Annotated in this window: 85 protein-coding genes (2 of these 85 running past the window's edge); 47 read left to right on the forward strand and 38 right to left on the reverse strand. The window is 34.7% G+C overall.

Features of this window, described 5'->3' with window-relative positions; genetic code table 11:
• The 3 genes from UABHE_RS29785 to UABHE_RS29795 all read left to right on the forward strand — a co-directional run.
• Positions 1–3,724: the 3' portion of a hypothetical protein gene (locus UABHE_RS29785; protein ID WP_372367021.1), read on the forward strand. It extends 827 nt beyond the left edge of the window; only the last 3,724 of its 4,551 coding nucleotides appear in the window; its start codon lies beyond the left edge, outside the window; its stop codon occupies positions 3,722–3,724.
• A gap of 82 nt (positions 3,725–3,806) precedes the next feature.
• A complete protein-coding gene (locus UABHE_RS29790) occupies positions 3,807–4,604 on the forward strand; it encodes a hypothetical protein (protein ID WP_372367022.1) in 798 nt (265 codons plus the stop codon).
• A gap of 539 nt (positions 4,605–5,143) precedes the next feature.
• Entirely contained in the window at positions 5,144–5,914 is a 771-nt protein-coding gene (locus UABHE_RS29795; protein ID WP_372367023.1) for a leucine-rich repeat domain-containing protein, read from the forward strand.
• 88 nt (positions 5,915–6,002) lie between these two features.
• On the opposite strand, the gene UABHE_RS29800 is transcribed toward UABHE_RS29795, so the two are convergent.
• From UABHE_RS29800 to UABHE_RS29855, 12 genes are all read right to left on the reverse strand, one after another.
• Positions 6,003–9,932 carry a tetratricopeptide repeat protein gene (locus UABHE_RS29800; protein ID WP_372367024.1) on the reverse strand — a complete coding sequence of 1,310 codons (3,930 nt, stop codon included), beginning with the start codon at positions 9,930–9,932 and terminating at the stop codon, positions 6,003–6,005.
• 405 nt (positions 9,933–10,337) lie between these two features.
• Positions 10,338–11,183 (reverse strand): hypothetical protein, encoded by an 846-nt coding sequence (locus tag UABHE_RS29805; RefSeq protein ID WP_372367025.1) that lies wholly within the window; start codon positions 11,181–11,183, stop codon positions 10,338–10,340.
• Between the two features lie 124 nt (positions 11,184–11,307).
• Positions 11,308–12,303, reverse strand: coding sequence for a S1C family serine protease (locus UABHE_RS29810; protein WP_372367026.1), 996 nt, complete (start codon positions 12,301–12,303; stop codon positions 11,308–11,310).
• A gap of 18 nt (positions 12,304–12,321) precedes the next feature.
• Positions 12,322–12,876 carry a hypothetical protein gene (locus tag UABHE_RS29815; protein WP_372367027.1) on the reverse strand — a complete coding sequence of 185 codons (555 nt, stop codon included), beginning with the start codon at positions 12,874–12,876 and terminating at the stop codon, positions 12,322–12,324.
• Between the two features lie 32 nt (positions 12,877–12,908).
• Positions 12,909–13,475, reverse strand: coding sequence for an RNA polymerase sigma factor (locus UABHE_RS29820; RefSeq protein WP_372367028.1), 567 nt, complete (start codon positions 13,473–13,475; stop codon positions 12,909–12,911).
• Between the two features lie 195 nt (positions 13,476–13,670).
• Positions 13,671–14,750 (reverse strand): PDZ domain-containing protein, encoded by a 1,080-nt coding sequence (locus UABHE_RS29825; protein ID WP_372367029.1) that lies wholly within the window; start codon positions 14,748–14,750, stop codon positions 13,671–13,673.
• A gap of 362 nt (positions 14,751–15,112) precedes the next feature.
• Positions 15,113–16,618, reverse strand: a complete 1,506-nt coding sequence (locus UABHE_RS29830; RefSeq protein ID WP_372367030.1) for a YifB family Mg chelatase-like AAA ATPase — start codon at positions 16,616–16,618, stop codon at positions 15,113–15,115.
• A 78-nt stretch (positions 16,619–16,696) separates the two neighbouring features.
• Positions 16,697–17,173: a hypothetical protein gene (locus UABHE_RS29835; RefSeq protein WP_372367031.1), complete on the reverse strand. Its 477-nt coding sequence runs from the start codon at positions 17,171–17,173 to the stop codon at positions 16,697–16,699.
• A complete protein-coding gene (locus tag UABHE_RS29840; RefSeq protein ID WP_372367032.1) occupies positions 17,163–17,930 on the reverse strand; it encodes an alpha/beta hydrolase in 768 nt (255 codons plus the stop codon). The genes UABHE_RS29835 and UABHE_RS29840 overlap by 11 nt, the downstream gene beginning before the upstream one ends.
• Before the next feature lie 7 nt (positions 17,931–17,937).
• Positions 17,938–18,741 (reverse strand): GNAT family N-acetyltransferase, encoded by an 804-nt coding sequence (locus UABHE_RS29845; RefSeq protein WP_372367033.1) that lies wholly within the window; start codon positions 18,739–18,741, stop codon positions 17,938–17,940.
• On the reverse strand, positions 18,734–19,786 hold the full coding sequence (locus UABHE_RS29850) for a DUF3419 family protein (protein WP_372367034.1): 1,053 nt from the start codon (positions 19,784–19,786) through the stop codon (positions 18,734–18,736). The genes UABHE_RS29845 and UABHE_RS29850 overlap by 8 nt, the downstream gene beginning before the upstream one ends.
• Positions 19,767–20,474: an iron-containing redox enzyme family protein gene (locus tag UABHE_RS29855; RefSeq protein WP_372367035.1), complete on the reverse strand. Its 708-nt coding sequence runs from the start codon at positions 20,472–20,474 to the stop codon at positions 19,767–19,769. The genes UABHE_RS29850 and UABHE_RS29855 overlap by 20 nt, the downstream gene beginning before the upstream one ends.
• A 216-nt stretch (positions 20,475–20,690) precedes the next feature.
• Between UABHE_RS29855 and UABHE_RS29860 the strand changes: the two genes are divergently transcribed.
• From UABHE_RS29860 to UABHE_RS29880, 5 genes are all read left to right on the forward strand, one after another.
• On the forward strand, positions 20,691–21,419 hold the full coding sequence (locus tag UABHE_RS29860; RefSeq protein WP_372367036.1) for an O-methyltransferase: 729 nt from the start codon (positions 20,691–20,693) through the stop codon (positions 21,417–21,419).
• 330 nt (positions 21,420–21,749) lie between these two features.
• A complete protein-coding gene (locus UABHE_RS29865; RefSeq protein WP_372367037.1) occupies positions 21,750–23,468 on the forward strand; it encodes an ABC transporter ATP-binding protein in 1,719 nt (572 codons plus the stop codon).
• 11 nt (positions 23,469–23,479) lie between these two features.
• Positions 23,480–25,804 (forward strand): glycosyltransferase, encoded by a 2,325-nt coding sequence (locus UABHE_RS29870; RefSeq protein WP_372367039.1) that lies wholly within the window; start codon positions 23,480–23,482, stop codon positions 25,802–25,804.
• 638 nt (positions 25,805–26,442) lie between these two features.
• On the forward strand, positions 26,443–27,804 hold the full coding sequence (locus tag UABHE_RS29875) for a hypothetical protein (RefSeq protein WP_372367041.1): 1,362 nt from the start codon (positions 26,443–26,445) through the stop codon (positions 27,802–27,804).
• Between the two features lie 117 nt (positions 27,805–27,921).
• Positions 27,922–29,922, forward strand: a complete 2,001-nt coding sequence (locus UABHE_RS29880; protein WP_372367043.1) for an FHA domain-containing serine/threonine-protein kinase — start codon at positions 27,922–27,924, stop codon at positions 29,920–29,922.
• A 73-nt stretch (positions 29,923–29,995) separates the two neighbouring features.
• Here the strand turns inward: UABHE_RS29880 and UABHE_RS29885 are convergent, their stop codons facing one another.
• The 3 genes from UABHE_RS29885 to queD form a co-directional block, all read right to left on the reverse strand.
• Positions 29,996–31,210, reverse strand: a complete 1,215-nt coding sequence (locus tag UABHE_RS29885; RefSeq protein WP_372367044.1) for a DUF4331 family protein — start codon at positions 31,208–31,210, stop codon at positions 29,996–29,998.
• 137 nt (positions 31,211–31,347) lie between these two features.
• A complete protein-coding gene (folE, locus tag UABHE_RS29890) occupies positions 31,348–31,887 on the reverse strand; it encodes a GTP cyclohydrolase I FolE (protein WP_372367045.1) in 540 nt (179 codons plus the stop codon).
• A 2-nt stretch (positions 31,888–31,889) separates the two neighbouring features.
• Positions 31,890–32,258 carry a 6-carboxytetrahydropterin synthase QueD gene (gene queD / locus UABHE_RS29895; protein WP_372371695.1) on the reverse strand — a complete coding sequence of 123 codons (369 nt, stop codon included), beginning with the start codon at positions 32,256–32,258 and terminating at the stop codon, positions 31,890–31,892.
• A gap of 814 nt (positions 32,259–33,072) precedes the next feature.
• On the opposite strand from queD, the gene UABHE_RS29900 reads away from it, so the two are divergent.
• Positions 33,073–34,296, forward strand: coding sequence for a leucine-rich repeat domain-containing protein (locus tag UABHE_RS29900; protein ID WP_372367047.1), 1,224 nt, complete (start codon positions 33,073–33,075; stop codon positions 34,294–34,296).
• Positions 34,297–34,510: 214 nt separating this feature from the next.
• Here UABHE_RS29900 and UABHE_RS29905 read toward each other — a convergent pair whose 3' ends face one another.
• Together UABHE_RS29905 and UABHE_RS29910 are read right to left on the reverse strand one after the other, a co-directional pair.
• Positions 34,511–35,584 carry an IS3 family transposase gene (locus UABHE_RS29905; RefSeq protein ID WP_372371650.1) on the reverse strand — a complete coding sequence of 358 codons (1,074 nt, stop codon included), beginning with the start codon at positions 35,582–35,584 and terminating at the stop codon, positions 34,511–34,513.
• Positions 35,497–35,886 carry a hypothetical protein gene (locus UABHE_RS29910; protein WP_372366022.1) on the reverse strand — a complete coding sequence of 130 codons (390 nt, stop codon included), beginning with the start codon at positions 35,884–35,886 and terminating at the stop codon, positions 35,497–35,499. Before UABHE_RS29910 ends, UABHE_RS29905 begins: the two co-directional genes overlap by 88 nt.
• A gap of 46 nt (positions 35,887–35,932) precedes the next feature.
• Here UABHE_RS29910 and UABHE_RS29915 point away from each other — a divergent pair, with 46 nt between their 5' ends.
• Positions 35,933–37,111 carry a leucine-rich repeat domain-containing protein gene (locus UABHE_RS29915; protein WP_372367049.1) on the forward strand — a complete coding sequence of 393 codons (1,179 nt, stop codon included), beginning with the start codon at positions 35,933–35,935 and terminating at the stop codon, positions 37,109–37,111.
• 56 nt (positions 37,112–37,167) lie between these two features.
• The gene (locus UABHE_RS29920) at positions 37,168–37,335 is read left to right on the forward strand and encodes a hypothetical protein (protein WP_372367050.1); all 168 of its coding nucleotides are present in this window, start codon (positions 37,168–37,170) and stop codon (positions 37,333–37,335) included.
• Positions 37,336–38,013: 678 nt separating this feature from the next.
• On the opposite strand, the gene UABHE_RS29925 is transcribed toward UABHE_RS29920, so the two are convergent.
• Genes UABHE_RS29925 through UABHE_RS29935 form a run of 3 tightly spaced genes read right to left on the reverse strand, consistent with a single transcriptional unit; the run spans position 38,014 to position 40,349 of the window.
• Positions 38,014–39,093, reverse strand: a complete 1,080-nt coding sequence (locus UABHE_RS29925) for a S41 family peptidase (RefSeq protein WP_372367051.1) — start codon at positions 39,091–39,093, stop codon at positions 38,014–38,016.
• 10 nt (positions 39,094–39,103) lie between these two features.
• Positions 39,104–39,799: a hypothetical protein gene (locus UABHE_RS29930; RefSeq protein ID WP_372367052.1), complete on the reverse strand. Its 696-nt coding sequence runs from the start codon at positions 39,797–39,799 to the stop codon at positions 39,104–39,106.
• Positions 39,800–39,851: 52 nt separating this feature from the next.
• A complete protein-coding gene (locus UABHE_RS29935) occupies positions 39,852–40,349 on the reverse strand; it encodes an RNA polymerase sigma factor (protein ID WP_372367053.1) in 498 nt (165 codons plus the stop codon).
• Between the two features lie 880 nt (positions 40,350–41,229).
• Here UABHE_RS29935 and UABHE_RS29940 point away from each other — a divergent pair.
• From UABHE_RS29940 to UABHE_RS29960, 5 genes are all read left to right on the forward strand, one after another.
• Positions 41,230–42,213: a hypothetical protein gene (locus UABHE_RS29940; protein ID WP_372367054.1), complete on the forward strand. Its 984-nt coding sequence runs from the start codon at positions 41,230–41,232 to the stop codon at positions 42,211–42,213.
• Between the two features lie 137 nt (positions 42,214–42,350).
• On the forward strand, positions 42,351–46,439 hold the full coding sequence (locus UABHE_RS29945; RefSeq protein ID WP_372367056.1) for a protein kinase: 4,089 nt from the start codon (positions 42,351–42,353) through the stop codon (positions 46,437–46,439).
• Positions 46,440–46,859: 420 nt separating this feature from the next.
• Complete coding sequence (locus tag UABHE_RS29950) at positions 46,860–48,791, forward strand: WD40 repeat domain-containing protein (RefSeq protein ID WP_372367058.1); 1,932 nt, start codon at positions 46,860–46,862, stop codon at positions 48,789–48,791.
• A 158-nt stretch (positions 48,792–48,949) separates the two neighbouring features.
• Positions 48,950–50,071, forward strand: a complete 1,122-nt coding sequence (locus UABHE_RS29955) for an efflux RND transporter periplasmic adaptor subunit (RefSeq protein WP_372367059.1) — start codon at positions 48,950–48,952, stop codon at positions 50,069–50,071.
• Positions 50,072–50,184: 113 nt separating this feature from the next.
• Positions 50,185–50,310 carry a hypothetical protein gene (locus UABHE_RS29960; protein WP_372367060.1) on the forward strand — a complete coding sequence of 42 codons (126 nt, stop codon included), beginning with the start codon at positions 50,185–50,187 and terminating at the stop codon, positions 50,308–50,310.
• Between the two features lie 386 nt (positions 50,311–50,696).
• Here UABHE_RS29960 and UABHE_RS29965 read toward each other — a convergent pair whose 3' ends face one another.
• On the reverse strand, positions 50,697–52,022 hold the full coding sequence (locus tag UABHE_RS29965; RefSeq protein ID WP_372367061.1) for a cytochrome P450: 1,326 nt from the start codon (positions 52,020–52,022) through the stop codon (positions 50,697–50,699).
• 249 nt (positions 52,023–52,271) lie between these two features.
• On the opposite strand from UABHE_RS29965, the gene UABHE_RS29970 reads away from it, so the two are divergent.
• Positions 52,272–52,595, forward strand: a complete 324-nt coding sequence (locus tag UABHE_RS29970) for a hypothetical protein (RefSeq protein ID WP_372367062.1) — start codon at positions 52,272–52,274, stop codon at positions 52,593–52,595.
• Positions 52,596–52,622: 27 nt separating this feature from the next.
• Positions 52,623–53,012: a VOC family protein gene (locus UABHE_RS29975; RefSeq protein ID WP_372367063.1), complete on the forward strand. Its 390-nt coding sequence runs from the start codon at positions 52,623–52,625 to the stop codon at positions 53,010–53,012.
• 409 nt (positions 53,013–53,421) lie between these two features.
• Here UABHE_RS29975 and dinB read toward each other — a convergent pair whose 3' ends face one another.
• The 4 genes from dinB to UABHE_RS29995 all read right to left on the reverse strand — a co-directional run bounded on the left by dinB (position 53,422) and on the right by UABHE_RS29995 (position 58,460).
• Positions 53,422–54,480 carry a DNA polymerase IV gene (dinB, locus tag UABHE_RS29980; protein WP_372367065.1) on the reverse strand — a complete coding sequence of 353 codons (1,059 nt, stop codon included), beginning with the start codon at positions 54,478–54,480 and terminating at the stop codon, positions 53,422–53,424.
• 19 nt (positions 54,481–54,499) lie between these two features.
• Positions 54,500–55,051, reverse strand: a complete 552-nt coding sequence (locus UABHE_RS29985) for a hypothetical protein (protein WP_372367066.1) — start codon at positions 55,049–55,051, stop codon at positions 54,500–54,502.
• A gap of 303 nt (positions 55,052–55,354) precedes the next feature.
• Entirely contained in the window at positions 55,355–56,461 is a 1,107-nt protein-coding gene (locus UABHE_RS29990) for a serine/threonine-protein kinase (RefSeq protein WP_372367067.1), read from the reverse strand.
• A 505-nt stretch (positions 56,462–56,966) separates the two neighbouring features.
• Positions 56,967–58,460, reverse strand: coding sequence for an aldehyde dehydrogenase family protein (locus UABHE_RS29995; RefSeq protein WP_372367068.1), 1,494 nt, complete (start codon positions 58,458–58,460; stop codon positions 56,967–56,969).
• 263 nt (positions 58,461–58,723) lie between these two features.
• Between UABHE_RS29995 and UABHE_RS30000 the strand changes: the two genes are divergently transcribed.
• The 15 genes from UABHE_RS30000 to UABHE_RS30070 all read left to right on the forward strand — a co-directional run bounded on the left by UABHE_RS30000 (position 58,724) and on the right by UABHE_RS30070 (position 73,410).
• A complete protein-coding gene (locus tag UABHE_RS30000) occupies positions 58,724–59,617 on the forward strand; it encodes a hypothetical protein (protein ID WP_372367070.1) in 894 nt (297 codons plus the stop codon).
• On the forward strand, positions 59,614–60,390 hold the full coding sequence (locus UABHE_RS30005) for a polysaccharide deacetylase family protein (RefSeq protein ID WP_372367072.1): 777 nt from the start codon (positions 59,614–59,616) through the stop codon (positions 60,388–60,390). The genes UABHE_RS30000 and UABHE_RS30005 overlap by 4 nt, the downstream gene beginning before the upstream one ends.
• Positions 60,368–62,068: a C45 family autoproteolytic acyltransferase/hydolase gene (locus UABHE_RS30010; protein WP_372367073.1), complete on the forward strand. Its 1,701-nt coding sequence runs from the start codon at positions 60,368–60,370 to the stop codon at positions 62,066–62,068. The genes UABHE_RS30005 and UABHE_RS30010 overlap by 23 nt, the downstream gene beginning before the upstream one ends.
• Complete coding sequence (locus UABHE_RS30015; RefSeq protein WP_372367074.1) at positions 62,061–62,348, forward strand: acyl carrier protein; 288 nt, start codon at positions 62,061–62,063, stop codon at positions 62,346–62,348. Before UABHE_RS30010 ends, UABHE_RS30015 begins: the two co-directional genes overlap by 8 nt.
• On the forward strand, positions 62,348–63,556 hold the full coding sequence (locus UABHE_RS30020; protein ID WP_372367076.1) for a beta-ketoacyl synthase: 1,209 nt from the start codon (positions 62,348–62,350) through the stop codon (positions 63,554–63,556). Before UABHE_RS30015 ends, UABHE_RS30020 begins: the two co-directional genes overlap by 1 nt.
• Positions 63,556–65,103, forward strand: coding sequence for a histidine ammonia-lyase (hutH, locus tag UABHE_RS30025; RefSeq protein WP_372367077.1), 1,548 nt, complete (start codon positions 63,556–63,558; stop codon positions 65,101–65,103). The genes UABHE_RS30020 and hutH overlap by 1 nt, the downstream gene beginning before the upstream one ends.
• Positions 65,096–67,228 carry an AMP-binding protein gene (locus UABHE_RS30030; protein ID WP_372367078.1) on the forward strand — a complete coding sequence of 711 codons (2,133 nt, stop codon included), beginning with the start codon at positions 65,096–65,098 and terminating at the stop codon, positions 67,226–67,228. The genes hutH and UABHE_RS30030 overlap by 8 nt, the downstream gene beginning before the upstream one ends.
• 1 nt (position 67,229) lies before the next feature.
• A complete protein-coding gene (locus UABHE_RS30035) occupies positions 67,230–67,913 on the forward strand; it encodes an outer membrane lipoprotein carrier protein LolA (protein ID WP_372367079.1) in 684 nt (227 codons plus the stop codon).
• 37 nt (positions 67,914–67,950) lie between these two features.
• A complete protein-coding gene (locus tag UABHE_RS30040) occupies positions 67,951–68,319 on the forward strand; it encodes a DUF2062 domain-containing protein (RefSeq protein WP_372367080.1) in 369 nt (122 codons plus the stop codon).
• Positions 68,310–68,720, forward strand: a complete 411-nt coding sequence (locus tag UABHE_RS30045) for a hypothetical protein (protein WP_372367081.1) — start codon at positions 68,310–68,312, stop codon at positions 68,718–68,720. Before UABHE_RS30040 ends, UABHE_RS30045 begins: the two co-directional genes overlap by 10 nt.
• A complete protein-coding gene (locus UABHE_RS30050; protein WP_372367082.1) occupies positions 68,713–69,081 on the forward strand; it encodes a hypothetical protein in 369 nt (122 codons plus the stop codon). Before UABHE_RS30045 ends, UABHE_RS30050 begins: the two co-directional genes overlap by 8 nt.
• Positions 69,082–69,169: 88 nt before the next feature.
• Positions 69,170–70,759 (forward strand): fused MFS/spermidine synthase, encoded by a 1,590-nt coding sequence (locus tag UABHE_RS30055; RefSeq protein ID WP_372367083.1) that lies wholly within the window; start codon positions 69,170–69,172, stop codon positions 70,757–70,759.
• 11 nt (positions 70,760–70,770) lie between these two features.
• The gene (ssnA, locus tag UABHE_RS30060; RefSeq protein ID WP_372367084.1) at positions 70,771–72,096 is read left to right on the forward strand and encodes a putative aminohydrolase SsnA; all 1,326 of its coding nucleotides are present in this window, start codon (positions 70,771–70,773) and stop codon (positions 72,094–72,096) included.
• 603 nt (positions 72,097–72,699) lie between these two features.
• A complete protein-coding gene (locus tag UABHE_RS30065) occupies positions 72,700–72,921 on the forward strand; it encodes a sigma factor-like helix-turn-helix DNA-binding protein (protein WP_372367085.1) in 222 nt (73 codons plus the stop codon).
• A 12-nt stretch (positions 72,922–72,933) separates the two neighbouring features.
• Positions 72,934–73,410, forward strand: coding sequence for a hypothetical protein (locus tag UABHE_RS30070; RefSeq protein WP_372367086.1), 477 nt, complete (start codon positions 72,934–72,936; stop codon positions 73,408–73,410).
• A 245-nt stretch (positions 73,411–73,655) separates the two neighbouring features.
• On the opposite strand, the gene UABHE_RS30075 is transcribed toward UABHE_RS30070, so the two are convergent.
• Positions 73,656–73,880, reverse strand: a complete 225-nt coding sequence (locus UABHE_RS30075; RefSeq protein WP_372367087.1) for a hypothetical protein — start codon at positions 73,878–73,880, stop codon at positions 73,656–73,658.
• Positions 73,881–74,512: 632 nt separating this feature from the next.
• Here UABHE_RS30075 and UABHE_RS30080 point away from each other — a divergent pair.
• The 6 genes from UABHE_RS30080 (at position 74,513) to UABHE_RS30105 (ending at position 86,825) form a co-directional block, all read left to right on the forward strand.
• Positions 74,513–78,226, forward strand: coding sequence for a protein kinase (locus UABHE_RS30080; RefSeq protein WP_372367088.1), 3,714 nt, complete (start codon positions 74,513–74,515; stop codon positions 78,224–78,226).
• A gap of 193 nt (positions 78,227–78,419) precedes the next feature.
• On the forward strand, positions 78,420–78,557 hold the full coding sequence (locus UABHE_RS30085) for a hypothetical protein (RefSeq protein WP_372367089.1): 138 nt from the start codon (positions 78,420–78,422) through the stop codon (positions 78,555–78,557).
• Positions 78,558–78,566: 9 nt separating this feature from the next.
• Entirely contained in the window at positions 78,567–82,217 is a 3,651-nt protein-coding gene (locus tag UABHE_RS30090; RefSeq protein WP_372367090.1) for a protein kinase, read from the forward strand.
• 32 nt (positions 82,218–82,249) lie between these two features.
• Positions 82,250–86,008 (forward strand): protein kinase, encoded by a 3,759-nt coding sequence (locus UABHE_RS30095; protein WP_372367092.1) that lies wholly within the window; start codon positions 82,250–82,252, stop codon positions 86,006–86,008.
• Positions 85,998–86,339: a hypothetical protein gene (locus UABHE_RS30100; protein WP_372367093.1), complete on the forward strand. Its 342-nt coding sequence runs from the start codon at positions 85,998–86,000 to the stop codon at positions 86,337–86,339. The genes UABHE_RS30095 and UABHE_RS30100 overlap by 11 nt, the downstream gene beginning before the upstream one ends.
• A gap of 33 nt (positions 86,340–86,372) precedes the next feature.
• A complete protein-coding gene (locus tag UABHE_RS30105) occupies positions 86,373–86,825 on the forward strand; it encodes a hypothetical protein (RefSeq protein WP_372367094.1) in 453 nt (150 codons plus the stop codon).
• An 11-nt stretch (positions 86,826–86,836) separates the two neighbouring features.
• On the opposite strand, the gene UABHE_RS30110 is transcribed toward UABHE_RS30105, so the two are convergent.
• The 3 genes from UABHE_RS30110 to UABHE_RS30120 all read right to left on the reverse strand — a co-directional run bounded on the left by UABHE_RS30110 (position 86,837) and on the right by UABHE_RS30120 (position 89,596).
• Positions 86,837–87,466 (reverse strand): DsbA family protein, encoded by a 630-nt coding sequence (locus tag UABHE_RS30110; RefSeq protein WP_372367095.1) that lies wholly within the window; start codon positions 87,464–87,466, stop codon positions 86,837–86,839.
• Position 87,467: 1 nt separating this feature from the next.
• Entirely contained in the window at positions 87,468–88,505 is a 1,038-nt protein-coding gene (locus UABHE_RS30115) for an SGNH/GDSL hydrolase family protein (RefSeq protein ID WP_372367096.1), read from the reverse strand.
• A gap of 293 nt (positions 88,506–88,798) precedes the next feature.
• A complete protein-coding gene (locus UABHE_RS30120; RefSeq protein ID WP_372367098.1) occupies positions 88,799–89,596 on the reverse strand; it encodes a hypothetical protein in 798 nt (265 codons plus the stop codon).
• Between the two features lie 165 nt (positions 89,597–89,761).
• On the opposite strand from UABHE_RS30120, the gene UABHE_RS30125 reads away from it, so the two are divergent.
• The 4 genes from UABHE_RS30125 to UABHE_RS30140 all read left to right on the forward strand — a co-directional run bounded on the left by UABHE_RS30125 (position 89,762) and on the right by UABHE_RS30140 (position 91,234).
• Positions 89,762–89,896, forward strand: a complete 135-nt coding sequence (locus UABHE_RS30125; protein ID WP_372364459.1) for a hypothetical protein — start codon at positions 89,762–89,764, stop codon at positions 89,894–89,896.
• A gap of 12 nt (positions 89,897–89,908) precedes the next feature.
• Positions 89,909–90,055, forward strand: a complete 147-nt coding sequence (locus UABHE_RS30130) for a four helix bundle protein (RefSeq protein ID WP_372371697.1) — start codon at positions 89,909–89,911, stop codon at positions 90,053–90,055.
• A gap of 156 nt (positions 90,056–90,211) precedes the next feature.
• Positions 90,212–90,424, forward strand: coding sequence for a hypothetical protein (locus tag UABHE_RS30135; protein WP_372367099.1), 213 nt, complete (start codon positions 90,212–90,214; stop codon positions 90,422–90,424).
• Positions 90,425–90,460: 36 nt separating this feature from the next.
• The gene (locus UABHE_RS30140; RefSeq protein WP_372367100.1) at positions 90,461–91,234 is read left to right on the forward strand and encodes a prolyl hydroxylase family protein; all 774 of its coding nucleotides are present in this window, start codon (positions 90,461–90,463) and stop codon (positions 91,232–91,234) included.
• 3 nt (positions 91,235–91,237) lie between these two features.
• On the opposite strand, the gene UABHE_RS30145 is transcribed toward UABHE_RS30140, so the two are convergent.
• The 8 genes from UABHE_RS30145 to UABHE_RS30180 all read right to left on the reverse strand — a co-directional run bounded on the left by UABHE_RS30145 (position 91,238) and on the right by UABHE_RS30180 (position 105,938).
• Complete coding sequence (locus tag UABHE_RS30145) at positions 91,238–92,095, reverse strand: hypothetical protein (protein ID WP_372367101.1); 858 nt, start codon at positions 92,093–92,095, stop codon at positions 91,238–91,240.
• A gap of 200 nt (positions 92,096–92,295) precedes the next feature.
• On the reverse strand, positions 92,296–95,595 hold the full coding sequence (locus UABHE_RS30150; RefSeq protein WP_372367103.1) for a helix-turn-helix domain-containing protein: 3,300 nt from the start codon (positions 95,593–95,595) through the stop codon (positions 92,296–92,298).
• Positions 95,596–95,743: 148 nt separating this feature from the next.
• Positions 95,744–96,346: a tetratricopeptide repeat protein gene (locus tag UABHE_RS30155; RefSeq protein ID WP_372367105.1), complete on the reverse strand. Its 603-nt coding sequence runs from the start codon at positions 96,344–96,346 to the stop codon at positions 95,744–95,746.
• Between the two features lie 42 nt (positions 96,347–96,388).
• The gene (locus UABHE_RS30160) at positions 96,389–99,031 is read right to left on the reverse strand and encodes a CARDB domain-containing protein (RefSeq protein WP_372367106.1); all 2,643 of its coding nucleotides are present in this window, start codon (positions 99,029–99,031) and stop codon (positions 96,389–96,391) included.
• A gap of 101 nt (positions 99,032–99,132) precedes the next feature.
• Complete coding sequence (locus tag UABHE_RS30165; protein ID WP_372367107.1) at positions 99,133–100,476, reverse strand: MATE family efflux transporter; 1,344 nt, start codon at positions 100,474–100,476, stop codon at positions 99,133–99,135.
• A gap of 222 nt (positions 100,477–100,698) precedes the next feature.
• A complete protein-coding gene (locus UABHE_RS30170) occupies positions 100,699–102,363 on the reverse strand; it encodes a DUF4340 domain-containing protein (RefSeq protein ID WP_372367108.1) in 1,665 nt (554 codons plus the stop codon).
• 129 nt (positions 102,364–102,492) lie between these two features.
• Entirely contained in the window at positions 102,493–104,991 is a 2,499-nt protein-coding gene (locus UABHE_RS30175) for a Gldg family protein (protein ID WP_372367109.1), read from the reverse strand.
• Positions 104,988–105,938, reverse strand: coding sequence for an ABC transporter ATP-binding protein (locus UABHE_RS30180; RefSeq protein WP_372367110.1), 951 nt, complete (start codon positions 105,936–105,938; stop codon positions 104,988–104,990). Before UABHE_RS30180 ends, UABHE_RS30175 begins: the two co-directional genes overlap by 4 nt.
• Positions 105,939–106,357: 419 nt before the next feature.
• On the opposite strand from UABHE_RS30180, the gene UABHE_RS30185 reads away from it, so the two are divergent.
• From UABHE_RS30185 to UABHE_RS30195, 3 genes are all read left to right on the forward strand, one after another.
• On the forward strand, positions 106,358–107,251 hold the full coding sequence (locus tag UABHE_RS30185) for a TIGR01777 family oxidoreductase (RefSeq protein WP_372367111.1): 894 nt from the start codon (positions 106,358–106,360) through the stop codon (positions 107,249–107,251).
• A 298-nt stretch (positions 107,252–107,549) separates the two neighbouring features.
• Positions 107,550–108,842, forward strand: coding sequence for an efflux RND transporter periplasmic adaptor subunit (locus tag UABHE_RS30190; RefSeq protein ID WP_372367112.1), 1,293 nt, complete (start codon positions 107,550–107,552; stop codon positions 108,840–108,842).
• Between the two features lie 4 nt (positions 108,843–108,846).
• Complete coding sequence (locus UABHE_RS30195; protein WP_372367113.1) at positions 108,847–111,984, forward strand: efflux RND transporter permease subunit; 3,138 nt, start codon at positions 108,847–108,849, stop codon at positions 111,982–111,984.
• A 6-nt stretch (positions 111,985–111,990) separates the two neighbouring features.
• On the opposite strand, the gene UABHE_RS30200 is transcribed toward UABHE_RS30195, so the two are convergent.
• Positions 111,991–112,599 (reverse strand): LysE family translocator, encoded by a 609-nt coding sequence (locus UABHE_RS30200; protein ID WP_372367114.1) that lies wholly within the window; start codon positions 112,597–112,599, stop codon positions 111,991–111,993.
• 35 nt (positions 112,600–112,634) lie between these two features.
• Between UABHE_RS30200 and dnaE the strand changes: the two genes are divergently transcribed.
• A protein-coding gene (gene dnaE, locus UABHE_RS30205; RefSeq protein ID WP_372367115.1) for a DNA polymerase III subunit alpha crosses the window boundary here: on the forward strand, positions 112,635–115,343 show its 5' portion. It continues 729 nt past the right edge of the window; the window shows 2,709 of its 3,438 coding nt (coding positions 1–2,709); its start codon is at positions 112,635–112,637; the stop codon falls past the right edge of the window.

Here is a 115,343-nt window from a genome sequence, read left to right on the forward strand (position 1 = left end):
AGGTAATATAGCAAACATCTTACTTTTGTTCGGAATGCTATTTATTCTTACAGGACTTGTCACATTTCTCAGAAGTAACTGGCAACAATTCAAATACATCATTTTTGCCTGCTATTGTTTATTCACACTTGGTTTATTTACTGGTGGTTATTATTTATTTCGCAACAAAAAACATCTGCAAAAATTATCTTTTGTTCTTTGTCTTTTGGCGACAATATTTTTTCCTTTTGTTTTTTACTTTGCAGTAAAAATAGGACTTCTCCATGATCACGGTAATAAGTACACCGTATTTTGGCTAACCACTTTTATTGCCGCAATACACAGTTACATATTCCGTAGCGCTTCCTTTACAACTTTGTCAACTATTTTAACTGTACCTTCTCTCTTTTTAACATTACAAAAATTTGCAGAGCCATACTTTGAAATATACGCTTTTTTCTTTGCGTTACTAGCCTTATTGCAGTTTGCAATACATTTTATTGTGCAAGACAACAAAAAATGTAAGTGGACACTCATAGTTTCCGCAAATGTTATCTTCATTTGTTCCGCAATTGCTTCACTGCTGTTTTGGGACACATATATATTTATGGCTATCATGTGTTGTGGAATTGGCTTTTCGTTATGGCAAATTCGTACAACCATTACCTCTTTAAATGCCTATTTTTATGGACAGTTATTAGCAATAACAAGTTTAGGGCTCGCAATTTCAGTATGTTACGCTGCAAATCTGTCTATATTTTGGATTGCCATACCTACTGTTAGCGTAGCTTTTTTATTAACATACACACAAATAGGAACAAAAGAAACCCATCTTGCCTTACACCATAGTGGTTTTATTACACCTATTATTCTGTTTTTTATATATGTACATTATGGCGCTTACAGTTCATATGATGGCCAGTGGCCGGTACTGATTTTTTCCATTATTTCATCATTGGGATACATAAGTCGCAATACAAAACTACAACGACAATCTATCAGTTACTATGCAATTGTTTTTCATTTACTTGCTATCGTCGAAATACTAAAAATCCTTGATTTGGATGTTCATATATACTCTTGTATATTTTTAGTGTGGGCAACAATCGCAGCATATATTAGCACAAAGAAAAACAAGCAAGAATGGATAACAAAGCCGCTACAGCATTGTTCTTTATGGATTATGCCTCTCACTTTATTATATCTCATAATGTGGGGACATGACTTTTACTACAGCCACTTTTTTACAATGTGTATTATTTTATTAATGACAAGTGTCTTTTGTATCTACACGGCAATACTACTTCGCAGAAAAGATCTTGTTGCTGCAGGAGTAGCTGTGTTTATTACATTATGTACAATCGTCCACAATTACCACGACTTCGCTTTTCATTACTTATCATCGTTTCTAGTTTTCTTTTCTATCATAGCGCTATATGTATCGCGGATATGTACAAAAAGGTACAAAATCAATATTAGCGAAAATCTACTGAGTTTTATACTCATACCAATTGTCACCACCTTTTCTCTTATATCAGTATCTATGGCTATAGGAAATGAAGTGTGGGAGATTCACATTGTTCTTATTCTTTCGGTATTGTTCTTTGTAGCTAAATATTCTTTACATCCTCACAAAATAGCTGCCACAGGTATACTTTTGTATCTCTCTTTGAGTTATTTTATGCTTACTTGCAATGGCCGATCATTTTTTGATTGGGGAATCTATTTCTCCATTTTTGCTGCTGTGCTTATGATAAGTACAAAGTATCTTTTAGATAAGTTAGCAATTATGATTGAAAGATATGCATATGTACTCTTCATTATTTGTGGTGCGCAATTTTTGGCGTTCATTCGATTTTACTACAATGAAAACATTTTTTTTCCAGTAGTACTTGTTACTTTGAACGCAATTCTTGCTATAAGTAATACCAAAAAATGGTTAATATATTCTTTTTTTGCAAATATGTATGCGCTGTATTTTTTCATATTACCGCGCAATTTATTTGCTTTTGAATACGCGCTATTTTTTATTCCACTAGCCACAGTTATTTTTTCTAAACACAAACATTTTCCACAACAATGGATTCGACCTGCTTGGCAAGTAACACATGCAACAATATTGTTTTTCTTAATGTTGCCAATAACGCTTCCTGGAATGGTTCCATCAGCAGCAATTTCAATGTGGGTCATTGCTTTGGCATTTGTATTTTACTTTGTATGCTTACATCATGAAAAAAAACCACTATATAGCTATATAAGCACTTCGCTATTTAGTGGATGCGCACTTGTAGCACTCTTCGCTTCTAAGTCGCTTTGGGGAGCACAAATTGCCTTAGCCATGACAATCATTAGTGCACTTATCACAGCTATTGGTTACTTGGTATTACAAAAGCAACAAAACATTGCTAAACCTATCTTTCATATCGTTACTTTCAATATAATACTTATTGCGTCAACACTTGTTTTTATAGGAAAAATAGACTATCCAACACTGTTTAGTTTATTACTCTGTTCAATAGTAGCGGCAAGTATTGTTTACAGTAAAACAATTCCAGCATACTACAATAGCATATGCGCCTTCTTTTCTATGGTGCTTTTTGCTTTTGCAAACTACTTACTCATCGAAAAAATAGATTTGGCTCCTTTAACAAGTGGCATAATAGTCATTTCTCTAGCATGCGCGCATTTGATTTTAGCGAAAGTCTTTCGCGAAATACCTTCACTACAAAAATCGTTTTTTACCGCAGCGATTCTATTGCCTTTGTTGTCATTGTTACATGCTCATAACAGTATTCACATTACGATGTTAATGCTACTCACTTCAGGTATTTACCTGATGATTAGCTACAAAAATCGCGACGTATTTTTTGCACAACTTGGTTTTGCAACAGCCTTAGTAGCATGCTACTCTTCTGTAGCGTATATTTCCTTTGATTATGAAAGCTTCATGGTTTTATCCATTACTATGGGAATTGCTCTAGCCTACGCAAGTCACTTTATGCCAAAACCGTTTAGTGATTATGCTGCCGACCCACTTACAAAAATTGCTTACAGTAACTATTTAGTTTTTGCAGGGTTATTTTTAGCAAACACCAATAACCCTGTGTATTTTACGGCAACTCTCGCAATTGTTAATAGTGTTGCATTTTTGCTTTTGTATCTAAAAACCCAAAAACACTTAGTTCTTGCAAGTGGCTCTTTTGCATTTTCGTACTATGTCATGCTCTTTTCATGGGCGACCTCCGTGTGGGAACTATACACTGTTCCTTTGGGAATGATTGTGATTGCTTATGCTTTTTACTTACACAAAAAACACAGCTTTGTTTACTATAAAGATGTGCTGTTTGTAGGTTTATTGCTTATTTTTGTGCCAACATTCATACAAAGCTATCACGGGTGGTTCGATCATCTTTACACCTCTGAATTTACCCTTGACAATCATCTAACACATTCATTTTTTCTGATCATTGAGTCGATTGTAATTTTATTGTTTGGTGCATATCGCAAAGAGCTTTTATTTTTCTTTACTGGACTTACATTTCTTTTAGCAGATATAGCTTTAGTGTTATTCACATATATAAACTTTGGATCTATTCATCAATCTGTATGGTGGGCCAGTCTCGGTTTCATTTGTCTCTTTTCTTGGATCATTACGGAGTACAAAAAAGAGTGGTTACAAAATATAAGTAGATACATAAAAGATTCAAAAAACAAATGGCAAGAAGATCTCAAGAGCTGGAATTAAGATTTAATTGTTAGTAGCAATAATTTTCGACAAGTAGAGTAAAAATCTACTTGTCGTTTTACTTTATAATGTAGGAGAAAAAATGAGTGATTTTTCAAGTATATGGAACAAGGTAACAAAATTACTCCAAGAAGATTCATTCACAAAACGCGCAGTTACTGCTTCAAGAGTTGCACTTATTGAAATGGCAAATGCTATCGGCCCGCAAATGCGACTAATACACAGTAGCACATTAGAAGAAATAAATTGCTTACCGCGAAGCAGTGAAAATCATAGTGTCGGGGCTATTGAAGGAATTCGTCGCTTTGGAGCTTCTATTACCGAAGTTTTTATGGTAAGCCATCGCTGGTTAAATCCATCCTTAGATTCAATTTCATCTCATCCTGATGACAACAATAATCGCAAAGCACTGGCGATAAATGAATTTAGCAAGTGGCGAAAAAAATGGGTAGCAGAAACTCACGGATTTACACCTGAAATTTTTTATTGGATCGATTACTGCTGTGTTGACCAAGATAATCCTACAAATGAAATGGCGATGCTTCCATTGTGGGTTGCTTGCTGTGAGCGTTTTCTGAGGATAGAAACAAAAGATTACGATGAACGTACATGGTGTCGTATAGAGCCAATACTTTCTCACGTTTTTTCATTTGCGGACCACGAAACCATTATAAATTTAGACTACAACTGTAATTGGCCGCACACCGGAAAAGAAACAACAAGAATACTTCTAGATCCACAGCAAGGAAAACTCACAAATCCTCAAGACATGGACATTGTGTTACAATTACTAGACGCCACTAAAAACGTAAAACCAATGCAAAAGAGTAAAGAAAAAGTGGCTTTAGGAAAAACGGAAATCAAATGCTTTGTTTTATAAAAAACAGTAACACATTAGTATAATATTAGGGCGTCATCATTCAAAATATTGTGTGTTTTTTCGAGCCCGAGCCCGTTTCCGAAACTTTCACTAACAGTTTATCAAAGAAGCAAAGTTTCTTTTTCCATCGCAAAAAACTAGTATTGGCGTATCATTAAATGAATCCGTTATATTTTTATCTGTATTGAATGATGACACGCCCTAATACAATAGTTTTTCACAAAAACGGAAAAGAATAACAAGAATTTATTATTACTAGACAAACACTATAGTTTGTCGTCTTACTTACTCGAAAACCATTTGCCTTCTACACAAAATAAATAAAGGGAAATAATCTGGAAACCTTTAAAAGTAAGTCATTTAAGATCATAGAAGATAACACAAGTTACTATGGTTGCGTATTCTATTTGAAGGATATTTCTTACGCTGTCAAAAATTCAAAATTCGACAACTGCAGTTTTAGAAACTATTCAAAATTTCATTCTCTTGATGGATGTATTTTTAACAATTGTAGTTTCTCAAAAAATTTTGAACTCTTCTTGAAATCTTCGCCTTCTAAAAAAATTCCACCTTATGTATTTCAACTAAAGTCTCTTAATAAACTGTCCCTTAACCATTCGCAAATGGCTCAAATTCCAAAAGAAATTGGCAAATTAAAAAATCTCAAATATTTATATTTACGAAGTAATCGTATATCAGAAATTCCACAAGAAATTGGACAACTTCAACAACTTATTTGCCTAGAGTTATCATCTAACAGAATATCTAAAATTCCAAAAGAAATGAGTCAACTTCGAAATCTTAAAGAATTAGAACTATCATCTAATCAATTCACTGAGTTTCCAAAAGAAATCATGGAATTTTCTAAATTAACTCATTTGAATTTATCATACAACAACATAAATACAATTCCCAAAGAGATCAATTTACTCAAAAATCTTGTTGTGTTAAAATTATCACGCAACAACATATCTAAAATTCCAAAAGAAATAGGTGAGTTATCACGGCTTTCTCTGCTATGTTTCACCAACAATGAAATACTAGAAATTCCTTTAGAGATTAGTAAACTACTCAATCTTACACAATTAACTCTCAACAAAAACCAAATACGCAAAATTCCAAACGAAATAGTTCTACCAAAACTTTGGTATTTACGTTTAGATAATAATAATATATCAAAAATTTCAATTCATCAATTTAGCCAATTTACTCATCTACAAAAACTAGAATTATCTCACAATAATTTTACGCATTTCCAAATAAAAGAAATATCAAAAAGCATGCCGAAGTGCGATATATTATTCAGATAAAATCATTAAAATGAAAGGCTTTCGCCAAAAATTTACTCTTTTTGGGAAATTTTATTTCGAACGCGTAAAATTATGATCAAAAATTTACTTACACAACAACTAATTGATAACTATCATAGATTTTATAACTACGTTTATTCATCTCTTCCACAACAACATACAATGTCCCTACTCCACAAAGCAACGCCTTGCATTTTATTTCTAGGTCATTTGTAGAAACCGGCCAGTCAATATTTCCACTGCGAAAGTTACCGGTTTTAGGATCGCGAACCACAATATTTCCAGGAGTGTAAAGCGAAATTTTAGGGTATTTGATCTTTTTAATATTCGCTCTAAGGGTAAAATTTTTGCCCGGTTTCAAAACGTTAGTTTCTAGCATGCGTATTGAAAATTTACTCTGAACGACATCACTAAGAGCTTGGTGTTCCACTACGGTATTTTTTCTCTGCCAAGAAACCTGTTCATCTTTTTTTGTCATTGCATACATCAGTTTCATGTAAGCTATATCAGCATGTATATTTCCCAACGAACCATTTTGCCATTTGTCGTTAATATACTTAAGTGTGTCTTTAGCTAACGAGTGATTACAATGATACAACGCATTTGCAACCCACACCGTACAGGTAATATCGTCTTTGAAATTCTTTCGACACCATTTTGGTCCTTGTTGTACGTTTTTTTCTAAATATCTAATCGCTTTTTTAACATTAACATCGTGTAAAATGCCTCCTGCTGCTGAAATAGGGCAGCGAATTTTTTGGCGAAAATCAAGAGAAAGGAAGAGTAAACGATTATCTACCAAATTATTTTCTCGGCATTGTTGTTGCAAACGAACAGCAATATCTTTCACTTCCTTAAACTTCGGAATTTCCATATAGATAGAAAGATAAAGCAGAGTAGATAGAACTAATTCAGGTTGTTTGCGAAAATTTATTTTTTGTAAATTTAGCTCTTGTTGCAGTAGAAAAATAGATCTCTCATATTCGTCATTTGCTTTTTCTATTTTGCTCTCTGTAGAAAATTTATAAAGAACAGCTAATCCATATAGTTTTGCAGCTACATGATCAAGACCTAAAAATTTATCCCTATTTAATTCGCGGGCGATTTCGCTAATAACGCTATAACCGTTGCGATAAACACGGACATCAGGTGTAATATTGTCAGGAGTTACTCTTTCAAAAATACTACAAGTATCTTGGTGTACAAGCAGCGACTCAACTTTGTGTACCTGTTGTTTATTTCCAAGCTTTAGAGTAAACACATCTGGTCGCGAAACTTTAATAACTGTAGTATTTTGCTCGCCTTGCTCTATAATTCCTTCACCTTCTGAGCTAATTGTAAAAGGCAAGATAATCTGTGAGCAAAATCCCACTGGCACTTCGTAAAAATCTTTTTCTCCAATTTTTGATGGAAAATCACCACTAATTGTCGTTGAATTTTCTATACGCACTGCAATTGTTTTTTCAGTAAAAAAGTGCCCATCACTTGCAAAAAAAGTAAACTTTTGTATTCCCTCGATAGGCATTGCCTTGAGTTCAACCTGTAAACTTTCTTCAAATTTATACCTGCCAAGGTAAGAAGAGTAGTGTTCATTCGCGTTTAAATTGGTCGGTAACATTCCCGAAGCCAAGACTTCAAAAGGCGGCATACTCAATGTGTTATCGCGCATAAGTAACTGATCTTTTAAAGAATGAAAAAGAATATTTTTATCGCGAGAAAAAATATAAACTTCTCCTTGAAAACAACTGTCAATATCAACAGAAAATTTTAGATTTGGTTCTACAATTTCGGGAAAGCCAATCACCAGTTTCGGCGGTATAGAAAGCATTGGAAACACAACTTCTTCTCCACGTTCTTGTGTAAATCCTTTCGCAAATCTTGTTGCAGAAAAGTAAGCGCCACTTATGAACTTAGGAAGACATATATCTAAAATAGACGTATTATTACGTCGATAAATATCGAGCAAATCTTGTCCCAATGGCTGTGTAACTAGGCTTATTTCCTCGCGTTCCTTATTGACATCAATATCTAGTTTCTTTTCTGTAATATTATACTTGTAGCCCACCTTCGCCAAATTTTCGCAAAACTTATCTTGTATTTTTCTCCATGAAGCTGTTTTTTCCGTTTTTATCGCAACTACCCACGATTTATCACTGATAGTAACAAATGCATAAGCATATGGAGTTATTAAAGAAAGGCAATTCCAAACACAGCGAATCTGATTATTTTTTAATTGAATAGAATCAGCCACATTACGCTTTTGCGTATAAATATCAAATAGTACAACCTCAGGTGTTTCTTCGGTAGCGTAACCCCACGCATCAAGAGCAGAAAACGTGACCTGCAAGGTACCAGACACCCATTTCTGGGCTACGCATGTTACTTTTAAATCTTCAGCATCGCTCGCCACAAGAGTTGTAATAAGGCTTTCAGTATCTTTAGTGCGTACTGTTGCTTCGTATATTCCCGTATCAGTCAGAGTTTGTTTGACAATGCCAATACCTTCAATTTTGATATTTGAAGTACTATACTCTTCGCCATTTTTTTTTATCTCAAATACCATACTTAAAGAGCGTGAGCTAAATACAATAAAAACAGCAACGTCATTTTTTTTATAAATAAGAGCACTACTTGTGATAAGAATAAACTCTTTTGGAAAGTAAAGCTTTTCTCCTTGAAAACGCAAGTGATTTTTGGTCCAAGAAAAAATATTCGATACTCGGTAACCGCAACGCAAACAAATCTCTAAATTTTCTTGATAATAATTACACACAGGACATGTAGATTTGCACAAATCAGTTAATACATTTTGTAAAGGAAACTTTTTCGCGTTTTTACACAAACTATCAAGCGTCTCTTTAGAATTTTCCTTTACATTTATCCGCGCGTTCCACTCTATGATTTGGCCCTCTAGTTCAGGATACTTATCTTGTGTTTGCTGTAGAATTTTTTTGCTTTTCGAATATTGTTGTAAATAAAAATAGCAAATACTTTGCCCTAACAAACTCTCACTCTCATTTTCTTTTTGAAATTTTTTATAGCCTTTCAACGCTAGTTTTGGCAACAATTTTTGCAAGAATTTATTTAGCGAAAAAACGGAGTACATATCTTTATTAACAGAAATAAGCCATCCAAAAAATTTAGAAACAGTCTTTGATTTTATAGTTTCTGATGAAGAATCTAAAAAAATTAGAATCATTCTTTCTATATCTTTAGGCTCTGGTTTACTAATGGCATAGCAACACTTAGCAGCATAACTCCAATGTCCACCACACGCGTATAGACTTGCTAAATCAACATAAGAGCAACTACCACATTTAAACAAATATTTTGCGTAAGCAAAAAATGCCTCTTGGTCCCAAGATTTTTGTAAAATATCAGCTATCACTAACTTTTCAGGGGAACTTAACGGGTGACTATATTTTACAAGTAAATGACTTTTAGCTAGCGTTTTGAAATTACGTTGAGGTAACTGTAGCAGTAAACTAATTGCTGCTGTTGTATAAATACCACCGTATTGTCCTAATGCAAATAAGTATTTTTCTGCTTGTGAAAAATAACGTACGTGAAAATAAATAGTCGCCAATTGAAAATAAACAACCGGGTCTCCTTGGATAGGTAAAAGAAGACTCTCGGCCGACTGTAAGGCGTAGCGCCAATCACGTTCAAAGATATGAGACCACATACGATGTTTTACTGAATTTGGGGTGAAATTTTCTTGCAGTAATTCCCAGTTAACTTTACGAAATATAATACTTTCTGCGTGATGTTCAGAAAGAAATAAAACCAAAAAGTTATCAAGGTCTTCTTTGTCGAGCTGTTCAATAATTTTCAGGCTTCGAAAAGATTCAAATGGGGAATGAGGGCGAGTTTTTAAACTTCGCAAAAGTGAAACAATTTCTTTATTATGAACAGAAAAATCAATAGCTTTATAACACTCTTGTCGTGCTAAAGTAAAGTTATTGCCGACATAATAATGACTTATTGCTGAGAAATAAAATTTAATTAATTCATTCATAACTACTTTGGCCAAAAAAAAAACGGTAGGAAATAACCTACCGTAATTATAACAAAAACCAAGTTGTAAAGAATGCGTAAAAAAATAATCTACAAAATTTTGTCAAAAGTGTTTTAGGGCGTGTCATCATTCAATACAGATAAAAATATAACGGATTCATTTAATGATACGCCAATAGTATTGAGCCCGAGCCCGTTTGCGAGCCCGCGCCCGAAAACTTTTTGAGAGCGACAGAAAGTGATTTATTGGTTCAATACTAGTTTTTTGCGATGGAAAAAGAAACTTTGCTTCTTTGATAAATTGTTAGTGAAAGTTTCGGAAACGGGCTCGCAAACGGGCTCGGGCTCGAAAAAACACACAATATTTTGAATGATGACACGCCCTAGTAAATTCGCAAAAAGATATTTACTTTACGAATTCAATTGAAGTTACTTTACCACGTCTTATTATTGATATGATGTTTTTTTGATTGTGTTCTAAGCGATCAACAATTCTCTTGAATTGTAAAGGACTAGTAACGTACTCTCCATTTACTTCTAAAATTAAATCCCATTTCTTAAGGCCAATATTTGAAAAACGACCTTGAGAAGAAACCTCTTTTACAAGTATTCCTTGATTTTTCTTAAGTTGTAACTGTGTGCGAATTGCTTCATCAATTTTTTGTAACTTTAAACCAAAAATAAAAGCTTTTGTTCGTTTATTATGTTGTCTTCTACCTTGTGGAAAAAGACCTTGCCATCTCTTACGCATACGTTTGAGGTCTTCATCATTATCAGAAAAGAATCCTTCCCACTGCCGTTGAAAACCTTCTACATCTTCGAAAAAATCTTTTGGTATAAGCTTAAACTTTCGACGCTCTAAAAATTTAGGCCAGTCACCATTTTGAAGTAAATCATCTACATTGCCTGAAAAACGAAATTTAAACCGAAATCCTGGCCCCTTGTATTCAAATTCTTTTGCAAAAGGTTTAGTTTTACTAGGCTTCGTTTTCTTCGGCTGTTTCTTCACAATGCGCTTGATAATTTGAGTAGCGCGCCATGAAACTTCTGGATCTGAGTGATTTTCTGCTTCTCGGAGAAAAGACAACCCTTGTTCTCCTATTTCTACCAATTTTTCCGTAGCTTGTTCGCGAACTTTAAACTCGTTACTACCTAATTTTTTAATCCACTCATGAATTTCTTGTTCTGAAATATCATTTTGTGCAGAAACCACTACAGCAAAGATACTCAAAACCATTACTAAATACTTCATAATATCCCTCCTAACAAAGCTTCGTTTTAACCGCGTTTTAAGAGATGTTGAGAAAAGTCTCTATTCGCAGAGTTTTAACTTTTGACATGTTCTAACTGAAAAAATAAATACTCTACGATGTTGCTTAAAAACTTTGTAAGGTAATCTTTACAGTAACAACCTGTTTGTCTTTTTTTGTCACCTTGAATTCTATAACATCACCTGCTAAAGAATGATAAACAAAACTGACAAGTTGTCGTGCATTCTTTATAGAAGAGCCATTGACTTCTTGTAGAGAATCTCCTATTTCCAAACCCACTTTTTCTGCAGGAGAATTTTTCATAACGTTAGTGATAACAACACCACCTTGAGGCTCATCTTTAACATTAACACCTACTTGTCCGCGCTTAACCTCATTATGCTTTATTAAGTTATCACAAACCCAGTAGACAGTGTTACTTGGTATAACAAAATTAATTCCTTGAGGTAATACCATTGCATTCCCCATCGATTGAGAAGTTCCGAGAGTAGAGCATATAACTCCAACAAACTGTCCCTTCGAATCGACAGCTAATCCACCTGCATCACCTGGATTGATAGCTGCTGTTGTTTGGATAAGTCCTAGTAACAAACTGTCGTCAAATTTTACAACTCGTTCCAAACCACTAACAATGCCCAAAGAAGGTGAATTTTGTAATCCATAAGGATTGCCAACTGATATCAAAAACGATCCTAAAGATAATTTAGAAGAGTCACCCTTAACTACACATGAAAAATGTTGTGCATTCTCTACCTTTATGAGTGCTAAATTGGTTACATCATCAATGCCAACTAATTGAGCAGGAAAAAGCTTTCCAGATAGTGTTGTAACACAAATTTCTTTTGTATTTTTTATGGAGCTAGCAATAGTTACAATGTGACCAGCATTATCCAGAACAACTCCAGAATGTTTTGAAAAATTATCATCTGAGTTGCAACTTTCGATACTAACAACACAGCTTTTTACGTTATCGACAATGTGTTTTACAGCATTTTCTATATCTAAGAGCGAAGGTGCTTTTGTTGTATTGTCTGTTTGACAAAAGATAGAGGATATCGAAAACAACAAGCACAAATATATATTTATGTTTTTATGTAGCATAGCTCTCCACCCCATTTTCTAAAATGCTGCGCTTTCAAGCCTACAATTCACTACACGATCGAGTTCATACGATTGTTTTTTTAAATCAATTTGCATGTCCTCAACATAAAGATCGACAGGCAACAAGCTATCTAAGTTAGAATCAGATGTCTTGTTTACTTGTCCCCAAAACCAGGCTTGAATTCCAACACTATTTTTCATTGTGGAGGAAGACGAATTATTATTAAATTCAAATGGTCCAGCAATAGCAGTAATAAACACAAGCGCACAAGCGATAGCAAAACCTCGCCGAAAGTACAAGTTAGGATAAGTTACCTTAGGAACATTTATGGCTAATTTTTTACTTTGTTGTTCTTTCATTTTACCTTTAATCTCACGCCAATAATCTTCAAAATTATCTTCTTTTAATTTTGTATCAACTAAAAGTTGAAGATTACCGCGATGAAATTCATATTTGTTCTGTTCCTGTTTGTACGATTTACTAATACGACGCCCCAAGCTTCTTCCAAGAAGAGGAAACTCGTCTTTTGCTAAACTCAAAGGAATAAATTTGCGAATAAACCATTGAAACATGTTTTTTTAACCCTAAAATATAAACCATCTGATTAGACTGGAGACTTAGACCCCTCTGTTTTTTCCCATATATCCTTAAAAATCTGCCTACCACGGAATAAACGCCAACGTATTGTATTGTGATTACAATTGAGAATATCTGCGACCTCTTTACAATCATAATCTTCAATATCTCGCAAAATCAAAATAGCTTTGTATTTAGGTGGAATTTGCTCCAAAACATTATAGATTTTTTGCAAAAGTTCCATCTTTTCGAGATTGACTTCATGATTGGGTTTTTCGTCACAAATCTCTCCGATATCTTCCGTTGAGATAGCACGATTCCGGTTTTTAAACCTACGAAGATGGTCAATGCATAAGTTAACAACTATACGATATAACCATGTATAGAAATTACTCATTAAATTAAACTTATTGATGGAGCGAAAAACTCGAATAAAAGCTTCTTGCGAAATATCGCGCGCTTCTTCGTAGTTGTTTACCATCTGATAAGCAATCCAAATCGCTTTGTCCTGGTACCTCTGAACAAGTTGCTTAAATGCTTCTTCGTCTCCTTGTTGGCACCTTTTGATTATATCTGTATCTTCTCTATCGGCCATGGTACTTTTCTATCTAGTAATAGACTGAATTAGTTAGTTTTACTACAAACCTCAAAGTAAAACAATCCTGTAAACGCGCCGGTTCAAAATAGCACGCTCACTTCATTTTATCGGATTACATGGGAAAGTAAAACGAAATTTAGCTCACAGTACAAAAGAGTAAAATTAATTAAGATATTTTCTTAATGTACTCTACTACTTTAAATCAATCACTAAATCTCTTTCCTGGCCTTTACTGAACAGCTTTAATTTCAGTTTTGTTCCTGATTTAAGTTGAGCGATAATTTTATGACCTTCTTTGCTAGAAACTATCTTTTGACCATTGATTTCCATGAGAATGTCCCACTTATTGACGCCAGCTTCCGAAGCTAAACCATCTACTTGAGAAACGACAGCACCATATTCGTAAGCATATCCTTCACGTTGCTTAAGTGGCTCAGGAATAGGAATCAATAAAATTCCAAGATCTAGAGCAGCATCATTCTCCATCAAATCATCAAGAAGATCATCTATTTCAGAGTCATCTTCCTCATCTTCCTCTTCTTCATCGTCACCATTGTTATTTGGCATCAAGTCTTTTAGAACATCTTGTAAATTTTTTCCTAGCTCCTGTAATGATTCTGGGTCTTTCTGCAAATCTTGTAACTGTCTGCGCAATTTTTTTTGCATGTTTCTCATCATATCGCGCTGCTCTTTAGGTAGATGTCCAAACATTTGCTCCATTTGTTTTTCTAAAAGATCGTCTAGCTGACCTCTATTTGAAAACATTTTTTGCAAAGGATTTTTAGTACTACTTTGAACTTTTCCACCCATTTTAACAGAAACTGTTGTTTTTTCGCGCTTACTGAGCAAAACAACTTCTATTGTAGAGCCTGGTTTTGCAACACTAACAAGTTTTTGCAATTGCCCTGGTGTAGAAACTTTATTCCCAGAAAAAGACAGAATAATGTCCATTTTTCCAATGCCAGCTTTTGCTGCCGGTCCATTATTTTCTACATCAGTAACTAAAACCCCTTCATTTGCCTCTAAATCGAGAAGTGTACGTAAGCCTTCACTAATTTCTTTTAAACTAGCACCTAAATACCCTTCTTGCTTTAAACCAGACAAACGACGATCAATTCTTTCAATCAACTCACTTCGTACTTCACCAAGTTTTTTATCTACTTCACCAATCATCTCCTGGCGAAGCTCTTCTTTGATTTTATCTAAAGAAGTATCTTCTTGGCAAAATACAATGCCAAACAAAAATATAAACAAAACATACATTCTGTACATTAACGTCTCCTTACATTAAATTTATGCTTCATAAAAAGCATAATAGAGGATAAAAATTGCAAAATTTGAATACCAAATTTAAACACGTATTTATCTTCTCAAAACCTATTACTAAGTCATGTCAAAACAAAAATTTACGACAAATATTAATATTCATAACAGGTATCTATAGTTAGTACGCATTTTTTTTGGTAATTGTTTGAATTATAAATAAATTTTTCTTAGAGTGTCTGACATTTAGGCTTTTATACAATATCAGATATTTTAAGCAGTAGAGACACTTTCACAGTAAAATTCCACAGCGGGGTTGAATAGTCTCTTGGGTCGAACAAATCTCAACGAATTACGTGAATCATTTTAAATTAAAATACATTGAGGTTTGATCCACTGTACCGATACTGTAAGGCTTCAGCTACATGCTTACGCTTAATTTCTTCGCATTCATCAATATCAGCAATGGTACGGCTAATTTTTAAAATCTTTTGGTAAGAACGCGCAGTTGCGCCAACAGTTGCTTTCTTCATTAAGTTTTCACCATCGTCATCCAATTTACAAAATTTTTTTATTAAAGTTAGTGGCATTTGTGAATTTGTTGTTATTTTGTAAGAAACTAAACGCCTGAGTTGCCGCAAACGCACTCTCGTGACAATCGATCTCATTTCGTCAGAGCTAACCGCGCTAGAGGCTTTCATCAAATATTGTTGATCTACACGACGCACTTTAATATGCAAATCAAAACGATCTAAAAGTGGCCCTGATATTCGCTTCTGGTAACGATCAATAGCATAAGAAGCGCAACGACATGTATTATGTTCATCTCCATGATAACCACATGGACATGGATTCATTGCCGCAACTAGTATAAAACTACATGGGAAAGTAACTTTTTGCTGTGCACGAGAGATAGTAATAACTTGATCTTCAAGTGGTTGACGCAACATATCAAGTGTTTTTCGTGCGAATTCAGGTAATTCGTCCAAGAATAAAATTCCATTGTGCGCCAAACTAATTTCCCCTGGTTGTGGAAAACTCCCACCTCCAACAAGAGCAACATTACTAATTGTATGGTGAGGAGCTCGAAAAGGTGGTTGCGTCAGCAAACCATTCGTTTTAAAATCAGCAACGCTATATATCTGTGTAGATGCAATAGACTCATCTTCGTTTAAACGTGGTAAAATTGTAGAAAACCGCTTGGCGATCATAGATTTGCCACAGCCAGGTGACCCACACATTAAAAAATGATGTTTACCAGCTGCGGCTATTAGTATAGCGCGCTTGACCATTTCTTGTCCGACAACATCTTTATAATCAACATTATATTTTACTTGTGTATCCGTAATAACTTTTTTTTCAAATTTCTTTTCAAAAATACGCGGTATATGCTTAAGAAAATTTGCCGCATATACATCAATTGCCTTGACAACAGCTGCTTCTTCTGCATTGCCACTTGCGCAAATCAAGTTTTTCATTCCAGAAGAACGTGCTGCCAAAGCCATGCTAAGTATACCCGGAACAGGACGTATTGTTCCATCTAAAGCTAATTCACCAATAATCACAGCATCGTTAAGTCCACCACTTTGTATTTGTCGGCTCGCAATAAGAAGCCCTAATGCAATAGGCAAATCATAACGTGGCCCTTGTTTTTTTATATTTGCAGGAGCTAAATTAACCAGAATTCGTGCATAGGGAAACTCGTAACCAGAATTCTGTATCGCTGTGCGAACACGGTACTTAGATTCGCGAATAGCAGGATCAGGTAACCCTACAATATCAAAACGAGGAAGTGCAGCACTACTTATGTCTATCTCTATTTCTATAAGAACACCTTCAACACCAACGACTGTCATACTCCATACTTTTGCAAGCATTCTATAACCTCTTTCAGATTTAAAATTTACGTATAAATATTATTCTGAAATATTATAGAACCACTTACGACATAATCATTACTCAATGACAACATTAACTCTTACACGTTTTAGTGAAATATAAGGAATAAGCAAACTATTTATCGTACTAACAAATAATAATCCAAACCCCCAAATCAACCAGTAATAATCATAAAAAAAAGAAAAATTTCGAAGGTTATCAATACAAAAAGCTACGATTGTAAAAAAAAGAGGTGTTAATATCAAAGTAAGTAGCAACAGTTTAAAAAAATACCAAACCCTATTTTGATCATTTGTACTATCTTTAAATGAGTAGAAATAAAGACATATAGAAGAAAAAAATAAAGCATACAGTACAAAAAACAAAAAACACACCATTAAAAATTCCGCAATACCAACCGCCGCACCTACGGAGCCAACACCATTACCTCCTTTTTTTAACGCAAGTGTTGCTAATAAAAGAAAAAAAATCGAAGCAAAAGGTAATATGTTAACAATCAAACATTTTTTCAAATCCAATTTTTTATTTATCATGATAGTATTCCTTTTTGATCGCACTATTGCAAAATTCACCCACAGTAGAAAAATACTGTGGAAAACACAGAATATCATTATGCCCAACTTTTTCAAATATTGCTATTTGCTTAGATTTACTTTTAGCATTTGTATAATTTTCTTGCGCTTCCTCTACACTAATAATACGATCCTCTTTACCATGCATAATTAAAAGGGGGCAATCAATATCTCTTATTTTTTCACCATTATCAAATATTCGTTCCTCTGGTGTCAGACGGTCAACTTGTAGTCCACGTCTTGCTGCCAAAGCGCATGGATCTCCGTAACCACTTTCAATAATAACGCCTTTTATTTTACTTGCCACAGACGATGATAATTCGATTGCTGCCGCGCTTCCGAGAGAACGCCCCATAATAAAGTGGTTTTTGTTTAATTTATTATGTTCATTTAGATATTCGTAAACTTTATGACTATCGGAAAGTAAATTGCGTAAAGTTGATCGGCCACTGCTCTTTCCGTAACCACGGTAGTCACAAACTATCAATTCACAACCAATATTTCTAAACATAGGTTCTATATCATCGTAGTCAGCAACAATTTCGCCATTACCATGAAAGTAAAGTATTGAGAAATGTGCTTGCTGATTTGGATAACGCCTAACGTGAATTTGAACATCTTGTTCAGCATTTACAAACATTTCGTCAGCATCTTGTCCACCACCACGGCGAGGAAAAAAAAGATTATTATTAAATATTTCTGAATCAAATATTGACATTTTTCACCTACACATCACTAGTTAAAATAAATTTCCAGTCACTTTTTATACGATGCCCTATAATACTTGCTGTTGCGGAAGGATTTAAACCAAGAGATTTAACCTCTAGAGATAAAGAGTCATCTTTAGGACTACAAAACATATGTACGTGCTCTGGCTGCGCAACACAACCATTCTCTGCACATTTTCCAAACTGAACGTGCAAAAGTGGCATTGGTTTTTGTGTACTTTGTAATACAATATCTTTTACACCCGTGTGAGAAAGAAATGATATTGGACCGCGATGTTTTTCAATAACTTCACGTGTGTTTTGTAACTCTTGATAGCTTAGACTATAAATCTCCAGTTCGCGTTGATAAGAAATCGGAATCCATTTAAAGCGGCACAAAATTTTGACAACGCGATTTTCTCCCTCGCTGGGATTCATAGAAATAGTGTAGCCGCGCATACTACGAAAATAATTAGGAAAAAATGCACTATATAACATATTTAAAGGAATGCGATTGCGACGAAACTCAGGGTGCACCTTAAGGTCACACAAATACCAGCACTTTTTTACCCGTCCCGAAAAATCAAATGGCACATAACGAATAATCCCGCACCCCACAGCAACTACTCTTCCATCAACAACGGCAGCATGATAAAACATACGCCCTAGTCGTTCAAAAAAACGAAAATAATCCTTGCCATGGTCTATCTGAAAAAAATCTTTTCCCAAAGGATACGTTGCGATTTTTTCAAGCGCAACAATTTGTTCTTCGTACATCGCTCGATTTTTTTCAGTAATTTTAACAACGCGCAGATTATTCATTGGCAAATCCTACAACAACTTCACTATAAAAATAGGAACGATCCGTTTCCCATAAATGTCTATTAAAATCATTATCGGTATAAAACGTACTTCCGACAACATCACTTAAAACGTGATCTCCATTCAAACGCCGTGTAATAATTGCTCCGTTTTCATACAAATGATTCTTCACAGATGCAAACATCTTTTTCATTTCGACAATTGGCATCCAGTCAGAAATGTTCGAGGTTTGAATAATATCCCATTTTTTTCCAATATCACTCAGTTGTGATAAAAATGTTCCACAGCGAAGTTGCAAACGTGTATCATTCGATGATTTAGACATTAGATATGGCGGAAAACCATTTTCTTCAGATGAATAGTTTTCTAGCCAAATTTGATCAACAAAATAGTTGCTTCTCTTAGGATAACGAAGTAAAGCTTTTGCAAAAACGTGGGAAAAATGATCAGCAAAAGATTTACTCATGGAGTAATCAACAGCAGCGCGACCAAATAATTTAGCTAGTTTTTCGCGCTCGAATACAATATCAAAACACCTTTGCCAGTTTTTATGGTTCACTGCTTTCTCAGGATCGTCAATAGCTAAGAATCCGATATGCTCTTTACACACACGCACAAGCTCACGAAACAATTCTTCAAATTTCCCAACGCGATTTACACCAAAGGCTATAAGCGACAAATTTTTTTGCCAATATTCTAAATCTTCTACGCTAAGATGGGAACAAAGTTTATCAAAAGCGCTTAAGTGCTCCTCTGCACTGCCATTAATCCCCAAACACAATAAAACATCTTCTTTTGACAAATGCCTTATTGCTACGTTACGCAATTTGATCAATTGTATTTGCGCGGGATTTGCATCAATACAATTTACAGTACCTACTTGCGGTAAATTCAGTAATCCTAAAGCGGTACACCCACCTGAACCAATAAGCAAAACGTCCAGTGGTTCTTTTTTACAATGAAATACACGCTCCACTACTTGATGCTCAACTAACGGATCTTCACGCACTTGACTAAAGGCAATATCACTTCCTGGCCATTTCACTTTTTACCTCTTCCAACATTGACAAGTATAAATTCCAAAAATAATAGCCACCTAAAGCCATTGCAGAAGCAATATCCTTAGAAGATTTATCCCAATCATCTACACAAATTTCAAACAGCTCTCGTGCATGTTCAACATCAATAACTTCGTGTGCAGCATAGTGCGATTGAGAATTAGGCAAGACCCACTTAGAAGTACTGATTTTTTGTGCAATTTGTGCACTAATATCAATATACAAGTATTCGATCATCCCAAGAAGTGCTGCTCCGCAAGCGCCTGAATTTGCCAAGCAAAAATTACGTATAGATTCATTAAATGCTTGAACTCCTAAATTACAAGGCAAAAGAAGTTGTTCTTCTCTAGCTCCTAGAGCTCGTAAAAATTCAAGGAAAGTATGTTTATGTGCTTTGCGTAAATCACCTCCGCCATGTTCCTCTTGGACGTTTTCTGCCAAATGAATTCGTCTTTCTAAATGACTAATTTTCGATAAACAAGCTGCTAGTGCACAAGAAAAAGATTCCACCGCATAACGAAAACTCAACTGCGATTGTAAAAAACTTTCACATGCAGACTCTTCGTGCATCCATAAGAAATACGGATGTTTCTTAAAATTGTATTGTTGTGCAACATATAGATAAGAATCTTCTAAACTATCAATTTCGTGAAGTTTGGTAATCAAAACAGGCATTATATTTCCTCTGACAAATTTTAAAACTTATAAAACCCGATCATCTTTCATCAACATTGTACATTGTGCGTCTTTAAATAACAATTCTAAACGACGCCTTTGTCATTAAAACAAAGCAAAACGTCATTACCTCACTTACTTAGGTCGTGGACATGTCCTAGTAGATTATGTTAAAGTTAAATAATAACGATAGTATTGAAACGATATGGAAAAAAAATGAAAAAAATAAAAAGTGTAATAAAAAATCTTATAACCACGATAGCATCTCCTGTAAAAACCCAAATCGTACGAGAGCTATCCGAACACATAACGAGAGTAGAACGAAACCTATATAGACAGTTAATTTTTCATCAAGATCTCAAAGAAAAATTGGGGTATTCAATTGCGAATACAAGAGGTTGGTGTATATCACCTGATATTGGTATTTTTCTCCTCGATCTTCTCGATCAATATTCTCCTAAATCAATATTGGAATTAGGCTGCGGAGCGAGCTCGCTCGTTATCGGATCTTACTGTATAAAAAATAGCGGACAACTTCTTTCCTTGGAGCATCAAATATCTCATTTACAACATGTACAAGCAATGATAGAAGAAAAAAAATATTCCCAGGTAGTTACCTTGGTTCATTCAGAACTTGAAAAACAAAAGTCATTATACTCGAGCCCTTTTTATTCGCCAAAAGCTCTTACCCAGCACGTATCTAATCGTTTTGACTTCGTATTTATCGATGGGCCTCCCAAACAACATGGAGAACAAATTAGAGGTAACTTTCTTCCTCTCTATCAAGAGTTCCTGCAGTCGAACTGTATTATAGTTTTAGATGATTATGTGCGACAAGGAGAAAGGCAATTCGTTAAAAAATGGCTAGAGCTAGGTTATGTTGAAATTGTTGAAGAGAATACGATATTGGAAAAACACGCTGTTGTTCTTAAAAGTCTGTTGTAGAAGAGAAAAAAATTACTTTCAATGATATTTGGCTTAAGAACAATATTTTCGATCTGAGATATTTATTTTATAAGTTAAATTCAAAACAGAGTTTTTGTTATTAACGATAAATACGAAGTAAGGTATTCTATCGATAGAAGCAAAGACTAGGAGGACGAAACTCCTAATTATAAATATAATCGTAATTCAATCACTATGCGATTTCTTTGGTTCAATATATACACTTTTAGGGCTATTGTTAATAGTCTTAAGTCTACAATAGTAGGATTTAAGGTAAATTTATGTCAAATTTTCGATTCTTATTGGACTTTCCAATTGTTAAGAGACATCATGCAGTACAATAAAATAACAAACACTTGGCACAAAATAAAAGAAATCACAACGAAAAAAGATCGTAAATACATTGTGTTTTTATGCCTTTTTTCATTCTTCGTTTCGATTATTGAAACAGTAGGTATTTCCTTGGTAATGCCTTTTGTTGCTGTTGCTCAATACCCCGAAAAATTTTCATCTAACAAATTTGTACTATGGTTAAAAAATACCTTGTCTATCGATCCAACGCAACTCGTTTTGTACCTTGGTATTTTGCTGATTATATTTTACGTACTACGCGCTTTTCTAAATATGCTCTATTATTACCTATTACATAAATTCAGCCATGACCAAAAACATAGGTTAAGCATAAACCTTTTTGCTCAATATTTAAAAATGTCATACAAAGACTTCACCGAACAAAATTCATCTATTCTAATTAAGAATATTATGACAGAAACTATTTATTCCACACAAATAATACTACACCTACTGTATTTGTTCTCCGAAGCTTTAACTATTTTACTCATCTATAGTATTCTCCTTTACCTAAACTGGAAAATTACTTTGCTGTTATCAACTGTGTTATTGTTACAAATTCTTTTTTTAGTTAAATACATATCTCCTTTGGTAAAAAAAATGGGAAGGCAAAGATCAAGCGCACAAAAACTATTTTCAAGATCTTTAAAAGATAGTTTTGCCAATTTCAAAATGCTCAAAATTCTATCAGTACAAGAAAAAATTGTTCAAGATGTTGAAAGCCTCAGTCGCGAATTATCAACAGCCTACACCATAAACAATAGTATAGGGGTCGTCCCTCGTAATTTTTTCGAAACAATAGGTATAGTTTCTGTAATTACTGCTGTTATTTGTTGTGCGTATATCTACGGAGAAATTTCATCTGCAATAGCCACCATATCCATCTTTCTTCTATCTCTATACAGAATACTGCCAGCATTAAATCGAATCCTTACTTCTTATAATCAAATACTGTTCATGTACCCTGCACTAGAAACTATCCACAATGAAGTTTCCCGCAAAACCACAAAAGAATCAAATACACAAATACATTTTGATAAGCAGATCGAACTAAAAAACGTATGCTTTCAATATAAGAACAGTCCACTAATACTAAAAGACATTTCACTTAAAATTGCTAAAAACAGTAAGGTTGCCTTTGTTGGAGAAAGCGGTAGTGGTAAGACAACACTTGTGGATATAATAACTAGCTTGCATATTCCGACCTCAGGAGAAATCTATATTGATGATCAACAACTTAGTTCACAAAACTATTCTAATTGGCGTCAAAAAATAGGATATATCCCGCAAGACATTTATTTGTTTGATGGTACTCTTGCACAAAATATTGCTTTGTGCTCACAGTTTCAAGAAGAAAAAATTTGCGAAGTTTTGCGCCAAGCAAATATCTTTGATTTTTTCTTTACCAGAGAAGGCTTGTCCACCAAAGTAGGTGATGGAGGAATAAAACTTAGTGGAGGACAAAAACAAAGAGTTGGTATTGCGAGAGCTTTGTACAATAATCCTGAAATTTTAGTTTTAGATGAGGCAACTTCAGCACTTGATGAATCGACAGAACAAAAGATAATCGATGAAATTTACGCTATTGGGAAAAACAAAACGATTTTCATTATAACCCATCGCCTAAGCACAATTAAAAATTGCGATATTATTTATAAAATCAAAGATGGAAAAGTACAACAAAAAGTTCACAGCTAGGAGATATTCATTTGAAAAAAAACATCTTACTTTTGACATCTTTATATCCCGAACAAAATAATGCTCAAATGAATATAACAGACGCGTTGCACCAATTTGCTATTGAATGGCAACAACAAAATTACAATGTGTTAGTTATCAGGCCACAAATATCTCTTTGGCATAAAAATTTCTTTACTAAGAAATATATTGTTGATGGTATTGAGATATGGGATGTGCCACTATGGCGTCTACCCAAAACATTTTTTCCATTTACTTTCAACATCAAGTTTCTATTAAAGAAAAAAAAATGGAAACCACATGCAATTGTATGTCATCTAATTCATGGAGTATTAGCAGGACAAAGGTTGTCAAGGTACTACAAAGTCCCGATAAAAATAGGAATACACAAAACAGATATCGAATATATACAAAAAATACCTAAAGTAAAAAATATTTACCACAATATATTTACAGAAATAGGAACGCACAACGTTTCTTTCCGTTCACCTAGCTTAAAAACGAAGTTAAACGCCATATTCCCTGACTTACGTCTACAAAATAATTTCTGCTGCCTTTCAGGTGTAGATCATTATTGGTTTTATAAAAAAACAATAGAGTGGAAAGAAAACGAGCGACCAATCAAATTCATTACTGTTTCTCGTTTAATTGAACGCAAAAAAATAAAAGAAACTATCACTGCCCTTAGTAAACTTCCCAAAAAAATAAACTGGGAATACCACATTGTAGGTTGTGGTGAGGAAGAACAAAATTTGCATTCACAAGTAATACAGCTTTCTCTAGAGGAAAAAATACATTTTCATGGATTTCAGTCAAGACAATGGATATCTTCTCAATTGCGGCAAATGGATATATTCATCATGGTCAGCACGAGAGAAACACTTGGGCTTGTATACTTAGAAGCCATGGCTAGTGGATGCATTGTTGTAGGCGCAAAGAACTGGGGAATTGATGGTATTATCAGTGAAAATATCCATGGTTACCTTGTTTCTGTAGAAGGAAATATTGCAAAAAATATTGAAGAAAAATTAAATTTCATACTGCAATCAAATACCAGCCAACTAGAGCTCATTCTTGCAAATTCTCACAAATTGATACAAAGATTCTCTAAAAAACATATGGCGCAGCTTTATCTTGATTTTATATTAGACGAGAATAAACAAGATAAACAGCCAATCAAAAAAAATATTTTATTTTTAACATCTTTGTATCCTGGACCCAACAACCAAGATTTAAAAATAACGGATGCTTTACATCAATTTGTCATCGAATGGAAAAAACACCACCACATGAGTATCATAGTTATAAAACCTAATGTAAAATATTGGCACCGAAAAACTTCAATGCAAAAACACATAATAGATAATATTGAAGTATGGGATTTTTGCGTATGGCGTTTACCTAAAATTTTCTACATTTTCACCTTTAATATCATACATTTATTAAGAAAGAAAAAATGGAAACCTGATGTTGTCGTTTGCCACCATTTAGATGGAATACTTCCAGGTAAAAATTTAGCCAAGTATTACAAAGTGCCCATTAAAATAGGTATCCATAAAACGGATATCGAGCTCATCGAAAATGCTCCCAAACTCAAAAAAATCTACAAAAAAACTTTTGAAACGATCAACAAAAACTCTGTATCATTTCGTTCTCCCCACTTGAGACTAAAAATGAGTCTTATTTTTCCGCAGTTTCATTTCCAAAATAACTTATGTTGTATTTCCGGTATAGATAATTACTGGTTTTATGAAAAAGAATCTACCCTTAACAAATGGAAACAAAATGAACGCCCAGTAAAAATAATTACCGTTTCGCGCCTTATTCCATTAAAGAATATTTCCCAAACAATCATTGCCTTAAACAATTTAAAGCACAATATAAAATGGGAATTTCATATTGTGGGGATTGGTCCCAAAGAGAAAAATCTCCGAAACTTAGTCACGCAACTTTCACTTAACAAACAAGTATACTTTCACGGTTTTCAATCGCGAAAATGGATATCAAATAAATTGCGAGAAACGGACATTTTTATTATGGTAAGTGCTCCTGAAACATTGGGACTTGCTTACTTAGAAGCTATGGCTAGCGGATGCCTAGTTATTGGAGCCAAAAACTGGGGAATAGATGGAATTATTAAAAATGAGATAAATGGCTACCTTGTTTCTGTCGAGGGTGATATAGCAAGAAATATCGGTAAGGTTTTCTCTAAAATTTACAACTCAAAAACCTCAAAACTCAATCATATTCTCCAAGAATCGAGTACCACCATTAAAAATTTCAACAAAGCAAAGATGGTCCAACTTTATCTCGATTTTATTCTCGACATTGAATAACGCCATTTAAGGTAGTGGCGGAAAATGATTTAGCATTTCACATGCTCTTTTATCCATCAACGTCGTTATTCTTCACTTATAGAACTACGGTTATGCGCGTTCAAAATGCCTAGTTGATGAATAAAATTTCTATGTAAAATCTGGTATACTATTTTCAACCACCTCTCTAAGGTAAAATGTTGGTGTAAAACTAGCTAGGGCGTGTCATCATTCAAAATATTGTGTATTTTTTCGAGCCCGAGCCCGTTTCCGAAACTTTCACTAACAATTTATCAAAGAAGCAAAGTTTCTTTTTCCATCGCAAAAAACTAGTATTGAACCAATAAATCACTTTCTGTCGCTCTCAAAAAGTTTTCGGGCGCGGGCTCGCAAACGGGCTCGGGCTCAATACTACTGGCGTATCATTAAATGAATCCGTTATATTTTTATCTGTATTGAATGATGACACGCCCTAGGTATATTATTTACTTCTATACACCTAACTTCGCAAAATTTAAAAAATATTGGGAAAATGAGGAGATATTACATATAATAAATTCTTCAATTAGTTTAAAAAAGCTAAACGACCAAACAAAAGCACCTGTATATTTCAATTTTACAGTTGTTTTAAACTGGTCACCTAATGGGGAGATCACTACATGCAACAAAAACTAATCTTTCTTTTTATAGCTCTGCTTTCTTGTACTTCGGTGCTTGTAACAGAAGAATACAACATCCCCGATTTTAAGAAAATAGATAAAGCAACAAAAGGAAACCATGTTTGCCAGTATCCAACAAGACCATCTAATTCGTCTTTGTCTTTGTTTTCAATATCATCATTTGCAAATCCTGGCTCCATGGAAATAGAGCCCAATGATAACACTGTTACAGCCAATCCGGCCATTACTTCATCCGGCCAGAACTTGGATGTATCCGGTAATCTAACAGCAAGCGATGTTGATTCATATCGCTTGGAAACGCAAAAAGGTGATGTTATTGGCATTGCCGTTAAAGGAAACGGACTTGACACAGTTATAGGGATTTACGATGCCGGTGGAGAAGAAATCATTTCAAATGATGACCACAGTGGTGTCGCTAGTTTCTATCCAGATGGATCTCCTTTGCCATCTCCTACTTCTACGGAAAATTCTGCTTTAACATGGATTGCACCAAAAAATGGAACATTCTTTGTTGTGGTAAAAGGTTTTGACGATAGTGTTTCTGGTGACTATACATTAGAAATTCGTTCCACTCGACCATTCCTAGAAACTCAGCCCAGAGGCACAAAACAAATCATTTTTCTTGATTTCAATGGTGCAACAATCAATTCTCAACAACTATTCGGCCAAGGGAAATCAAGCGCCACATTGTCTCCAATGATTGATTTCTTAACTAATTGGCAATTAACAGCCTTTGAAGAGCGCCAGGTTGCCGATGTAGTTATCGCGAATATTGAGCAAGACCTTAACAAACTTAAGGCAATCAACCCAAATGCCGATTTTGAAATTCGCAATAGTTTTGATCATCCTGATGAATTCGGACTTCCACATGTATCGCGAGTAATCATAGGAGGCACAATACAACAAATTGGATTTCCAACAATAGGTATTGCATCTTCTGTAGATCCAGGAAATTTTGAAACCCAAGATACCGCTGTAGTTCTACTTGATTTATTAAGTGCACCATCTTCTGATCCTAACTCTATCAACAGTTTAAAGTTAAAATCTGGATTTTCAAAAATCGAAGCTGTTGGTTTTGTAATTGCAAAAATCACAGCCCACGAAATAGGACATTTTCTAGGTTGTTGGCACACAAACAATGAAAACTCAGTGCATTGTACTATGGACCAAGGAGGCGATTTACTAAATAGCTCAGGTATTGGTCGAGACAAAGTACTAGGCTCAAACGATGACAAACAAGTATTATTTGCTAAAGACGCTTACATCGAAAACGAAGGTATTGCAACAGGAAGCGAAAATACTGACATTCGAGCCGCATACGCACTTTCTAAAGGGAAATAAATTCTACAATGCAAGATAACTGCTCGTAAGAGCAAAGTGACCTAACAAAATAGTATTTTTGGTTGGTCACTTATCTTGTCAAACACAAATAACTTCCTTTCTACAAAGGCTAATTGTATGGATGTTCTGAATTTTTTTTGCCCAAACTGTGGTAGAAAAACCACAATAAAAAAAGAATTTGATCCACTAGGTAAGAAAAAAAAATGTAAGGGATGTGATCATGTATTCTCCCTTACAATAGATACAATGCGTATAAAAGTAGTTAAAACTAACTATTTAACGGAATCAGCTTCTAAGAAAAAGGTATTGAACCCTTTTAATTCCACACAAATAAAACCATCCGCAACAAGAAAAGCAACACCAAATAACTTAAATTCGACACAAATAAAACCGACAGAACGACGTGTACGTGATCTAAATTCAACACAAATAAAGCCACTTGTTTCAGAATCTAAAGCAAGACGAGAATCGCAAAAACTCGATAGTACAGTGTTTAATAAAAAAATTGTGATTGAGTGCCCTCACTGTTCAAAACATTATCGAGTACGTGTATACCGTGATCTTGATCGCTATGCCTGTACCAAAACGGGACAATTATTCTCTCTTGATGAAGTGCGTTCAATGAAAATTGTGAGCGCCGAGGAAAATGACAGCCAAGACGCTAAACTTGTAGTAAACGACGCTGATCAAACAGCTGTTGACTTTAATGTACAAAAAGAAATAGACAATCTACAAAAAAACGCTCTTGACGAAAAAACGATTGCTGACCTCAATTTACAAGACACAAGCAGGAATGAAGTAACCGCTGCAATGCAAAACATAAAAGCTTCTTCAAACGAAATGACTGTCGATCTCGAAAATCTCCCTCGCGACGAAAAAGTGAACCAAAAAGATAAAAAAGAACTCACAGAAAAAAAAGTTGTTATAGCAAATAAATACCAAATACTCGGAGAAATAGGCGCAGGAGGATTTGGTAAAGTATACATGGCTTTTGACAAAGCATTAAATCGTTATGTTGCTATAAAATTAGGTGTGGGACTAACACAGAAAGAAGCAGAGACGCTAGCAAAACTCAATCATAAGAATATTGTGCACATATATGATTTTGGAAGCCACGATGGTAAACTCTACATAGTTATGGAGTATATTCAAGGCTCAAATATATGTCAGTACGTTACAAAATTAAAAGCGCAGAAAAAACCTTTATCAGATTTTTTTGTAAAAATATGCCAACTTTTTTGCGATCTATGCGAAGTTCTTGGATATTTACACAATAAAAACGTTTACCATGCAGATATCAAACCACAAAACATACTTGTTTCGACATCAGGAACAATAAAACTAATAGATTTTGGCGAAACTAAGAATTTTACTTATAAATATGCCGCTCCAGAAAGATTTGAAAACAAACCACCAAGCGTCAAAAGTGATATATACTCATTAGGCGGTGTTTTATTCGAAATATTAACAGGTAATGTACCCAACCAAGGCACGAGACTAGTAGAACTGATTTACAACGCAGCACTAGAAAAACAGTTCCCTGATGATTCGCAGGTAGACAGACGTCTACAAAATATTTGCTTACAATGTATAGAAGCGCCAGAAAAAAGGTATGATTCTGTAGATCAATTACGTTTAGACTTAATGAATTATATCGCCGATAGACAAAAAGTATGCTCTATACCACACTTATATTTTAATAGTAGCAAGATTATGCTACCACTCACAAAAAGCAAAAATTATCTTGGAAGAGCACTTACCAATGATATCATTCTTGATGACGAAGGGGTTTCGCGTATTCACGCTGTTATTTATGTCGCAGACACTGTAGTTATCGAAAATATTAGTAAAAACTACGCAATGACAGTAAACAATAAAAGATTGAGCGCTGGGCAAAAGACCGTAATGTCAGAAAAAACAAATATATCTATAGGAAAATATCACTTTACATTCGTTCCTAAAAAACTGCAGCGCAAAGTTTTGCAAAATGATGAACAAAGTTATACAGTCCAAAGATCACTTAATGAGCAACCTATTGCCTTAAAAGACGATGATTTTTCAAACTTTTTTCGCGAAACCGGAAGCGGGTGGGAAATAAACGGTGGTGATATTGAATAAAGCTTGTTAAATAATCTAAATGTACTCAAACAACCGAGTAGTAAACTACTCGGTTGTTTGTAGCGTAATTTTCTTACTCGTGTGTTCCTAGGTAAGGAAAAGTATTTGTAGCTGGACGTGGTTGACCTTTGATGCCATCACCACGGTGAGGTTTTTTGCGATCCGGTCCATTGATAAGAAGTGTAAGCATTGTATCAACAAAGTCTTCGTTAGGCGTACGCCCACCGCAACTCTTATGCCCTCTATTTTCATATCTAGACAACTCGATCTCAAAATAGTTCGATGAATTAACATCGCCTTGCTTTGAAGTATCCACAATTAAAAAGTCATTCATAAAAATGTCTGTTAGTGGATGAGGAGAAGGCCAGTCTTTACCATTTGAGCTAAGTCCTGTGTCTTTCAAATCCATGCTTGCCAAACCTTCTTCTATCGTTTTACGATAAAGACCTGACTTACTTTTTGTAAGAGAAAAACTATTAGCTTCTGCATTCCACTGCTTTTTAACAGCATTTAAATCTGGATTAGAAATACTGAATTGCCCCATAATAAAGTTTGTTACTTCAGGGCGACCTACACGGTCAACACTCAGCATCACTTTTTTTGTTCCTTGAAAAGTAACTCGTTCGGTATGTCCAGCAATCCCAAACATTGGATTTGCATTTTTACCAAAAAGCTGATTAACATCTAGCTCAACAACAATTGCAAGTACATTGCTATAAGCAAGAGCATTTTTAGGTATGATTCCAGGAAAAGGGAAACCAATGTCATCATAACTAACTGTGCGCAAACGACTTTGCTGTACACGTATAGGATCAAAGAAAAATGGATCGGCACGATGACCAGCAAAAAGTCTTAGCGCAGGATTGTCACCACCACTAAGATCATTAACTGTAGTATTAGCTTTACTAATCTCCTGTTGCGGGGATGTGCGCACAACAACACAGTTGACATCTTGTCCACCACTGCTATTGTTTAAGAAATTACACTTAACAACAAATTCTTCACCTGAAGTAACTGCAAAGTCTTTACCAAAGCCATTCATACCAACACGGCGTAAACGAAAACTATACTCTATCATTTCCGCAAATTTAGATTCTGGCTTTGCGCTCAAGTGAACTGTCATCGCCAAAACCAATGTCGTTTTGCCATTTTCTTTTCTAGGAAAAGCAAACAAATCAGTAATATCCGCCGCAGCTAAATCTTCTTCAAACGGACTATCAACATGGTCTGTCGCAAAAACGCTAGCTGCAAAAATACAACAAACGATCAAAAGGAAATATTTGGTCACGGAGACCTCCTTAATTGTTTTTGATAATTAGGGGAACACCCCTAGAAATAATACTCTATCATAACAAATTGCACCGCAAGCCAAAAGTATTTACTTTAACCAAAGATTGGTAAATACAAAGAACAGGTTTTCTAGTACTATCTAATCAAATGCAAAAATTCAGTTCGCGTTTGTTGTTGGTCGCGAAAATTGCCGAGCATACATGACGTCTTCATCAGAGAATTCTGTTTTTCAACTCCGCGCATCATCATACATAAGTGTTTAGATTCAATAACAACTCCAACTCCTAAAGGCTGCAATATTTCCATCATTGCCTCAGCGATTTGTCGTGTCAAATTTTCCTGTATTTGTAATCGGCGCGCAAAAACATCAACAATACGTGCTATTTTTGATAATCCTATTACTTTTCCATTTGGTAAATAACCAACATGACACTGACCTATAAATGGTAGTAAATGATGCTCGCAAAGAGAATACAATTCTATACTTTTGACCACCACCATATCGCTTGCATCACTTGAAAAAATAGCTTCATTCGTAATTTCGTGAATATCCTCTTTATATCCCTTAGTCAAAAAACAAAATGCTTTTGCTGCGCGATGCGGGGTCTTAACTAAACCTTCACGATCGGGATCTTCGCCTATTTTTTTTATAAGAGTTTTAAATATTTCTTCCATGACTATTCTTTTTTTCCAATATAAACGCAACCACTAGTACATGTTTCATTCACAACTATCTTCGATAAACTTGGAAGTTTAGGATACAGCCTTTCCCAAATCCACATCGCAAGTACTTCACTCGTCGGATTTTCTAAACCCTCTATTTCATTTAAATAGTGATGATCTAAGCGATCATAAAGAGGCTTAAATGCCGCCTTAATATCAGCAAAATCCATAATCCATCCTGTTGTTTTATCAACCTCTCCTGCAACATATATAGTCACCTTAAACGAATGACCATGTAATCGTCCGCATTTATGTCCTTCAGGAACATTAGGCAAACGATGTGCTGATTCAAAAATGAACTCTTTATAAATTTCCATACAAATCCTTATCTAAAAATTGCAAATTCAAATTTAGTCGAGAAAAACAGACAATATGAATTATAAGATGTTGTAAAGTAGGTGTGTCATCAATTAGAAAATTGGTAAGCGTGACCTTGACCGTCCATGATCATAGCCAAAGTAATTATAGCATTTTACAAAGCATAGAAACAACGCGAACTAATAAAGTTTTCCGTTTTGTCATTGTTGAAAATCAAGGACCTCCATAATTTGCGAAGTATCAAGAATAACAGTACATTCAGTGGTAGATCTGCGAGAAATATGATAAAATTTAGCTTTGCCTTTTTCGCAAATCTGCCATTTCTTTCAGCAATATTAAGAGTTCTGGAGCCAGAAAAAAAATCAATGCCAAGCAATTGGACTAAGTGGTAGGGCTAAAATTCATGTTGTTTATCATACCTATTAGTCTGCTTCATTGATTTAATTGAGGGCTGGCCCCAAGCCCATTAAAATAAGCTTAATTGCATGTTAAGTAAAGACTTATGATTTACATTGCTAACACTTGATGTAGAATCCAGTAATCGAAAGTCAATTTCAGTTGCTGGATCTCATATCTTTCCAAAACCTGATTTGCGCTGTACGGACATAACAGAACTAGAAATAGGCAACTTTCCTCTCTTATTCGTCTAAATTTGCGTCACAAAAAAATAAAAACTCTTCCAAAGGAAATAGAACAACTTTCTTCTCTTATTTTTCTCGATTTGAAATATACAGAAGTAACTGAACTGCCAAAAGAAATACAGCTTTCTTGTAAGATTTTGTAATAAAGTAGATGAAATAATTTTTGAAAGGTTTTCAAATGGAAATACGATCTAAATCCCTAAAGACGCTAGAAAATAATACTTCATATCACGGATGTGCTTTTTTCTTCAAAGATGGTCCTGTCTATGAAATAGAAAACTGCTTTTTTGAAAATTGCAGTTTTCGCACAAATGTAACTTTTGGCAGAATAAAAGCAAGTCGTTTTGTTCAGTGTAATTTCTTAGGTATATTGTGTGTAAATCTAATAGATACAGAGATCACGGAACTACCAAAAGAGATATGGCAACTTTCTTCTCTTACGCATTTAGATTTGAGTGGGGCAGATATAACAGAGTTGCCAAAAGAGATAGAGCAACTTTCTTCTCTTGTTTATTTAAAGCTAACCGCATCGAGAATAACAAAACTTCCAAGAGAAATAAAGAAGCTTTCTTCTCTTACTTTTCTTGACTTATCTTATGCAGATATAACAGAGTTACCAAAAGAAATAGGACAACTTTCCTCTCTTGATTGTTTAAAGATAAATAAAACAAAAATAACAGAGTTACCAAAAGAGATAGGACAACTTTCTTCTCTTACTTCTCTTAATTTAACTAATTCAAACATAATAGAATTACCAAAAGAGATAGGGCAGCTTTCTTCTCTTACTTCTCTTGATTTGACTAATTCAAACATAACAGAATTACCAAAAGAGATAGGGCAGCTTTCCTCTCTTACTTCTCTTGATTTGACTAATTCAAACATAACAGAATTACCAAAAGAGATAGGGCAGCTTTCTTCTCTTACTCATTTGTATTTGAGTTATTTAAATATAACAAAATTACCAAAAGAGATAGGGCAAATTTCTTCTCTTAGATTTCTTAATTTGAGTTATTCAAGCATAACAGAATTACCAAAAGAGATAGGACAGCTTTCTTCTCTTCGATCTCTTAATTTGAGCTATACACAAATAACAGGGTTATCAAAAGAGATAGGACAGCTTTCTTCTCTTACTCATTTATATTTGAATAAATCTAAAATAAAAAGTCTACCAGAAGAAATAGGACAACTCTCTTCTCTTACTGATCTTGATTTGAGTGAAGTACAAATAACAGAGTTACCAAAAGAGATAGGGCAGCTTTCTTCTCTTATTCGTTTTCGCTTGCGTTGCACAAACATAACAGAATTACCAAAAGAAATAGGGCAACTTTCTTCTCTTACTCATCTTAATTTGAGTGAAGTAAGGATAAAAGAGCGGAATGTGTCAAGAAAAATGAGACACTAAAAAACAAATTCGTTAAAAAATTCTCCATCATAAGTGATAAGTATTGCGGCCATAAAGCATCTCCGCAACTTTTCGCTGAGTCAAAAATCTCGCCAGAAAATCTGTCAAGATTTTTGCTTTCATCGAAAAGCAGCTACGAACCTTTATTCTCAAAACAAGTAAATAATATTCGTTATTTTTTTCCTTCCCAATAAAAGCAAGGGAAGAAAAAAAACTATATAGAGTTTTGTTTGGGAGGATTAATCCAAACAGCATCAGGTACTAATTTAGGTATAGATATACCTTTTCTAAAACGTCCAGGATTTTGTAAGTATGCCTGATAGAGAGTATCTTTTCTAATATTATAAAAATGCTGAACTTGTCCATAGTGCACCATTTCAGGAGTAAAAAGAGCTATTCCAGTATGCCGATGTTCTTTGTTATACCACAGAAAAAATGTCCGACAAAAACTTCGCGCATCTTGTATAGAACCAAATCTCTCAGGAAAATCTGGTCGATACTTCAAAGTCTTAAATTGACTTTCACTAAAGGGGTTATCATTTGAAACGTAAGGTCTCGAATGTGTTTTTGTTATTCCTAAATCAGAGAGTAAAAGTGCAACATTTTTCGACCTCATTGAGGCTCCGCGATCAGCATGTATTGTAAGTTGTCCTTTAGGGATTTTTTGCTTTACCGTCGTTTCTTCAATTAAATCACTAGCTATTTTTTTACATTCTTTTTCGGCAATTGTCCAACCGACAACACAGCGACTATATACATCCAAAATTACATATAAATAAAAGTAGTTCCACTTTCTTGGACCTTTTAATTTACTGATGTCCCATGACCATAAGCAATTCGGAGCCGTAGCCAGTAGTTCTGGTTTTTCGTAATTACGATGCTGCCTTTGTTTTCTCCTTTCTTGCGAGCTCTCTTGATCGTGCAATAAACGATACATTGTTCTGTAAGAACATAGATATTTTCCTTCATCTAGCAATATCGCATAAACCTCTCGCGGCGACATGTCAACAAAACGCTCTGAGTTTAAAATTTCTAAAACATTTTCCTTTTCTTTTTTTGTTAGCGCATGGGGATAGCAACCCTTTTTCCTTATCTTTTTTCCTCCGTTTTTCCAACGATACCAACTTGCTCTTGCTATGCCAAAACTTTTACAAGCTTCTACTACTCCTATATCGTTCGCTAAAATAGCTACTGCTTTCATTATTTCGTATCGTTCTCTTCCTCTGACAGCTCTAGTATTTGGGATATTTTTTTTTGAGCTTCTATTATTAGCTCTGCTCGTTTTAATTTTCTTTCTAAAGCTTCTTTTTCTTTTTTCAATTTGGTTATTTCTGCTGAAGTGTCTATTTTTCTATCTGTTTTTTTCAACTTTGTTTGCTCCCATTTCCCCGATTCGTAATTGCCTCTCCACTTTTTTACTGCGGCATAATACAAGCCTTCTTTTCTCAAGAATGCTCCTATTTTACCTGTTCCGGCTAATGCATCCACTTTTTTTATTATCTCTTTTTTGTACTCTATTGTTCGCTTTCGTCTTGTAAGCTTTTTTTCTTGGAATTCTGGGTTTGGGATTTCTTCATTTTTTTGCGACACCTGTATTTTCCTTTTTCACCCTACTATTCTAAATTGATATTTTAAGGTGTCTCACTTATTATGGCACAGAGGGGAGTTACCAAGAGAAATAGAACAGCTTTCATTTCTTACTCATCTATACTTGAGCTATACAAAAATAACAGAACTACCAAAAGAGATAGGGCAGCTTTCTTCACTTGTTAACCTTGACTTAGAAGGGGCAGAAAAAGCAGAGTTACCAAAAGAAATAGGACAACTTTCTTCTCTTACTTATTTAAATTTGAGTAGAACGAATATAACAGAATTACCAAAAGAGATATGGCAACTTTCTTCTCTTGCTCATTTTGAGCTAGAGGGGACAAGAATAACAGAGTTACCAAAAGAGATAGGACAACTTTCTTCTCTTACTTATCTTAACTTAGGCGGAATAAAAGTAACAGAGTTACCAAAAGAAATAAGAAAACTTTCTGTTCTTACTTGTCTGCACTTGCACAATACGGAGATAAAAGAATTACCAACAGAGGTAGGGGAGCTTTATTCTCTTACCTCCCTTGATTTAGGTGGAACGAAAATAACTAAATTGCCAAAAGAAATAGGACAGCTTTCTTGTCTTATTCACTTATATTCGTGTGGTTCAAATATAGAAGAATTACCAACGGAGATAGGACAACTTTCTTCTCTTGCTAATTTGTATTTAAGTCAGACAAAATTAACAGAGTTACCAGAAGAGATAGGACAACTTTCTTCTCTTGCTAATTTGTATTTAAGTCAGACAAAATTAACAGAGTTACCAGAAGAGATAAGACAACTTTCTTCTCTTGAATGTCTAAATTTAAATGGTACACAAATAATAAAGCTACCAAAAGAGATAGGTGAACTTTCTTCTCTCACTCATCTATATTTAAATAATACAAAAATAATAGAATTACCAAAAGAGATAGGTGAGCTTTCTTCTCTCACTCATCTATACTTAAATAATACAGAAATAATAGAATTACCAGAAGAGATAGGACAACTTTCTTCTCTTATTCTTTTTGATCTATGTGAAGCATCAATAGCCAAGTTACCAAAAGAAATAGGACAGATTTCTTCTCTCACTCATCTATATTTAAATAATACAGAAATAATAGAATTACCAGAAGAGATAGGACAACTTTCTTCTCTCATTCGTCTTGACTTAAGGAACTTAAAAATAACTAAATTGCCAAGAGAAATAAAGGAACTTACCTGTAAAATTATACAATAGTAACAATAGAGTAGATTTGGAATAAAATAAGAAAAGAGGTTTCAAATGAGAGTACAATGCAGCTTTCATCTCTTACTGATCTTGAATTAGCCTATACAAATATAACGGAATTACCAAAGGAAATAGGCAAACTTTCTTTTCTCATTCATCTTGATTTAAAAGACACAAAAATAACAGCACTGCCAAAAGAAATAGAACAACTCACCTGTGAAATTATACAATAGCGGTAATTGGGTATTTATCCATTTGAGATTCGCATGGCGAATTTTTGAAAAAAAACTTCACGGCAAAAATGGAAAACAAGGATGCATAAAGATAAGGTAAAACGCCAAGAGTAGAAATGGATACATTTCTAAGAATTCCATCAAGTAAAGCTCGAAAAGTCGAAACACTAAAAGTATTTCCTGCGTTAGCAAAAATTGACTCCAAGATCAATGTGAAAACGGAGATAGTAAAACGAACCAAATAACAATGTCATTAAAGTTTTTTGAGGAGTGTACATCTAAAATCTTTCTATTTCCATATGCTTAGAAATTCTTGTAGTTTTAACACTTTCTTAGCGCAAGGCGAATTTTGATTCTAGCTTGTTTAAGTTCTTTAATTTGGATATCAAGAGATTGTAGATACGCGAGCAGAACCAAGAAAAATTATAGCTGAACTGTCTCTTAAGCTATTAGGGCGTGTCCGGGCTGGCCCTAAATTAAATCAAAAATCATATTCTAAAAATCTTACTGACAAATTTAATCTCTTAAAAGGTGAGATAACATCTACTGCAAAACGAGTAAAGCATGTCATTCTCATAAAAATAGAATCCAGGTATATGCATAAACCCAAACTACTGGATCACTACTTTCGCGACAATAACATGCTTTTAAAACCATCACCGTAGAAAATGATCTTTTTTACTTACGTGATTTTGCTAAAGTCAAAACCAATGCACCTATCTTCTCTATTTTGATAGCGTTAGACTTCATCTCTATATCAGGTATAATTCCAATCTTCTCAACAATATTACTTGCCGGAGTTAAATAATGAGCAACGGTCATTTTAAGCGCCACTCCAGATTTTAAACGAATTATTTCCTGAACACTACCTTTTCCAAAAGTAACTTCACCAATAACAAGTGCTCGATAATTTTCTTGTAAAGCAGCCGCAAGTAATTCAGCAGCGGATGCTGTTTTTTTATCTACCAGGACAATCATAGAACCATCAAAGATAGTACTTTTATCACTTTGTATAACCTTTTTCTCTTTTCTCTTTTGAACCTGCGTTATTATACCCGTGGTTAAAAAAGAATCTGCTAACGCAACCGCTTCATTTAACATTCCTCCAGGACAACCACGTAAATCTAAAATAATTCCTTGGGCCTTACTACTAGTAATAGTATCTTGAATATCTTTAGCAACGCCAACAAAAAAAGACTCGATAGAAATATACAAAACAGAGTTATCTAACATTTTACGAGTGTGATTTTTAAGAATGATTACATCGCGAACAACTGTAATTTCAACAAGTTTTTTTGTTGCTGGACGATACACTTTTATCAGCACTTTTGTGCCTCTCGGACCACGTAAACGAGAAACAATCGTTTTTAGATCAAACCCTTCCGTATTTTCACCGTTGATTTCAACAATTTGATCAGCGGCCTTTATTCCGGCTTTGTACGCTGGACCGCCTACAAGAGGAGAAACGATATTAGCGGCTCCATCTTTCATCGATAGAATTGCACCAATTCCTTGCAATTTTCTCTCAAGCATAATTTTATATTCTTTTTCGTGAATCAATTCCATATGCTTATCGCCCAAAGCCTTAGCTAAACCGTCAACAAACCCTTTGGTAATTTGTTCTCCATCAACTGTTTTATAATATTTACTCTCAACAGTTGTAATAATTTCAGTAATTTGCTCTTGTGCAACGGACTGTGTTTCTTGTCCCAGCAAGCTATTTACAACAACAAATAAAATAAGTATATATTTCATCATCAAGTAATCCCTAATAAGAAATCAAAATAGTATCGTTCTGTAAAATTTTTTCACATTTGTTAATCAACTCGATACTCGCGCGACGAACATTTTTATTTGTAGTACGTCTCTGTATTTTTTGGGCTAACAAATAAATAGAAGAAGCATAATTAGTAAAATCTAGTTGCTGTAATCGCTTTACGCAATCCTCGTCATTCCCTTGATAAGAAAAAGCAATAAATGCTTGCTGATAGTAAACTAAGTCGCGTAAATCTTCATCATTTGTCATTTTCTCAATTTTTTGAAATAAACGAAGTGCTTTTTGCCAATTACCTTTTTCTTGTGCACTAAAAGCAAGTTCTAATAAATAATCACTGTTTTGCAATGAAAATGCTTGTAGTTGCGTTTGTAATTGCTCATTATGCTTTTTCAAATTCTGTATACGAGATTCAACAAAGTACATCCACACCACAACAAAAAAAACTGCGGCAGCAATATAATAATTTTTGTAGGGAAATAAAGAGCGAGTAGAAAGTTTTTGCTGCACATCAGACCACATACTTTTTTCTAAAATAGATTCTGGCGCTGCATCCATACTATCCATAAAAATTTTAAATTCCCATTGTGGATTCTGCTCTAAATAGCTTGCTAGTTTTCTAGTTTCATTTTCGGCAAGCAAACCATCTTTCCACAGACAGTACTGTTTTTGCCAATATTCATCATCCATAAAGAATCCTTTCTCCTATAATCTAAGAGCTAAGTACTTTAAGCCAGTGCACTTATTTCCACATCTTTAAAATTTTTGCCATCTTACTTCTAGCCTGAAAAAGGCGCCAACACACGGTTCCGCGCGGGCAATTATGCATATCGGCAATCTCATCAACAGAAATGCGGTTAAATACTGACAACACAAAAGTAGCTCGCTCTTTTGAGGAAAGATACATAAGAGCTTCAGAAACAGCCGCCCAAAATTCTTTTTTCTCTAATTCTTTACTTGGGTCTTGTAAGTGCCCAAGACTTAGAGGCAATGGCTGTAAACTTTGCCGCTTCTTTTGTTTTAAAAAATCGTAAACTTCATTTAACAAAATACGATAAAGCCAAGTAGAAAACTTATATTGTTTTTTGTATGTTTTTAGCGCAAAAAAAGTTTTTTCAAAAACAATAATAACTACTTCGCGAGCATCTACTTCATTATTGAGCATGCGCACAGCAACAGTGAACAAGCGCTTTTCATAGCGTTCTACTAAATTTTCAAACGCGTTAATGTCACCTTTCAAGCACTGTTTGATGTAGAATTGATCTTCTTTCAGTTTTATCTCCTAGTGCATGTAAATATTTGCAAAAATCATACAGTTGAGAGTATCGTTTAGGTTATACTGAAAGAAAGACATTTTGATTGGATTTTTTTTCGGAAATGTTATCAATTTGATTTTAAGTGACCTGCCAAAAGTATTTACCCATTGGCATTTTGTTCTTTAATTTTCTAGCTTTGTTGCTCCTCAGTTACACAGCTACAGCTGTGCGCCCTCGTCGCGCCGTGCTATAAAAATAAAGACTTGCATTCAATGGGTAACTACTTTTATCAAATCACTTATCTTACAAATTCATATCAGAATCGCAGTCGCAACGCGTTTACATTTTAACTCTAATCTATTACTATTTTTTAAGTGTTTATGTTATTTTCTTTTAAAACTTTATAACAATATCTTAAGAGAATAGTTTTTTATTTTCTAGAATCTAACACAAAGTTGATGTAAAACAGAAATATATTCTTGTAAGTGAGTCGCAAAAAGTTTTTGAGCACGTTTCAAGTCATCGTAGAATCTGAGTGTCAGAGCAAGGACAGCCTGAGAAGCACATAACTGTAGCTATGTAACCGGCTCAACGCCGCTATGACACTCAAAGGTAAGCTGGGTGAAAAATTTGGGCATTTTAGCTTCTAATAAGGCATTTTTTTAGCGTAAAGTAGTAATTTTATAATAAAAAAATAACGAAATTAGAAGTGAAAAGGAACAATTTCGCGCCTTAAAATAATTTTATAACAGGCTCTAATAAGTACTTTTCTATTTATAGTTATTGAAGACGCTATTACTGTTTGTATCTAAATCTTTGCTTCCTACAGCAATAGCATCTATATCCTATTTGGATGGTAAGAACATGTGGAAAACGACATCTTGGTCTGAAATTTTAAAAATACAAAAAAACGATACTGAAATCAAAAATATTTGCGAAAGTTATTGGGGATCAGTCTATGCATTTTTGAGATATAAAGGTTATTCAGTTGAAGATGCTCAAGATTATGCGCAATCCTTTTTTATCAAATTTTTAGAAAATAAGTGGATTCTTCTTGCGAACCGCGAAAAAGGAAAATTTCGAACGCTTTTATTAACCTTGCTAACTCGTTTTGTAAAAGATCAGAACATGTTAAGTCAAAAGCAGTTTGAAAAAAAAATTATTCATCCCGACATTTCCATCATACATACATTTAATTTAGAAGACAACAATACTCCAGAAAAGAGTTTTCACCGTAATTGGGCTTATTCCTTAATTGAAATTGTTCTACTACAATTCAAAAAACAGACAAAAGCTGAAAATAACATTATTGAATATATCGTTCTATGGTTATATTTTTTTAGTGATAGCTTGCAACTACAAATGGGAGATATTATTTATCCCAATGAGTTTATGAGAAAGCTTTGCAATAAGTCTAATAGCTTTACCTATACTTTAGTACAGCAATTCTCTCCAAAAATTGTCAAATTATTAGAGAACCATAGCATTGAACAATATGCTTCTTCTCAACTACAAAAAATGGTCATTCACGAAATAAATACCATCTTCAAAACACCTATTTACAGAAAAATACAACACATAGAATTCTTGTCAACCAACCATTCTAAAAATAATCGCCATGCACTAGAACATTTTTTTAACCACGAAATAATAAAATCTATCAACAGCGAAGAGCAAATTTCGTTTAATCAAATTGCCCACCATCTTAATACTAGCAAAAGCACAATCAACAGAATAATGAAAAAAGCTAAAGAACGTTATCGCCATCTTTTGCTAATGGAGGTAAGACGTTACACCGAAGACGATAAAATAGAGAATGAGATTTCTGAACTATTAAAAATGTTGTAACAACAATCTGACTGTAGAATATTATGGGATATAATATATTTGTTACAAACACTAACTCTTAAGAGTACTAATAAATCTAGCTTATAAAACCATTATCTCAGTCTTATCATCAAAAATGTTAGTAGGTTGTGAGTTTCATGAAAAAGCATAAAAGAGCAGCGAAAATACTAGAATTTGTGTTGGATGATCTTTATCAAAATAAAATAGAAAACAAAAGCACAAACGCAGATAGAAAACTTGTTGCTAAAAGTAAGTTTGGTAAATACACAATTTTAGAAAAAATCGGCGATGGGGGTATGGGAATTGTCTATAAAGCGCAAGAAGATCTGTTAAATAGAATTGTAGCGATTAAAACCATTCGTAGCGATAAACTGGCCAATAATCCCAGGAAAATATCTCGATTTCGTGTTGAGATGGAACTCTCTGCAAAATTGAACCACGTTAATATTGTAAAAGTATATACTGCTGGAGTTCAAGAAAATACCTTATTTCTAGCGATGGAGTACCTTCAAGGAACAAACCTAAGAAACTATTTAAACAAAAACAAAATATCCTTCAACGAAAAACTCTCTCTATTTATTCAAATGGTAGAAGCGATAAACCATGCTCACAAGCATAAAATTGTCCACCGCGATATAAAACCTGAAAACATAATGGTTACGAATGAGCAGCGTATAGTAGTAATGGACTTTGGTATTGCCAAAGCAGTAGATAAAAATTATAAACTAACGCAAACAGGAGAAATTATAGGTACTTGGACCTACATGGCTCCAGAACAAATAAATCCTAAACTAGGAAAAATAGACGCTCGTTCAGATATTTATGCTTTAGGTGCTATTCTCTACGAAATTTTTGCAGACAAACCAATGGCTAATGTTGAAAATTTTTTTGAAGTTTCTCTACAAGAAGAAACAAGTATACCGCAAAATTTAAAATCTGTATGGCATAAATGTATTGTAAGAGATAAAAATAAACGCTATAAAAATGCTAAAATTCTACTTAGAGATCTACAAAAAATTAAACGTAAAAAAAAGATCCAAGAGAAAAAATTTTTTTCAATAAAAACGATATTATCCTTCAGTATAGCGATATATTTCAGCTTTCTATTTTATAATAATATTTCCTTCTCTCCAAATATTCTTAACATGAAAATTAGCGTAAAAGAACATCTAAAATACGCTTTTGCTCTAAACAAACAAGGAAAATATGAGTCAGAGCTAAAACAATTGATGTTAATTTTAAAATATAAATTTATTGACAAAAATCTTGAAAAAGAAACTATGCGCAGAACCATTGTTTTATGTTGTAAGCTAAAAAAATACAATCATGCTATTAAGCATTTTGCACAATGTCAAAAAACACAGCGTATCAAAATTTTTCCAACAATAATCGAAGCTTTTTATTACAAAAAACTTTTTTCTGACATCAAAAAAATTCACCTGCAAACACAAAACTATAACTACAAACCTTCTCAGAGATTTCGTATTGATTATTATCTAGGAAAAATGCAATACGATAACAATAGTTATGACCTAGCATTTAATCATTTTCAAAAGGCAAAAACCTCGGTAGTAAAAGAAAAACATCTTGAATTAGCAATTCTAAATGCTCATTTGGGACAAACTTTGTATCACATGAACGACCCTAAACAAGCTCTTTTATATCTAAAATCATCTCTAAAAAACGCACCTGCTTTTGCAAAGACCTATCTATATATAACCAAATGCTACTTACAAAATATGTCGAAAAAACAAATATTACAAGCATTGCCATATTTAAAAAAATATCTAATACGAACTCCTCGCGATGATAAAGCTTGGGTTCTGTTAGGAAAGTGCTATCTCGTTTTACTAGATTTCCAACAAGCAATAGTGTCTTTTAATAAAGCACTAGCAATCAACCCCACAAACTTTGAGGCTTCTCAATATCTCGCGAAAAACTACTTAACTGTAACAGATTTCCCGGAACTCTGTGAGAATATAGTTGTTAGTCATATCCTACATGTACAAATGCAGCGTGCGCCTAACAATTTCCACAAAACTTTCAACAAGATTTATAGATACTATCAACAAAATTATTATGAAGTAATGAGCTTAAAGAATAAAAATAAATTTCTAAAAAAAGAATTTCAAAAACAAATAATCGATAATTACAAGGATAAAGGAACCATAGAACAAAAATTACTACAGCAAAGATATTCACCGAATATAGAAGTCATGATACAAAAAATACAAAATAATAGTTCTGAGATATTACAAAAAAAATTACAAAAAATACGAGACAAAATCATTAACCTAAAAAAGCAAGAGCAAAAATTTGTTTTGTACTACTCTTTAGCAGCATGCATATTATACGATGATTATAAAATAATTGAACTTATACCAAACCAGGATATCTACAAGCTTTTAAACGATAGCCAAGAAAGTTTAGAGATTCGTTATCTATCTGCCAAAATAATACTATCCAGAGATATTAGGTTTTTAGAGAATGGCTATAAAGCAAAAAAGCGAATAATGCTCTCAGCATTATGTCAAATAGTTTTACACGAAGCAGGCTTTTACAAGAATGAAGATAAAATTCTAAAAAAAGCATACAGCCACAATAGAAACCTTTTTTGGCGTACTTTAGTTATTAGTGCGCTATCAGATAAAAAGTACTTACTTGAATTAATGGAGAATAAAAACAAACAGATTAGGTTTTATAGCGCCGTTAGAATAGTTGTTTTATCAAAAATACAAGAAAAGATAAGCCATCGAGCCAGAGAAACGCTGCGGCAATTTTTATCACATACAAACCAACACATAAAACTTATAGCTCATTACCACTTTTGGAAAAAGAAAAAGTATAGCAAACAAGAGATAGCGCTATTCTTCAAGTTTTTACAACAGTCGGATAACAATTTAAAGAGATGTTTGTTACTTCATTTATTAAACATAAATATTGCTGATCATTTTGAAAAAATAGCAGAGATTGCACAATCAAAAATTCCAAACATTTCTATCACAGCGATAATGGTAATGGCATATTGGCAGCCTTTTCACCCCAAAATGAGCGAGATCATTCGCAATGAGTTAATACCTTCTCTAATCCGTATGATTACAATGCGCGTAGTTTTCTTTTCAGCAAAATATGGCCCCAAAAAAAATGAGCAGTTGATAGCAAAAAAGCTCTCCAATCTTGGACATTGGTTAGAAACAATAGAAAAGAATGACCAAACCGACAAATTCACAAGAATGTTTGCTTATTACACATTCCTTAAAACCTTAAAAATTGGTTTTTTCTATCTTGAAAAAGAAAACGATTCGGATATACAAAAAACCATTTTCTTTACACTTTTACAGAAGAGATTTTCTAATATAAACAATACTATGTTAAAGTATTTTAACCATAAACAGCTCAAAATAAGAAAAGCCTCTTATCTTGTATATAGTTACCTTGCAAGTCGTAATGAAAAAGAAATAATATTACAAGAAACTCATACCCCCTTACAACGCGAAGCTATTGCCAGAGGCTTATTTTTATATCTACGAAACACAATGAAACCCGTTCAAAACGACTCTTTTCGCAAGCAATTTATCGAATTTGAAATCAATTTTAAATGGCAACAAGAATTTACTAGTGATTATTTCTTAGAGCTTATTTCACAATCTATAACTTTGAATCCTCAGGCTGAATACTACTATATGCGAGCAGCCATCTACAAAATGCGAAAACAATATACACAAGCAGCAAAAGATTTGGAATTAGCTTTAAATCAAAAAAATTCTTTATTGCCACAGTATACTTGTTTAGTAGAATTGTTACATATTCTGTGGATTCAAGGAAATAAAACAAAAATTCAACAGCTTTTGACAAAATATCCGCTTATTTGTACAGGAAAAAATTTAATAACTCTATGGCGCATGCGAGATAGACTCATAGTAATGAGCAACATTCCTGAAATCCAACAAGTTTTTGTACAATTCTGCAAACACAGTCAATTACAAACTATTGACTTAGAAAAAATAAACCCTCTATCTCCAAAAAATACTATTTCATCCATCAGCAAAGAAGCATATTTTGAAATAGCAAGGATGTTTGCTAGAATAAACGACAAATCATCTACTATTAGATACTTAAAATACTGCAATAGCTATTTTCAACTTACGCAACAAAAAATCCTTTCTTACCCTGTTTTTCATATTATTAAAACAAATAAATGGTTACTGCAACTCCCAAAAAAATAGAATATCTAGGTTTTATTTAGGGTACCGGACTACCGGACTACCGGACTACCTTATTTAGAACTAATATATTCCTCTTCAAGAGAGAAATTCACCTTCATACCCATTATAGTTCGTTAACCTTCAAAAAGTTTTCAAGTTATTTATGCTCAATTCTATTAACAAAAATCGCGATCAAAACGGTACGTCGCGTTCATCATCTAATTTTATCTTAAAATCGACAAAAAAATTTTATGCGGCACAATATCATCAATTCTCCCAATATAAAAGAAACAACAAATTGTCAGAACAAAATAGTGATAAAGCAAGTAAGAGTTTACCTATTATCGACATGTTCTAGGAACATTCTCTTATTATTTCCTCTTTTACTTTGCAATTCTATTTGTTGTATCTCATGTTTATTTCTAAATAATGGAGTTTTCGATGAAAAATTTTCTATTAGCTTTAGTCTTTTTGATTGCAGTTATCAACGCTCATGCCCAATCACCTAAAAAGTTTTTTAAAAAATTCAAACAGAAACAAAGTTTCAAACAAAACGACGCTGCTTTTGTCTCTGCCTGCGCCATTGCACCCGACAACTCGTTCGCTGTTTCAGCTGCAGGTGGTTCAGGTAAAATAACTGTCTGGAATTTAGAAAGTGGCGTAGATATCAAAACATTTGAATCTGGTACTTGGGTTCGAGAAATGCGTTTTTTACCAAACGGATTACTCGTAAGCATAAACGATAGAGGGCGTACAGAAATTTGGAATATTCAAGATGGGGAACGAGATTTTACCCTAAAAAAAATGGATATACACACTGGGAAGCTTCTTTCATTAGCATTATCAGCAGATGGTAAAATGGCAGCTGTTGGTACAGAACAATCGCAGATTATTATATGGAACACAGAAAGAGCAGAGGAAATTGATTTTTTTGAAGAAGAAAGTCGTTCAAAAATAAAAGGTGTTGCATTTTCTCCTGACGGAAAATACTTAGCTTCTTCTTGGGATAATGGCAAAGCAGTTATCTGGGATATAGAAGAAGGGGAAATCACTAAGATTTTAGTGCAAGATTTGCGTTACGCTAGTCAAATGAAATATTCGCCTGACGGCAAAAAGCTCGCAATGGTATATAGACAAGATAATGGTACCAATGGTATACGCATTTGGAATACCGAAAATTACGAAGTGGTCCGCGATCTTCTTGGGCACGAAGGATATATTAACGGCATTTGTTTTAGTCCAGATAACAAAGTGCTACTTTCTGGAGGAGAAGACAAAACAGCTCGTATATGGCAAGTTTCGAATGGACGAAGATTAGTAACACTCAAAGGACATGAAAGCGGGATAAAAGCCGTAGATTTTTCTGCTGATGGACAACTTGTCGTTACTTCTTCTAGTGACTACACTACGCGCATTTGGGGTAAAAATTATCAAGTAAAAGAGTTTAATAAATCTTCTGCGAAAAAAATATTTAAAGCCGAACCAACTTATACAAGGAAACATTCTGGTTATGTAAATGCCGTTGACTTTTCAAATGATAATAAGTATCTAGTAACAGGATCAAGTTACAATGACTTAAAATTATGGAAGGCAGCAACAGGTAAAGAAATTCTATCTGTTAAAGCAGAAAATAAAATTATTGACTTAGTATTTCATCCTGATCCAGAAGAAATGTCAGTGATTGCAATTGATGATGATCCATCATTATGCTTATGGGACATGGAAGAAGGTGAAGTTGTTATGAGACTTAAGCCTAAATCTCACCCTTCAACACTGTACGATGTTAGCGTTTACGGAACTCAAGCAGCAGTGTCAAATAGATATGGAGTAAACGTCTGGGACCTAGAAGAAGGTAAACAAATTCATGAAATCAAGCTTAAAGATGCCGTGAACGGTGTTTGCTATTCTCCTGACGGAAAATTTTTAGGTATCGCAGGTGGAAAATATAAACTTTGCGTATTAAAAGCAGAAAACGGCGAAGTAAAACGTAAATTAGATATAAAAAATATAAATTATGGTAGAAAAGCTGCCTTTTCTCATGACGGAAACCTTTTGGCAACAGCACATCGTTCAGACGGCGGAGATCATTGTATAACTCTCTGGAATACGAAAAACTGGGAAGCAAAAATGCATCTATTAAACCATAGAGCTAATATTAATTCTTTGTATTTTAGCCACGATAATAAAATGCTTGTCTCTGGCGCTAACGATGGGGAAGCTATTATCTGGGACACAACAACAGGTCGAAGATTGCAAACCTTTTCATTCAACGATCAATATGTAATGAGTGTAGCTTTATCTAAAGACGGTAAATTGGCAATAGGCTGTTCTGATTACTTTGTAAAAGTGTGGGTCCCTCAGCAACAAAAATAGTATGGCACTCTTAATTTTCTAAAGCAGAGTAAGTTTACTCTGCTTTTTTGCCTAAAAAAGTAAAACTAAGACAAAAGAAGATAATTCGAATAACGACTATTATTAGTAATCAATGAGATAACAAGAGATATAGAAAACATATTTATTAGGAGCTATTAATGAAATATTTTTTACTATTGGTAACAGTTCTAATATCTACTCACTTATTTTCGCAAAGACCACAGACACATTTCCCCAAGTATCAAAATTTCGATGAGTTTGTTATAGGTCAAGGCCATCTTAAAAGTAGTTCGTATGCTACTATTTCTTCTGAACAAAACGGAATAATTCTCAAATATAAAGCAAATGGATCTAAAGTGATACAAGGTGAATCAATCATTTTTTTCAAGAATAACATTATTGTTTTACAATTACAGAAAAAACAAATAGCACTAAAATCTTCATTAAAAAAGTTAGAACACCATCAACTTTTAAAAGAAATTTTAGAAAAACAACAACAAACTATACGAGAAGAAATAATTTTAGCTTCCCAAGCTAGGACCTCAAAATCACAAAAAAACAACAAACATAGAGATGTTACATGGAATTTATCTCAACTCAAATCAAGAGAACAAATACTTCAAGAAAAAATGCACATTACAAACGCAGTAATAGTTGAACAAAAATTGGAGATAGAAAAAAATACTCTTGCGGTAAAAGAATGGAAAATCAAACAATCACAATACCAAATTACTGCACCAATTTCTGGAATCCTATCCTACGATATTCATATTAACAGAGGAGTTTCTGTCGAAAAAAACGACCAATTAGCAACGATATTGCAATCGAAAAAACTACAAGCTATATGTTTTGTACCCAGTAAAGCACTTAGAGTTATTAAGTTGGGTAGTAATATAAAAATAGATACTTCTCTTTACGAAGATAGATTATATCCTGCCGTAATAGATTATATTGGTTCTAAAAAGAGCAATAGAGGATTTAAAGTAGTGGCTTCCTTAAAAAACACTGAAGTTTTTTGGAGAGATGGAATTGAAATAAAAGTTAAAATAATTTTAGCAAAAGCCAAGTATTTAACAATCCCTAAAAGTGCTATTGTATATGATTTAGAAGGCAACCCTTTTGTTTACATTCAATCTCGTAATCGTAATCATATTCGGAAATCAGAAATATTGCAACTTGGTCCTACAAAGGCACAGTTGGTTAGTGTAAAAAGAGGATTACAGCGTGAAGATTCCGTAGTTATCAATCCGCAAAATATACAAATAGACAACCAAGACTAAAACGAATATAAAGGTTTGCAAACACATTAAAAACCATCATACGGTAGTATAAACTAATTTTATTTTGGTCTCTACGCACTCCAAAATAATTTTGATAATGCGTAGGAATAATTTTGGCAGCCCAAAGTTTTATTGTAGGTCACGATAATGCAAATAAACCTCTATATGATATCAAAAAAATTGATACTAATAAAAAAAGTGAAGAAATAATTCAAAGTTTTGATGATTTTAGCTCCTGAACGAATTTTTGTTGCACAAAGAATTATTTATCATTTATCATTGATCATGCGTTTATTCAAGTGTTTGATTTAAATGATTCATTTACTTATCCTTTTAAATTAATAAGCACTTTAGGAGAGTTATTTATAGGAAAATCGTTATTTATAGATCAAGATGAAATCTTTGTTGAGTCTTATAAGGGGATTTATGTATTTGACAACAAATCAGGAATTGATTTACCAAAGAGACAAATTTTTGGAGTTGCCTTCCTTCCGAAAATTTATTTCTTGGATTAGGGAACTATTAATAACTTTTTCCTTCCAAATACTTTTATCTTCTTTTATTTTCTCTGTCAAAAACATTCACTAATCAATATTTACAATACTTCAAATCACTACTGGTTCATTTATAAATGCTGCACAATAATTTTTAAATCTCCGGGTGTAATAACCACTGAACGACGTTTCATCTTTAATTTGCGATTGCAAACTTTGAATGAAAATCTTTTTAAAATAGTAGCAAGTACTAACTTCATTTCATATGTAGCGAATGCCGCACCTATACATTTACGCACACCACCACCAAACGGTAAAAACTCGTATGGCGAATATTTTCGTTCAATAAATCTTTCTGGACGAAAAATTTGTGGCTCAGGGTATAAATCTTCGCGTTGGTGAGTGAGAAAAATACATGGAGCGATCAAGGTATGCTTTGGTAGGTGATAATCACCAATAGTATAATCTTTTTGTAATCTACGCGCGACAATAGGGATAATAGGATTTAGGCGTAAACTTTCCTTACAAACTGCATCGAGATAGGGAAGCTTTGAAATTGTTTTTGCATTCCACTCTTCCACATTATTAAGTTCTTTCATTAATTCTTCGTAAGCACGAGGGGTTTGATCTAACCAGTATAAAGCCCACGCTAGTGCAGTTGCTGTTGTCTCATGTCCGGCTAACAAAGAAGTGAGCAACTGATCGCGAATTTCCTCTGGCTGCATTTTTTTCCCATCTTCATACTCTGCATTTATCAACAAACTAAGTATATCCTGTCCGGACTCTGTTTTGTGTTCTTTCAATTCGTCGTATATAAGTTTATTTACCTTACGCAAGTCACGTTGAAAACGTCCCCAATTATTCAAACGCCCAAAATCTTTTTGCAAAAACGGTATAAATAAAACCATTGATTTAAGACCATCAACGCGTCCAAGTAAAGAAACTATAGTTTCTCTATACTCAATAAATTTTTTCTGGTCCTCTATCCCAAAAACAAGGCGCAAAATAACCTCTAAAGATATCTCTTGAAGAAAGTCATTTATAGCAAAAGATTTTCCAACAGGCCATTTTTCCATAATTTGCTGGGTAATATCTTGGATAAATTGTCCATAATAACGCATTCTTTCTCCATTAAAAGGAGGAAGTAACAATCGACGTTCTCGCAAGTGTCGTTTTCCATCAATTACTAATAAAGAGTTATCTCCGAGAAATGGTTTTAATATATCATTTCCTTCGCCTGCAAACAAAACACTTGTGTCTCCTGTAAAAATCTCGCGAATGGTTTTAGGATCGCTAAACATCGCAACTTTTCCAAATCCGAGAAAATGTAAACCAATAGGACTTGGAAAATGTTTAGCGCAGTTTGTAAGAAACGGATATACGCGAAAAAGCCAATTAAGACTTTGTATAGTAGCAGGCATTTTAGGCCCTTTGGGAAAATTGAGTTGCTCTGACATAATATTTTTCCTTATAAGTTACTCTAAAGAAGCCCAAGGACTTGACAAAATAGTTACTCAATCGGATACAGGAATTTTGAGGTAACCGAAAAGAACTACTAACAAAGGTCCTAGAGAGTTATAATAGTGCCCAATTTTGTTTATCAATAGAGATTTAAGTTGGAAGTGTAACCAGGATGTATCGACATTTCCAACTTTTTTTGGATGAAAAACAACATTCTTTAACAATTCTAATAAAAGAGTTGAACAATGCCAAAAAAAATACCAAAGAGTAGTTGGGTAAAACAAGCTAAAGAGCAAATTATCCTAGGAAAAACAGTGCAAGTACGTCCACTTGGTGGTTCTATGCGCGGACGCATTGAAAGTGGACAACTTGTAACACTACAACCAACAACTTTTGAACATGTGAAGGTAGGCGACATAGTCTTCATAAAATGGAAAAACAATTATCTACTTCACTTGATAAAAGAAATAAAAGATAAAAGAGTGCTTATCGGCAACAATCTCGGTAAAATAAACGGCTGGATATCTGCGAAAGATATCCTAGCAAAAGTAACCTGCATTGAAGATTAGAAACATTACTTTTACAAGGAGTTAAAAATGATTGGTTATGTTACTTTAGGTACCAATGATATGGAAAAAGCGGCTAAATTTTACGATCAACTACTTTCAGAAGTAGGGGCAAAACGCTTTATGGAAATGGAAACTTTTATTGCTTGGGCAATATCCCCTGGACAACCAGGTCTAAGTATCGCCAAACCATACGATCAAAATGCCGCAACAGTGGGAAATGGCACTATGGTTGCCCTACAAGCTAAATCAAAAGAAGAAGTTGACAAAATATATAACAAAGCAATTGAATTAGGAGCAACAGACGAAGGTAAACCAGGGCCACGCGGCGGAGATAACTTTTATGCCGGATACTTTCGCGATCTCGATGGCAATAAACTTAACGCCTTCTTCTATCAATTCGATAGCACTAAAGAATAACAGTCATTCTACATAACACAATAACAATTGTCATTCATCTTCTAAAGTCGTATAAAATAACCTCCTTTTCCTTAAAGGAAGTATGAGGTACTATTTGCTACTTTAGATTTTTCAATTTTTAAAAGAATGGTGGCTTGTTATCGCAATTATTTAATAATACAAGTCACCTTTTTAAGGTCAACAGAGAACAAGCAAGGTTGATATATTTCTCAAACAACATCAATCATTAAAAAAGAATCAACAATATCCGTTATAAATTCCAAACCAATATTTGTGTAGCTACTCCGAAATTAAACGAATCTAAACCACTTTTTTCTTTATTTGTCGTAAAAGTTGACTATTGTCGTTTTTGCTGTTTTTATAAGCACTATATATCATTTGAAGCCAACGAGTTTAAAAACATACTAAACTAAAAATCGAAATGTAATTGCTGTGAAACGTCGTTTTCAAAACCAGAAACAGACACTCCAGCTAAGCGAATGGGAGTCACCCCAACTTCTGTTTGCTTAATAAGTGAACAAATATTTTCGTATAACTCGTACGAAGAAAGAAAATAACCATTTTTAGTAAAGCGACGCGTCACAGTCTGAAAAGTATGGTATTTAATTTTCAAAGTAATAGTACGGGCACGCAAATTTTGTTCATTAATTGCTTGGAATACTCCATCACAACATTTCTTCAAATAAATAAGAGCCTCTTCAACATCAACGATATCATTTTCAAAAGTATTTTCGCGGCCGTAAGATTTACGAATACGCTGCGAAACAACCTCTCGTTCGTCTATTCCGCGAGCGATATTATATAAATGCACACCAAATTTACCAAAATTATCAATTAAAAATGTTAAGCTTTTTAGAGATAAATTAGCAATTGTTTTTATTTGTAAACGTTGTAATTTTTCATAAGTAACTTTGCCAACTCCTGGAATTTTTCTAACAGAAAGTGGATGAATAAAAGCCAGTATATTTTGCGGAGAAACAACACATATACCGTCAGGTTTATTGTAATCAGAAGCTATCTTTGCGATAAACTTATTAGATGCTACTCCCGCCGAAGCAGTAAGCTGCGTTTTTTGGAAAATCATACTTTTAATATGTTCAGCAACGCGAGTAGCGCTACTTTCTTGTAGCTTATTTTGTGTTACCTCTAGGTAAGCTTCGTCCAAAGACAAAGGCTCAACAACATCTGTAACAGAATAAAAAATTTCGCGAATTGCGTTAGAAGCATCGCGATATTTTTCCATTTGCGGCTTCACAAAAACACAGTGTGGACAGCGCTTATAAGCCTCCATACATGACATTGCTGAACGAATACCATACTTGCGCGCTTCGTAATTCGCTGTAGCTACAACTCCACGACTATTCGGTTTGCCTCCTACGACAACAGGAGTATATTTTAATCGAGGATTATCGCGAATCTCAATTGCTGCGAAAAACATGTCCATATCAATGTGAATAATTTTTTGCATAATTATTTTATAAAATGATTTACAACATTCGGGAAATGTAGAATACATAACAAGATACATTTTGAAACATTATTCTTATCTCAGAAACAGTGTCAGACTCAAAAACAGTGTCAGACTCAAAAACAGTGTCAGACTCAAAAACAGTGTCAGACTCAAAAACAGTGTCAGACTCAAAAACAGTGTCAGACTCAAAAACAGTGTCAGACTCAAAAACAGTGTCAGACTCAAAAACAGTGTCAGACTCAAAAACAGTGTCAGACTCAAAAACAGTGTCAGACTCAAAAACAGTGTCAGACTCAAAAACAGTGTCAGACTCAAAAACAGTGTCAGACTCAAAAACAGTGTCAGACTCAAAAACAGTGTCAGACTCAAAAACAGTGTCAGACTCAAAAACAGTGTCAGACTCAAAAACAGTGTCAGACTCAAAAACAGTGTCAGACTCAAAAACAGTGTCAGACTCAAAAACAGTGTCAGACTCAAAAACAGTGTCCAACCAACGCCATTTTATTTGCTTACCACAGCGCTCTATCACTTTGAAGCTGAGTTTTATTTTGTTTTTGTCTTTCGTCAACTTTATCGCTTGTCATCAAGCACATAAGTCAGTATTTTTTTCTTTACCTTTGGTGGTTTTTGCAAGGATGAAATGAGAAAAACGTCCATCTCAGAAAAAAACAGACAACAAACCCTTAAGCTATTCATTAATAAACCCTTACGTTGCAAATTTTGTTAATTTGCTACAACTGCGAATAACCAAATATTGTTTAAATATTTTTTCTACCTCTTGTTTCATCTTACATTAATGAAAAACCTTTATTGTAAACAAAAAGAACGCCTTTAAGTTGCGATTCTAGCACCTATAGCACAAGATCTAAATTTAGAGAACTACAAGATCTTTAACTACATCAGAAATCGATTGATATCTTTTATTTCTATTTATCTTCATCATCAAATCAACAACTTGACAGACTTCATTTGAGATATTAGGATTAAGCGTTTGAATGTGCGGTAGAGGTTTTTCTGATATAAAACCTTCTACAACTTGGATTGGATTCGAAAAAAAACCATATAGTGGAGGAATTCCTGTTAGCATATTGTATAGAATAGCACCTAAACTATATATGTTGGCAAGTTCGTCTGGTACTGCTGGTTTTTCTTTTGTAAGGTTCTCTGGTGCTATATAGAATATCGGACTATTATTCATAGATTTATCTGGTCCATATGGTTTTGTTGGAAATCTAGTTATTGTACCTCCTGGATATTCTGGTGTAACGACATGTAAATCGTAAATTTTGATCTGACCACCTTGAGTAATGATGATCTTATTCGTGTTTAAACGTGGATGCTGTATATCGAGAGAGTTGGCATATTCTAAAGCTTGCGCCGCTTGTAATCCAATATTAATGGCTTTTTGTTCGTTATACGCTCCATTGCTTACTAACTCTTCTCTTACAGTTATGCCATCAACGAATTCCATAATATAATACAAACGTCCGCGAAATTTTCCTGCTTTAAAAACAGACACTATATTCGGATGATTTATTTTGAATCCTTGGTTATTTTCTTGTATAAAACTCTCCACATAGGCTGGATTATTTGATGAATCATTACTTAAGATCTTAATTGCAGCATACATATTTCTCTGCCGATTATAACCTTTAAAAATAGCTCCGGTACTTACGTAGCCCAATTGTTCAATGATATCATAGCCATGTATTTGATATCTACTCTTCGACCGTTTGGAATTTTTGTTTTGTGTGGAATTAGACTTTTTTGTAGTAACTACACGGCGTTTTTTCTGATCAATTGTACGATTAAAAATGAGTAAAACAACAACCGTGATAAAAAGAAGAGATAAAGTACCAAGATACAAACTATTCTTTAGCGAACCTTTCGTCTTTATATGGATACAAAACATAACAAAGCTGAAAAGTGCTGCTACTCCAAAAAATATGATGAATGCTATTTTTTGAGATGCAGACATATATACCTCCAAACAAAAACAGTGTCAGACTCAAAAACAGCAAAAACAGTGTCAGACTCACACAATAATCGATGCAACAAAGTACTAGTACCGCTTACTATATTTTTTTATGGTTGAGCGTATCTTTTCTTTTTTAAAGTTAGGTTTAAGCTCTACGATTTTCCTCAAGTCTGCAACCGTTCCTATTAAAACGCAAAAATCTAAAAAGATCTAAGACAATCACCAAACAGTGCTGCGATCGATTACCGCTAGAGAGTTGCACTCTAGAGGACAAGTAAGAGGACAAATTCGTTTAAAAAACTTTACTTTATTTTTAGCAATTCATTTTATCTAAACAACTATGTCTTTTTGTACTAATTTTACTCATTGCAAAATCATTTTACAAAAAGACAATAGTCTATCAACAGCTTATTCTTAAAATATGGTAGAGGATTTTCTATTCTGATGCTATTTTAAAAATTAACAGCGTTCGATGATACAAGACATCGCAAATTTTATTTTGAAACTATATCTGTACACAAACAGATTTTACTTCTGTATATAGCTTAAGAGCCTCTTCTCCCATCTCTCTTCCCCAACCTGATTGCTTATAGCCGCCAAATGGCATAGCGGCGTCAAAAACGTTGTAGCAGTTAACCCACACTGTTCCGGCTTTGATTCTCGCTGCTAAGCGGTGCGCTTTGCTCACGTCTTGTGTCCAAATACCTGCAGCAAGCCCGTAGATGGTGTCGTTAGCAACACTCGTAATTTCTTCCATATCGTCAAAAGGCATTGCCACAACCACTGGACCAAAAATTTCTTCTTGCACTACTTTCATATCTGCTTTGGTTTTGACAAGTACAGTAGGTTCAACAAAGTAACCTTGCTCTCCATGACGCTTACCACCGGCAAGAGCTTCTGCGCCTTCTGATAAACCGGATTTGAGATAACTGCATACTCTATTTAGTTGTTCATCGGAAACTAGTGGCCCCATTTGCGTATCTTGATTCATCCCAGCCCCTAGGCGAATTTTCTTTGCACGAGCTGCTACACCTTCTGCCACTTGTTCAAAAATATCTTTTTCGATATATAAACGTGACCCTGCGCAACAACATTGTCCATGGTTAAAGAATATTGCATTGGCTGCCGCTGAAGTTGCGTATTTTATGTTTGCATCGCCAAAAATAATATTTGGTGATTTACCACCTAGTTCTAGGGTTACTTTTTTCAAATTTCCTTTTGCTGCGTCTATGATTTTTTTGCCTACTTCTGTAGAACCTGTGAACGCAATTTTATCTACATCGGGGTGTGCTGCTAATGGTGCGCCTGCTGCTTCTCCGTAACCTGTTACAATATTAACAACACCCGCAGGGAAACCAGCTTCCACAATAAGCTCACCTAGTCGTAAGGCTGTTAGTGGTGTTTGTTCTGCGGGTTTTAAAACAATTGTACATCCTGTTGCTAGCGCTGGTCCTAATTTCCATGCAGCCATAAGCAGTGGAAAATTCCATGGTATAATTTGTCCTACAACTCCTACTGGTTCGCGTAAAGTATAAGCAAAATGCTTTGATTTCGCAGTATTTGGTGTTGAAATAGGAATTGTACTACCTTCTATTTTTGTCGCCCAACCAGCCATATAACGAAATAGATCTGCTGCAAGCGGAACATCAGCTACTCTAGCAACACTAAACGGTTTACCATTATCAAGTGACTCAAGCTGTGCTAATTCATCTAGATTTTGCTCAATAAGATCTCCTAAGCGCCAAATAAGCTTTCCGCGGTTTGAGGGTGTCATACTGTGCCAGTCATTTCCGGTAAATGCCTTACGTGCTGCACTCACAGCCATATTTATATCTTGCTCATTGCCCGAAGCAACTTGAGCCAAAATTGCTCCTGTTGCCGGATTGTATACAGGAAACGTTTCGCCGGAGGAAGCAGCAACCCACTCGTTATTGATTAGCATCTTCTTTGGTTCTTCAGTAAACGACTGTACTTCTTTTAAAACCTCTACTTGCGACATATTCTTCTCCCAAAGTTAATAATTTCTTACAAAGATTTGTTTTGTAATTTTCTTTTCGGTTCTCTATGATCTGTATTTTACACAAGAAAATATTTGATAGTCAAAATCTAATTTCTATCAGAAATTTCCAAAATAGTTTTATTTCTTTATTACAGTGAATTCCTGATCAAGGTCAGAAATAATAGAGAAAAACAATTACGGAATATCAATTATATTATAAACATTATACAAAATATTTTCCATCTGTATGCAAGGACGGAAAAATGCAGGAAAAAAAATGGGATGGCAAGTCTTACGGTACTCCCTTAGGGTATAAAATGTTCATTTTTTGTATACGCTTTTTGGGACTACGTTTTACATATGCAATATTATTTTTAGCCAGTATTTATTATATTTTTAAACGCAAAAGTCGCGAATCGACAACGCAATTCAAAAAAATATATAAAAATTGGTCCCATAAGACAAAAAAAATAGGATTCTTCTTTCTCTTCAAACGCGTTTTTACATTTGGTCAAGTTTTGATTGACCGCGTAGCAGTATTTTTTGGAATTAAGTTCCATTTGGAAGAAGACGGAGTCAATAATCTTGAAAGCATATTACAATCAGGTGGTATTATACTTGGTTCTCATTTTGGTAATTGGGAAGCAGGATTATCCATTCTTAAACAAAAAAAAGACCTAAAAACTTATGTTGCAATGTCAGTAGTAGAGGGTGACTTTTTACAAAAGATACTACAAAAAAAAGCGCGTAATTTCGTATCAGTTATTCCTCTAGATCGCGATCACGACAGTTTATTTAAAATCAAAAACTGTCTTCAAGAAAATAAAGTAGTCGCTATGCATGGAGACCGCTACTTTGGAAAAATGCGCACAATAGAGTCTTCATTCATGGGAGAACAAGCACATTTTCCGACAGGCCCCTATATTATAGGTGCAACACTACAAAAGAAAATATGCTTTGTGAGTGTTGTTAAAATCAAATGGAACACTTACAAAGTAGTATGCAGTGAACCTTTGTTATGCACATGGGATAGGCAGTACAAGAAAAACGATCAAATAAAAGCTTGGTTACAAAAATACATTAGCTTTATCGAAGAAAACTTAAGAGATTATCCTGAGCAATGGTTTAATTTTTATGATTTTTGGGCAAAAAAATGAAAAGGTTTATTTTTTTTTCGCTCACCGTTATACTAATTGCATTCGCAGTGAACAATAAAATTTGCTACTTCTCATTATTTTCTTTATGGTTCATAATCTTAAATGTAGGCGTTTTTCGCCTGCGTTCGCGAATATTTATAGATGGTGTACCGCGCAAACGCTTGTCAAATAAGGTAGTATTGACCATCGATGACGGTCCACATCCCAATCTAACAAAGGATCTACTTGACTTACTTGATAAATACAATCTAGTAGCTACTTTTTTTGTTATTGGTCGCGATGCACAACAATTTCCACACTTAATAGAAGAAATTTGTCAAAGAGGTCACACTATCGCGAATCATAGTTATCGCCATGTTCCATGGTTAAATTTTATGCTATGTGGTGGTTGGGAGAATGAACTAGAAAAAGCACAAAAAGCTTGCGAGCCTTATTCTATGAATAAGTGGTTCCGCCCGCCGTACGCATTAATGTCACCACATTTAGCAAAAGCTTTGTATAAAAATAACTACCAACTTATTCTATTTGATATACGCGCACTTGACTTCGGAAACCGTCGTGTAAAAAATCTAGCGCAACGATTACTAAAAAATATTGACAGAGGCGGTGTTATTCTGTTTCATGGGAAAATGCCAGAAAACTATAGCGTAGAGTTAAAGAATGAATTACTTGAGGAACTTGATACTTTTTTTCATGCTCTTCACAACAAAAACAACGTTATATCTTTAGGCAGTTACTTGGAGTTAACTAATGCCCAACAAAAAAACAAGTAAATGGCGCAAAATACTACGCCGTACTTTTTATATTTTCGCCTTTATATGTGTTGCATTTTGTATATTTTTTGCATTTGTTGAAGAGCTTTATGAATACACACCACCACATATTGAAAACCTCGCGACAAAATTAAACGAGTACAAACAAGTTATACAAAAAAACAATTATACCCAAATAGGAAATTCTTGGAGTAAAAAAGAACAGGAATTACTATTATTACACGCGCACGGAGATCCTTTCGCGATTGGTTATACATCGGGAAAGCTCGTTGGACAAATAGCCCCTAAATTAGAAGACGCTTTACTACAAAGGGTAGAAGAAATAGTGGGGAGCACTTCTTTAATATGGATGTTCCGTAAAGTAGGGTATGTTATATATTCCGATTTACAAAACTATTTCTCTAACGACATTTTACAAGAAGTATACGGCTACTCTCTCGCAGTTCCCGACAAGCACCCAGAACTAGGTTCTTCTTACTTTCGAGCACTTAATTATCAAGCGGCCCACGACACAGGACATCGTGTTTTAGAAAATGTATTATCTTTACAAGGATGTACATCTTTTGCTGCATGGGGAGAAAGTACACTTAATGGCCATTTAATTATTGGTCGAAATTTTGATTTTGAAATTGGCGATGTTTTTGATCGCTTTAAAATCGTTCAAGTAGTTGTTCCACAAAAAGGCATACCTTTTTTATCAGTGAGTTGGCCAGGAATGAGTGGTGTTGTTTCAGGAGTCAACAAAGAAATGTTAGCTGTAACAATCAATGCTGGAAAATCGGATCATGCTAAATGGAAAGCAACACCTGTAACAATTGTTGTGCGTAAAATATTACAAGAAGCAAAAAATATTCAAGAAGCAATAGCTATCTTAAAAAATAGTCAGACATATGTTTCAGAGTCTTTTTTAATTGCAGACGGTAAAAATAATGAAGTTGCCATTGTTGAAAAAAGTCCGGAAATAACAAGAATTCGCCACGCAAAACACTTTTCTCAAGCACTTGTTTGTTCTAATCATTTTTTAAACGATGACTTCCAAACACATAAAAATCATAATATTTTCGTAAAAGAAGGTAGTTCACCCAAACGCCTTGAACGTATGAGAGAACTTATCTCAAAACACCAAGGTCAGATTACTCCACAAATTACCGCTACTATACTAAGAGACACAAAACTAAAAAACGAAAAAGAAATCGGACTCAGTCACCTTCACTCTATTAATCCTAGTATATGTTCACATTCTGTCATATTAGATCTTACTGATGGCATCATTTGGGTAAACAGCGGGCCAAATCAATCAGGCCGCTATCTACCAATATCTATAAAAAGTATTTTTGAGCAACAACCACATGAAAGCTTTATTATAAATGAGAAAATCATCGAAGCTGATCCTCTCGTTTCACCTAAAAAAGTAGCACAACTCATTTCTTGGCGACAAAATATAAAACTATGGGTGCAAAAAAAGGCACCTTTAGATAAAATAGTCACAGAAATGCGCAAACTCAATCCACAGCATTTTCTCACTATAGTAGCTGAAGGAGACCTATATTTTCAAAATGGACAACTACTACAAGCAAAACAAAAATGGCAATCAGCACTTAAAAGCCATCCATATGGAGAATGGGTCACTGATATACAAAATCGCATAGAAAAAATCGGAGACAAAAAACATGAATAAGGAAATGTCACACGAAGAAATCCTTGAAAAAGTATATGGTATTCTTAATGAAGAATTCGAAATAGAACGCGATGATCTAAAACCAGAAGCTCGCTTATTCGAAGAACTCGAACTAGACAGCCTTGATGCTGTAGATTTGATCGTTGCCCTAGAAAAACTTTTCGGATTTCGCGCCCAAGAAGAAAAAGCAAAACAACTAAGAACTGTAGATGACATTGTTCATTTCATAATTGAAAATCAAAAAGAAGTTAAAGAACAGCAGGGAGCAACACAAAGCTAATGAACAGAGTTGTAATTACCGGAGTAGGCATTACTTCGAATCTTGGACATTCCTTTGCAGAAGTTGCAAAGTCATTGCAGCTTGGAAAAGGCATTATAAAGATAGACGAAGAACGGCAGAAAAATGGCTTTCGCTCCTCTCTTACATCAAAACTACCTCCTTTTCCTGATACTTACGGATTACAAAAAGATATGATGAGTGAAGCAGCCTACTATGCTGCAATTACTTGGAGGAAAGTGCTTGAAGAATGCGGCTGGAACGAAAATGAATTTGCAAAAAACAATGTCGGGGTTGTCGTCGGCAACGATAGTGCATCCGATCCTGTAGAAGAAATTTTTTCCACAGTCAGCGAGCACAAAGATACACGAAAACTAGGAAAAAACATCGCTTATAAAGCAATGAATTCGGCATGCTCGAATGTTTTAACTTCAATGGTTGGTTCTAGTGGATTAAGCCTCACAATAAGCGCAGCGTGTGCTTCTGGTGCCCATGCTGTTGGCTATGGACATTCTCTTATTCAAACAGGTATGCAAGATGCTGTTATTGCTGGTGGTTTCCAAGAAATGAATTGGTTATCTATGTCAAGCTTCGACGCACTTGGAGCTTTTTCTGACTACAAAGATCCCATGCAAGCTTCACGTCCATTTGATGGCAAGCGAACAGGTTTAGTTCCTGGAGGTGGTGGTGCGATTATCGTCCTCGAAAGTTTAGAAAGAGCAAAAGCAAACAATCATAAAATATTTGGAGAGGTAATTGCTTTCAGTTTTTCTTCCGACGGAAGTCACCTAACAGTCCCTTCAGGAGAAGGGGCACAGCGCTGTATATCAGACGCAATCGATACTGCCGGAATTTCACTTTCGGACATTGACTATATAAATGCTCATGCAACATCAACGCCAGTCGGCGACCTTGTCGAAGCTTCTGTTATCAATAAAGTATTTGGAGAAAATGGCCCAATAGTTTCATCTACAAAGTCTATGACAGGACACGAATGTTGGATGTCAGGAGCTTCAGAGATTATTTATTCACTCGCCATGATGCACTACAACTTTATAGCACCTAATATTAATTTTGAACAACAAGAAGAAGACGCCCCCAAAATTAATATCACCAATAAAACAATTCACGGACAACCAAACATCATTTTGTCAAATTCTTTCGGATTTGGTGGTACAAACGCATGTATTATTTTGAAGCGATTTGAATAATGGTTCTAGTAAGAGACAATACAGTAACTATAGACGATCTAATGAGTATAGTACAAGGCAAAGATGAAATTGCGCTCGATAGTAGCCAAGAATACATCCAGCAAATAAATAACAATTCTCATTTTCTGCAACAACAAATAAAAAATAACGTTCCGATTTACGGCACAACAACTGGTTTCGGCGCTTCTTGCCGCGAATTTGTCGGAGAAAGTTTTGCCAAAACATTACAAAAACATTTAATTCGCTATCATCAGTGTGGTACAGGCGATCCTTTTTCAGCAGATCAAGCAATAGCAATTATGATCGCGCGCCTTGTAAGCATGGCAAAAGGTTACTCTGGCGTGCGCTATCAGCTTCTTCAAAATTTGCAAATGCTGATTAGCAAACGTATTATTCCCTATATCCCACAGCAAGGTTCTGTAGGAGCATCAGGAGATCTAACACCGCTTGCTTACATTGCTGCTGTTATCGAAGGAAGTGGCCGTGTTATCCACAATGATAAAATAGTACCAGCAAAAGAAATATTGCAACAATACGGAGTTTCACCAATAGAACTGTTTCCAAAAGAAGGGCTTGCCATTATAAATGGAACTTCTGTGATGACCGGCGTTTTAGCAATATCACTTCATAAAATACGTACACTTTGTTCTGTAGCAGAAAAACTCACAGCTATATGTATACAAGTACTAGGTGGAAAACGCGAAGCTTTTGATGAGCGTATTCATCGTTTGAAACCTTTCAGTGGACAAATGAAGTCAGCGCGCAATATTGATTCTTATTTGGAAGGATGTACTTCTCTTACAGATTACCGCCAACAAGCTGCACAACAACTCAAAGAAAATCGCAAGCAAGTACTACCATTTGCCATTCAAAACGTCTACTCTTTACGTTGTTCTCCACATGTAATAGGTGTTGTTCGCGACAGTTTGTCTATAGCTGAGAACTGGACCCAAACAGAGCTCAATTCAGTAACGGACAACCCACTTATTTTCGACAATGACAACACTATCTTACTAGGCGGTAATTTTTATGGCGGGTACATAGCCCAAGCCGCCGACAGCATGAAAATTGCTATTTCTCATCTCGCGGATTTAGCAGATAAACAACTAGCGCTTCTCGTAGACGAAAAGCTATCGCAAAGTTTACCTGCTAACTTAGTTATAAATGACCTGGGAATCAACCATGGTTTTAAAGGAATGCAAATAACTGTATCAGCATTAACAGCTGAAATTTTGCGTAACACTACAGCAGCAAGTATTTTTTCGCGTACAACGGAAAACAATAACCAAGACAAGGTAAGTATGGGGACAATCGCTGCACGCGATTTAGAGCATATTGTAATTTTAGTATCAAAAGTACTAGCTATTCATAGTTTAGCAGCCGCACAAGCCATAGATATTAGAGGAAAAAGCGTAATATCTCCTAGTTGTTTAAAGTTTTACCACAATATTCGCAACATCAGTCCTAAACTCGAAGAAGACCGACCGATGGACTTAGAAATAAATAAAGTTGCTCATTTTCTTTTAACAGGATACAGCGATGATTAAAAATTTCTGCCAAAATATACATGATTTTGCTCTACAAAAACCTAACGAGATAGCTTTTATAGCTAACTGTTGCGAAGTAACTTGGAAAACTTTATCACTAAACATTTATCGTAGCACTTCACTTTTAAAACAACATCCTGTTCTTATTGATAGTGCGACAAATCAAGTACTACTTTTAATCAAAGACAGTACTACAATGTTAAATATGTTTTTTGCTTTGATTCAACTTGGCAAAATTCCTATTCTCGTCAATTTTCACGATGCATTCCACCTACAAGAAGTATTAACAACCAAAAGACACCACTGGATTTTATACGATGATAAGGCCTTTGAAGATCATCTAGTTAACGCTGACACCGCAACTTACATAAGCGAATTACCAGAAACTTATGAAAAAGAAATACATACTACCCAGCAACAAGATATTATGTTCTCTCTGTATACGTCAGGAACTTCGGGGCAACCCAAATATATAGAAAAAACCTATAATAATACTTTGTGCGAATTAGATTTTTTGCAAACACTTCTAAAAATTTCATCCAATGATACAATAATAACAATTGTTCCCTTTATTCACATATACGGATTACTTTTTGGCGTTCTCTTACCATGCTATGTAGGAGCGACAATGGTACAGTGTAGCAAAATACTACCAACCAACATTTTACAAACTATAGAAAAGTACCAAGGGAACTTTCTAGTAGCCTCACCTGTTCACTATCAGTCTTTAGTCAAAATAGAAGATAGTAGTAATCTAAGCCTTCTAAGACTTAGTATTTCATCTGGGGCTCCGCTACGAAATACTATTGCTTTGCAATTTTTCAAAAATACAGGTGTTGAAATCTTAGAACTTTATGGCTCCACTGAAACAGGAGGTATTGCTCATCGTTCCTGGAAAGAAAAGCAACAAAATCTACAATTTTTTCCTTACATTACAAGAAACAACGAATCAAACACTGGTGAACTATTGATAAAATCACCTGCCATTTCGCCAAACCTACACGACGAATGGTACAAAACAGGTGACTATATATCAGTAAACAACGATGGTAGTTTTTGTATAAAAGGTAGACAACAACATCTAATTAAATTTGCCGGTAAAAGAATATTCGCGACACAACTAGAAGAAGAATTAAAAAATTTGCCTGAAGTTATTGATACAGCAGTTATACGTATTTCAGACCAAGGATCTAAAGGAGAGAGAGCTGTTGCCTTCATAGAAGCAAAAGAAAACATAAAAATAGAAGATATAAAAAAATCATTTAGTCAAACCTCCTCAAATGCCAGTGTTTTTTCCAAATTCTTTTTGCAAAAATCCATCATACGCAATCATAATAATAAAGTAGACTATCCAATACTCAGTATAATGGCTCAATCTAGGATTCAGGCGCGCTCTTCAAAAATAGGGGTAATCATTCCTACTTTTAATCATGGTCACCTTTTAAAAAACGTCATTGAAGGATGTAAAAATTACATAGAAGACATTATTGTTGTAGTTGATGGTTCAACTGATAATACACTAGACATACTGCAAAATTGCGATGTTAATAAGATTATTTTTACAAAGAATCGCGGAAAAGGACTCGCTTTAAAAGCAGGTTTTAAAAAAGCACAAGAACTCGGTTGGAAAAATGCCATAACAATTGATAGCGACGGGCAACATTTTCCATCACACATATGGGACTTTGTGCAGAAGATTGCAACACAACCAAACGCTATTATTGTTGGTAACCGTAACATGGAGGCAGCCCATATTCCTGGTTCGAGTAAATTTGGTAAAAAATTTACTAATTTTTGGTTAAAAGTAGAAACGGGTTTGGATGTTAGTGATGGGCAAAGTGGTTTTCGAGCTTATCCAGTTAGCGCAATTAATCGCGTCAACACTTATTTTTCACGATACGAGTTTGAGGTAGAAATACTCGCACGTGCTGCATGGCACAATATTCCAATAACTTCAATTCCAATACGTGTAGAATATAATCCTCCTGGAGGAAGAGTATCACATTTCCGTCCATTTATGGACAACATGCGTACATCAGTACTCAACACAATACTAGTGACTGTACGTGCATTAAATTTATGCTACCTTATTCGCTTTAAACAAATTCATGATGAGGAGAATTAATATGCGTATAATAATATGTTTACTATTGTTTTCGTGGTCATTTGCCAATGAGTATATACAATTGTCCAAAACACAACAACAGCAGTATTTACAAAAACTCCAAGAAAATGTTCGCGAAATAGAAACCTTAGCATGCCAATTTAAACAAGAAAAACGCTTAGATCTATTCGACGATGTCTTTCGTTTAAAAGGATGGGCCTATATACGCAAAAATCCACGGAGTATTCGTTGGGAATATTCCAAACCATTAAAAAAAGCGGTACTAATTCAAAATGATGAAATGCATGTATTTAAATGGCGTAAAGGAAAACGAAAACGAATCATAAATCCAAATGAAAAATATGTAAAACTTGCTTACGAATATATTTTAGCTTTTTTCGAAGGAGACTTCAGTGAAGCGCGCAAAAAATTCGATCTATCTATTCGCGGCAATTATAGAGGTAAACACTTACTTGTCTTTGCAAGCAGTGGTGAATTGAAAAAATACATTCAAAGTATTCAAATAATTGTAGCATCCGATCAAAAATCAATTGAAAAAGTTTTGATATACGAGTCCGAAAAGAACTATACTAGTATAGTATTTCAAAAAATTCACCACAATGTCCAATTTCAACCAAATATTTTTAGTCAGGTTTTTATCCAAAATTTTGCCGATGGTATCAAACAAACTAATACAAAAAATTAAATTCCTTTTCACCGAAAATTTTGAAAACAATTTCATTATGGCAGCTTCCACAGGCTTAGGATTTTTCATGGGAATTATTCCACTTTGGGGATTCCAAATGATCATAGCTGTAGGAGCTGCACACGTTTTCAAATTAAACAAACCCGTAGTCCTTCTATTTTCCAACATATCGATTCCTCCTATGATTCCCTTCATCCTTTTTTTTTCCATCCAAACAGGGTCTATTATTTTAGATCAAAAGTGGTTAGCTATTACTCTTCATGATATTAACTGGGCATTTTGCGTAACGATTATGGAACACTATATTATTGGAAGTGTTGTATTTGCGACGCTAAGTGGTATACTTTCTTTTATTATCACCTGGGCATTACTAAGCCTTTTTAGAGGTAAAAACACATGTCGATAGAAAAATATTTGCCACACCGCGACCCTATAAGGTTAATAGACAAAATAATCTCTCACGACGAGGCAAGTATTATTTGTCAAGTTGATTGGCCTAAAAAAAAATTTTTCCACAACAATTCTCATACAGCAATGATAGAAATGATTGCCCAAGCTTCAGCGGTCATGATGGCATACAAAAAAACAGGACAAGACGGTCTTGGAATGCTAACTGCGATAAAAAACTTTAATTTTATTGCTACGCCAAACCCATCAGACAACCTCACTGTAGAAATTACAGTTGAAGGAGGACTTGGACAACACAAAATAGTAAACGGTACCGTTTACCAACAACAAAAATCTCTAGTAAAAGGGCGCGTTTTTTTATACTTGGAAACCAAACACAGTGAGAAACAAAATGAATAATTGCTCAATGCACCAGGATATCCTTGCAATGTTGCAGGAAGATAATACAATTAAAATTCCGCAAAGTTTGTATGCTTTTCGCGGTCACTTTGTTGGAAACCCGATTGTTCCAGGAATTTATTCATTAGAATTGGCGGTTCACTTAGTAAGTCGTATACTAAAACACGAAGTAACTTTGCATAAAGTTATTCGTTGTAAATTTATGAAACCACTAACTCCAGGAATGGAGCTAGCCAGTAAAATACAACTTTTATCTACGGAAAATAACGAACAAAAAGCAAAAGTTCAGTTTTTGATAGATGATACTGTAACCGTAGATATACACTTTATTGTAATTGGAACAACCAAAAAATTGTGTTAAGGGATACGGTAAAAGGAAAACGTCTGAGTAGCCGTGCGGACTAGATCCGCGGGTCGAAAGTTAGATACTTGTATAAAAGGATAGTACATTGGGAAAAAAGCCAAAAAACAAAAAAAAACAGAAAGCCGATAATGCAGTTGCACAACCACAGCAATCTTCGAATAGTCTACCAACTCTTTTTTTGAGTGCTATTTCTCTCATTTGTGGCTGCTTAGTGATGGTAATCGAACTCACCTCCTCACGCGTTTTAGCACCATATTATGGAAATACAATTTATTGTTGGACAGGGGTAATAGGAACTGTACTATTCGCAATGTCTCTAGGTTATTTGATAGGTGGTTTTTTAGCAGAAAAGCAACCACGCGAAAAACTTCTCTATGTACTGCTAATAGTTTCAGGTTTAACCGCAAGTACAATTCCTTTCACTGCACGTTGGTTAGCCGGTTTTCTAACGAATTATAATTCCTACACAACTGGTCCAATCATCGGTTCACTCCTTATCTTTTGCCTACCTGCATTTTGCCTCTCAACAATTCCCCCTCTTTGTGTAAAAATAATCTCAGAAAATGTAAAAATGGTAGGAGTTGCTTCGGGAATTGTTTCGTCTACTTCTGCCATTGGGAGTATTTTGGGAACTTTTCTTACCGGTTTTTATCTAATTCCAAACTTTGCACTTTCCCAAATTTATTTTTTCACGGCTGTAATTCCTTTTATTTTGTGTCTTGTCGCTTACTCCTTAGCAAAAGTATCACTTAATCAAAAGGCAATAAAAGTAGCAGTGCTTTTAGTGGTATCATTTACTTTATGGGAAGTGCAAGCAGATGTAGACGTTTTTCCTGTAACTGATAACAAAAAAGAAGTATACAAAAACCTCAATCAATACCATCTTGTACGTGTATATGATCAGAAAAACGCTTTTTTATTGAAACTAGACTCTACACAAGAAGGTGCTCTTACTAAAAAAAACGGCGAACTAATTTTTCGCTACACAAAATATTGGGAACTCATTAAGTGCTTTCGCAAAAAATCGCAGTTACAGTCTGCTTGTTTTATTGGTGGTGGTGCTTTTGCAATGCCAACTATTTTCCACAAAAACTTTCCAGACTGTCGCATTGATGCCGTAGAAATAGATCCAGAACTAAAAGAAATAGGTAAACGCTTTTTTCAGCTAAAAGAAAGCGACAATCTACAAGTACATATTGATGATGGACGGCGCTGGTTCCGTGGCAAACAAGAGGCTTATAATTTTATTTTTTTAGACGCTTTTCATGGTGTACGAAGTATCCCCCACCATCTAGTTACTTCAGAGTATTTTCAAGAGCTAAATACTGCTCTAACAGAAAATGGTGTTATTGCAATTAATGTAATAGCTGCACGCGAAGGAAAGCAATCGCAATTATATAAATCTTTACTAAAAACAATAAAACAGCATTTCGAGAGTATTGTTGTTTTTGCAGTAAACACCGACATAAAAAAAGCACGAACTAATTTGATATTGTTTGCTTTCAAAAAAGCTCCTAATATGATACAGGCCAGACGTCGAGCAGATAAGCTCTATTTAGGTTCGATGTTCTATCAAAAAGTTGCTGTAGTAGATGATGCATTTATAGCAAGATTTGCCGATCATCCAATACTAACAGATGAATACGCACCAGTTGAATATATGGTTGCTGAATAGGAGAATTTTTTATGAATGAATATTTAATCACAAACGGAACAATAGTTACTTTAGGCGAGAGTAATGATGTAATTTCGCAAGGTGTTGTTTACATCAAAGATGGAAAAATCGCTGATTTTGGCGACAAGAGCCTAGTAGAGAAGTACAACTGTCCTGTTGGAATTGATGCAAAAAACAAAGTGATTATGCCTGGCTTTATATGCGCACATCATCACTTATATAGTACTATGGCTCGCGGATTTGCTCCTCCTGGCGAACCCGCATATACATTTCAAGAAGTTCTAGAACGCCTATGGTGGAAGTTAGATGCTGCTTTGGGCGTGGAAGATGTATATTACAGTGCTTTAGTTCCAATGATTGAATGCATTCGCAACGGAACCACAACAATCATTGACCACCACGCAAGTCCTAAGTGCGCCGATGGTAGTCTTGATCAAATAGCCAACGCTGTCTTAGAAAGCGGGATTCGCGCATGTCTATGTTATGAAGTTTCAGATCGCAATAAATTGGGGGAAGGTCTTGCTGAAAATGCAAGATTTTTAGAAAGAGTTCAAAGCGAAAATTCTCCTTTTCTTACTGCAATGTTAGGAATGCACGCTTCTTTTACAATTGGTAACGATACCCTTCACAAATGCAAAGAAATAGCAGAAAAATACAACGTAGGCTACCATATCCATGTATGTGAAGGACCTGAAGATGGTGTTGACTCGCAAAAAAAATATGGAATGACTCCTATCGAACGACTCATAAGAGAAGGAATTTGCGGAGAAAAGTCTATTTTTGCTCACTGCATACATATCGATGATCAACAAATTGAACTTTTACGAGATTCAAAAACAATTGTGCTCCACAATCCAGAATCAAACATGAACAACGCTGTAGGTGTAACTCCTATTTTAAAAATGATGTCCCAAGGAATTGTTGTTGGAATGGGAACAGATGGTATGTCTTCAGATATGTTATCACAAATGCGCTGCGCGTATCTTCTACATCGCCTCGCAAACAAAGACCCACGTGTAGCATTTACTGAAGCTCCACAAATGCTGTTGAATAATAACCCTCTTATCGCAGAACGTTTTTTTTCTCAAAGATTGGGTGTTATAGAAAAAAATGCCCCTGCTGACTTAGCAATACTTGACTACATACCTCCAACAAATATGTGCAAAAACAATTTTCTTGGACATTTTATTTTTGGTATGGTAGACGCTGTTGTAGATACAACTATTGCCTCAGGAAAGATTCTTATGAAGAATAAGAAAATATTACATCTTGATGAAGAAAAAATTGCTGCTAGAAGCAGAGAATTAGCTGCAAAGCTTCACCAGAGAATTATTTAAAAGTATTATATTGATTTTGGGATTTCGATTTTTTAGCTAAGTGTTTTGAACGTGCAGGTTGCAACTCTGTAAGCGAAAAACAACACGCTAAAAATCGAAAGAATAAAACTAAGATATTCGAAAGTTTTTGTAATATTGTACTAGTGTATTTTTTCTTCATAACCCATTTCAGTAAAAAATACAATTAAAAATATGAAAAGATAACGACAAGATAGTAGAATGAAGACAACAAGACAACCTAATACGGTAAAACTATCTTGGTAAAGTGATGTGGCAAACAATATAAATGAGCAGAAAGTACAAAATATAAATTTGTAAATACATGCTTTTAGAGGTTCCATTCTTTCTCCTGGTTTGTTTTAACAAAAGGTAGCGCTGTTTTGGACATCCTGGTTTTGTTTCTTTTTACAAAGTTACTATTTTTTATAAGTAGAAACGACCAAAATTCTTTGGCCTTTAAAATAAGGCAACAGCGAGCAGGGCAGACTTCAAAGCCTTGAAAAATGGTCATCTAAGATTTGGGTGCCTGGAAACATTTTTTTTCTTATTATATTATTAGTAAAGTAATAGGAATACTAAATTCCTAAAGTTGAGGGGACGTAGATGGATGAAAGGTTAATTGAGTATATGAGAAGTTTGCCTGAGCGTGCTGTACACGCATACATGTTACAAAGAATGCTAAAGTGGCCATTGCGCAAAATCGCCAAAGAAATGAAAATAACCTCTCAAACAGTTGGTCGTTACACATATGATATAAGAGAAGCTCTATATCGCTATGCAGTAGACAATGGAATAGAACCTTCGCAGATATATAGAGATGACTAAAGGAGCAAAATCATGTCAGAAAAAAATGAAGTACTACAAAACATTGACGAAGTAAATAACCGCAAACTAATATCAAAAGCTCTTAACGGTGAGCTTAACTTCTTCGAAAAATTAAAATTTAGAAAATTACTAAAAACAGAAAAATGGCAAGAATACTACCAAAAGATTCGAGAAATGGAAAATCGCGTAGATCAACTACTTTTCACCGACATCACAAATGGAAGAATAAATAACCAAACACTTTCGAAATTGGGTTTTCCTGTAGAGTATAAAGAACTAGTAGAAAAACACTACAATGGTGAATCACAAAAAATAAGCATTGATAATATTGTTGATTTTATTTTTGGTAAGCCATTTATACTTGCCTGTGCTGCTTTAGCAATTGTAACAGGAGCAACAATGTATTGGGAATCCATGCATTGGGGAAATCATGCACTTATATTAACCGGAGTAGTAGCAACAGCATATGCGCTAGTATCAGAAGCTTAAATTTACTGCTTGCAAGCATTTATAATCATAGATAAGTATAATAAACACGTTACTCTTTGCGTGTTAAGTATTTTATTGACTCAACGAAAAACTACAGTAGTAAACACTCCTTGTTTTCCTCTTTTTATGTCTTACAAACATACGGTTTTAATTCTAGTTTCATACGACTTTCCTTCATTTCAAATTACAAACCTACAAATTTTTATCTACAACAAAAACTAACTCTGTTAAAAATATATGTTTCTTTACAAACCACTTCTCGTTAACAACCAACTGGCTTTATAAAGATGTTTATCATAGTAAAGAGGCTTTTTATTATTTGACTTAGAAGGAATAACAGGAAGAATATCTCTCTCATTTAACTTTTTTAAAACACGTTCTTCAGCATCATATGCTTTATCAGCAAGCAAAGCTTGTGTTTCACTAAGTAATGGTAACAAAGCATCGTTTCTCTGTGCATAACGTCTCATCTTTTCCCTCACGTAATAAAACTCAAAAGATTATTTTTCAAAAAAAATAAACACCTAAAGTCTTAATTATCAAAACCTTAGATTAACCAAACAAAAAATCCGTAAGTTTTCCGTATTTTATTATTGACTTACATATCTATCATTGTTATATTATTATTAACAATATGATTATGACAGTAAAACAATTGTTCAAAAAAACAGAATTTGGTAATCAATACCCTAAAATTGAACATATGTTTTCAGCTTTCAAAACCTAAAATTATATACGGGATATGGTAGGATCGTTAGAACCCCTACAACATATCAACCTAAGCAAAAAAAGGTGAACCAGAAAACCACAAACTTTCTAGTTCACCTTTTTTTATTGCTTTAGCAAAGCAATGTAAACTTAAAATCAAATGTTTCCTTCGATCACCAAACAATTAGATTTATCTTTTCCGCCTAATGACTATCCTCACTCGAAAATCACCAACATTTTAAGTAAATCACGCCAGGAACAGTCTCTACAAATAATCTATTTCAAGTTTTCTAACTCACCTTTTTTTATTGCTTCAGTAAAAACGTACCTTAAAATAGAGTATTCTCGCACACTTTGAAAACAGTTTTCTGATATTTATTTTAGGTGTCGTAAAATGGAAAATAAAGATATATTATTTGCTAAAAAAGCGCTAGAACTACGTATTATAGACGAACAACATATCAAAAATTGCCGCGTTGTTCAGCAACAGTCTATTCAGCAAGGAAAAAATATTTCTTTAAGCCAAGTTGCAATGCGCTTAGGATTTATTACTCAAAAGAACATAGATACAGTAGAAAAATTAATTTCTCAGCAACAAAGTATTGCAAATATCAGTAATGTGCAAACAAACTTTAAAAATAACAGTGTTCCTGACAACTCCGCTCTATTTACAAGCAGCATGGTAGGAATTCATGAGCGAAGTACAATAAACACCAGTGAAAAATTTAATCACTATATCATCGAGGAAAAACTTGGCGAAGGAGGTATGGGAGCGGTTTACAAAGTGCGCGATGATCAACTTCGACGGAGTGTAGCATTAAAAGTAATTATTGGTTCAGGCGCATTAGGCGAAAAACAAATACAACGATTTTTAAACGAAGCGCGCGCTACGGCATCACTAAAACACCCTAATATTGTAGAGGTTTATGAAATAGGAACAAAGCCGCAAAATTATTTTACTATGGAATTAATTAAGGGGCGCTCTCTTTTATCATTGATACGAAGTAAAAATCTGTCTTCTCAAAAAGCCGCTATTATCATGATAAAATGCTCCGAGGCATTACATTACGCTCACCGAAAGGGGATTATTCATCGCGATATAAAACCAGCAAATATTATGATGGAAAATAACCAAGAGCCAAAAATTATGGATTTTGGTTTAGCAAAAGATGTAGAAAATGACGAACAGCTATCTCAAGCCGGAGATGTACTTGGCACACTAGTTTATATGTCTCCAGAACAAGCAAGTGGTGAAGAGATAGATGCGCGCAGTGATATTTATTCTCTTGGCGCTTCTTTATATGAAATACTCTCCAAAAGGCCACCTTTCCAAAGTGAAAGCTCAATGAATCTTTTGTACCAAGTATTTACAGAGGATCCTATAGAACTGCGACTTCTAAATCCAGATATTCCTCGCGATTTAGAAGCAATATGTTTAAAATGTTTACATAAAAAACCTGAAAAACGTTATCAAACTGCCAAAGAATTAGCAAAAGATTTGAATAATTTTATTTATAATCGTCCTGTTCATGCGCAACCAATCACAACGTGGATTCGCATTCAAAAAAGTATACGCCGCCATAAAAAATCATTTATCTTCCTTATGTCTTTAATTATAGTTTTAGCTATTGGAATATATTCCTACATAGTTGTTACTCGTCAAGCAAAACAAGAAGCTGTAGACGCAAAGAAAATTGCTCTGCGTGAAAAAGACAAAGCTCAACGTGAAAAAGAAAAAGCTCAACGTGAAGAAGAAAAAGCTCAAAAACAAAAACAAAAAGCTCTAGAAGAAAAACAAAAAGCAAAAGAAGCAGAACAAAAAGCAAAAGAAGCAGAACAAAAAGCGAAAACAGCTCATGAACAAGCAAAAGAAGCTTTATACAAAACAAATATCACTCTTGCTGATGTATACAACAGTAAAAATCAAACAGCTGATGTAAACAGTGTTCTAAGACAAGCTAAAGAAAATAAGCCCGATGCTGAAAATTTTTGGGAGTACCGTTGGCAAAAAAACCGCGGTCATTTTGAAGTGGATCACTATCTATCCAAATTAAATAACAACAAACAAATCAAAAACATTGCTATTAGTCGCAACAACTATATCGTGATTACCTATAACACTGCTGTTGCCCTACACGATCTCAACAAAGAAACATCAAAAACAATAATCCTGTGGTCTGGAACAGATTTTAATTGTAGCACTATAAGTAGTAATGGTGTATGGATAGCCGCAAGTGACACAAGAGGAAACGTTTATATTGCAAACACAAAAACTCTTAAAAAAAGTAAGATATTTGTAGCAGAAAAAGCAGCTCCCAATCACAAAACATCAGATCCTTATGGTGAACAACAAGTGGAAGATCTTTCTTTCAATAAAGATGGAACAAAACTACTTGTCGCAAGACAAACAATCAATCATTCTACTTCGGTAAAACCGCCTTTTTTACAATCACTCATTCTTATTGATGTTATTGGTAAGGAAATAGTAAAAAGATTCTCCATTCCCAAAGCTTATCAAGTAATCGATAATCGAGGTAGAATACCAAAAATTGTTAGTGCCGATTTTACAAGTTGTTATTTAGGAAAAAACGGAAAAAAGATTATAGGTGCAGCGCAAGACAACTATATTTATACTTTTCATCTTAATAAAATGCGTTTTTTTGGTCCACATCCAACTCGTATCCAACAATGTACGTATCACCCCAACAATTCACAGGTTATTGTAAGTGCAAGTGGGTACAACTTGTATTTTTGGGATCAAAATATTTGGAACCCTGATCTAAGAAAAAAAGTGATCGGTCAAAAATATATAACCAAATTACGATTTAGTAGTCGCATTAGTAGTTTCTCGTTTAATATTGATGGTAAAAAATTGGCTATCAGTACCGATAGTGGAGAAATTTATGTTTACTCTATCGCTATTACTAAAAACAAAGGCAAGGCTGTCGTAAAGCTAAAGCGACAAAAAATACTTTCAGGACACGAGACAGCGAGCTCTTGTGCATTTTCTTCAAAAGGAAATATTTTTTCTGGAGGAAATGGAGTTAAATTTTGGCCAAAAAAAATCTATCCCAAAAAGATAGTAGAAGGTTTATCACATCCTTCTAGGATCGCTGTATTTCACCCTAAAGAAAATATTATAGTACTTGGTCAACCAGCTAGTATTGTTGTTATGGATAGCTTATCAGGTAAAAAAATCACTCGCAATGGTCTATCGAGATTGACTGGACATTTTTCGGGAATTACTCATGCTCAATTTAGTAAACGAGGTGATTTATATACGTCTGGATATGATGGTTCAATTATTTTATGGAGCTTAGAAAAATTCCAACGTACAAAAACACACCATTTAAATAATGTACAAATAAGAAAATTTGTGCTCGTTAATAATGAAAAACGTATTATTGTGGTAGGAGACAAGGCTCGTATTTATAGTTTAGACCTTTTAGAAGATGGCACGATCTCTAACAAAAAAATATATAAAATAAACGAACTAAAGAACCAAAACCCTAGCTTAGCAAAATTTCAAATAAATCTAGAAAATTTTAACGATATCTCCTCAAATGGAAAAGGTCTAGCGGCTTTCACTGGTGCAGGAAAGTGGCTATATATAATTGATACAAATACAATGAAGTTAAAAAAGATATTTCATCTTCAAAATGTCCAAGCAGATCGCAGATGCTTATTACACTATGATGCACAAACAGACCAAAATTACGTTTTTTTAACTCGTGATAAGAAAATTATCAAATATAATATCGGCGGTGATACTTTACAAACCATCACTACCTTTGTAGGACATACAAATCAACCCTTGTATATAAACAAAGACACAAACAATACGCGAATGATCAGTTGTGGAAAAGGCGGATCAATCCACTTTTGGCCACTATCAACAAAAGCTACTCAACTAAACAAAAATAAAGACGGGGAAATCAATCCATATTTCACTTTAAAAGCCAAAGGAGTACTTACTTTTTGCGCTTTTGATGTGGAGGGTAATAAAATCGCTACAACTGGCGGCGATGATGACGAAATATTGGGTGGAAATAACTCTTTTTTCCGTATTTGGAATGCCTCAACTTCTTTGGAACAAAAAATCAAATAATATCGAAGAAAGCCAATTAAGAGAGGAACGAGGTCAAAATCGGTAAAGAACTTAAAATATCAACCCCCTCTCCTAGCAAAAAATAGCCATTTTTCTAGCTTCTTTTTTTCTAGCTTTAGTAAAGCTTGCACTAAAATAAAGTATTCTAATAACTTTCAAACAACTTGCTCATTACCTAGTTTAGGTGTTATAAATGGAAACTAAAGATATTAAGAGTGAATTAGAAAACAACAAATTTTGTAGTTCACCTTTTTTTATTGCTTCAATAAAAACTTACTTTAAAATAGAGTACTCTTTTACTTTTAAATGGTCTGCTAATTATTTAGTTTAGGTGCTCTAGATGGAAAATAAAGATATACTATTTGCCAAAAAAGTTCTAGAACTACATCTTATAGACAAACAACATCTTAAGAATTGCTATGTTATTCAACAACAGTCTGCTGAACAGGGAAAGACAATTTCTTTAAGCCAAATTGCGGTGCATTTAGGATTTATGACTCAACAGCATGTTGACATGGTAGAAAAATTACTTTTAGAACAAATCAACCCATCAACCTTAGACAAAACGCAAACAGGTTTTCAAGGAAATAGTATCCCTAACGGTTCAGCGCTATTTACAAATAGCATGATCGGAATCCATGAGCGTAGCATCATGAATACCAATGATAAATTTAATCGCTATATTATCGAAGAAAAACTTGGTGAAGGAGGCATGGGAGCAGTTTACAGAGTTCGCGACGATCAACTTAGGCGTAGCATAGCTCTAAAAGTAATTATCGGTTCAGGAGCATTAAACCAAAAACAAATACAACGATTTATGAACGAAGCGCGCGCTACAGCATCACTAAAACACCCTAACATCGTTGAAGTTTATGAAATAGGAACAGAGCCGCAAAATTATTTTACCATGGAATTAATCAAAGGCCGGTCTCTTTCTTCATTAATGCGCAGTAAAAATTTGTCACCTCACAAAACTGCGATTATTATGATCAAGTGCTCTGAAGCCTTGCATTATGCCCATAAAAAAGGGATTATTCATCGCGATATAAAACCATCAAATATTATGATGGAAAACAACCAAGAACCAAAAATTATGGATTTTGGTTTAGCAAAAGACGTGGGAAATGATGAAGAATTGTCTAACACAGGAGATGTGCTTGGTACTCTCACTTATATGTCCCCCGAACAAGCAAATGGTAAAGATGTTGACCCACGTAGTGATGTTTACGCCCTTGGTGCTTCTTTATACGAAGTTCTTTCAAAAAGGCCACCTTTTCAAGGTGAAAGTTCGATGAATCTCCTCTGTCAAATCTTCGCACAAGAGCCCGTCGAATTACGTCTCCTAAATCCAGATATTCCTCGCGACCTAGAAGCGATTTGCTTAAAATGCTTACACAAAAAACCAGAAAAACGTTATCAAACCGCAAAAGAATTAACAAAAGACCTCAATAATTTTATTCATAATCGTCCTGTTAACGCGCAACCAATAACAACCTGGATTCGCTTTCAGAAGAATGTACGTCGCAATAAAACATTCTTTATATTTCTTGCGCTATTTTTCGTGGCACTAACGATAGGCGTATCATCCTATATTTTTGTCACGAAACAGGCAAGAGAAAGAGCGGTAATTGCTAAACAAGAAGCTGAGAAATTAATGGAAGCGGAAGAAATAGCTAGGAAAGCTGCAGAAAAAGCTACAGCAATCGCAGAACAAGCTACAAAAGCCGAAAAAATAGCAAGAAAAGATACTGAAGAAGCTCTATATAGGGCAAATATAATACTTGCCGATGTATACAATAGCAAAAATCAAATGGCTGATGTTAGCAATGTTCTAGCTCAAGCCAAAAAAAATAAGCCTGATGCTGAAAATTTCTGGGAATATCGTTGGCAAAAAAATCGCGGTCACTTTGAAGTTGACCATTATCTATCAAAGCTAAATAACAATAAACAGGTAATAGACATCGCTGTTAGTCGTAATGGTTATATCGTCATTGCCTATAGAAAAATGGTTGTTTTAGGTAGTATTAACAAAAAAATATCGCAAACAGAGTTATGGTCAAGAGCCAATTTTAATTGTTGTACTATAAGTCAAAATGGTATGTGGGTAGCAGCAGGCGATATAAAAGGAAACGTTTATATTTTAAACACAAGTACTCTCGAAAAGATAACAATACCTGTCGCCCTAAAAGTAGCTTCAAACGATAAAGTAAGATTTCCTTATTATGAACAACAAGTGGAAGAACTTTCTTTTAATAAAGATGGAACAAAACTACTTGTTGCTAGACAAACAATTAATTATCTGGCTTCACTGAAGCCGCGATTTTTACAATCTCTTTTACTTATAGATGTTGTTCAGAAAAAAATAACCAAAACATTTTCTACACCAAAAGCCTACCAAAGCATCAATTCTCAAAATGGGATTTCGGGAGAAATTGTCAATGCTAACTTCACAAGCTGCCACTTAGATAAAAATGCCAAAAATATACTTGGTGCAACAGAAGACGGATATGTCTATGCTTTTCACTTTGATCAAGTGCGCTTCTTTGGCCCACATCAAAATCGCATTCAACAATGCGCAACCCACCCAAAGAACTCAAGAATTATCGCAAGTGCAAGTGGATATAATTTATATTTTTGGGATCAAAATATTTGGAATCCTAATCTAAGAAAAAAAGTACTCAGCCAAAAATATATAGAAAAAATAAGATTAAACAGTCGCATTAGTAGTTTTCAATTTAATGCTAACGGCCAAAAATTAGCAGTAAGTCTCGATAGTGGAGAAATTTACGTTTACCCTATCACCGTTGTTAATAAAAAAAGTAAAGTTCTTTTGAAAATAGAAAAGCCAAAAGTACTTGCAGGGCATGCAGTCGTAAAAGCTTGCGCATTTTCAGCAAAAGGAGATATATTTTCAGGAGGAGATGGGGTTAAATTTTGGCCGGAAAAAATATATCCAAAAACAATTAGAAAATCTCTACCGTACCCTTCGAGAGTAGCAGCATTTCATCCGAAACAAGATATTTTAGTGTTTGGCCAGCCAGGCGGTATTATTCTTGTAAATAGTTTGTCAGGAAAAAAAATCAGTCGAAACGGTTCAACTAGATTGGCGGGACACTTTTCAGGCGTTACACATGCCCAATTTAGCAAAAAAGGGCATTTATATACATCTGGTTTCGATGGTGCGATTATTTTGTGGGACATAGAGAAATTTAAACGTGTGAGAACATATCATGTTAACAACTTACCAATAGAAAGATTCGTATTAGTCAACAACGAAAAGCGAATCATCGCTGTAGGAAATAATGGTCGTGTCTATAGCTTAGATATATCTGAAGATGGAACTATCTCCAATAAAAAAATATACAAAATAAATGACCTCAAGAATTTAAACCCTAATTTGGTAAGATTAGAGTATTCCGATAATCCAAAAAACTTTAAAAACATATCTTGGAACGGCAAAGACTTAGTGGCAGTAACTGGTCAAGGAAAATGGTTATATTTAATTGATACAAAGACGATGGCGTTACAAAGCAGATTGAATATTGAAAATAAACAAAGATATCGAAAATGTTTATTATTTTATGATGCACAAACAGATGATAACTATGTATTTTTAGCTCGTAGTAACAAAATCACTAAACATAAAATTAACGGCAATACCTTACAACACATTGCGACTTTTATTGGGCATACGCGCCAACCTTTGTACATGATCAAAGACATAAACGATGCACGAATGATTAGTTGTGGAAAAGATGGATCTATCCATTTTTGGCCACTGTCAGCGAAAGCTACTCAGCTAAAGAAAAATAAAGATATTCAAATCAACTCATATTTTGCCTTAAAAACCATAGGAGTGCTTAATTTTTGCGCTTTTGATTCAAAAAATAACAAGATAGTTACTAGCGGAGGCGACGATGGTACGCACCTTGGTACGAACAACTCTTTTTTTCATATTTGGGATGCCGCAACTTCTTTAGAAAAAAAATAAAATACACGTAAACATTTAATCAAGGTGTATAAATGGAAAATAAAGATATATTATTCGCTAGAAAAGCACTAGAACTACGTCTTATAGACAAACAACACATGAAAAATTGTCAAGTTGTACAGCAACAATCAGTTCAGCAAGGAAAGAATGTTTCTTTAAGTCAAGTTGCGACGCGCTTAGGGTTTATTACTCAAAATCATGCCGACGCAATAGAAAAATTAATTTCTCAGAAACAAAATATTCCAAATATCAGCAAAATACAAACAAATCCTAAAAAGAGTAGTACTCCTGATAATTCAGCTTTGTTTACAAGTAGCATGGTCGGAATTCACCAACGCAGCACAATAAACACCAGTGATAAATTTAACCACTATATTATCGAAGAGAAACTTGGTGAAGGAGGCATGGGGGCTGTTTATAAAGTCCGCGATAATAAACTTCGACGTAGTGTGGCATTAAAAGTAATTATTGGCTCAGGAGCATTGAGTGAAAAACAAGTGCAACGATTTTTAAACGAAGCGCGTGCTACAGCATCACTAAAACACCCTAATATCGTAGAGGTTTACGAAATAGGAACAGACCCACAAAATTATTTTACAATGGAATTCATTGAAGGCCGCTCTCTTTCATCATTAATACGAAGTAAAAATTTATCACCCCATAAAGCCGCAGTTATTATGACTAAATGCTCGGAAGCTTTACATTACGCTCACCAAAAAGGTATTATTCACCGCGACATAAAACCAGTAAATATTATGATGGAGAATAACCAAGAGCCAAAAATTATGGATTTTGGTTTAGCAAAAGATATAGAAAATGAAGAACAATTATCTCGAACTGGAAATGTCCTTGGCACACTGGTTTATATGTCACCTGAACAAGCAAATGGCAAAGACGTAGATACACGCAGTGATATTTATTCTCTTGGTGCTTCTTTATATGAAGTGCTCTCCAAAAGACCACCTTTCCAAGGTGAAAACTCAATGAATCTTTTGTTCCAAATATTCTCAAAAGATCCTGTAGAACTACGCCTTCTAAATCCAGATATTCCTCGCGATCTAGAAGCAATCTGTTTAAAATGCTTACATAAAAAACCTGAAAAACGTTACCAAAGCGCCGAAGAATTAGCAAAAGACCTAAAAAATTTTATTCATAATCGTCCTGTTCACGCACAACCAATCACAACATGGATTCGCATTAAAAAAAATATACTTCGCCATAGAAAACATTATATCATTCTTGCGTCCTTAATTGTAATTTTATTAGCCGGAATATGTTCCTATATCTATGTTACCGACCAAGAAAGACAAAAAGCTCTGAAAGCAAAAGAAAAAGCTCTAGAAGCAAAAGAATATGCTGAAAAACAAAAAGAAGAAGCTCTGGAAGCAAAAGAATATGCTGAAAAACAAAAAGAAAAAGCTCTAGAAGCAAAAGAATATGCTGAAGAACAAAGACAAAAAGCTGTAGCTGCAAGAAAAGAAGCTGAGAAGGCAAGAAAAGATGCTGATGAAGCAAAAGAAGATGCTGAGAAATCTGCTGAACAAGAAAAAGAAGCTTCATACAAAGCAAACATAATCCTTGCTGATTTCTACAACAATGAAAATCAAACCGCTGACGCAAGTAGTGTTCTAAAACGAGCTAAAGAAAATAAGCCAAATGCCGAAAGCTTCTGGGAATATCGTTGGCAAAAAAACCGTGGCCATCTTGAAGTAGATCATTATCTATCAAAATTAAATAACGGCAAACAAATAAAAGACATTGCTATCAGCCGTAACAATTACATAGTCATCGTCTATGATGACTCAGTTGCCTTACATAACCTTAACAAAAAAACACCAAAAACAATACTATGGCCAGGAATAGAGTTTAATTGCGGCGCTATCAGTAGCAATGGTCTATGGGTAGCTGTAGGCGATAACAAAGGAAACGTTTATATTGCAAATACAAAAACACTGGAAAAAACCCGAAAAACCTTAGCACAAAAAGTAGCTCCCAACGATGAAGTCTCGAACCCTGACGAGGAACAACAAATAGAAGACCTTTCTTTCAATAAAGATGGAACGAAACTACTTGTAGCAAGACAAACAATTAGCCACCTCGTTGTGGTAAAAGAGTCTTTTCTCCAATCGCTGATTGTTATTAATGTTATTAATAAAAAAATAATAAAAAGATTTTCTATTCCCAAAGCCTATCAAGTGATCAACAGTAGAGCTAGAATTCCAGAAATTATTAGAGCTGGCTTTACAAGTTGTTATTTAGGAAAAAATATTATAGGTGCAAGTGAAGACGGTTATATTTATACTTTTCACCCTGGACAGGTGCGTTTTTTTGGTCCACACCCCGTTCGTATTCAACAATGTGCAATCCACCCTAGTAATCCGGAAATTATTATAAGTGCAAGTGAGTATAATTTGTATTTTTGGGATCAAAATGTTTGGAACCCTAATCTAAGAAAAAAAGCAGCCAGTCAAAAATATATAGAAAAAGAGCGACTTAAGAGCCGTATTAGTAGTTTTTCATTTAACACTAGCGGCAAAAAATTAGCCATTAGTACAGACAATGGCCAAATTCTTGTTTATTCTGTTTCTATTACCAAAAATAAAGGCAAAAACATTGTAAAACTAAAATGGCAAAAAACCCTTACGGGACATGACACAGCAAAAACTTGTGCCTTCTCCTCAAAAGACAACATTTTTTCTGGGGGAGATGGAGTCAAATTTTGGGCAAAAGCCTATCCAAAAAGAATAAAAGGGTTTTTAAAGCATCCTTCTAAAATAGCAGTATTTCACCCTAAGCAAAATACTCTAGTGCTCGGTCAAATAGCTAGCATTGTTCTCATAGATAGCTTATCAGGTAAAAAAAAGGAAACGTTAGCAGGACATTTTTCAGCGATAACTCATGCTCAGTTCAGTAAACAAGGTAATTTATACACTTCTGGCTTCGATGGTTCAATTATTTTATGGGACCTAGAAAAATCACAACGTAAAAAAACATACTACATAAGCAAATCACACATAAGAAAATTCGCGCTAGTTAACGGTGATAAACGTATTATCGTAGTAGGAGACAAGGCCAGTATTCATAGTTTAGATTTACTAGAGAATGGAACTGTATCTACTAAAAAAATATACAAAATAAATGATCTCAAGAACCAAGATCCTTACTTAGCAAAATTTCAAATAGACACAGAAGAAAACTTTAATGATATTTCTTGGAACGGTAAAAACTTAGCGGCAATTACTGGTGAAGGAAATTGGATCTATATAATCGATACAAATACAATGAAGTTAAAAAAAATATTTCATCTCGAAAATGAACAAAAAAATCGCAGATGTTTATTGTACAATGATTTAGAAACAGACCGAAATTACATTTTTTTAACCCGCGATAACAAAATTGTCAAACGCGAAATTGATGGTAATACCTTGTTGGAGCCTAGTGCTAATTTTATAGGACATACACATAAACCTTTATATATAAGCAAAGATAGAAAGAATACACGAATGATCAGTTGTGGAAAAGACGGATCAATTCACTTTTGGCCACTATCAATAAAAATTGCTCAACTAAACACAAACAAGGAAATCAATCCATATTTCTCTTTAAAAACCAAAGGAGTCCTTACTTTTTGTGCTTTTGATAGAAAAGGCGATAAAGTAGCTACGAGTGGAAGCGACGATAAAGAAATATTGGGAAATAATTCTTTTTTTCGCATTTGGAATGCCTCAACTTCTTTACAGAAAAAGCCAAATGGTAAAAATCATTCAAAAGGTACCGCAAATGCAAAATAAAGATACATTATTCGCCAAAAAAGTACTAGAGCTAAACATCATTCGAAATAAAGATCTAAAAAAATGCCAATTATTTCAACAGAATTCCATTAAACAAGGAACAGAGACTTCTTTAAGTCAAGTAGCTGTAAGTCTCAAATTTATTACTCAGCAACAAGCTAATACTATTGAAAAATTTATTGCGGAACAAAAAACTCCGGCAAATACAAAAATTCAATTAGAAATCCCGCAAAATAATCCCATTAATCATTCAGCAAAAACCAATAACTCTGTGAATGCCAAAAACCAATTTAGTCATTATATTATTGAAGAAAAACTTGGATTAAAATGATACATAGTTAGAACACAGAACAGGAGAGGTAAGATGTCGAAATTCTGGAAAAGCAGAAAATTTTTTACCGCGTGGTTTGGTTTAGGAGTTCCACCATTTTTACTCGGAACAATTTATTTATCATTTTTATTGTCAACAATCTACGGAATCATCACCACTGTAGTCGTGTCTTTATGGACATACGATACATTTAACACTACATGTCGCAGGTGTCCATTCTATAACACCACTAAATGTGGAATACCAGGTATGGTTGTTCCTTTATTATTCTCAAAAAAATCTCCATATGATATATCCATTATTCGCGTAAAACTTCATTATTATTTTGATTTAGCAATGATTGTATATGTCAATTTTATATATATTCATTTCCCGTATTTATACCCATTCGTTTTTATAGGATCTGTCATTGGCTATATTATTGTTTTTCACTCTAAGCGATTTCACGGCCTTCTTTTTCGTCTCAAAGCTAAACCAAAAATTTAAGTGTAAACATTTTATCGCGGGCGATTTTTTATATCTCCAACTGGAATATTCGCAATACTATTATCGTCCAAAAACATTTGTGGTGAATTTATATAATCAACAAGCATTTCAGTACTATCATGTCCCCAAAAAATTTGATTATCACAAATAAATGTTGGTACACCAAAAACACCAAGATCGATTGCTCTTTTTCCATTGCTATATAATTTTTCTTTCACAATAGAGCTGGTAATATCCTCTTTATTAACGTTTAACTTTTGAAACAAACAGTCAATATCGGTGGCACTATCAACACTTTTGCCGTCACGCCATACAAAATAGAAAATTTCGCGAATAGCACTTTCTTCACAATTAAGAAAAAGAGCTAGTCTTAACAAAACTAGCGGGTTAAAAGGATGTATGGCTGGCATATTTAGAGTAACGTTTTTACGACGAGCTAACCAACTAACATAACGGTAAGTAAAAATTCTCTTACTTGGGATTTCGGCAGGTCCTTTATTTTCCCAATGTTTCAAAAAACCAGCAAATAAAACTGGGCAATACTCAATATTCACATCCTGTGGAAGTTTTTCTTTAAAACTTTCAAATTGAAGATAGGCAAAAGGCGAAATAAAATCGAAGAACCACGTTAGATTTTTCACTTTAAAATCCTTTAATAATTTTTTTAGCAATCATAAATTCGTACAAAACATTTGCAATTATTTGATGTGCTTTTTTGTTTGGGTGAGCATCATAAACGGGATCGACATGTAAATCAGTAGGATTATGCCCTAAAAAATGAGGAAGTAAATCAACAACATTCATTCCTTTTTTTTCTGCCACTGTTTTCACCTGATCATGGATCGCAGTATAAGGATAAGATGCGTCTAAATTAACAATCATTGGGAATATTGCCAGTACTACAGGTATATTACTATTTTTAGCTGTATCTTGTATTTCTTGTAACGCTTGTTCGTTTCTTTGCCAACTTTTTGATTTTTTATCAAAAAGATTATGTAAGTACCGGGTTCTTTGTGAATTAACAATACCAAAGTGATAAGAAATATTACGTAGTTTAGTTTTTAACCATAAAAACAAATTAGAGTTCTGTAAAGCCCATGAATAGAGCCTCAAAATAGCAGGTTGCGGATCTTTGACACCACCTCTTTTAGGTCTATAAAATAAAGGAGGCGCAGGATCATTAAGAACATAACCAACAATAATAATATCAGGCTTATACTTCAACACTTTATTTTTTAATAAAGCCGCTTCCTGCTCTGTATTATAGCCAACAACACCAAAATTAATTACTTCACAATACTTTTTAGCTAATAGTTTCTCTAACTGTTCACAATAAGTATCTTCATCAATAACACCAAGACCAAAAGTTTCAGAATCGCCAAGAACTGCAATACGGATATTTCCTTTTTTGCGTTCAACAACAACGTCATCATCTCTTCTTCCTTGTTTACCTACTGTCACATATGTTCCTTGCCACCAACCCTGAGCGCCGGGCTGCAATTCATAGCAAATTTGAGGAACAGAGCTTTTCATAAATGGAAAAAAACCATCATCTTGACGTGGAGGGTTCGGCAAAATTAACGAAAAAATAAGTTCTCCTATCAAAAACATGATTGTAAAGCTTGCAGCTGCGATGAGTAATTTGTATCTCAATTTTTTTTTAGTACTCTTTTTTTTCATAATATTTCCTATTCAAACTTATTCTGATTAGAAATATTGTACCAGTTTAAGTGAATAAGTGTCTACATTCATCTTAATTATGGTTTCGAAAACTTGAGATATCTTTACTATCAAAAGAGGAGAGATTTCTTAAAATACGGGTGTTTCAGAGAAATGAGGATTGAAAATTAGAGGAGTTTATACTCCTCTAGGTCTACATGTTAACGTTGGTTATATTCTTTATTACGGATAACTTTATCATTCCGGCAACAAAAAATTTTTTTTATATTAAGATGGTTCCTATTTAGAGATTATTAATGCTTTGCATCATCAAAAAAATCATCAATAGAAATCCAAGAACTTTTACGGTATATTCCCCAGTTATCTTTTCCGCGTTTTACAAAAAAGTAAGCTTGCTCGCGTCCACCTTTATCACCGCTTTTAAATTCAAATTTTAAAACCCCTTTACCAAATGTTGAGGAGTAATGAGCATTTTTAAAAGAGTATTTCTTTTGCGAAAATTCGCCGACAAAATCTCCTGTTACATTTAACTCTTTCTTCTTTTCGTGAAGATGTGCGAGATTTTTTCCTAACTCATCTAACTCAGGTAAAGAAGGTAAATTTTCGGGATGAAAATGCCCAAAAATATTTCCTTCCAAAAAAAGATTTGTTATTTGTTTATTTTCACTAAGCCCATCAATTAACCAACTTTTATTATTTTGTACTAAGTACAAATACACTTTATCCACACGACGGTTATTTCGATAAATTTCAACATCGAGTACAACTCTAGAATTTTTTTGTCTTTGATGAGAAATCTTTAATTCAAATTTTTTACGCACAGCCTGTCTGAAAAATCTCTCAGCATTGTCGACGTGACTTTCAATGAAGCCTTTAGTACAATACATATTGTATTTTTCTATTTGGTTTTCTTTTATAGATTTTTGCCATTCACCAAAAACTTGTTTAAAAGTTTGACCTTCGGTAACATACTGCCAAGTTCCATTTTCAAATAAAACTACTTTTTGTCCCGTTTCTTCAATAACAGCAGTTGCTTGAGAATAAAGAAATGTTATAAAAAAAAGACAAAATAGTGCTAAGCGATATATCATTTTTTTACCTTTCAAAAATTTTTTACAAACAAGTATAATAACCCAAGTTGCGACCTATAAAATTTGTCGTATAGTCTGGTATAATTACTCTTACAAATTCGATGTGCGCGGTTCGAATCTCGTGAGACGCAGTCGTGGCATATGGCACGAAGTAAGGGTAATGCAATGAATTTTAATCATGAAAAATTAGATGTATATCAAGTATCACTAGAATATACAAAAGAAACATTTAATGTGATGGAGAAAATGCCATCAGGTTACAGCTATTTAAAGGATCAGCTAAAAAGGGCATCGCCTTGAGTCCCTCTTAATATAGCAGAAGGCAATGCCAAATTTAGCAAAAAAGAGAAAGTAAGGTTTTTCTCTATAGCAAGAGCATCAGCAAATGAATGTAGTGCAGTATTCGATGTTGCCAAGATAGCCCAAATAATAGACTCAAAAGAAAAAACTATTCTATAGAATAATTTGTATGCTTTCAAAGTTAATAGTCTAATTTTCGCACATGGAATATCGATCCACGACCACGAACCTTAAAAATCGAATTGCACACATCGTTTTCTTATACTGTTATAACGACTCTTCTCTTAAAGTAGGAAAAACAATAAGGAGAAAGTCATGGAAAAAGAAATTATAATTGTTTTCTGTATATGTGATGAAATAACACAAGCACTCAAGATTGTAGAAGATCCTCAAGTTAAAATGACTAATTCAGAAATTATGACAACAGCATTAGTTTCTATGCTCTACTTTTCTGGCAACTTTGAAAAAGGACGAAATTTTTTAGCTGAACATGGCTACATCAAAAAAATGCTAAGTAAAATTTGGTAAATTATTTTCAGCCACATCCCTAAGTAAAGGAATATCATGTCAAAAATTACAGATTCCCAGTCTTATCAAAAGTACGTTTCTTTTGTAAAACAAAACTACCAACCACTACACACTTATTTATATAACTTCGACACAAAAAATCTATCGAAATCTTTTTATGAAGTAATAGAAAAAAACACAAATCCCCTGGACGCTGTTACCGAAATATACCCACAAATTTACTCATGGGAGATATTTACACCAGAATTTTGCAATCAATTTATTGCTGAGGTGCGGCACTTTGATAAATGGTGTAGGAAAAATAGTATCGAAAAACGCTTACCAAACTCGATGAACAATTATGGTGTTGTACTAGGTGATTTTGGTCTATATGATTGCCTAAATCAGCTCATGATAAAATATATAAAACCAATAACTTCGATTGTATACCCAGAAATCGGTGGAGCAACACTTGATTATCACCATAGTTTCACTGTTGAATATGCTGTAGAGAAAGATGTGTCTCTTGATTTTCACGTTGATGCAAGTGATGTTACTGTGAATATCTGTTTGGGAAATGAATTTGAAGGTGGCGACCTTTATTTTGGAGGTATTCGCTGCGCATTTTGCCAAGAAACTTCGCCAAAAAAAGCAGAGGAGATATATGTTCGCCACCAACCAGGACATGCTATATTACATCGCGGTAAACATCGTCACAGTGCACAGGATATTAAAAGCGGAGAAAGGCTCAATATGATACTGTGGTGCATGAGTTCAGAGAACCAGAAAACACAATTAATAGAATGCCCTGATTGGTGCGGAAGCAAGTGAAAATTACTTGACGAGTTTCGCCCGAACCATCATTTTAAGATGAGAAAAGCGCTCTAATAAGTATTCTAAGCGATCTCTCCTTATTCCTGTTGTTTGATCAAAGAGTGGATTCCCTCCCATATACATGGTGTCTTGAGAATCTCCATAAGCATTTAATTTTTGTTCTTCTAACCATGAATCGACAATATTTAGCATCTCATCTTTTTTAGCTAGATCCTTCAATGGAGTTGAAATATCTATTTTTTGGATAGAAAGCTCATTTCCAGTCACGCTTTTGACCTTTAAATACTCTACTAATTTTTTTCCGTGGAATATGCGCACTAACCCCCAAGAATCAACACGCCAAGTTACTGACTTCGTACCATGAGCATCATTTGCAGCAAGAGTCAAAAGTTCACAAGAATTTTTATTAAAGGTATACTTCATACGAAAGCGACTTGGAGGAAATTCTTTTGTTCCTTCGCGAAAATAAGTATTTCCTTGCCAATGCAGCCACGCTCCGAGCAAATTCTCGTGAAGCCCTGTTATTGAGACCTCAAAGGTGTTTATATTTAATTTATATGTCTTATTTCTACTATTAGTGACAATAAGATGTATTCCATCTATCTTTATACTTGTAATAAAAACATATTGTACATCTCTCTCTAAATGGATATTGTACTTTACAACATAAACCTGTTTCCACCACACCACTCTTTTTGTTTCCACATCTTTAGCATAAATACATCCCATATGATTATGAGGGGCGCTGTATTCTATGCCATTGTGAACTATAGGCACAACTGGTTTGGGAGGCACAATCTTTGCCAACGTCAAAACTGGAATAAACACAGATAACAAAACAAACGCATAAATTTTCATAAGAAAACCTCTCTTTTTTATAAACCTGAAAATAAAGAAAATCGATATTGCTGACCACTAAAACGAATCAAAGTCCCAATACGACCAAAGAACCAAAACCAAAATGTTTGTCGTCTTAAATCGTAAAAAGTTCCCAAAATTATTTCAAATAATATTGTACTAAGTGACCTGCCAAAAGTATTTACCTTTTGTCAAGTCACTTATATAAACTTCGCAGCTAATTTTTTTTGTAAACGATATCTTCTATTAAATAATACTTTCTCGTATTTGTACCACTTTGTTTTATGTTTTATGTGAGCCTCAACATAACGATTCACCCTTTTTTCCCACTCGAGAGCAAAGCGTGTTGCTAGATGGTAATTTTCATTGCGATTTACTTTGCACTCTAACCACAGATCTTCTAATGTAAAGTGGCGCAATTCAATCATTTTATGTGCATTAGCTAACATTTGAATGATACGCTGGATTTGTAAACGACATTCTTCTATATGTGCTTCTATATCTTTTTGTTGATAGACTTTATTGACTTGTGCTATTATATTTTTTTCATATTTTTCTATTGGTAATTGCTCTTTTGAATCTAAATTTATAATAATATAATCGTAGCTCATTAGTACTTCAGAGTACATAACATACAAATCACGCCTCGAATATTTCATAAAAAACATAAAAATAAAGAAATCTTTCCACGGAACTATTAATTCCGTAGGATTTGGAATAAAGCTTTTTATAAAATCCCATAGCGATTTTTTGGCTGTGCTTTTCATTCCCTTTACAGTTAGAATTGATAAATCGCGCTTCATTTCATCTAAACGGTAGCGTATTTCTAAAACCAATTCAAGGGCCATTATTTCATCCAAATTTTGTTGCCCTTGGTATGGACAAAAATGAGGCAAACACAGTAATCTAGAAATTTGATAACGCACAATGTGCAGTTCATCACAAATCCCTTGAATTTGTTTCTTATTATCTCGTCTAGCTAAACGTTTCTTAACACTTTTACTTATCTTCCATGTGCGATAAATACTGTTAATATATCCAGCCACAAATTCTAAAAGATTATCAAATAAGTTGATGAGGGCAACTATTCGCAAACCTATTGTTATTTGAAATACAGAAACAAGGGCTTTCGATTGAGCAATTGTTCTTTCTAATATTCCTGGTCGCCCTGCATCTTCACTCAATAAAGATTCGAATAACGGCACTTCTATACCAGCGATTGTTTTTATGCTTTTTTTTCTTAACCACAATAGTAGTTTCTTTATTACGTTAACTATGCTGGCGGTTATTTTCTTTAATATAATAAAACCCACAACGAATACATAAGCCGCTGTTGAAAAGACATACAAAAAAGTAGCGGCTGTAATACCAGCCACTACTTTTGGTACGAAAGTAATTACCTTAATCATCGTAGAAATGATTGATCGACTTTTGTGCTTGCGTGTGACAACGCGTCGTCGTCGCACCCTTGCCAAGTTTCTAGAGGGCGCTCTACGGCTAGAACGCTTAGAATCCGGTTCAGACTTAGGCTGCTGCGAACTCGGAGGGCCAAAATCAAAATCCCATTCCTGGCTTTCTCTGGAAGCATCACTATCTACTAGCCATTGATCTTCTTCGTTTAATTCAATAGCATCGCCTATTGGTGTCATACCAAACGTATCATCTGGAGGGTGTTTTAAACCTTCTAAATCGATCTTGTTTTGATCATCAGTAATCTGTTGTATATCAAACGCTAAGTCAGGTGGATTAAAAAAATCATCTAAGGAAGCTGTATTGCCATCAGTTGAAGTGTTAAAGAAACTCGTATCTGATTCTATAAAAGTTTTATCCGTCAAAGTTATCTCATCTGTCGAAGCTATCTTATCTAAATTCGACTGAAAAAATATATCAACGGCCCCTTCACCTTCTTCTGATATTGTAATATCATCTTCATCCTTAGGAGCTTGATCTGGCTGCCCAAAAATATCAAAGCCTCTAGTATCTACAGCAGAATCGGCAAAATCTTTTTCGAAATCAGCACTTCCAGTTTCACTACTAACATCAAAAGGTTGACTTGAATAATCAATAGGCTCAATAACGTAGTCTTCTTTAAACGTAGATTCTTCTGTAATTGTTCCTGGCAGAGGTGAAGAGTCTGCGAAATCTGCTTCAAAATCAGCATTTTCAATATCAGAGTCTATATCCAAAGGCTCCGCTTGTAGCCCAGTATCAGATTCTATAAAAGTTTCGCCACTGGGGTCACCACTGACATCTAAAACTTCACCTGAATCAGTAAGAACATCGTCTGATGACTCAAGAACATAGGAGCCACTATCTTCTTCAAACGTAAGCTCTTCTGTAATTGTTTCCGACGCGTATGAAGAATCATCAAAATCAGAAGAAGAAAAGTCAACCGTTGGTACTGTCGTAGAGCTAAAATCCAAATCATTTATATTTAGTAAGGTTTCAGAAGTATCCTCTTCTACTAAAAGAACTTCATCGTCTTCCGAAGAATCATCGGGTTCTCCAGACGGAAGAATAATGGTTGGTTCGAGCATTCTTCTCATTTTGAGGTTATCGATGTCAGACTTTTTGAACTTCATTTTGCCTTCATCGCGAAAAGCTCTAATTTCACCTTCGGAAACAAGTCTCTTTAACTCATTTTCTTCTAACCGTAACTCTTTCAGTACTTTTTCAAAAGAGTAGAAAACTGTAACTTTAAGTCCTAAGTCTTGTTGAATTGTCGTTACTAGAGAAGACGTTTGTCTATCTATACTAGGTAAAGAATTTGAGGTTAATGTAGGTAAAAAATTTGAGGGGAAATTTATAGTTTCAGGATATTCAAAGTTTAAATCGGATTTCAATATATAAAAATTTTTATTACGATAAGTTGCGACTATTTCACCCTTATTTACAAGGTCCAAAATCTCTGCACTTGGAGAAACCGTTTCTACAAATTGTTGGCTTTCACAACGAAATTCTAACAAGCTGCAAACTTCATCATAATTAAATACTACCGTTGAGTAGCGATATTCAACATGCAAAACACCCTTGTAAACACTTTTAAGAAGCTGTTCTTTACTCACTACAAAGCACTTACAAATACTCTCCAAAGTCGAAACAGCAAACAATGAATCGTCAATTTCTTTTGGCAATATTCGTCTTTTATATAAATTATTCAGCCCTTGGAAACCTACTCGTTTGATGTTTTGTTCAACGTGATTTTTTATGTTTTCTTTGGTAATTGGATTTTCTGTTCGTAACAGATTTTTACAAGTTTGATTTTTTTGTTGTTGTATGCGGGAAATATTGATGCGGTTATTTTGCGAAATGTGGTGTAAATAGTACGTAGCTTTTTTTTGATAAGTTGTTTTGTGATCAATATGGTAGAAAAACTGACTCGTTATTTCTCGCCAGCGCTTGCTATCACCATGAAAAGCATCCCACTGCAATATAGCAAGCAAAAATTGGCAAGGTTTTTCTTGTTCTAATAAAGCGCTAACGATTTGCGCTAGTTTCATAACATATTATCCTCCATTTTTTCTAAGTAGGCAGAAATCATTAACTCGAATAGTTTTTCCAAACACTCACAAACACCTATTCCGGTAGGCGCAAACACACAATAGAGTTTGAGTCTTTACGCAAATTATTTTAAATGAGATCTAATCGCTATTTATTAGATTTTTCTAATTGTCGCGCTTTTTCGTAGTCATCTATTGATAACTCAAAGTCAATATTTCTATTTTCTTTATCTCCACGATAACGATATGCCTGGCTTCGACCATCGTAAGCCTCCATAAAATTCGGTTTAAACTTAATAGCTGTACTAAATTCACCAATAGCCTTGTTCCACTTCCTGAGCCCCATATAAGAGTGTCCTCTACGAAAATAAGCTGACGCATATTTGTCGTCTACCTTGAGAACACGGCTATACTCTTGCAAGGCCTTTTCATAATCTTTGTATACTTGATATATATCACCAATACTAATATAAGCTTCCTTCATTCTAGGATATACTTTAATTGCTTTTTTAAATGATTTTACAGCTTCTTCAAGTTTATGCTTACGTATCGATTTACGTCCCGCATCCATATGTTTCTTAGCTTCAATATACTGATCTCGTTTTTCCACTGGTACACCATTAGGAACACTTGGTTCTGCAAGAGACCTGCGAACATATGTAAGAGAAGATGCCACTAAAGTGGTCACTACAACTGAAAGAATAACCATTTTCATATTTGGCTTTTGCGAGTTTTTTTCTTCATTATCCATTTATTACCTCCTGAAATTACAACTGCTAACGCCTTGTTCAGATTAATCTTTAACAAATATAGTTACACAATCTTCGGCTTTATCACTACCATCGCATTTTACTTGGGCAATACTTTTAATATCACCTTTTTGTAAGGCCGTAACCTTCACTTCAATTTGCTTTTCTTCTCCAGCTCCCAAATTATCTATTTCAAATTGTTGTTGTTGATATTGAAGCTGCGATGAAGGCAAAACAGTTATTTTTACATTTTTTGCTTCGACATTTCCTATATTTTGGACGATGATTTTAAAAACAGACTCTTTTCCTAGCGAAGCTTCATGATTTATGCTACTGTGAATTACCTTTAGCTTTGGAGCTTCTTGCCAATCAATACAAGATTCAACTTTTTCTTTATTGGAGTTCGAGATAGCTTCAACCTTGATACACTGTTTTCCTTGTTGAGAGGATGTAGTAAGAACACTAAAAGTGATCTGTTCATCTGCAGGTAATATACCTTGCGTCCACGATAAGGTATTGGCAATCTTTTTCACATCAGAAATATCGTGAGATATGATTTGACTACCTTGCGCAAAATCGGCGTGAATGTAAATGTTTTCTAGATCCAAGCCTCCGGTGTTTTTAACAGTAATAGTAACGAGCCCTCCATCATTCACAGTAAGCTCGTCAGGCGCTTCAACAGAAATTGCAAAATTTTCATGCTGTATCTGACAACAAGACTTTGCATTAACAGTCTCGTGGTTAGAGCTCGTAACTTCTACTTCACAGCACTGATTCCCAGGTAAAACGCCACGAACAACAATTTCAATTGTTTTAGTTTCTGCTGCTTGCAAGGTACCTATTGGAAAGGGCAATGTTGATCCACTTTTATGCGATAGTCCCTTCGGCAAAATGAAAGAAGCCATAACTTTATTCGCTTTCGCTGAACCAAAATTATGAATCTGTAACTTGTAAGAAAAAGGGCTTTGAAAATTCTCTTTTTCTGAACCTTCCAAAGTTATTTTTATTTGCGGTTGTCCAAATGTCATGGAGCTACGTGTAATAGGGGTGGCTTTAGCAAAAGAAAAAAACGATTGCTCTCCTGCTTTGTTAGGAACAAACCATACGCGCATATTTTCATGTTTATTTTTTTGGATAATATCATATTTCCATGTTAATTTTCGTCCATTAATTTCTGCGCGCGGCTTACTACGTAAATATGAGACACTTTCTGGTATAATTAAAGTAACTTGCACTTCTCCACAATCAACAATAGCACTGGCCTTGAGATCATAAACAGCTGTTTCAGTCACAGCACCAACACCTTGAGAGCTCTCCAGTATAATCGGTTGCTGTGGAAAATAAGTTTGTGTTGTGGTATATTTTTTCTTCAGTATATTTTCTTTGGTATTTTTTTCTGAGGGCTCTACTTTTTTTACTGGAGTAACTTTAATTTCTTTTGGTTGTTCTTTTATTGTATTTTTACTATCTGAATTATTATTTTGTATATCACTAAAGCTTGGTAGATAATTACTACTTTTTAGAATTTGAATTTGCGCACCATTATCAAAAATAGTGACTTCATAAGTAGACTGTTCAGGATTTTGCTGAATTTGCTGTAAAAGTATTTGTCGTTCGTCTTCTAACAGTGAATCCATGTTTTCAATTAAAAAATCATTACAAAAAACAGTGCTTTTTCGTAACAAAAAATCAACTAAGTAACGTGAGTTTTTATAACGAAGATGCACAAACTTAATAAAAAAGCGATAGTATTTTTGATCTATTTGCGAAAATACATAATCTAACTGGCCTTCACTTTTAAGAAATTCCTCCAAACACAAAGAAATATCATTTGGGTATAGTTTCAGCTGTTTTGCTATAGAAAATCGCTTAGCATTGCTAATCTTTGCGTCAAAAAACTGCTCTTTAAGTTGCTCTTCACTAGAATTAGCGATATGTTTTTTATATACAGAATTCACCCAATAAAACCATTTTTTCTTGGTTGTATAAGCCGTAGTTGATTTTGTAATATGTTGTAAAAACTCGCTAACTTCTTTTTTTAATGTCGTTTCTTCTAAAACCGGTGCAATATCAGCAACAACAGCAGCAATTTCTCCTGTCTTAAGTGAACTCCACAGCGATTGATGACAAGTAGTGTATATTTCAAGAACCTTACGCATATACTCAGAATCATTTTTTAGGTGTTCCCGCAAAACAAAAATATCGCGTGCTTTTAAAGACAGGCCAATTATACCTCCGAGATAACATTGTACCTCTTTACTTTGCTCTAGATTATATATACGCTTGACTATATCTATTTGAATATTATTATTTCGAAGTAAAGCAAGCGCTGATTTTGACCGCACTTGAGAATCTTCATCCTCTAATGTAATGTGCAAAATTTCATTGATCGTTTCTTGGTCGGGAAATGTATCTGCAAAGTTTTCCAAAACAGCAAGAGCATTTCTTCTAATCTCAGGAGAAACAGAAGAAAAACACTCAACAAACTCTCCAGGGATTTGTTGTTTTTTGCTAATAGATTTAGCCAAACCTTGATTAAGAAAAGCTTTATTTTGTGGTACAGACGATATAATTTTTTTTTGCCAAACAGATATTTTCGAATCTGCAAATACTGTGTACTTCAAAAGCATAGAAATAAAAATTACAGAAAGCACGGAAGCAGCAATGGGCAGTATTTTCTTTTTCATAGTAAACTCCGCTAATACAGCGTAAAGTGGTAGATCACAAGAATTATAAACGCTATGCGTTTTTACATATTACATTTTGTATTAAGATATTAAGAATGTCTCTATTTATATTTTATCGTAATAAAGTATAAACGTAAACTTAATAAAAAAGCTGCAGTAGTGAGACCACTTACTAGCCCAATCCAAAAACCAGATGCTCCTAGTGGTTTTTCTAGGCATAACCCCAAAAAATACCCAATGGGAATTGCCACAACCCAATAAGAAAAAAAAGTTATTATCATTGGAATTTTAGTATCTTTATAACCACGTAAAGAGCAAAGAACACTCACTTGAATTGCGTCTGATATCTGAAATAAAGCAGAATAAAATAACAATTCAACTGCATATTGCATAGCAATAGGATCATTTGTATATATATCGGCAATAGGGTGCGCAAAAAAATAGATAATACTAGCATTTACTATCGCAGTAAAAAATGCTAAAAACAGATTTGCGACGCAAGTCACTTTTGCTTTATATAATTTTTTCTCTCCAAGATTATGCCCAATGCGTATGGTTGCTCCTAAACCTACGCTAAGTGGCAACATAAATAATATAGAAGAGACGCTCATTGCTATTTGGTGCGCAGCAACTACTTTGGCACCAATCGAAGCGACAAAAATGGCCACCATCGAAAAAGAGCTTGCTTCAGCAAGAAGAGAAGCGCCAATAGGTAAACCTAAACGAATCAATTTAGATAACTCTGCAAAGTTTGGTAAATGCCATTTTTGGAATAAACGAATAGATGCCAAATAAGCATCTTTACGAATATAAAAATATATAGCTATCGTGCTAATAACTAGAGCAATGGACGAAGCCCAACCACATCCCGCCCCCCCTAATTTGGGAAACCCTAATTTTCCATAAATAAGTACATAATTAGCACACACATTTACAACAAGAGTTACCATAGACACAACAAGAACAGGTTTTGTGTAACTAAGTCCTTCACAATAACCTCTTAGCACACAAAAAATACTTAAAATAGGTGCTCCCCAAGATATTCCATATAAATACTTCGTCGCTAAAGGAATTATTTCTGGATCAACTTTCATCCACTTTAAAAACAAATGGGCATTTTGTAAAATAAAAATAGCAACCACACCTAGAAAAATAGCTAACCACAAACCTTGCTGAATCACACTAGGAATAAGTTCGTTGTTATCAGCTCCGCGCAAGTGCGCAACGCTGGGAGTAATTGCCATCAAGACACCACTAATAAAAAGCGTTGTAATAAACCAGACACTACCACCAACAGAAATAGCTGCGAGATCAAGAGCACTAACATTACCAGCCATCACCGCATCTATAACACCAATCGAAGCATAAGTAATTTGCGCAATTGTAAGAGGTATAATAATCGGTATGAGTTGTTGTATTTCTTTATATATTTGCTGAACATTCATATATGTTTCGATTCACGAAGGAAGGAAAATTAAGTGGTGTAATTATATTTCTTAATCCAGAGTCTCGTTTGTGTCTCTGCGAATTTAGTTAGAGTATATCGTCTTTTTGCGATCCCTCACTTTGCTTGTGTCCCTTTTGTAAAAAACAAAATGGTTGCGAATTGTGATGCCCTCATCTTGCTTTACAAGCGACGTGAGAGCATCGCATAAAGATTAATAGATCTATTTTTGAGATTCGTCTGCTTTTTCTTGAGTCTCAGTTTTAACTTCGACTTTTTCACTTTCTTGTGGTTTGTCTTCGACTTTTGCACTTTCTTGTGGTTTGTCTTCGACTTTTTCACTTTCTTGTGCCTTGTCTTCGACTTTTGCATTTTCTTGTGGTTTGTCTTCGACTTTTTCACTTTCTTGTGGTTTGTCTTCGACTTTTTCACTTTCTTGTGGTTTGTCTTCGACTTTTTCTTTCAAAATGCGCTTAGGAAAAAGCTTATTGTGATCATCGTTACTAATCGCAGTAAACGGTTTATTCTCGTCTACACCGATATAAATACCATCAACAACGGGAGACTTTTTACTTCCAGAATATACAGAATGTTTTGTATTATCTTTTAACGTTACAGTCAGAATATTTTGCGAAGCATCTAACCCTAAACTTGCTTTGTCTGTAGCATCAGTATAATCTTGAGGAGCTATTTTACTTACCGCACTCAAAAGGTCATCAATCACATCTTTGTCAACTTCACCTTCACTATTTGCTTTCCAGCTTTTGTCTTCTTGCTTATTGAAAGAAATTTTTACATCAGCGGTAGTTAAATCGACTTGAGTGATATCATCTTTTGTTAATGTTAAACTTGGAAGTTCGAAAACATCGTTACCATTTTTGAAAATATCGCGGAAACGCCATTCTTCAAGCTCATAAACCAAATTTGGTTTACTTTCTAAATAACAATATCCTACGCCACTTGGGTTAGGGTGACTTCCAACAATAGCGTACTTACTTTTATCGTTAAGATTAACTTCTAAACGAAACCTCGGCTTATCTAAGCCATATTCTGCTTTTTTTGAAGGATCAACACTGTCAGAGATTTTACACTCAGATAAAGTATCGAGTAGACCTGTTCTATACTCGTCTTTAAAGTCACGACCAAAACCACCAGAAGTCAATTTCCAAACGTAAGTTTTCTTTTTCGGTTTGGCTTTTTTCTCTTTGCCTTCCTTATCTTTACTCTCATCTTTTTTTTCTTCTTGTTTTACTTCTACCTTGCTTAAAACAAACTTTTTATCTGGATAAGTAAGAGATAATTTATTGATCTTGTCTTTCTTTAATTGCAGAATAACTTTTTCAATCCAAGTATCCTTGCGTAAATCATTGTTATCTTGTGCTAAATCAAGTTTAGACCGTAGTTCTCCTCCCACGCGATATACTTTTTCATTCTCAGAATTGCGTAAAAAACAACTTTCTTGGTCTAAACCTTTACCAATTAAAAAATGCTGTTTTCCTTCTTTGCATTCGATAATTAAATGAAATGCTGTTTTATCTGTTACTTTATATCTTTCGTGGAAATCTTTATTGCTAGAACGAAGTTCACCAAAAGTTTTTTTGAATTCGTTCAAAAACTCCATTATTTTTTTCTCATTAGCGGGCGCATTGTAAGATGAGCTGACAAACCACTTACTATCCCGATGAGATATTTCAACTTTGTTTTCTGCTTTACTTCCGTCATATAGAGCGATTTGTTTTATATCTGCAATTAAAAAATCATCACCCAAAACTTTTTTAGCATCTGTTTGTTCTATTACGCTTGTGGTTGTTCGCATTTTATTCTTTATAAGAATACCTACAGCGAGTACAGCAGCAACAGCTGATAGTATTACAAGTTTCTTATTCATTTTTTTTCCTCTACCTCTAATGAAAATTTTGCAAAGGTGTAGTCCAGATGTTTAGTGTGTCAAGCAGTAGTTTACATCCACTTAACACACTAAAATATTCAAACCAAAAGTAATTTTTTAGATATTTGTTTACATAACACTCATAGTATATTGATCACGAGTAATACGGCGCACTTGCAAACGCAAAATACCAATAATAACAATAAGCAGTGGTATAATTAAATAGTTCAGTACTTTCCAAAAAGTTCTATCGCTATCAGAAATTTTATTGATAGTACGTGCTGCTATTTTTTTACTGCGGATACTAGACAGTTCTCCACCTGTTGTTAAAACATCAACTCCATTGCGGAACAAATCAAGACTGTGTGTTAAAAAAGTCTGACTAAACATCTTTCCGCAACCAATTACCAGTAGTTTTCCTGGAGCTGGTTTCGCCTCGCTTACCTTTGAATCAGGAGCTGGCGGAGTAAATTGATTAGGATTTTGCTGTGGCTCTTTTGGCCATTCTGGTGTTTTTTCGTCGGCATCAGAAAACTGACCTTTGAGAAGAGCAATTAAAGGATAAGATGAAAATCCTTGTAGCGGTGGATTACGATCTTCTCTTGTTAAAATTCTCGTTTTTGGCAATTTCCATGCTTTGTCACTAGTTGTCATTAAAGTTTCTACTGTCAATTTATTTTCTTTGATGGTTTCTTCATCAATATCAAGAGCAGATCCCCACAAATAAACAACTTGATCAATACGGTTAGTGATAGGGCTCCCTTGCTCCATAAAATCACGTGTGACAATAATATGAGTTGGCATATCAACTTGTAAACCAAACATCGCAGCAAAAGGGTTCTCTTGTGATGCCTGTTGCTGAACAGTCAATACAAAATTATTGGAATCCATCAACACTTCTTCGTCGATCTTAACCCCATATTTTTCTAACCAGTCATTTACCCCTGGTTCATAATTTTGGCGATTAATTTCCAACTCTTTGTTTTTTTGACGATAGTCATACTCGTAATTTTGAACAGCTAAAAATACATTTTTGCCATTATGTAAAGCACGAGAAATTTCCCATTTTTGACGTTCGTTGAGTTTACGAGGGGCTAGCACAACAATCGTATCAAATTCTTCTGGCAGAGGGCTGCGTTTTGTTAAATCAACACGCTTTACTTCATAGCCATCATAAGTCAAAAGTCTTTCGATCACATCGTATTCGCCAGGAGGTACTGGTCGCCCCATTTGACGCATAATAGGGATCATAGCTGGATCAATTGAACTTCTTGGAGCAACAAGCGCTACAGTTTGCTTGTCCCGCGTTTGACGGTAGATAATAGTCATCACTTGGTACTCAAGTTCTTCAAGTGTTTGCGGAACAACACGCGGAATATATTCTTCTTTTTTGTCCATGTAAGCAATTCCCATAGACGAATATATAAGCTGCGTACTTTGTTTTGTTGCTTCACCTAAAGCAATTTGAAAAGGTTGTACACCTTTTTTCATCAATGATTTTTCCAGAGACTCTTCATCACGATGTTGTTTTCTTTGTTGTTCATCTTCTTCATCGTCAATTAAGCGCTGTGTTTGCATGTGCACGACTGAAAACTTCATCTTGCCACTACTAACAATGCGCATCTCTTCTAGTTTATCTGCCACTTGTTGTTCAAGACTTTTGAGTTGTATTGGTAGCTCTTCTTTTGGACTAATGTAGAGTTTGATCATCACATCTCCCTCAAGAGAGGTCAGAATCTTTTCCGTTGCAGGAGAAACAGTGTGAATTTTGTGTTCTGTTACATCCAAACGCCCTACAGCTAATCCTTCAAGCAAGTAGTTAGAAAATACACCGATGAAACAACAAAGTACAAAAGAAGTGGCAAACGAAAGTTTGTGTCCTTTGCGGTTACGACCCTCTAAATACATTCCATTTAGAAATAAGAACATTCCTGTCCACACAAGAAAATATACAAGGGAGGCTGTAGGAATGATTCCTTTAACAAAAGGTTCGTAGTGAGCTGTAACTGTTAAAAAGCTTTTCAATATTTGCCCGAACTCCACATTCATTCCAGTAGTATTCTTGATCATCGCATCGATACTAGCAACAATCATATCTAAACCGAAAATATAGAGAAAAAAGCAAGCTCCTAGAGAAAGAACAGCCGCCACTATTTGGTCTTTAACAAGGCCAGAAATGAAAATCCCAACAGCCAAGAATAAAGATCCAAGAAGTAGGGCCCCGATATAAGAAGAAAGGATAATTCCCCAATCAGGCGAACCTAATGCTCCTAACATGATAGGTAAACATATTGTTCCAGCTAAAGAAATGGCGAAGAAAATTAAACTCGCCAAATACTTTCCTAAAACTAAATGCGATGGTTGCATTGGAAATGTCAGTAGCATTTCAATTGTGTTTTCCTTGCGCTCTTCTGCCCATAATCTCATAGTAACAAGAGGCACAAAAACAATCAAAATGAAAGGCAAGGTTTGAAACATAATACGCATATTTGCGGAAGGAGCAGAGAAAAAAGAAATCTGATACAACCAAATATTAAGTGCTACAAATACGAAAGTAAAAATATAACCGATAGGAGAGTTAAAATAAGTAGCTAACTCTCGGCGTAGAACGGTAAATATATTTCTCATGCTTGTTCTCCTTTCGCATTGCGAGTGAGTGCAAGGAACACTTCTTCGAGACTCAAAGGATGACGTTTTAATTCGGAAAAGTTCCACGATTTATCACGTACGAGCTTTGAAATATCAGCGATAGGATTTTCATCCTTTGAAGACTCAATAGTGTAAATAGTCTCTTCACCTTGTGCTTTTTCTTCCACTTTTTTGACATGATCTATTTCTTGTAATGTTTTAGTTACCTCATCGCTTTCTACATCTTTTCCTATTACTAACTGCAATCGGTGATTTGGCATCGCTTGCTTGCGAATATCAGGAATTTTTCCGTTAGCAACTATTTTGCCGCGATTAATAACAATAATTTGGCTAGTAATTGCCTCTATTTCTTGCAAGATATGAGTAGAAAATATAACTGTTTTGTCTTGTGCTAACTCATTAATGAGAGAGCGAATTTCTAAAATCTGATGAGGATCTAAACCACTAGTAGGCTCGTCAAGAATTATAATTTCTGGATCATGTAGTAAAGCTTGCGCTAGAGCCGTTCTTTGCTTGTAACCTTTAGATAGTTCGCGAACGATCTTGCGATACATCATTTTTAAGCCACATTTTTCAACTACCCAGTCCAAACGTTTTTGTAAATTGAGACCATAAAGCCCGCGTGCATTACCTACAAACTTTAGGTACTCGCAAACTTCCATATCCATATAAAGAGGTAACTGTTCAGGCAAGTAACCTATCATTTTGCGAATAGGAACCGGATCTTTACGCACGTCTTTTCCTGCAACATATGCAGTTCCTATTGTTGGATAAATGAATGAAGTCAAAATTTTCAATGTCGTTGATTTACCTGCTCCATTGGGACCCAGTAACCCTATAACTTCGCCTTTTTTAATTTCAAAGTTGGCGTTATCAAGAGCAGTTACCGGCCCATAAAGCATGGAAAGGTTTTCCGCTTGTATCATTCCATGAACCTTCCACAAATATTAAATTTTAAATAAAGTGTTTGTACAAAGTTGTATACTACTATAGTATATTAGAACATATCCTATATACTGTTTTAGTAAGGACACGCCCTAGTGTCATTATAAATCAAATTTCCCTAATAAAAAATAATTTTATTAGGATGTGTAGTTAAATGCTTCAAATAAAGTGCCAACTAACTCCAAATTAGAACGTATATTTATTTAGAAGACACTTCATCCTTGTATGTTATAACATTTTTTCTTGATTTTTTTTTAATAAAACTTCTGGCACACATATCGTGTATGCCAAATTGCTAAAGTTTTTGTATTAAACATGCCTTGTTGACAAAATTAGGATGCGGCAAATATACCAAATTTTACATAAAATTTCACCTGCAACATCCCTAGAGGAGCACACCATGAAAATTTTACTTACAGGATCAAACGGTTTTGTTGGTTCATTTTTGAGACAACACTTTAACAACAAAGGCTACCAAGTTCGTCGACTGGTGAGATCGAAACCACAAGATGAAGATCAATTTTCGTGGTCACCTAGCGAGCAAAAATTAGATGAAAAAGCCCTAGAAGGAATCGATGTAGTTATTCATCTTGCTGGAGAAAATATATTAGGCATTTGGACACAAAAAAAGAAAAATGCGATTATGGAAAGTAGACGTCAAGGCACAAAACTAATAGCCCAAAAAATGAGTGAAATGGAAAAGCCACCTAAACTTCTAATAAGTGCTTCAGCCATTGGTTTTTACGGTGACAACGGTGATCGTTTTGTTGACGAGACAGATAAAAAAGGAAATGGATTCCTAGTAGATGTTTGCGATGAGTGGGAAAAAGCAACCTCCGTTGCAAAAGAAAAAGATATTAGAATAACTAATTTGCGAATAGGCATTGTTATGGGGACGAGTGGCGGACCTTTACAAAAAATGCTTCTTCCATTTAAATTAGGTTTAGGTGGTCGTTTAGGTAACGGAAAGCAATATGTGAGTTGGATTAGTATCAATGATATTGTCGGCATTATTGAGCATATTATTGATAATAAAAATGTTTCTGGCCCAATTAATGCGTGTGCGCCAAATCCAGTAACAAACCAAGAAATGACCAAAACATTAGGAAAAGTGCTATCTCGGCCTACTATTTTTCCTGTACCGCGCTTTGTATTTAAAACCCTTGCGCGGCAAATGAGCGACGAAATGCTATTTTCGAGTACGCGCGCTAAACCCAAAAAAATAATGGACTCCGGATACGTTTTCCAACATAATTTTTTACAAGATGCTTTACAAGACTTATTAAAAAAATAAATACCTAGGGCCTATCATCAAGTTAGATATAAACAACGATCATAATCGTAGCGATAGTCGTGATCCTGACTATAACCGAATATTTTAAGTATTTCTTGAAAAAGAAAATCGCAGTTATTCGGTTATGATTACGGCTACGATCTCGATTACGGCGAGGGTCACAGTCACAGTCGCGAATTTTTAGTATAATGTTTTAATTGATAATAACCCCTAGATTACCAGCACTAACTATCAATTAAGTTTCTAGTACTGATAGTTAAAGATAAACTCAAAATTCTTACATATATAGAGTAATAACATGAAACCTAAAAAAGATTGGTCTACTTTTCGCAAAGTCAAAATTTCTATTGTATTCTCTATAATATTCTTATCTGCGGGAATGACAGTAAACAACTTACTCGCAATGTTAAAAAAAGAGCCCAAAAAAGTAGAGAAAATACAAGCTTTTACAACAGTAAAGGTTCAAAAAGTTGTGCGCAAAAACTATCGCGAACAAATCAAAGGATATGGCACTGTTGAGCCGATATTAGACACCACTGTTTCTGCAGAAGTTGCAGGCGTTATCAAGTGGATTTCTCCTCGTTTACGACGCGGTGAAATTTTTGCGGCAACGGATAAACCACAAAAATTATTAGAAATAAATGACGACGATTTACAACAACAATATATTTCAGCTAAATCAAATTTAGAAAAAGCTCAAGCAGCAGTAAAAGCCCTTGAAATTGAATTTCAAGGTACAGAAAGCTTACTAAAGAATGCAGAAAAAGAATGGCAAACCTCTTCTAGGGAACTGCAAAGGCTAAATAAACTAATTCAGGAACGTGGAATTTCTCCTAGTGATCTTGATCGTCAGATTATGCAAACTTCACAAACAGAAAAAGAGGTTCTACGCCTAAGCTGGCAATATAAATCGCAAATCAATAGCCGCAAACGCGTTCGTGCAGATGTTACACTTGCAAAGGCGCAACTTCAACAAATAAAAAACGACTTGCGTAAAACAAAAATATACGCTCCGTATGCAGGCTACATAACAAACGTTCATGTAAATTATGGAGCGCGTGTTACTCCTGGCATGGCACTACTACGCATAGTGAATATCGATAAAGTCGCTGTTGCTATTTCTCTATCTGCTTCGCGCTATGGACAAATTAATATTGGTTCTCAAGTTGAGATCGCAATAAATGGTTCACAATCGCGTAAGGGAAAAATTGTACGAATTCTTCCAGATATAGACGCTCAAACAAGAACATTCCAAGTTTTTGTTGAAATTAATTACCAACAAAAAATAGTTCCAACAGGCATTTTCGCTGTATGCAAAGTAGAGGGAAAACTCTACCAAGATATGTTTGTTATTCCTCGCACGGCTGTAATCGACGGTTTTGTATTTATAGCACGCAAACTTCCTGAACACAAAAACAAAGGAATCGTGGAAAAAAGACCACTCACTATTGAAGCAAGTACTTCAGAATATATTTTAGCCAGTGCAGGTTTACAAGAAGGCGACGAGGTAATTATTACCAATGTAGAAGAAATATCCGAAGGTTCTCACGTAGGAATTTTTAGCGGCTATCAAACTTCTAAGCAGAGATAAACTTATGAATCTACCTAAATTTTCAGTGAAAAATCCAGTTGCAGTCAACTTACTTATGTTGGGAATACTCCTTGGAGGATTGTATTTTTGGTTTACAATGGTCCGCGAATTTTTTCCTAACTTTAATCTAGATAAACTTATTATAAATACTCCTTTTCCAGGCGCGACACCCGAAGAAATTGAGAAGTCTGTCACTGTCAAAATAGAACGTGAGATAAAATCAGTAGATAATATAGAAAGCACTTCATCTTCTATTTTTGAAGGTGTTTCGGTTACGACTGTAACCTTATATCCTTACGCTAATAAAGATAAAGTTCTCAACGATTTACGTACTAAAATCGATCAAATAAAATCAGAACTTCCTCAAGATACAGAAGACACGATAATTACGGAACTAAAGGCCACGATTCCTGTTATTTCTGTCATGGTATATGGTGACGTGGACGAAAGAGCCCTTAGACGTACTGCGATTAATATCAAAGACGATATACAAAGTTTTCCCGACATATCACAAGTTTTTATCTCTGGTATTCGCAACCAAGAACTTCGCATTCAGGTATTTCCCGAAAAATTAGAAGAACATAACCTTACATTTGAAGACGTTGGACGCAAAATTGCAGCGATAAATTTGGATCTTCCAGGAGGACAGTTAAAAGGAAGTAGTAGTAATATTGGCGTACGCACCATGGCCGAAAGCAAAAAAGCTAAAGAAATAGAGCAAATTGCGATTATCAGCAACAGCGAAACAGGAGCGATCGTACGTTTAAAAGACATAGCAATTGTCGAGAATAGCTTTGAAGATAAAATAGAAAAAGGGCGCTTTGCTGGAAAAAACGCCTGTATGATTACGGTGATGAAAACGCCAGAACAAGATGCTCTTAAAATAGCAGGAATAGTAAAAGAGTATATTAAAAACAATCCCACTCGTTTGTCTGGAGCAGTAACGTTAGGTACAGCTAATGAGCTATCGCGTTTTATTACTCAGCGTCTCGATCTGATGTTGCGCAGCGCATTCTGGGGATCTATTCTAGTTTTATTATCGTTAATAATTTTTCTGGATATCACAACCGCACTGTGGGTAGTTTTGGGACTTGCTGTATCATTTCTTGGAACCTTTATTTTCATGGTTTGGCTTGGAGTTACAATTAACTTGATGTCCCTATTCGCGCTCATTCTCGTTTTGGGTTTAGTTGTGGATGACGCAATCATTGTCAGCGAAAATATTTATTCGAGCATTCGTAAGGGCGATTTAGAAAGTGGTGCTGCTGCTATTCGTGGAGCTAACGAAGTTTCTTTACCAGTGTTAGCTGCCGTTTTAACATCGATTATTGCTTTTGCTCCGATGTTATTTCTAGGAAAAGAAATAGGCGCATTCTTAGGTGTATTACCCAAAGTAATGATCGCTGCTTTAGCCGTGTCATTAGTTGAAGCCTTTTTAATTCTTCCAGCACACCTCTCTCATATAAAAGAAAAAAAAGCACCTTCTAACTTCATAGCAAAATGGTGGTATAAATTTCAGATAGCAAAAAATATATTTCTAGAAGTCACTTTGCCAAACATAACCGCTAACTTTGTCGGCTTTTGTCTACGATGGCGTTATATTACAGTAGCTGCAAGCATTGCTTTTTGTTTATTTGTCATAGGACTAGTTCGTGGTGACCTTGTTCCCTTTGTATTTTTGCAAAAAGTAGACGCCGAAACGCTGACCATTGACTTAGAGATGGCCTCAGGAACACCAGAAGAAATCACCTTGGCTGTCATAAAAAAAATAGAAAAAGTAACTCTGGATGTCCCTGAAGTCAAAAGCGCATTTTCAGTAATTGGAACTTCATTTTCAGATCGCGGTCGCAAAACGGCAAACGATCCCGCAACTGTAGGACAAATAACTGTTGAACTCGTCGATTCCGACATTCGTGTGCGCAACAACATGCGTAGTTCTTCTCAAGTTATCTCTATTATTCGTCGTGAAATAGGGGAAATTCCTGGAGCTAAAAAACTACTGTTACAAGAGCAAGCTGGCGGACCACAAGGTGCTGATATCGAAATACGTGTCACTGGTGAATCATTAAGTAAAATTAGTGAAGCACTTGTGTATATGAAAGGTGCTATTCAAGAGAAACAGGGTGTACTTGAGGTAAATGATAATTTACAACGCGGTAAACAAGAAATTCGTTTGCGATTAAAAGATAATGCTTACATGTTGGGAATGACAACTTCCGACGTTGCGCTACAAGTACGCCATGCTCTTTTTGGTTTTGAAGCACAAAAATTACAAGAAAATAAAGAAGAGATTATTGTTCGCGTTCTACTTCCAAAAGAACAACGTAAAAGCATGACCGATTTATCGGCCCTAAAAATTTCAACTGCAACAGGCCAACGCATTCCACTCGAAGAAGTTGCTGAAATTTCAACTGCTCGTGGCTACGCTTCGCTATCGCGTTACGAAGGCAACCGCGTCGCAACAATTACAGCAGAAGTAGACGAAGACGAAGTTAATCTATCAGGATTAACAGCGACGATTGAAAAGGATTTTGCTAATTTGAACAAAAAGTTTCCGGGCATCACTTTTTCTTTTGAAGGTCAAAAAAAGCAAACTAGCGACTCCTTTTCTTCATTGTTTGTCGGTTTTCCTGCCGCGCTACTTATTATTTATGCGATCATTGCAAGTTTGTTTGGCTCGTATTCACAACCACTCCTTATTATGGTTGCAATTCCATATGCAATTATAGGTGCTATATTTGGGCATTTTATTATGCAAATGCCTTTTACGCTATTATCTATGATTGGTTGTGTGGCTCTTTCAGGTGTAGTTGTAAACGATAGTTTGGTACTTGTTAGTATTATTAATGATACACGTAAAGATACTGACAATTTAGAGGAAGCTCTTCTTACAGGTGTACGTCGTCGATTGCGAGCTATCTTATTGACAACAATCACTACTGTTTTAGGCTTAATTCCTCTTCTACTAGAAAAAAGTTTTCAAGCACAATTTCTAATTCCGATGGCAATTTCTCTGGTCTTTGGTCTTATTTTTGCTACAGTAATCACTTTGTTGATTATACCTACATTTTACTTGATACTAGAAGATATAAAACGCATAACAGTATTTACATTTCAACAAACTAAACGTATTTTATTTTAGAAAGCATTAAGAAAAATCAAAAAACAACAATTGAATAGCGAAAACACAGAGAACTAAACCACTACACCACGAAAATATAACAGCGTGATGATTTCTTACTAAAAAACGTCGCGCCAAAATAGTAACAAAGGAAAGAACAATACTTGCAACTATAGCATGAAGACTGCCAAGATATAGTGCTGCTAATCTGTTACTTTTTATATCAACAAATTGAGGTAATAACGCTATCATTAAAATCACAACCTTCGGATTTAATAAGTTCATAAAAATACCATCAATAAGTACTTCTTTTAATAAAACATTTTTTTGAACTTTTTTGAACGAAAGTTCTTTTGCGTAAAAAATATTTTTTACCCCCATATAAAAAAGATACAGGGAACCACACATTTTTAAAATAAAAAATAGCTGGGGAATAAGCTGTACAAAAATAGCCAACCCTAAAAAAGCAAAAGCAGCATGTAGTAGTATACCAATAGCGTTGCCAAGTACTGCTACGAATCCACCTTTTTGTCCTACATGAATAGTCGACTGGATGACATAAACCCAACTAGCACCCGGAGAGATAGCGATCATAAAACTTACGGCTGCAAAGGCAACTACGTTTTCAAGTGTCATAACTTTTTTGAATCCTCAATTGCATGGAGTTATCGATGAGTGATCAATTTGTACATTTACATACACATACCCATTATAGTCTTTTGGATGGAGCGATTAAAATACCAAATTTGGTAAAAGCAGCAAGAGAATTTGGTATGCCTGCTATTGGTATCACCGATCATGGCAATATGTTTGGTGCCCTTGAATTTTTTCAAGCATGTAAGAAAGAAGGTATTAAACCAATTGTTGGCTACGAGGCTTATGTCGCCCCTAATAGTCGCTTAGCAAGAGGCCGAGAAAACGCACGCGCTTTCCACGTAACACTGCTTGCAAAGAACTACACAGGCTATAAAAACCTAATGAAGCTAGCCTCAGAAGCTTATTTGACAGGCTTTTATTATAAGCCGCGTATTGATCGTGAGCTATTAGCAGCACATAGCGAAGGAATCATTGCATTTTCAGGTTGTTTGGCCTCAGAAATTTGTCGTAATATTCTCAATAAGGACCTAAAAAAAGCGCGCAAAGTAATGGGCTGGTACCAAGATGTATTTGGCGAAGATTTTTACATTGAGTTACAAAAGAACAAAATAAAAGAACAATATATCGCCAACGATGAGTTAATTAAGATGGGTAAAGAATTCAAATTACCTTTAGTTTACACAAACGACATACACTACTTACGTGCAGAAGATGCAAAGCCTCATGATGTACTACTCTGTATCCAAACAGGTAACTTAGTAAAAAAAGCCGACCGCTTTCGCTTTGGCTCACAAGAATTTTATATGAAATCCCCGCAGCAGATGCGTAAAGAAGCAGAAGAATTTCCAGGGGCAGCCGAAAATACATTGCTTATTGCCGAAAAAGTCAATTTAGAAATCCCCCTAGGAGAAATCCACATTCCTAAATTTGATACTCCAAATGATATTCCCAACGAAGATTATTTGCGGCAACTTTGTGAAGAAGGCTTACACAAACGTTACGGAGAAGTCAAAGGAGAAGTTAAAGACCGCTTCGAAAGAGAGTTTGGCGTCATTTGCAAAATGGGCTTTGCTTCATACTTCCTGATTGTATGGGACTTCATTAACTACGCACGACAAAAAGAAATTCCTGTAGGACCAGGGCGCGGATCTGCTGCGGGAAGTATCATTGCCTACGCGCTAACAATCACCGATCTCGATCCTTTGAAATACCGTCTCATTTTTGAGCGTTTTTTAAATGAAGGACGTAATGAGATGCCCGATATCGATATCGACTTTGAAACAGAACGCCGCGGTGAGGTTATTGAATACGTATCTCAAAAATACGGGCAAAAACAGGTAGCGCAAATCATTACTTTTGGAACAATGGCTGCGCGCGCGGTAATTCGCGATGTTGCAAGAGCTATGGACATTCCACTTGCTGTTGTAGATAAGGTAGCAAAAAAAATCCCTGCTGTGCCTGGAATCACAATTGAAAAAGCTCTTAAGGAAGAAGAAGATTTTCGCAAAGCGTACAAAGAAGATCGCTTAATCACAGAACTAATTGATGTTGCCAGAAATTTAGAAGGTCTCAACAGACAGCCAGGGTTACATGCCGCAGGAGTTATCATTGCCGACGCAGATTTAACAGAATACTGTCCACTTTATAAAAGTTCTGACGGCACAATTGCAACGCAATATTCGATGAAATACTTAGAGAGTCTCGGTCTTCTTAAGATGGACTTTCTTGGACTAAGCACATTAACACTTATTGATAAAGCTCTTAAAATTATACATACCAATACTGGCAAAGAAATTGATATTTCAAAGATTCCTCTCGATAACAAAGAAACTTACGAACTACTTATGCGCGGAGATACTGGTGGAGTTTTCCAATTAGAATCCGACGGAATGCGTAATCTTGTAAAAAGACTACGCCCTGACCGCTTTGAAGATATCATAGCGCTCGTAGCTCTCTATCGTCCAGGTCCACTAAAAAGTGGAATGGTTGACACCTATATCCGTTGTAAACATGGTGAGGAACATCCAGTATACAAACATGCTATACTCGAACAAATCTTATCTGAAACTTTTGGTATGATTCTATACCAAGAGCAAGCAATGGAGATTGCCAAAGAGATGGCTAATTTTTCCCTATCCGAAGCGGATAAACTGCGCAAAGCAATGGGAAAGAAAATCCAGGAGTTAATGGATAGTTACCGCGAAAAATTTGTAGCCGGCGCAGCAGAACATGAGATTTCAGAAGAGCTAGCAATTGAAGTTTACTCGCAAATTGAATATTTCTCAGGGTACGGTTTTAACAAGTCACACAGTGCGGCATACGCGCTGGTAACATACCAAACAGCTTACTTAAAAGCGCTATACCCTAAAGAGTTTATGTGTGCTTTAATGACGTGCGAAAACCAGAATACCGATAAAATCGTGCGTTATATAAGTGAATGCGGATCAATGGATATCGAAGTGCTTCCTCCAAATATCAATAAAAGTCGTTCCTATTTTTGTGTAGAAAACGAGGACAAAATTCGTTTTGGCCTTTCTGCAATAAAAGGTGTAGGTGACAAAGCAGTCGAATCAATGATGGAAACGCGCGATAATATCGGTGAATTTAAATCACTCATTGATCTTTGTGAAAATGTCGATACACGTGTTGCTAACAAACAAACCCTGGAAGCACTTGTTAAAAGCGGTGCTTTTGATTGCTTTGAAAGATCACGAAGTCAGATGTTTGCCGGAATTCCTGAGATGCTAAAACTTGGTGCAAACATTCAAAAACAAAAGAATAGT

It is taken from the genome of Candidatus Uabimicrobium helgolandensis, from assembly GCF_041508025.1.
Taxonomy (GTDB): domain Bacteria; phylum Planctomycetota; class Uabimicrobiia; order Uabimicrobiales; family Uabimicrobiaceae; genus Uabimicrobium; species Uabimicrobium helgolandensis.

Excerpts from the sequence above, each read along its gene's own strand:
- UABHE_RS29790 (WP_372367022.1), top strand. The coding sequence starts at position 3,807 with ATGAGTGATTTTTCAAGTATATGGAACAAGGTAACAAAATTACTCCAA.
- UABHE_RS29800 (WP_372367024.1), bottom strand. The coding sequence starts at position 9,932 with ATGAATGAATTAATTAAATTTTATTTCTCAGCAATAAGTCATTATTAT.
- UABHE_RS29805 (WP_372367025.1), bottom strand. The coding sequence starts at position 11,183 with ATGAAGTATTTAGTAATGGTTTTGAGTATCTTTGCTGTAGTGGTTTCT.
- UABHE_RS29810 (WP_372367026.1), bottom strand. The coding sequence starts at position 12,303 with ATGCTACATAAAAACATAAATATATATTTGTGCTTGTTGTTTTCGATA.
- UABHE_RS29815 (WP_372367027.1), bottom strand. The coding sequence starts at position 12,876 with ATGTTTCAATGGTTTATTCGCAAATTTATTCCTTTGAGTTTAGCAAAA.
- UABHE_RS29820 (WP_372367028.1), bottom strand. The coding sequence starts at position 13,475 with ATGGCCGATAGAGAAGATACAGATATAATCAAAAGGTGCCAACAAGGA.
- UABHE_RS29825 (WP_372367029.1), bottom strand. The coding sequence starts at position 14,750 with ATGTACAGAATGTATGTTTTGTTTATATTTTTGTTTGGCATTGTATTT.
- UABHE_RS29830 (WP_372367030.1), bottom strand. The coding sequence starts at position 16,618 with ATGCTTGCAAAAGTATGGAGTATGACAGTCGTTGGTGTTGAAGGTGTT.
- UABHE_RS29835 (WP_372367031.1), bottom strand. The coding sequence starts at position 17,173 with ATGATAAATAAAAAATTGGATTTGAAAAAATGTTTGATTGTTAACATA.
- UABHE_RS29840 (WP_372367032.1), bottom strand. The coding sequence starts at position 17,930 with ATGTCAATATTTGATTCAGAAATATTTAATAATAATCTTTTTTTTCCT.
- UABHE_RS29845 (WP_372367033.1), bottom strand. The coding sequence starts at position 18,741 with ATGAATAATCTGCGCGTTGTTAAAATTACTGAAAAAAATCGAGCGATG.
- UABHE_RS29855 (WP_372367035.1), bottom strand. The coding sequence starts at position 20,474 with ATGCCTGTTTTGATTACCAAACTTCACGAAATTGATAGTTTAGAAGAT.
- UABHE_RS29860 (WP_372367036.1), top strand. The coding sequence starts at position 20,691 with ATGAAAAAAATAAAAAGTGTAATAAAAAATCTTATAACCACGATAGCA.
- UABHE_RS29865 (WP_372367037.1), top strand. The coding sequence starts at position 21,750 with ATGCAGTACAATAAAATAACAAACACTTGGCACAAAATAAAAGAAATC.
- UABHE_RS29875 (WP_372367041.1), top strand. The coding sequence starts at position 26,443 with ATGCAACAAAAACTAATCTTTCTTTTTATAGCTCTGCTTTCTTGTACT.
- UABHE_RS29880 (WP_372367043.1), top strand. The coding sequence starts at position 27,922 with ATGGATGTTCTGAATTTTTTTTGCCCAAACTGTGGTAGAAAAACCACA.
- folE (WP_372367045.1), bottom strand. The coding sequence starts at position 31,887 with ATGGAAGAAATATTTAAAACTCTTATAAAAAAAATAGGCGAAGATCCC.
- UABHE_RS29900 (WP_372367047.1), top strand. The coding sequence starts at position 33,073 with ATGGAAATACGATCTAAATCCCTAAAGACGCTAGAAAATAATACTTCA.
- UABHE_RS29920 (WP_372367050.1), top strand. The coding sequence starts at position 37,168 with ATGCAGCTTTCATCTCTTACTGATCTTGAATTAGCCTATACAAATATA.
- UABHE_RS29925 (WP_372367051.1), bottom strand. The coding sequence starts at position 39,093 with ATGATGAAATATATACTTATTTTATTTGTTGTTGTAAATAGCTTGCTG.
- UABHE_RS29930 (WP_372367052.1), bottom strand. The coding sequence starts at position 39,799 with ATGGATGATGAATATTGGCAAAAACAGTACTGTCTGTGGAAAGATGGT.
- UABHE_RS29940 (WP_372367054.1), top strand. The coding sequence starts at position 41,230 with ATGTGGAAAACGACATCTTGGTCTGAAATTTTAAAAATACAAAAAAAC.
- UABHE_RS29945 (WP_372367056.1), top strand. The coding sequence starts at position 42,351 with ATGAAAAAGCATAAAAGAGCAGCGAAAATACTAGAATTTGTGTTGGAT.
- UABHE_RS29950 (WP_372367058.1), top strand. The coding sequence starts at position 46,860 with ATGAAAAATTTTCTATTAGCTTTAGTCTTTTTGATTGCAGTTATCAAC.
- UABHE_RS29955 (WP_372367059.1), top strand. The coding sequence starts at position 48,950 with ATGAAATATTTTTTACTATTGGTAACAGTTCTAATATCTACTCACTTA.
- UABHE_RS29965 (WP_372367061.1), bottom strand. The coding sequence starts at position 52,022 with ATGTCAGAGCAACTCAATTTTCCCAAAGGGCCTAAAATGCCTGCTACT.
- UABHE_RS29970 (WP_372367062.1), top strand. The coding sequence starts at position 52,272 with ATGCCAAAAAAAATACCAAAGAGTAGTTGGGTAAAACAAGCTAAAGAG.
- UABHE_RS29975 (WP_372367063.1), top strand. The coding sequence starts at position 52,623 with ATGATTGGTTATGTTACTTTAGGTACCAATGATATGGAAAAAGCGGCT.
- dinB (WP_372367065.1), bottom strand. The coding sequence starts at position 54,480 with ATGCAAAAAATTATTCACATTGATATGGACATGTTTTTCGCAGCAATT.
- UABHE_RS29990 (WP_372367067.1), bottom strand. The coding sequence starts at position 56,461 with ATGTCTGCATCTCAAAAAATAGCATTCATCATATTTTTTGGAGTAGCA.
- UABHE_RS29995 (WP_372367068.1), bottom strand. The coding sequence starts at position 58,460 with ATGTCGCAAGTAGAGGTTTTAAAAGAAGTACAGTCGTTTACTGAAGAA.
- UABHE_RS30000 (WP_372367070.1), top strand. The coding sequence starts at position 58,724 with ATGCAGGAAAAAAAATGGGATGGCAAGTCTTACGGTACTCCCTTAGGG.
- UABHE_RS30005 (WP_372367072.1), top strand. The coding sequence starts at position 59,614 with ATGAAAAGGTTTATTTTTTTTTCGCTCACCGTTATACTAATTGCATTC.
- UABHE_RS30010 (WP_372367073.1), top strand. The coding sequence starts at position 60,368 with ATGCCCAACAAAAAAACAAGTAAATGGCGCAAAATACTACGCCGTACT.
- UABHE_RS30015 (WP_372367074.1), top strand. The coding sequence starts at position 62,061 with ATGAATAAGGAAATGTCACACGAAGAAATCCTTGAAAAAGTATATGGT.
- UABHE_RS30020 (WP_372367076.1), top strand. The coding sequence starts at position 62,348 with ATGAACAGAGTTGTAATTACCGGAGTAGGCATTACTTCGAATCTTGGA.
- hutH (WP_372367077.1), top strand. The coding sequence starts at position 63,556 with ATGGTTCTAGTAAGAGACAATACAGTAACTATAGACGATCTAATGAGT.
- UABHE_RS30030 (WP_372367078.1), top strand. The coding sequence starts at position 65,096 with ATGATTAAAAATTTCTGCCAAAATATACATGATTTTGCTCTACAAAAA.
- UABHE_RS30035 (WP_372367079.1), top strand. The coding sequence starts at position 67,230 with ATGCGTATAATAATATGTTTACTATTGTTTTCGTGGTCATTTGCCAAT.
- UABHE_RS30040 (WP_372367080.1), top strand. The coding sequence starts at position 67,951 with ATGGCAGCTTCCACAGGCTTAGGATTTTTCATGGGAATTATTCCACTT.
- UABHE_RS30045 (WP_372367081.1), top strand. The coding sequence starts at position 68,310 with ATGTCGATAGAAAAATATTTGCCACACCGCGACCCTATAAGGTTAATA.
- UABHE_RS30050 (WP_372367082.1), top strand. The coding sequence starts at position 68,713 with ATGAATAATTGCTCAATGCACCAGGATATCCTTGCAATGTTGCAGGAA.
- ssnA (WP_372367084.1), top strand. The coding sequence starts at position 70,771 with ATGAATGAATATTTAATCACAAACGGAACAATAGTTACTTTAGGCGAG.
- UABHE_RS30065 (WP_372367085.1), top strand. The coding sequence starts at position 72,700 with ATGGATGAAAGGTTAATTGAGTATATGAGAAGTTTGCCTGAGCGTGCT.
- UABHE_RS30070 (WP_372367086.1), top strand. The coding sequence starts at position 72,934 with ATGTCAGAAAAAAATGAAGTACTACAAAACATTGACGAAGTAAATAAC.
- UABHE_RS30075 (WP_372367087.1), bottom strand. The coding sequence starts at position 73,880 with ATGAGACGTTATGCACAGAGAAACGATGCTTTGTTACCATTACTTAGT.
- UABHE_RS30080 (WP_372367088.1), top strand. The coding sequence starts at position 74,513 with ATGGAAAATAAAGATATATTATTTGCTAAAAAAGCGCTAGAACTACGT.
- UABHE_RS30085 (WP_372367089.1), top strand. The coding sequence starts at position 78,420 with ATGGAAACTAAAGATATTAAGAGTGAATTAGAAAACAACAAATTTTGT.
- UABHE_RS30090 (WP_372367090.1), top strand. The coding sequence starts at position 78,567 with ATGGAAAATAAAGATATACTATTTGCCAAAAAAGTTCTAGAACTACAT.
- UABHE_RS30095 (WP_372367092.1), top strand. The coding sequence starts at position 82,250 with ATGGAAAATAAAGATATATTATTCGCTAGAAAAGCACTAGAACTACGT.
- UABHE_RS30100 (WP_372367093.1), top strand. The coding sequence starts at position 85,998 with ATGCAAAATAAAGATACATTATTCGCCAAAAAAGTACTAGAGCTAAAC.
- UABHE_RS30105 (WP_372367094.1), top strand. The coding sequence starts at position 86,373 with ATGTCGAAATTCTGGAAAAGCAGAAAATTTTTTACCGCGTGGTTTGGT.
- UABHE_RS30115 (WP_372367096.1), bottom strand. The coding sequence starts at position 88,505 with ATGAAAAAAAAGAGTACTAAAAAAAAATTGAGATACAAATTACTCATC.
- UABHE_RS30120 (WP_372367098.1), bottom strand. The coding sequence starts at position 89,596 with ATGATATATCGCTTAGCACTATTTTGTCTTTTTTTTATAACATTTCTT.
- UABHE_RS30125 (WP_372364459.1), top strand. The coding sequence starts at position 89,762 with ATGAATTTTAATCATGAAAAATTAGATGTATATCAAGTATCACTAGAA.
- UABHE_RS30135 (WP_372367099.1), top strand. The coding sequence starts at position 90,212 with ATGGAAAAAGAAATTATAATTGTTTTCTGTATATGTGATGAAATAACA.
- UABHE_RS30140 (WP_372367100.1), top strand. The coding sequence starts at position 90,461 with ATGTCAAAAATTACAGATTCCCAGTCTTATCAAAAGTACGTTTCTTTT.
- UABHE_RS30145 (WP_372367101.1), bottom strand. The coding sequence starts at position 92,095 with ATGAAAATTTATGCGTTTGTTTTGTTATCTGTGTTTATTCCAGTTTTG.
- UABHE_RS30150 (WP_372367103.1), bottom strand. The coding sequence starts at position 95,595 with ATGAAACTAGCGCAAATCGTTAGCGCTTTATTAGAACAAGAAAAACCT.
- UABHE_RS30155 (WP_372367105.1), bottom strand. The coding sequence starts at position 96,346 with ATGGATAATGAAGAAAAAAACTCGCAAAAGCCAAATATGAAAATGGTT.
- UABHE_RS30160 (WP_372367106.1), bottom strand. The coding sequence starts at position 99,031 with ATGAAAAAGAAAATACTGCCCATTGCTGCTTCCGTGCTTTCTGTAATT.
- UABHE_RS30165 (WP_372367107.1), bottom strand. The coding sequence starts at position 100,476 with ATGAATGTTCAGCAAATATATAAAGAAATACAACAACTCATACCGATT.
- UABHE_RS30170 (WP_372367108.1), bottom strand. The coding sequence starts at position 102,363 with ATGAATAAGAAACTTGTAATACTATCAGCTGTTGCTGCTGTACTCGCT.
- UABHE_RS30175 (WP_372367109.1), bottom strand. The coding sequence starts at position 104,991 with ATGAGAAATATATTTACCGTTCTACGCCGAGAGTTAGCTACTTATTTT.
- UABHE_RS30180 (WP_372367110.1), bottom strand. The coding sequence starts at position 105,938 with ATGATACAAGCGGAAAACCTTTCCATGCTTTATGGGCCGGTAACTGCT.
- UABHE_RS30185 (WP_372367111.1), top strand. The coding sequence starts at position 106,358 with ATGAAAATTTTACTTACAGGATCAAACGGTTTTGTTGGTTCATTTTTG.
- UABHE_RS30190 (WP_372367112.1), top strand. The coding sequence starts at position 107,550 with ATGAAACCTAAAAAAGATTGGTCTACTTTTCGCAAAGTCAAAATTTCT.
- UABHE_RS30195 (WP_372367113.1), top strand. The coding sequence starts at position 108,847 with ATGAATCTACCTAAATTTTCAGTGAAAAATCCAGTTGCAGTCAACTTA.
- UABHE_RS30200 (WP_372367114.1), bottom strand. The coding sequence starts at position 112,599 with ATGACACTTGAAAACGTAGTTGCCTTTGCAGCCGTAAGTTTTATGATC.